Here is a 110,340-nt window from a genome sequence, read left to right on the forward strand (position 1 = left end):
GGCAGAAACAGCAGCCCCGCGCCGAATGTCAGGAAAACCGGCACGATGCACAGCAGCGAAATGAAGGCGATATCAAACAGCCACGCGACAAAGCGTTTGGTTGCTACCGACTGGTAGAACTCAGGCTGGGTATCAGGGTCGGGCAGGTGGGTCATGTTGTAATATCCGGATATTGTTCGGAAATTACCCTGTCCCGGATGGCGGGACAGGGCAAGCTTTGATCAGGCGCGCTCGCCGTTTTCGGGCTCGTCGTGGTTTTCGCGGGCGCGTTCGTCCATGAACTGGTCGAATTCAGCCTTGTCCTTGGCGTCACGCAGGCGGCGCAGGAAGGCTTCGAAGTCCTGCTGTTCGCGTTCAAGCCGCGCCAGAGTGTCTGCCTTATAGGCATCAAACGCGCTGTTGCCCGAGGGTTTCATAGCGCTCATGTGACTGTGCCAGGATTTGCGGCGGCTGCAGGATTTACTGAACATGCGTTTGCTCCAGATCATGTAGGCCAACAGGGCCAGGCCAACGGGCCAGAAGAAGATGAAACCAAGGACCATGACGGCGATCCAGGCGCCTTTGCCTTTGTCATCAAGCCAAGTTTCGATGCGGTGCAGCCATCCCGGATTTTCTGGGACGGCGGGGTCGGACAGTGCGGTCATTTGGGGTCTCCGGGGTTGATGTAAATCGTTTTCACATTGATAAGATGGGAAGCAGATGGTTGGTTGCAAGGGGTCGATGTGAAAAAGATTTACATTATGCGTCGAGGCCGAGTTTGGTTGACGTCACCCAGAGAACAAAGCAGTTTGCAAAAATGTCTGTCGAAGAACGAAAAACCGCCCCGTCACTTGCCGAAATTCTGGAACTGGAAAAGCAAGTCTGGACTGCACTAGTTGAAGGCAATTCCTCGGCCGACCGGGCGTTGCTGAGCGCGGATTTTCTGGGGGTCTATCCCACCGGGTTCGCCAACCGCGATGATCATGTCGGGCAATTCGCTGATGCGCCAACGATGTCGCGGTACGAGTTGAGCGAGACAAAACTGCGGGTTCTGAACGCTGATATTGTCCTGTTGTCCTATCGTGCCGATTACCAACGCCCGGACAGTGATGCTTGGGAGGCGATGCTGATCTCTTCCCTGTGGGAGCGCCGCCATGACGTCTGGGTCAACAGTTTCAGTCAGGACACTCCATTGGAGGCGCAATGACCGGTCCGCTGACCATCCACCGTGTTCCGCGGGCGTTTGATGCATCGCTGGGTGATGAAGCGCTGAATGCGGTATCTGGTATCGCGCCTGAACAAGGGGAGCTGATTGCAGGGACGGCGGGTTCGAGTCCATACCTAAAGGGATTGATCGAACACGAACGCGATTGGTTGCCGCCGGCCTTGCAAGAGCCCGATCAGGCTTTTGCGGATGTGATGGATGCAGCGCGTGCCTTTCCACCGGATCAGTTGAAATCCGGTTTGCGGCAAGCCAAGCGGCGCATGGCTTTGCTGACCGCGCTGGCTGATCTGGCGGGCGCGTGGCCGTTAGAGAAAGTGACCGCTGCGCTGACGGATTTCGGTGCGCTGGCTGCGGATGTTGCCGCCAAGGCCGAGATCGCGGCACTGATCCGGCGCGGCAAGCTGCCGGGGATGACCGAAGATGATGTGGAAACCGCCGCCGGGATGATCATTCTGGCCATGGGCAAGATGGGCGCGCACGAGCTGAACTATAGCTCGGATATCGACCTGATCGTTCTGTTTGATGAGACCCGCTTTGACCCCGATGATTTCTTCGATGCGCGTCAGGGTATGGTGCGGGCCACGCGCAATTTTTGCGCCACGCTCAGCGACAAGACCGCTGATGGGTATGTGTTCCGCACTGACCTGCGATTGCGTCCCGATCCGGCGGTGACCCCGGTCTGTTTGGCGACCGAGGCGGCCGAGCGGTATTATGAAAGCCTTGGCCGCACCTGGGAAAGGGCAGCTTATATCAAGGCGCGCCCATGTGCCGGTGACATTGCCGCCGGGCAACGCTTTCTTGATGCATTGCGCCCCTTTGTCTGGCGCAGGCATCTGGATTTCGCCGCCATTCAGGACGCGCATGACATGCGTCTGCGCATTCGCGAGAATAAAGGCACCGGCGGCACGCTGACCATTCCCGGCCACGATATGAAGCTGGGGCAGGGTGGCATTCGTGAGATCGAATTCTTCACCCAGACCCGCCAGTTGATCGCGGGAGGTCGCGACCCTGACCTGCGCGTGCGCGGCACGGTGCCCGGTCTGGCTGCATTGGCCGGAAAAGACTGGATACCGCAGGACGTGGCCGAAAAGCTGACCGACCACTACCGCTCCCACCGCGAGGTCGAACATCGCATTCAGATGGTTCACGATGCTCAGACCCATAAGGTGCCCCAATCACCGGATGGGATCGAACGCGTTGCCTGCCTGATGGGGATGAACAGCGCCGAGTTGACCGCAGATCTGACCCGTCGTCTGACCGAAGTGCATGAGCTGACCGAGGGGTTCTTTGCCCCAGGATCTTCGACGCCCGCACCTGCCGGTGAGACCGGTTTTGACCAAAATGTCCTGGCCCGCTGGACCACCTATCCAGCGCTACGCTCGCAACGCGGCGCGCGGATCTTTGAACGTCTCAAGCCCGAGCTGCTCTCACGTCTGTCGAAAACTGCAAAACCGGACGAGGCACTGCGGGCGCTGGACGGTTTTCTTGCAGGGTTGCCAGCAGGTGTGCAGCTGTTTTCCCTGTTCGAGGCTAATCCCCACCTGATCGACCTGCTGGTCGATATCGTGGGCACCTCGCACGCATTGGCGGCGCATCTGTCCCATAACGCCGCCGTGTTTGACGCGGTGATTGGGGGCAGTTTCTTCAGCGACTGGCCAGGGCAAACGGCACTTCAGTCTGATCTTGAGCAGGCGCTGCAGCAGGAAACGGACTATGAAACGCAGCTGGATTTCGCACGTCGCTGGTGCAAGGAATGGCATTTCCGTATCGGTGTACATCACCTGCGCGGTCTGATTGACGGTGTGCAGGCCGGAAAGCAATATGCCGAACTGGCCAGCGCTGTTATAGCCGCGATCCTACCTTGCGTGACTGAACAATTCGCCAAGAAGCACGGACCTGCGCCGGGGCGCGGGGCGACTGTACTGGGTATGGGATCGCTGGGGGCAGGGCGGATCAACTCGCAATCCGATCTGGACATGATCGTGATCTATGACCCACTGGATCAGGACATGTCGGGCGGTCCGCGCCCTCTGGCCACGCGTACCTATTACGCCCGGTTCACACAGGCGCTGATCACGGCGCTCTCTGCTCCGATGTCGCAGGGGCGGCTTTATGAGGTCGACATGCGCCTGCGCCCGTCTGGCAATCAGGGGCCGGTGGCGACCAGCTGGGCCAGCTTCACCAATTACCAGCGCAACGAAGCCTGGGTTTGGGAGCATTTGGCCTTGACCCGTGCCCACGTGGTCGCAGGCGACGCGGGTTTGACGCAGGATATCGAGAGCTTCCGCGCTGATTTTCTGGCGCAACCGGAAGACCGCCAGAAGGTCCTGCGCGAAGTGTCCGAAATGCGCGCCCGTTTGGCCGCCGCCAAATCCCCAGCGGGGATATGGGATGCCAAGAACGGCGCCGGGCGGATGATGGATATCGAACTGATGGCCGAAACCGGGGCACTACTGTCTGGTGTGACACAGCGCGACGTGCAGTCCGGGTTGGACGGCACTGTCGCTGCCGGTTTGCTGGACGTCGCGCAAGTGCAAACGCTCAAGGATTGCTACGATTTATGCTGGTCTGTGCAATGCGCTGCCCGGCTGCTGTCGGGTAAAGTGATCGAAGCGGACAAGATCGGCGAGGGCGGCGCGGCTTTCCTGTGTCGGGCCACCGGGTTCGAACAGGTCGAACACCTGCAGGGCGCGCTGCAGGACAGTTACACCGCCGCCGCCGGTATTATCGGTCGCGTGCTTGAGGAGGGGCAAGATGCCGCGCAATGACGATCCAAACGATCACAAGGGCCTGATCCGCGAGGCGTACCGCATCGACGGCATCACGCTGCCCGAATGCCGCAGCATTTTTCTGGACTGGGCGCTGAGCCTGCCTGCGGATCGCGATCAGACACAGGCCCTTACTGCATTACACGCCATCTATGCCGCGCAAGAGGCCGATCATCCGATGACACAAGTGCTGGCCGAAGGGCTACAATCGGCTCAGACACCCAAGAGGCGCGGCGGCTGGCGGTCCCGGTCTCGCTAGGGCTTTTCCCCCGGCGCGTTCACCACTATGAGGGCGTCATGACCCAAGCCACCGACCGCCCCCGTATCCGCCTGAAACCCAAAGCCAACGCGCGCGGCCTGCGCCATGGCTTCCCGTGGGTCTATGCCAACGACATTGTCACTGATCGGCGTACACGCAAGATACCGGTTGGTGCTTTGGCCGTGCTAGAGGATGACAAACGCGCGCCCATTGCGTTGGTCGCCGTGAACCCCGAGTCGAAAATCATGTGCCGCGTACTGGATCGCGACCTTGACGCCGATTTGAATGCTGAATGGTTCGAATCCCGCCTGCGCCGCGCTATGGACATGCGCGAACGCCTGTTTGACGCCCCCTATTACCGCCTGATCCACGCCGAAGCGGATGGCTTTCCCGGCGTGATCATCGACCGATTTGGTGATGCCTGCGTGATCCAACCCAACGCCGCTTGGGCCGAGGCGCATCTGGAAGCGCTGACCGACGCGTTGGTTGCTGTGACGGGTGTTACAACTGTGCTGAAAAATGCCTCGGGCCGCACTCGGGGACTGGAAGGGCTGGATGACGAAAACCAGACCTTGCGTGGAACTGCGCCTGACGCTCCGCTGCCGGTGCCAATGAATGGCGCGACCTATATGGCTGATCTTACCGGAGGCCAGAAAACCGGCCTGTTTTACGACCAACGCCCCAACCATGCATTCGCTGCACGGCTGGTGCAGCCGGGTGCGCAAGTGCTGGACGTGTTCAGCCATGTGGGCGGTTTTGGTCTGGCGATGCTGGCTGGCGGCGCGGCGCAGGCCCTGTCTGTCGATGGTTCGGCTGCGGCGCTGGACTTGGCGACGAAGGGTGCCGAGGCTTCGGGATGCGCGGATCGATTTGAAACCCGTCAGGGCGATGCGTTCGAGGTGCTGACCAAATTGGGCGAAGAAGGCGCGCAATTTGGCGTCGTCATCTGTGATCCACCCGCTTTTGCGCCGTCGAAACAAGCCCTGGACGCGGGCCTGCGCGCTTATGAGCGTATCGCACGGCTGGCCGCACCCTTGGTAAAACCGGGCGGCTATCTAGGGCTTTGTTCTTGTTCACACGCGGCCGATCTGGGTCGGTTCCGCGACGCGTCCTCGCGCGGGATTGGTCGGGCAGGGCGGCAGGCACAATTGATCCACACGGGGTTTGCCGGCCCCGACCACCCGCAACTGCCGCAATTGGCTGAAAGCGGGTATCTCAAAGCCGTGTTTTACCGGCTGTGAAGGCAGTTCTGGATACCTGTGTCATCTACCCCACGGTGATGCGCGAGATGCTGTTGGGCGCCGCCAGATTGAGTCACTTCACGCCGATCTGGTCTCCTCGTATCCTCGAGGAATGGGCCCGCGCCGCCCGCAAACTGGGCCCGGAAGGCGAGGCGCAGGCCCGTGCCGAAATGGCCCTGACGCAGGCGCAGTGGCCTAAGGCCGAACGCGCGGCCAATCCGGGGCTTGAACAACGCCTCTGGCTGCCCGATAGCGCCGATATTCACGTTCTCGCCACCGCCGTTGAGGCCTCGGCCGATGTTATCGTCACCGTGAACGCCAAGGATTTCCCAAGAAATATCCTGTTGGAAGAAGGGCTTGAACGCCGCGATCCTGACGGCCTGCTATATGGGTTCTTGCTGGACGACCCCGACGGCATGGCGGAACTCGCCGACCGTGTTTTAGCCGAAGCCAACCGGCTGTCCGGTGATCAATGGACTTTGCGCGCGCTGATGAAAAAGGCCCGTCTGCCAAGGTTGGGCAAGGCGCTCAGCCATTAGACCGTATCCAACTTCATCTGGCTAATAATATCCCGGTGGGGCTGGCCCCACTCTTTCGAACCTAACTGCCCGCGCCCCAACGCTGCTCAAGTGCTTCCAGCGCTGCAATACGCTCATCCGTTTTGGGATGGCTCATCAGCCAGGCCGGAGTAACACCTGCGCGCTGTTGTGTCAGGTCTTCCAACTTGTGAAACAGCGACTTTTGCGGCCCAATCCCGATCCCGGCCTTGGTCAGCAGAGCAGCGGCATATTCATCCGCCTCATATTCATCGCTGCGCGATAGACGCGAGGCCAGCAGGTGGGTCAGCATATTTGCAATCCAAGCGCCGATGAAGGGAATGAACCGGTTCAACAGCATCATCAACGCCGCTCGCAATGCGTTCTGGCCGGAAAAATCGATCATCCGCCGCCGCGCATGCCCCAGCGCAACATGTCCCAGCTCATGTGCGATAACGCTGGCCATTTCCTCGGCCGAAACCTCTCCGTTACGGAACTTGCGATAAAAGCCGCGCGTAATGAATATCCGCCCGTCAGCAGCCGCCAGACCGTTCACCGGGTCGATCTCGTAGATGTAAACCGGGACCCGGTCGATCTCGAGCGCGGCGGCCAGCCTGTCAGTCATGCGTTTCAGCACCGGATCGGCCAGTTCAGTCGATTTCGCATCCAGCTCTCGGTGCGTTCGCCAGACGGAAATCCGGTACATCACGATGGCATAGGCTATGGCCAGCAGGATTGGGGTGAAGCGTAGCATAGGATAGATATGGGCGAACGCTGGTTGTGAGGCAATATCGGGTTGGGCAATTTGTCTGCATTGCGGACGAAACGGACCTTGCGGACATTGCCTTGAGCGTTGAATGTTCCATCATGATTTACAAACCCGACCGGACAAGCATCACTGCTGCGCAGAAATCACCATCGAAAAAAACTTATTCAATCACCTTCGTCCGCTATTGGTTACGACAAAATTTATTTAACGGTGTAACCAACAGTTTGCTGTCGCTAAGTCTAATCGCTCTCATAGTGACCCTATTGTGGAATTTTTTTGTATGGGCGGTACTCAACGGTGTCTGGAACGGCGGGTCTCTTGTCGAATGTAAAGAGATTGTCGAGATGGCCGATGGTCCAGAGACGCATGGTGCATGTTGGGGGGGTCTCAAGGGAAGAGTTGGCACGATTCTGTTCGGGTTTTATCCATCCGAGCTTTACTGGCGGCCAATCACAGCAATGGTATTGCTTTTCGCAGCGATCGCTCCTTTTGTTTTCAAGTCATTGCCACGTAAGACGCTCTACTTTTCCGCACTGTATCCTGTCATAGCTTATTATCTCCTTTGTGGCGGCCTCGGGATTGAAGTTGTTGATTCTCGCCAGTTTGGTGGCCTGTTGCTCACGTTCATTCTTGCGGTTTCAGGGATCACTTTAGCAATCCCGGCCGGTATCGCACTGGCATTGGGACGTCAGTTTCTCATTCGACCGTGTAGAGCCGCGTTCGCGTCCATCATCGCGTTTGCTCGAGGCGTTCCGCTCATTGTGTTGCTGTTTGGGGGTTTTCTATTGACCAACCTCCTTCTGCCGGCTGGAACATACGTTGACCAGATACTTCGAGGAGTAGCCGTTATTGCATTTCACACTGGCGCTCGGATAGCGGGGGCAATCCACGAGCGGCTAATAGCAATCCCTGAAGGGCAATGGGAAGCGGCAAGTGCATTGGGGTTCAGCCAAGGAAAAGCTATCTGGTTAGTCGCTCTTCCCGAAGTACTCAGGACGCTGTCGCCATGGATGGTGCTAGCCGCTGTTGGGGTGTTTCGGGACACGACAATTGTTGCGGCGATGGGTTTCTTTGACCCACTTCGGCTATTGGAGGCAACCAGGGCCAACGCAATTTGGTCCGGCGTCGTTTGGGAGTTGTTTATATTCGTTGGATTGCTTTACTGGTCTATTTGTTTTTCCATGACCAGTTATTCTAAATATCTTGAACGAAAAATCGAATCCGAAAACAGACATCCAGTCAACTTGAGGCGACAGTCGATTGCACGTGCTATCGTCACCGACTCGACGGCTTAAGTTTATCTTCAGGCTGAGGACTTTTAGGGTTGCCAGATTTGCAATCACCTCAGGCACGACACATAGGGCTCAGAACTGCCATCCGCCTAACCCCATTTACCGCGTCAATTCCTTCATTCCCTTTTCCAGCCCGGCCAGGGTCATCGGCACCATGCGATCCTCAAAGATATCTTGGATCATGCCGATGGAGTGGGTGTATTCCCAGTATTTCTCGGGCACCGGGTTGATCCACAGGTTTGACGGCCATTGCTCGCGTGCGCGTTGCAGCCAGACCTGCCCGGCCTCTTGGTTCCAGTGCTCGTTGGCGCCGCCTGGATAGGCGATCTCGTAGGGACTCATCGAGGCATCGCCGACAAAGATGCATTTGTAGTCCGAGCCATAGGTGCGCAGCACCTCATGCGTGGGGGTCTTCTGATCCCAACGGCGGCGGTTGTCGCGCCAGACGCCTTCGTACAGGCAATTGTGAAAGTAGTAGTACTCCAGATGCTTGAACTCGGTCCGGGCGGCCGAGAACAGTTCTTCGACCACTTTGATATGCGGGTCCATTGAGCCGCCGACGTCCAAAAACAGCAGCACTTTGACAGCATTGTGGCGTTCGGGGCGGGTTTTCACATCCAGATAACCATGTTCGGCTGTGGCTCGGATGGTGCCGTCCAGATCCAGCTCCTCCGCGGCTCCTTCACGCGCCCAGCGACGCAGGCGTTTCAAGGCGACCTTGATATTGCGCGTGCCCAGTTCAACCGTGTCGTCCAGGTTTTTGAATTCACGCTTGTCCCAGACCTTGACCGCACGCTGATGGCGGCTTTCGTCCTGACCGATGCGCACACCTTCGGGATTATATCCATAGGCCCCGAACGGAGAGGTGCCAGCGGTGCCGATCCATTTGTTGCCACCCTGATGGCGGCCTTTCTGATCCTTTAGGCGCTCGCGCAGCGTCTCCATCAGTTTGTCGAACCCGCCCATGGCTTCGATTTCGGCTTTTTCTTCTTTTGAGAGATGTTTTTCGGCCATCTTTGCCAGCCAATCGGCGGGAATGTCGACTGCCTCAAGAACCTGTTCAAAGCTGATCTCGTCCAGCCCTTCAAAACTGGCGGCAAAGGCGCGGTCGAATTTGTCGATGTTGCGTTCATCTTTCACCATCGACACGCGGGCGAGGTAATAAAACGCCTCGACATCATATGTGGCCAGACCCTTTTTCATGCCCTCAAGAAAGGTCAGGTATTCGCGCAAGGATACGGGAACGCCCGCTTTTCTGAGATTTTCGAAAAAGGGCAGGAACATGGGTCAGACCACAAAACGTATGAGTATAAGGGACAGCACAAGGCCGACCAATGCAAAGGCAATGCCATACCCGGCTGCATATTGCGCCATGTCGGCGCCGGTGCCGTTGCGCTTGCGCGCTGTTATCGCCCCAAGGATTGCCCCCAAAATCGCCATTCCCAGAATTACGACCATGCGTTATCCGCCTCTGTTGTTGGGGGATCCTTCCGCAACTTCCTGATTAAGCGACCGGACCACCGTTTCCGAGCCGAACCCGTAACGTGCCCATCCCAGACTGTCCAGCCTGACAGAGCGTGCCTCAGTCGTCCGGCCCGCCTGATTGAGGGCTTCGGATTTCAGAAGCAACAATGTTGCCAGTTGCGAGGCATTTTCGGCCCGCATCATCACGTCGATGGCCTTATCCAATTCGGGCAGGGCTTCGGGGCCTTTGCCTAGTGCTAGAGCAAAAGCGGCAGTCTGTGTAGTGATATAGGCCTGATGGATTTCGGTGCCGGGGGTTGCGCGCAAGTATTGCAAAGCGGTCTGATAATTGCGCAGCGCGTCCTGCGGTTTGTCGAACTGACCCATCCGCCCCATCAGGTAATAGGGATAGGCGCGGCGATGATCGGTCCAGCCCTGTTCCTGACCGATCCGCGCGGCCTTTTGCGCGGCCCGCAGGCGCCGTTGCGTATTCAGTTGCGGGCGCAGGGATTTTTGAACCGCATTGATCCATTCACGCGGCGTTTCAGATAGCGGCTGCATTGGTATGTTCTCGCCACGCGGGTTCAGGCGCCTCAGAATACCGGGCAGAGCGGCCTCAACCTGTTCGCTTGTCATTCCGCTGCGCAGTTCGGGCGCGTAGGCCGTGCGCAGGATCAGCATGTCAAACCCGGTAAGGACAGTATGGATATTGTCATCGTTGAACACTGAATCCGGCAGATGATACAGATCGTTCAGCGGTCCCAGTGACTGCGCAATCTCTTCATGCAGGCAATCGCGTTTTTCCTGCGGGCTGACGTCGTATGGAATAAAGATGCCCAGACGTTCGCGGCTGCGCAGCCGGCTCCAGCTGCTTATCTGTTTGCGCCGGTTGCGGCGGTACTCTTCAAAGCTCGAAGAGTTCGGCACCACGAAACAGGCCGCCTGTGGCAGAATTTCGTGGATCTCTGCCTGACTGACGGCTTCGATTGTGATGTTGGCCGTGCCGTCCGAAATCTGTTGAATGTCGATCCCGGCCTCGCGGCGCAGGCGGGTCAGCAATTGAGTCAGGTCGCGCTGCATCGAGGGCGTAGGTGAGCCGGTCAGACGCACGGTGATCGGCGTTTCAAACCGCGTGAATACCGGCAGTTTCGCGCCCCCTTCCAACGCGAAATGTAACGATACGAAATCCGCCGCGATATTGGCGTTCGACCGGCCCGGTGGCATCGGGAACGCGCGGGTGAATGTCTTGGCCGGGGGCAACGTCTCTTCAATCGCCTGCACGCGAGTTGGTACTTCGGTCGTCTCAACCGCTGCGCAGCCTGCCAGCGCCACACCTGCAACAAGGGCCAGCCATCGCATCATGGGCGCTGATACCGGATAAAGGGCGTCTGTTTGCCGATGCGGTCATAAAGTTTGCGGGCGGTGTGGTTGAAATCCTGCGTCAGCCAATAGACTGAAGGCGCGCCCTGTCGGTCGGCTTCATCATACACCGCCTGAATCAGAGCGCGGCCGACTCCGGAACCACGCGCCTGGGGGCGGGCGAACAGGTCTTGCAAGTAGCACACGGATTCAACCTTCCACGCGTGGCGGTGGAAAAGGTAATGCGTGAGACCAACAAGCCGCCCGTTTTGTTCCGCAACAAAACATGAGAAATCGTGCGGATCGTCGCCCAGCAATCGTGCGAAGGTGCTGTCATAGATCTCATCTGCGACCGTTGTTTCATAAAACGCCAGATAGTCGCGCCACATGTCGGACCATTCAGCGCGGTCTTCGGGCCGCAAGGCGCGGATGGTCAAAGTGTCAGTCAATCACAGGGTCCCGTCTGATCCGGTCATAGGTAGCCCGGATAAAACGGACCGCCACCTGCAATGCTGACAGCCAGACCTGTCCAAGGCAAGCAGCGATCACCAGATGCTCAACAGGTTTAGCGTTTGCTGCGCGCCATAAAGGCCAGTCGCTCGAACAGATGCACGTCCTGTTCGTTCTTCAGCAACGCACCGTGCAGCTTGGGCAAAGCGTTCGCACCATCGCGTTTCAGGTCTTCGGACGTCAGGTCTTCGGCCAACAGCAGTTTCAGCCAATCCAGCACTTCGGAGGTTGAGGGCTTTTTCTTCAGCCCCTGCGTTTCGCGGATTTCATAGAATTGCGTCAGGGCTGTGGTCAGCAACGCATCTTTGATGCCGGGGTGGTGGACCTCGACGATCCGGCGCATGGTCGCCTCGTCAGGGAAGCGGATATAGTGGAAGAAACAGCGGCGCAGAAACGCGTCGGGCAGTTCCTTTTCATTGTTCGAGGTGATGATGACGATGGGGCGGTGTTTGGCCCGGATGGTCTCACCGGTCTCATAAACATGGAACTCCATCTTATCGAGTTCCTGCAGCAGATCATTGGGAAACTCGATATCCGCCTTGTCGATCTCGTCAATCAGCAGAACAATCTTCTCGTCGGCGTCAAACGCCTGCCACAGCTTGCCCTTACGGATGTAGTTGGACACGTCATGCACGCGTTCTTCACCCAGCTGACTGTCACGAAGCCGGCTGACCGCATCGTATTCGTACAGACCTTGTTGCGCGCGGGTGGTGGACTTCACGTTCCACTCGATCATGCGCAGCCCCAGTGCACCTGCCACCTGTTTGGCCAGTTCTGTTTTGCCCGTGCCGGGTTCCCCCTTGACCAGCAGGGGGCGTTCCAGCGTCACGGCAGCATTCACCGCAATGGTCAGGTCATCGGTGGCAACATATTCGGCGGTGCCTTGGAAACGTGCGGTCATGGGCCCCTCGTTTGGTTTTGCGCAATCTGTGTTGTTCGGGTTACAGAGAGGCGATGATTTTGACAAGCGGGCCACGGCGTCGCGGGATCAGATTTTCGTAACGACTCCAATCCCTTTTACGTGATTCGACGTCCGGCGGGTGCCGTGTCTGTTGGAGATCGCCTAATTTTCGCCTGACAATTTCCACAGTATAACAAGGTTTTGTTGTTATTTGTCTCATATTTAGACATGCCGGGGACGTGACGTATTAAGACGACGTTTGTGTAGTGACATTCGTGCGTGCGTCGGATACATGCACCGCAGAAGGGAGTGCCAAATGTCAGGTCAAACAACAGCAACCGACGTTACTGGCCATACCGAGGGAGCAAAAATGAAGCAGGAAGTTTTTCTGCCGGAGGATTATCGCCCGGCCGAAGATGAACCTTTCATGAATGACCGTCAGCTTGAGTATTTTCGCCGCAAGCTGCTGGATTGGAAGAATGAACTATTGGCGGGCAGCCGCGACACGATCGAAGGGCTGCAGGACAACACCCGTAACATTCCGGACGTTGCAGACCGCGCAAGCGAGGAAACAGATCGCGCGCTGGAGCTGCGGACCCGCGACCGTCAGCGCAAGCTGGTTGCCAAGATCGACTCGGCCCTGCGTCGCATCGAAGAGGGCGAGTACGGCTATTGCGAAAAGACGGGCGATCCGATTTCGCTGAAACGTCTGGATGCGCGTCCAATCGCGACCATGACGCTTGAGGCGCAGGAACGTCACGAGCGTCGCGAAAAGGTCCACCGCGACGATTGATCGCTGGAACTTTGGTACTAATTCAAACGCCGGGGCCTGTTGCTCCGGCGTTTTTGCGTTAAGCCGGTGCCATGGATATCAACGGTCTGAAATTCAATGTCATCGGCGGCGGAATAGGGGGGCTGGCAGCCTCTTTGGCACTGCGGCAACGCGGGGCGCAGGTCACGGTTCTTGAGCAGGCTCCGGCCCTGACTGAGGTTGGCGCAGGATTGCAGATCAGCGCCAACGGTATGGCGGTTTTGCGGGCGCTGAATGTGTTAGGGGATAAGCCCGAGGGCGGGCAGTTGTCTCACGGCACAATTCTGCGAGATTATCGCAAAGGTCGAGTAATAAGCCGTATTCCCGCACCGGCGGCCGGACCGACCTACTATTACCATCGCGCGGATTTGCTGGACCTGTTGCGCCGGGCGGCTTTAGAGGCGGGCGTTATTATCCAGCTGGGCGCGCAGGTGGCGCAGGTTCTCCAACATCCGGCAGAGGTAGAAGTCGTTCTGAATGACGGCGAACGCTTGCGGTGCGACTGTGCTATCGCGGCGGACGGGGGCCGCAGCACCATACGTCCGACCCTGAACGGGCCAGAGGCCCCTCAGTTCACGCATCAGATTGCCTGGCGTGCGACTATCCCCTTGTCAGAACGAGAGGAGATGCCTTGCGCCTCACTGACAACGGGGCCTGGACGCCACGTCGTCACCTATCCGTTGCGCGATCAGCAACTGATGAATGTGGTGGCAATTGAGGAACGCTCGGACTGGCAAGAGGAAGGCTGGCGGCTGCAAGGCGATCCGAATGATCTGCGCGCGCGTTTTGCCGATTTCGGGGGGCCAGTGGGCGATATTCTGTCTGACGTGACCGAAACCCATCTTTGGGCCCTGTTCCTGCGGCCTGTGGCGCAAAGCTGGCAGAACGGGCGGTTGGCGCTGCTGGGCGACGCCGCGCATCCGACCTTGCCCTTTATGGCGCAAGGGGCCTGTTTGGCGTTAGAGGATGCGTGGATTCTAGCCCGCACCTTCGAAGAAAAACCCGATGTGACACAAGCTCTTGCTGCCTATGAAACCCGCCGTCGCCCAAGGGCCAAACGAGTTGTGGCTACCGCCGGAGCCAACGCGCGAAATTTTCACCTGCGCGGTCCCATGCGACTGGCGGCACAGATGGTGCTGATGGCCGTTGGACCAAGGCTTTCGAAAAAATATGAGTGGATCTATGCCTACGACCCGACCGCATGATTGATTACAGGTCGAGCTGAACCCAGACTGGCACGTGGTCCGACGGTTTCTCATGCCCTCGCACGGCTGCATCAATCTGGCAGTCTTGCATCAGATCGGCAGCCTGAGGTGTCAGCAGAAAGTGATCGATACGAATGCCATCGTTCTTGTTCCACGCACCCGCCTGATAGTCCCAGAATGAGTAGTGACCAGGTCCTTGTGTGCGGGCCCGAAACGCTTCGGTAAAGCCCAGATTGAGGATTTTGCGAAACGCCGCACGGCTTTCCGGTCGGAACAAGGCATCCTCGCGCCAGGCATCCGGGCGGGCGGCATCTTCGGCCTGTGGGATGATGTTGTAATCTCCCGCCATAAGTGCCGGTTCTTCGCTGGCCATCAGTTCGCGCGCCCGATGATACAGCCGTTCCATCCAGGCCAGCTTATAGTCGTATTTCGGTCCGGGTACCGGGTTGCCGTTGGGCAGGTACAACCCGCAAATCCGCAGCGCTTGCTTGCCGATCACGGTCGCTTCGATCCAGCGCGCCTGTTCGTCCTCGTCATCTCCGGGCAGGCCACGGGACACATCCTCAAGTGGAAGTTTTGATAAGATGGCGACGCCGTTAAAACTTTTCTGGCCGTGGGTTTCGACGTTATAACCACGTTCCTCAAATATCTCGCGCGGGAAGTTTTCATCGACCGACTTGATTTCCTGCAATAGGACGACGTCAGGTTGTGCTTCGTCAAGCCACCGGGGCAGAGCTTCGGCCCGCGCTTTGATGCCGTTGATGTTAAACGTGGCGATTTTCATGCGCGATCCTCCGGCTGACTGCCGGTTGATCTATCCCTCAACCACGCGGGCAGGGCAAGGTCACATTGAAAAAGACGTACCGCAGCCGCAGGATGAGGTCGCGTTGGGGTTTTCGATCACAAACCGCGCACCAATCAGTTCCTGCGTGAAATCGATCACTGCATTTTCCAGAAACGGCAGAGAAATCGAATCGACAATGACCTTTTGGCCTTTGCCTTCCAGCACAAGATCGTCGTCTTTGGGTTCGTCCAGCGCGATTTCGTATTGAAAGCCGGAACATCCGCCGCCTTCCACTGCGACGCGCAGGGCCTGACCCTGATCCGCTGCGCCAATCTCGGCCAGACGGTCAAAGGCGCGTTCTGTGACTGTGGGGGGCAGATTCATGCCAGTCTCCAAAGGTTTATTTCCTTTACGCCTTACAATATAGAAATTGCAAGGACAGGCGACAAGGATAAGGCCTTTGGACAGAGCAGGTTTTGCCTCGGACCCAGGCCGCGCAAGGGGGCGGCTAGTACCTGAGGAGGAAAGCAGTTTCCGATCATGCTTTCAGCGCGACCGGGATCGGATCATTCATGCCAGCGCGTTTCGGCGGCTGAAACACAAGACACAGGTGTTTGTTGAACATGAAGGCGACAGTTACCGCACGCGCCTGACGCATTCTATCGAAGTGGCACAGGTGGCGCGCACGATTGCCGGGGCATTGGGATTGAACCCCGAACTGACCGAAGCCGTGGCATTGGCGCATGATCTGGGGCACACGCCCTTTGGTCATACCGGAGAGGACGCCTTGCACGCTTTGATGGAGCCATACGGCGGCTTCGATCACAACGCGCAGGCCATTCGGATCGTCACCAAATTGGAACGCCACTATGCCGAATTCGACGGCTGCAACCTGACATGGGAATGTCTGGAAGGCATAGCCAAGCATAATGGGCCTGTGACAGGCGAATTGCCGTGGGCGCTGGCCGAGTGCAATGGCGGTTTTGACCTTGAACTGCACACCCATGCCAGTGCCGAGGCACAGGTGGCCGCGCTGTCTGACGATATAGCCTATAACAATCATGATCTGTTGGATGGGCTCAGGGCCGATCTGTTCACGGACGCTGAAATTCAGCAATTGCCCATCGTCGGTGATTGCTATGCGGAAGTGGACCGCAAGTACCCTGGTCTGGACCCGTATCGGCGCAGGCACGAAGCATTGCGTCGCGTGTTTGGAGTGATGGTTTCGGATGTGATCGACACCTCGCGCGACCTGATCGCTGATTCTGGGGCGCAAACGGTCGAAGATATCCGGCATCTGGGTTATCCGGTGATCCAGTTCTCGGCAGGGCTTTGGGCGCAACTTAAAGAGATCCGCGCCTTCCTGTTTTCGCGGATGTATCGTGCGCCCAGCGTCATGAAGGTCAGGGCCGAAGTGTCTGCGGTCGTTGAAGAATTATTCCCGATCTACTTGAACGATCCCAAACAAATGCCAGCCCATTGGCACGGCGATATAGAAGCAGCCCGGGATGAGACGGTGCTGGCACGGATTGTGTCGGACTACATTGCAGGTATGACCGACCGCTTTGCCTTGCAGGATCACAAAAGGCTGACGGGGCGGTCGTCACTCGATGCCGATATAGGCTAGCGCCCAAACCTGTTGCCCGGATTGCTCGTCTGCCAGATCAGCATCATCTGTGGGCGGAAAAACGATCATCGTAGGGCCATAGCCGCCGATCCCCATCGGACTGCCATCCGCATGCGTTGCCACGATGGGTTGGTGCGCCTGAATACTGTCCCATGGGATTTCGGACTGGTATCCATCCATCGCCATTGGTTTGGCAGTCTTCCCTTCGGCCCCTGCCATGACCATCAAATCCGACAAAAGCGGACCAGAGAAGGCGACGTCGCGCTGATTGTCTTCGGGGCCGTAGGCAATTGTGATCTCCACTTGCGCTAGACCGTCAAGCATCGCGGCGTCAAATCCGGCGCCGCCGCTGTGCTGCACTTCGAGATAACCCAGCAGACCACCGTCATTTTCACCCCGAGCCGGTAAGTTGGTTTCCGTCACCGCCCCGCCCAGCGTCAGAAGAACATGGCCCTGCGGCGCGGGCATATCGGCCCAGACCGGGATCGAAGTGGTCAGGACGAATGCAAGGGGCAGGGCAAGACGCATGGAACGATCTCCGAGGTTAGGAATTTCCTGTGACCTTAGCCCGGTTTACCGCTAATCCAAGCGGAAACTGATCGCTTCCATTGACCTTGCCGCTTTGCGTGGTAAACCGCCGGGCAAGCAAAAGGACATCCGAAATGAACCTGTTTTCCGAGATCCGCGGCCTTGTACTGGACGCGCTGGCACAGATGCAGTCCGAAGGCGCGCTGCCCGAGGGGCTGAGCTTTGACAATGTGGCGGTCGAACCACCGCGTGATGCCGCGCATGGCGACATGGCGACAAACGCCGCGATGGTGCTGGCGAAGCCGGCCAAGATGAAGCCGCGCGACATTGCCGATGTGTTGGCCGGAAAGCTGGCGGCGGATGACCGGATCACCAGTGCCGAGGTAGCGGGGCCGGGCTTTTTGAACCTGCGGTTGGCGCCTTCGGTTTGGCAGGGTGTTTTGGCGGCAGTGTTGGAGAAAGGCACGGATTATGGCCGCTCGACTATGGGGCAGGGGCAAAAGGTCAACGTGGAATATGTGTCGGCCAACCCGACTGGGCCGCTGCATGTTGGCCATACGCGGGGCGCGGTGTTTGGCGATGCGCTGGCAAGCTTGTTGGCCTATTCCGGCCATGATGTGACCCGCGAATACTATATTAACGACGGCGGTGCGCAGGTCGACGTGTTGGCACGCTCGGCCTACGAGCGCTATCGCGAAGCCAACGGGTTGAGCCCCGAGATTGCCGAAGGCTTGTATCCGGGCGACTACTTGATCCCAATCGGCGAAGCGCTGAAAGAGAAATACGGCGACAGCCTGATCGACAAGCCGGAAAGCGAATGGCTGGACGATCTGCGCGAGTTCTCGACCGACGCGATGATGGACCTGATCCGCGCTGACCTGAAGGCGCTGGGCGTAGAGATGGATGTGTTCTTCTCGGAAAAATCGCTCTATGGCACAGGTCGGATCGAGGCCGCGCTGGAGTCGCTGACCGAAAAGGGCCTGATCTATGAAGGCGTTCTGGAGCCGCCAAAGGGCAAAAAGCCCGAGGATTGGGAGCCGCGCGAGCAGACCCTGTTCAAGTCCACCGAACATGGCGATGACGTCGATCGCCCGGTGAAGAAGTCGGACGGCAGCTGGACCTATTTCGCCCCCGACATTGCTTATCATTATGACAAGGTGACCCGTGGTTTTGACGCGTTGATCGACGTGTTTGGTGCGGACCATGGCGGCTATGTCAAACGGATGAAGGCAGCAGTATCGGCGCTGTCTGATGGCAAAGTGCCGCTGGATATCAAGCTGACCCAGCTTGTGAAGCTGTGGAAGAACGGCGAGCCATTCAAGATGTCCAAGCGGGCCGGGAACTTTGTCACCCTGCGGGATGTGGTCGATCAGGTTGGGCCGGATGTGACCCGCTTCGTGATGCTGACTCGTAAGAACGACGCGCCCCTGGATTTCGATTTCGACAAGGTGCTTGAGCAGAGCCGCGAGAACCCCGTGTTCTACGTTCAATACGCTCATGCCCGCATCATGAGCGTGCTGCGCCGAGCCGCCGAGGCAGGGATTGTCGCTGATGACGTGACCCTTGCGGGTGCGGACCTCAGCAAGAACGATCACGCCTCGGAACTGACCGTGGCCAAGAAGCTGGCTGAATGGCCTCGTTTGGTTGAGATCGCCGCGCGCACGAATGAGCCGCACCGGGTTGCCTTCTACCTGTATGAGCTTGCAGGAGACTTCCACGCGCTGTGGAATAAGGGCAACGACGAGACTCAACTGCGTTTCATCCAGGATGGCGATGTTGCCACAAGCCAGTCAAAAATCGCATTGGCCCGCGCCGTTTCTGTTGTGATTTCAGCGGGCTTGGGTATTCTTGGCGTTACTCCGGCGCAGGAGATGCGGTAACAAACACCGCCCGAAGCACCGGTACGAGGTAGGCAAGAAATGACCCGCGCGCCTTATTTTCTGGCGTGAATCGGGCGGTGAGGCGGACATGGCACGTTACGATTACTCGGGGCAGATGCGCCCCGAGCAGATGCATTACACGAATCAACCACATCCTCAGGATGGGTATGACTATTCCGACGACATGCACGGGTATGAAGAAGCGCCGCGCGCAGCGGGTCTGGGTCGTATCGTAAACGCGCTGGGCGCGGTTGCGTCCCTGGCATTGGTCGCTGGCATTGGTGTTTGGGGTTACAAGCTGGTGATGCGCGATGTTAGCGGTGTACCGGTCGTACGTGCCATCGAAGGGCCCATGCGCATTCAGCCAGAAAGCCCCGGTGGAACACCTGCCGATCATCAAGGACTGGCCGTCAACACGGTGGCCGCGGTCGGAACAGCCGCACCCCCGGCGGATCGTCTGATCCTTGCGCCGCGCCCGGTGTCCCTGTCGGATGAGGACACGCCGGTTGAGCCTCTGAAGCCCACCCCGGCCGTGCATGTGGTGCAGGAAGAGATTTCTGATCAGGAGGCTGCGCAATTGCGCCAGGGTTCGGTAGACGCTCTGGTCGCCGAACTGGCTGGTGATGCGGCACAAATCGACCAACCGACCGAGCAGGGCGTGCAACTGGCCTCTTTGGTCGTGCCCGAAGAAGAGCCCGCGATTGATCCCGCTGATCTGGCCGCACAGTTGCCCGATCCGGAACTGGCCGCACTGCCGGGGGTTCGCCGGTCTTTGCGCCCCAACACGCGCCCGGCCCGTTCTACACCCAGCGGGATCACCACCAGCAGCAGTACTGAAGACGCGATCAACGCTGCGGTCAAAGCTGCTGTGGGGCTGGATATTGACCCGGACACATTGTCCAAGGGCACGCGCATGGCCCAGCTTGGGGCCTATGAAAGCACGGATGTAGCGCGGGCTGAATGGGATCGCCTGAATGGCCGTTTCGGTGAGTATATGGATGGAAAACAACGTGTTATCCAAAAAACCTCACGTGGTGGACGGACCTTCTATCGTTTGCGGGTTCTGGGATTTGACGACCTAAGCGACTCGCGTCAGTTCTGCGCTGCCCTCGAAGCACAAGGCGCCGATTGTATCCCGGTGGCCGCTCGGTGAGTTTCGGCGCGGCAATCACTGATGCCGAAGGCTTGCGCCTGACGCCCGAAGAAAAAAGTCTGTTTCAAGAAATGAACCCGTTTGGGTTCATTTTATTTGCCCGCAACATCGATACCGCCGATCAGGTCCGTGCTCTGTGCGACGACTTCCGCGAGGCTGTGGGACGCAATTGCCCGATCACCATTGATCAGGAAGGCGGCCGCGTGCAACGGCTGCGCGCACCACTGGCGCGGGAATGGATGCCACCGCTGGATCATGTCGCGGGCGCGGGGGATCAGGCTGAACGCGCCATGTATCTACGCTATCGCCTAATCGCGAATGAGCTGTTTGAGCTGGGGATCGACAGCAATTGTGCCCCGATGGTGGATCTGGCGCGTGATGATACGCATGCCTTTCTGAAGAACCGCTGCTATGGATCTGATTCAACAACAGTTTCCGGGATCGGAAAGGCGGTTGCCAAGGGGCATCTGGATGGTGGTGTTCTGCCAGTGATCAAGCACATGCCAGGCCACGGCCTGTCCACGCTGGACAGCCACCACGACCTGCCACATGTCGATCTGACGCAAGACGCATTGGAAGAGACCGATTTCGCGCCGTTCCGTGCCTTGAACGACCTGCCGATGGGGATGACGGCGCATTTGGTTTATGACCGGATCGACCCACAACCGGCTACGATTTCACCCACAATGATCGGTCTGATCCGCGACAGGATTGGGTTTGATGGCCTGATCATGACCGATGATATCTCGATGAAGGCCCTCAGCGGCGCACCCGAGGAGATTGCCCGTCAGGCGCTCAACGCCGGATGCGACTTGGTTTTGCATTGCAACGGCTCGTTTGAAGCCCGCGCCAAAGTGCTGGAAGCCGCCGGAGAAATGACCGAGCAGGCCGAGATACGCGCAGAAAAGGCGCTGGCAATGCGGCAAAAGCCTGCGGAACTTGACATCCCCGCGACTGAGGCGGAACTATCTGCCCTAATGGGCGGGCAGGTATATGAACGATAACCTTTTCAGCGAAGACCCGGTCTCGGTCGCGGATCGCCTTGCGGCCGAAGCCTTGATCGTTGACGTCGACGGGTTCGAAGGCCCGTTGGACGTGTTGTTGACCCTGTCGCGGACACAAAAGGTCGACCTGCGGAAAATCTCGGTTCTAGCGCTGGCGCAGCAATATCTGACTTTTGTTGAAAAAGCCCGGGCTCTGCGGATTGAATTGGCAGCTGACTATCTGGTTATGGCGGCGTGGCTGGCCTTTTTGAAATCCCGCCTGCTGCTGCCCCCTGATCCGGATGACGAGGGTCCGTCAGGTGAAGAACTGGCCGCGCATCTGGCGTTTCAGCTAGAGCGCTTGCAGGCCATGCGTGATGCTGCGGCCCGCTTGATGGCGCGGGACCAGCTGGGCCGCGATTTCTTCAAACGCGGGCAGGGCGAGGATGTCACCCGCATCCGCACTGTGACTTATTCGGCAACCCTGCTGGATTTGATGCAGGGGTACGCTCGCATCCGCACACGCGACGAATTCCGCCCCTTCGTGATGGACCGTGACGCCGTGTTCACGATGGAACAGGCGCTGGAGCGGATGCGCCCCCTGATCGGCTTTGCGGGCACCTGGACGGATATGGAGACCTATCTGCCCGATGGTTGGGACGTGGACCCTGTCCGCAAACGCTCGGCCACGGCGGCGACCTTTGCGGCCTCGCTGGAATTGGTGAAAGAAGGACATATGGAAATCAAGCAGAGCGAGACCTTTGCCCCGATCCATCTGCGCAAGAGGACTGACACACGTGACTGACGCCCCCGAAGACGAAGGCACCGGCACCCTGTTCGAAGCACCGCCGCTGGCAGAGCAAGAGCGCATGGTCGAGGCCGTGCTGTTCGCCAGCGCCGAACCGGTGACTACCTCTGATCTTGAGGCCCGGATGCCCCATGGCAGCGACGCGGCGCAAGCGGTTGAAATGCTTCAGAAACGCTATGAAGGACGCGGTGTGCGGGTGGTCAAGGTTGGCGAGGCCTGGGCCATTCGAACCGCCCCCGATCTGGGCTTTTTGATGCAAAAAGAAACAGTTGAAACCCGCAAACTGAGCCGTGCGGCCATCGAAACGCTGGCTATCGTGGCCTACCATCAACCCTGTACGCGGGCTGAGATTGAAGAAATTCGCGGTGTTTCGGTCTCACGCGGGACGATCGACCAACTGCTGGAAATGGAGTGGATCAGGTTAGGCCGTCGCCGAATGACACCGGGCCGTCCGGTGACATTTGTGGTGACGCCGCATTTCCTGGACCATTTTGGGCTTGAGAACGCTCGCGACCTGCCGGGGCTCAAGGAACTGCGCGCCGCTGGCCTGCTGGAAAACCGGCCACCGCCGGGCACCATCCCACTGGGTGAGGGGCGCGAAGAAGAGCAGGATGAAGATCAGACCGAACTGTTCGAGGAAGAGTGATCAAACGACCCTTTTGGTGTCACACAATTCGCCTATGTTGAGGGTCAGAAAACGGAGTTGAGCAATGAATGCCAATCGGATGATCGACATGATCGTACGTCAGGTCATGCGCCGCCTTGTCAGTAAAAGCGTTGACAAGGGCTTTGATATGGCAAGCCGTATGGGTGGTAAGAACGAACAGCCCGGCGAGGCCAACCGTGCCAACAACAAAGGCCCACGCCCATCCCAGAACCTGAAACAAGCGCAACGAATAACCCGTCAAGCGCGCCGGTTCATGAAGTTCTGATCAGCTAACTGCCTTGAAATGCTTGGACAATTTCAAGCCTTGTCCTTGGTAATTTGAGGCGATGCCAGCCCCGTACAGCTGGGTGGGCATTTCGGCCATTTTCTCATAGACCAGCCGACCGACGACTTGACCGTGTTCCAACACAAAAGGTGCCTCATGGCAGCGCACTTCAAGCACTCCACGTGATCCAGCGCCTCCGGCGGCGGCGTGGCCGAAACCGGGGTCGAAGAAACCTGCGTAATGCACCCGGAATTCACCCACCATGGCTAGATACGGCGCCATCTCGGCGGCATAGAGGGGCGGGATGTGGACGGCCTCGCGGCTGACCAGGATGTAGAAGGCGCCCGGGTCCAGGATGATGCGGCCATCGGTGGTGCGGACCTCTTCCCAGTATTCCTGCGGGTCGTATTCTCCGATCCGGTCCAGATCGATCACTCCGGTATGCGGTTTGGCGCGATAGCCGACCAGATCGGTGTCGGGCAGTTGCAGGTCGACCGAAAACCCCAGCCCGTCCTGAATGACCGCCGGTCCGTCGACCAATGGCGAGGCGTTGTGCAATGCGGTCAGTTCCGCGTCGCTGAGCACGGCCTGACCCTGACGAAAGCGAATCTGATTCAGCCGCATACCCGGACGCACCAGAACCGAGAAGGAGCGGGGGCAAATCTCGGCATAAAGCGGCCCGGTATAGCCTGCGGGCACGCGATCAAACTCGGTGCCGCCATCGGTGATCGTGCGGGTCAGAAGATCCAGCCGCCCGGTCGAGCTTTTGGCGTTGGCCACCGCGCTGGTGTCAGCGGGCAGGGCCAGCGACTCCATCAGCGGCACCAAATAGACGCAGCCTTTTTCCAGAACGGCCCCATCGGTGATGTCGATGCGGTGCATCTCAAACTCGGCCAGACGATCCGCGACCGAGCGGCCTTCGCCCGCCAGAAATGAGGCTCGGACCCGGTAAGCTACTGTACCCAGACGTAAATCAAGGCTGGCCGGTTGGACTTGTGCTGCGATGACATCGGGGTTTGCGGTGATTTCACCGCGCGCAATCATCGCCTCGATCTGCTGGTTTGGGCATACACCTGTCATTCCGATCCCCCCTGATGCCAGAGCGGGATCTGGCCTGTCTGCCATAAACGTCGGTGTGATTTGGTCGGGCTAGCAGGACTCGAACCTGCGACCTTCCGTCCCCCAGACGGACGCGCTACCAGGCTGCGCCATAGCCCGACGTTGAGGTGTTCATAAAGACTTTCCCGGCAGGGGCAAGAGGAAATCATCGCCTTTTTTTCTTATCCCGCCGTTCGGTTTTCAATGCGGTTAAGAACGGCGCGCAGGTCCTTTGCCACCGGAGCAATCTGTTTCAGCAGATCGTCATCGAAATCGGTGCGATTCCATGCCTGCGTTGCGATTCCACCCAGCAGAGGGGCCTCATCCAGAAACTCCGGTGTGGGTTGCGCCGCGACCGGCTGCGGTTTGGGTTCAGCAGGTTCCACCTTAGGGGCCTCGGCAACGGGTGCAGCGTCGTCCAGATTTAGGTTGATCTGTTCGCTTGTCTCGACTGGCTTAGAAGAGAAGGGCACAACTACACTGTCATTAGCGGTGGCGTCCGGTTTGGCCACCTCGTCCAACCCTTGCGAAAGCGCGGAAACATGCGCCACGCCCTGTTCGCGCAGGATACGCTGAACGCCTTTGATGGTTATCCCGTCCTCGTGCAGCAGTTTCTTGATACCGCCCAGCAGGCGCATGTCGTTGGGACGGTAGTAACGCCGCCCTCCGGCACGCTTTACCGGTTTGACCTGATTGAAACGGCTTTCCCAGAATCGCAGGACATGAGCCTGAACGCCCAGCCAGTCCGCAACTTCACTGATCGTGCGAAAGGCGTCGGGGGACTTGCTCATGACCGTGTCGTCCTGATCTTACTTACGGTTCCCTGCGGCGACGCGATCCTTCATCAGGTGCGACGGGCGGAACGTCAGAACCCGGCGGGGTTGAATCGGAACCTCTTCGCCGGTTTTGGGGTTGCGGCCGATGCGGGCAGTTTTGTCCCGAACGCTGAATGTGCCGAATGACGAAATCTTAACCTGCTCGCCGCGCACCAAAGCGTCGGACATGTGGTTCAGAACGCTTTCGACCAGTTGTGCACTTTCGTTGCGTGACAGGCCAACCTCACGAAAGACGGCCTCGCTCAGATCCATTCGGGTCAGTGTTTTATCGCCCATACCATTTCCCCTGTTGATACCGCAGAATACGGTGAGGGGAAATTCGCTGTCAATATCAATGAATTGCAAGTCTGCGTGTAAGCCGAATTGCGCCGGTTACCAGCGCAGCACAACCGCGCCCCAGGCCAGACCGCCGCCGATGGCCTCGGTCACAAGCAGATCGCCCTGCTTGATTTGCCCGCGCTGTTTGCCGACGGACAAGGCAAGAGGAATCGACGCGGCCGATGTGTTGCCATGGTCCTGAACGGTGACGACGACGTTTTCCATCGGCAGGCCCATTTTCTTGGCGGTGCCCTGAATAATACGGATATTTGCCTGATGGGGCACAATCCAATCGACGTCAGTGTTGCTGAGGCCAACGCTTTGCAAAGCGGTTTCCGCCGTTTTGGCCAGTTTTTCGACCGCATGGCGGAACACCTGATTACCTTGCATCCGCAGATGTCCGGTCGATTGGGTCGACACACCGCCATCGACGTAAAGCAGGTCCTTGTACCGGCCGTCTGAATTGAGGTCGGTCGCCAGAATGCCACGATCCTGCGCACTGCCTTCGCCCTCTTGCAGCTCCAACACTAGCGCACCAGCGCCATCACCGAACAGCACGCAGGTGGACCGGTCCGTCCAGTCCATGATTCGCGAGAAGGTTTCAGCCCCGATGACCAGAACGCGCTTGGCCTGACCGGATACGATCAGGGCGTTGGCATTGGTCAGCGCAAAGACGAACCCGGCGCAGACGGCCTGAACGTCAAAGGCAAAGCCTTTGGTCATGCCCAACTGTGCCTGCACCATGGTTGCGGCAGATGGGAAAGTCAGATCGGCGGTCGAAGTTGCCACAATGATCGCATCGATATCGTCAGCCACCAGCCCCGCATCGGCCAGCGCAGCCTCGGCTGCCTTGGTGGCCAGATCGGACGTTGTTTCGTTTTCGGCGGCGAAATGGCGGCGCTCGATACCCGAGCGGGTCTTAATCCACTCATCCGTTGTATCGAGCGTCTTTTCAAACTCGGAATTCGGAACGATGCGCTCTGGCAAATAGTGTCCGACACCAACGACAACTGAACGGCCTGCCATGCTTGGGTACTGCCTTTTTTGTTATTCGCCAGCCTTTGGCGGCGTGTGGGCGGCATCTTGTGCAAGCTCGGCTGTCGATGCAACCCGTGCCGCCAATTTTTCGGCGAAACCAGACTGGGCAAGGGTAAAGGCCAGTTTGACTGCTGCCGAGACTCCGATGGCATCCGCGCCACCATGTGATTTGACCACGGTTCCGTTGAGGCCAAGAAAAACGCCGCCATTCACTTGGCGCGGGTCGATACGCTTTTTCAAACGATTTAACGACGTGATCGCCAGTACCGAAGCGAGGCGTGACAGCGGTGAATACTTGAACGCTTTGCGCAACAGGTCGCCAATCAGGCTGGCAGTGCCTTCGCCGGTCTTAATGGCGACGTTGCCGGTAAACCCATCAGTGACAATGACATCCGCCTTGTCGCCGGGAATGTCGCTGCCTTCAACGAAACCGACAAAATCGAAATTCGCCTGCTCTGCGAATTCCGTGATCATAGCATGCGCTTCTTTAAGCTCGGCGCGACCCTTGTGTTCTTCGGTGCCCACGTTCAACAGACCGATCCGAGGACGTTCAAGCGCCATGCCGTTGCGCGCATAGGATGCACCCATCAGCGCATATTGCAGCAGGTCCTTGGCGTCGGCGCGCACATCCGCGCCCACATCCAGCATCACGTTGAACCCCTGCGGGTTGCGCGATGGCCACAGAATCGCAATCGCCGGACGGTTCACACCCGGCAATTTGCGCAACCGCATCATCGACAGCGCCATCAGCGCGCCGGTGTTGCCGCAGGAAACGGCGCCATGCGCCTCACCTTGCCGTACTGATTCCAGCGTTGACCACATCGAGGTCTGCTTGCCGCTGCGGACAACCTGACTGGGCTTGTCCTCCATCGTGACTACATCGGGGCAATCACGAAAAACGACGCGCCCCTGAAGGACACGCCGTTTGGCAACAAGTTTGCGCAGCGTAGGCTCAGGCCCGTGCAGAATAAACGCGATATCGGGGTTTTTGATTGCCGATTTGGCAATGCCCGCAACCACAGTCGCGGGCCCCGAGTCTCCGCCCATAGCGTCAACCGAGATGGTAATCCGTCCGGCGTGCGAGGGCTGTTCAGTCATGCCTTGCCTGCGCTTTTAAAGGCTTAGGCCGCGTCTTCGTCCAGGTCGATTTCGTCGGCCTGTGCGACGACTTCGCGGTCGTCGTAGTGGCCGCAGGACGCGCAGACGTGGTGCGGGCGCTTCAGCTCGCCGCAGTTGGGGCATTCGTTCGGGTTTGCAGCAACCAGAGCGTCGTGTGCGCGGCGGTTGTTGCGACGCGACTTGGAAACTTTGTTCTGTTGGACGGCCATGGTCTCAACCTTTGTCTACTGAGGGCCAACAGATTCGCTGTGGGCCGGGTTTCATTCTTCGTTTATCTCGTGGTTTGACGCGCGTTTAGGGGACGATCCCCGCAATGTCCAACCCAAATTCCGATGAGCGCGCGAAAATACTGCGATTCTCGACATGTTCAAGCGATTTTTCTGAGGGCCTGATATGACAGGAAAACAGACCTATGTCACTCGTCTTTTTTCAGCGCGTCGCGCAGACTGGCCAGACCGGCAAAGGGCTTGACGTCTTCGTCTGTCATGGCCTGTTTGCCCGGCTCGGTATAGTCGGCCTGTCCCAGTTCGGCACCGTCTTTACGTGGGTATTGGGGCAGGGCCAGCGACAGGGCCTCGACCATGACAAGTGCTGGGTCGATCTCAGCACCAAGCTGTTCGGTTTCATCACCTTCGGGAATTTCAAACTCGGGCTCTTCTGGATCAACCCAATCGGCCACATAGATTCGCGCGACCGGGATGTCGATGCGGGTGGTCACCGGTTCCAATGTCACCACGCAGGGCTGAATCACTGTAGCCCCCAGTTTTCCGTTCAATACCCAGTCGCGCTTGCCCTGTGCCCTTACGTCACCCACAAAGCTGAGCTTGCGTAGGCCAAGCAAGCCCAACTCGTCTCTGGTAGCCTCCAAAGCCTTGGCGTCTGGGCGCAACTCAAAGGGGGTTGGTGCATTTTGGGGCAGATCGGCCACCCGCAGAGATGTCTGGTTGCTCATTCGTGACCCTTTCCTGTGTTGAACCGGGGCTGCGGTTTGATGTAAGCGGATAGGGTCCGTAACGGGCCAAGGCAAGAGGGTGTGAATGTTGAAGGTTGTGAACAGGTTGAAACCGGCGTCGAAAACGCTTGTCTTTGCGGCCTGTCTGGCAGCGGCTGGTGCATGTTCGCCGGTCTTCAAGAATCACGGATATGTCCCAACGCCCGAGGACCTGGCCGAGGTCAAAGTGGGTGTGGACACCCGCGACAGTGTGATCGAGGCGGTCGGCGCCCCCAGTTCGTCCGGCGTGATCCGCGATTCCGGGTTCTATTACGTCCGGTCACGCATTCGTCATTACGGCCCGAAAAAGCCCGAAGTGGTCTCGCGTGAGTTGGTGGCGATCAGCTTTGATGACCGGGGCGTGGTTCGGAACATCGAACGGTTCGGGCTTGAGGATGGTATTGTCGTTACGCTGGATCGCCGGATTACCGAGTCCACGATTCAGGGTCAGGGCTTTATCCGTCAGCTGTTGGGTAACATCGGTAACTTTAACCCGGCCAATATTCCCGGCACGTCACAATAAGTTACAGCCACATCTTGCGATGGTCATGCGGCAATCACACATTGTGTGATAGGGGCATGGCAAGAGGAAACAGGTCAGCAACCGCGGAGGATGCGACCATGGCACTATTGCTTGGTAAGGGGCGGTATCGCGCCCGGCTGGCGCAGTCGCGGCAGGACCTGGCGGCGGCACAGCAGCTGCGGATGTTGGCCTTTGGGACAGAAAAAATCGATCAGGACGATTTCGATTCGGTCTGTGCCCATATTCTGGTCGAAGATGTGCGCGCAAGCGGGCAGGTGGTCTGTTGTTTCCGCATGCTGACCATGGCAGATGGCACTGAAATCGGCCGCAGCTATTCGGCGCAGTTCTATGATCTTTCGGCGCTTGCGGGGTTTAGCGGTCGGATGGTTGAGATGGGGCGGTTTTGCGTTCATCCGGACTGGACCGACCCAGACATTCTGCGTGTCGCCTGGGGGGCAATGACGGCCTATGTAGATCAGAATGATGTCGAGATGCTGTTTGGCTGTTCGTCCTTCGCTGGGACCGAAACCGAGGAGTATCTGGATGCGTTCGCGATTCTAAAGCACAGGCATCTCGCCCCAAAACGTTGGCTGCCACGGGTCAAGGCACCGGATGTATTCCGCTTTGCCACGCGTCTGCGTCGCAGGCCGGATGTGAAAAAGGCGATGTTGCGGATGCCGCCCTTGCTGCGTACTTATCTGATGATGGGCGGCTGGGTCAGTGACCATGCGGTCGTCGATCGGCATATGAACACGCTGCATGTGTTCACCGGGCTTGAGATTGGTGCGATTCCCCCGGCAAGGAAACGTTTGTTGCGAGCGGTGGTTCGGTAATCCCCGTTGACCCCTTGGCCTTGCCGGTTTAGCTGGCGGGCATGGCGAGAATTCCTTTGTTGCAGATGTCCGGCTTTTCCCTGACCTTTGGGGGTGATCCGGTGTTTTCGGGGCTGGACCTGGTGGTGCAGCCGGGCGATCGTATCGCGTTGGTGGGGCGCAATGGGTCCGGCAAATCAACCTTGATGAAAGTGATGGCCGGTCTGGTCGAGCCAGACCAAGGCGACATTGTGATTCCGCCTGGAAAATCTATAGGTTACATGGAGCAGGACCCAACCATGGAAGGGTTCGCGACGCTGGGCGACTATGCCTCAAGCGGGTTAGAGCCAGGTGAGCTGTACAAGGTTGAACGTGCCGGAGAGGGGCTGAAATTCGACCCGTCGCGCCCGGTCGAAACGGCCTCGGGCGGCGAGCGGCGGCGCGCGGCTTTGGCCAAGCTGATGGCCGAGGCGCCAGACCTGATGCTGCTGGACGAGCCGACCAACCACCTGGATATCGAAGCCATCGCCTGGCTCGAGCGTGAGCTGGGCGCGACGCGGGCTGCGTTTGTTCTGATCTCGCACGACCGCGCGTTTTTGCGGGCTTTAACCCGAGCCACGCTCTGGATTGACCGCGGAATGGTGCGGCGACAGGAACAGGGGTTCGACGCTTTCGAAACCTGGCGTGACAAAGTTTGGGATGAGGAAGATCAGCAACGTCACAAGCTGAACCGCCTGATTAAATCCGAGGCGAAATGGGCTGTCGAGGGCATCAGCGCACGACGCAAGCGCAATCAAGGCCGCGTGCGCGCCCTGCAGGCGTTGCGGGCCGAAAAGGCGGCGCAAATCAAACGCCAGGGCTCGGCCGCTATGGCGCTTGAGGCAGGGCCGAAATCCGGACGAAAAGTGATCGAGGCCAAAGGCTTGGCCAAGTCCTTTGATGCGCAACGGATCGTGCGGAATTTCGACTTATTGGTGCAACGCGGTGATCGGGTGGCTTTTGTCGGACCGAATGGTGTAGGCAAGACGACCCTGCTGAAAATGCTGCTTGGACAAGAACAACCGGATGAGGGGTCGGTGACCCTGGGTACCAATCTTGAGGTTGCGGTGTTCGATCAGACCCGCGCGCAACTGGACCCGGAAATGAGCCTTTGGGATAGTCTGACCGGCGACCCCGAGATGCGGGTTTCCGGCAAGGCCGACCAGGTGATGGTCGGTGGCCAACCCAAGCATGTGGTCGGCTACCTCAAGGAATTCCTGTTTGACGAACGGCAGGCCAGAGCGGCGGTTAAATCCCTGTCAGGGGGCGAAAAAGCGCGATTGCTGCTGGCCAAGCTGATGGCCAAATCCTCGAACCTGCTGGTGCTGGACGAACCGACCAACGATCTGGATGTCGAAACACTGGATCTGTTACAGGAACTGCTGGACGATTATGACGGCACCGTTCTGCTGGTCAGTCACGACCGGGATTTCCTGGATCGCGTCGCCACTACGACCATCGCGATGGAGGGCAATGGCCGCGCAATCGTCTATGCGGGTGGGTGGTCGGACTATATTGCACAGCGAGGGGACGTTGCGGAAAAGAAGGTAGAAAAATCAAAACCCTCAAAGGCAAAGGTCAAGCCGGAAAGTCAGGCGAAATCGGGCCTGTCTTTCTCGGAAAAACACCGGCTTGAGAAACTACCCGCCGAAATCGCCCGGCTTGAGGCCGAGATCGGCAAACTGGAAGACCTCATGTCCGATCCCGAATTGTTCACTCGCGAGCCGGTTAAATTCCAGAAGGCGACCGAGGCGTTGGTCGAGCGGCAGGAAAAACTGGCCGCAGCCGAGGATGAGTGGCTGATGCTCGAAGAAAAGGCCGAAGGCGCTTAGGACTGTTTCAGCGCTCGGGCAGGGTTTCCAACGACCGTTTCTTCGGCCGCGACGTCTTTGGTCACGACGCTGCCCGCACCGATGGTGGCATTGTCGCCGATGGTGATGCCGGGCATCAAGATAGCTCCACCGCCCACCCAGACATTCCGCCCAATCGTCACCGGAAGACCAATTTCAAGACCCTGCGCGCGCTCAACCGGGTCTTTGGCGTGTTGAGCGCAATAAATCTGAACGTGCGGTCCAAACATCGTGCCGTCTCCTACCCGCACCGCAGCAGTGTCCAGAACCACGCAGCCCGCGTTGAAGTAAACGCGCTGGCCTAGATGGATGTTCACCCCATAGGCGCAGTGAAAAGGAGCCTCGAGAAAGCAATCCGACCCGACGTTGCCGAACAACGCCAGCAATTCCGGTGCTATCGCACCGCGGGTATCCGGTGGACAGGTGTTATGCGCGTGAACCGCGCGCCGGGCCTGTGCGCGCAGGGCATCCAATTCCGGATCCAGACAGCAATACCACTCTCCGGCCTGCATCTTTTCGCGTTCGGTCATGAAACTGACCTAGCGCATTCGCAGCGCACCGTCGATGCGGATGACCTCTCCGTTCAGGTATCCCATCTCGACGATAAACCCGGCCAGTCGTCCGTATTCGCGTGGATCACCCAGACGGGCCGGGTTGGGGACGTCAGCGGCCAGTTGCTGCTGTACCTCTTCGGGCAGGCCGGCCAGCATCGGGGTCATGAAGATGCCGGGCGCGATGGCCATAACCCGTATCCCGGTCGAGGCCAGATCGCGGGCCATCGGCAGGGTCATCCCGACCACTCCACCTTTTGAAGCCGCATAGGCCGCTTGTCCCTTTTGCCCGTCAAAGGCCGCGATCGATGCGGTATTGATGATCACACCGCGCGCGCCGTCGGGCTCAGGGTCATTCTTTGCCATTTCAGCCGCAGCCAGGCGCGAGACGTTGAATGTGCCCACCAGATTGATGTCGATGGTGCGTTGAAAGGCGTCCAGAGGGTGGGGGCCGTCTTTGCCCACCGTCTTGATGCCATAAGCGATTCCGGCGCAGTTCACGGCGGCCGTGATCTGGCCCATATTGTTCATCGCCTGATCGATCGCTGCGGCGACGGATTCCTCGTTCGTGACGTCCGTTTCAGCAAAATGCCCTGCGATCTCCTCCGCGACCTGAGTGCCACGGACGGTGTCGCGGTCCAGAATAGTGACCTGCGCGCCGCGCTCGGCAAAGTGGCGTGCGGTTGCTTCGCCCAGCCCCGAAGCACCGCCAGTGATGATCGCGGATGTGGTGGACAATTGCATGGCGGCGGTCTCCTCTCAGGATATGAACGTATGTTCAGTTAATCTGAGGATTTAGGTGATGTCCACAATTCGGACGAGATTTTTCAAAGTTTTATGCCGTTTCTCAAGCGATTCTCAGAGGAACTTTAACTGCGCTTAATGCGCAAGTCTCACATCGGTACCTATCAATTTGACGCGTCGAGGGGGCGCCGAACAAGGAGACAAGTGTTATGCGTAAGAGTTTGAAAGTCGGAATTCCTGTGCTGGTAACTGCACCTTTTCTGACTGTGATGGCGGTAAGCAGCGCCGCAGCTGCGCCAGAGGTGTGCAACTGGAAGACCGCCCGGGATGCTGCAAATCGGGGGGATTATCAGGCGCTGTGTGATTGTCAGCAGGTGACACCCAGCTTTCTGGAACGCCTGCAACAACGATCGGATTTCGCGACCACATTGCGCAACACAACGGCGCAATGCCCAGGATTGGCTTCGTTGTTGACCGACCAACCAACGGGTTCGATTGGTGCATCGGGAAATCCAGGCGAGGCGCGGGGAAATGATCAGTTTGCCGGTCTTGATTCAGATAACGGAGGTGGTTCCGGGTCTGGCGGGGGAGGCGGTAACCCCGGCAACGGCGGCGGTGGCCCCGGTGACGGTGGCGGCGACCCCGGTGATGGTGGCGGTGATCCCGGTGACGGCGGCGGTGACCCAGGCAACGGCGGTGGCAACGGCGGTGGCGGCGGCAACGGCGGCAACAACGGCGGCGGCAATGGCGGCAACAACGGTGGTGGCAACGGCGGCAACAACGGCAGCGGCAACGGTGGCAACAACGGCGGCCCCGGTAATGGTAACGGAAACAACGGGAATTCCGGCAACGGCGGTGGCAATAACGGCGGCTCTGGCCCCGGCACCGGAAACGGTGGCGGCAATAACGGCAATGGCAATGGCGGCGGTGGTCACGGCAATGGGGGCAGCAATGGCGGCGGTCACGGCGGAGGCAAAGGCGGCCACGGCGACGGTAAAGGAGGCCATGGCGGTGGCAAAGGCGGCCACGGCGACGGTAAAGGCGGCGGCAAAGGAGGCCATGGCGGTGGTAAAGGTGGCCACGGCGACGGTAAAGGCGGCGGTAAGGGCGGCAAGCGTTAACCGCGCCGATGTGAACCTACACCTTTGAAAAGGAAAACGGCCACCCAACGGGGTGGCCGTTATTTGTAATGGGCGGGGCTGTGATCAGCCCAGTTGCACCAGCGCGTGCCGCTTTTTTCCAGCACTCAGCTTGATGGGCGAGGACAGCGCGCCCGCGTCAATCATCAGCCCTGCATCGGTCAGCGGCGCGTCATCCAACTTGGCGCCATTCTCGGCAATCAGGCGCTTGGCCTCTTTGCCCGATTTGGCCAGGCCCGATTTCACGATGACCTGCACGATGGACATGCCGTCGCCCAGCTCATCCGCGCTAAGAGTCAGGGTCGGAAGATCGCCACCCACGCCGCCCTTTTCGAACACTTCACGCGCGGTTGCTTCGGCCTTGGCAGCGGCCTCGGCCCCGTGCAGCAGGGTGGTGATTTCGTTCGCCAAGCGGATTTTGGCTTCGTTGATCTCGGACCCTTGCAGCGCGCCCAGGCGCTCGCACTCATCCACCGGCATTTCGGTGTAGAGCTTCAGGAACCGCCCGACATCCGCATCGGTGGTGTTGCGCCAGAACTGCCAGAATTCGTAGGGCGAGCGCATCTCGGCGTTCAGCCACACGGCACCGTCCTGAGATTTGCCCATCTTCTTGCCGTCGCTGGTGGTCAACAGGGGCGAGGTCAGGCCAAAGATCTCATGATCCAGCACGCGGCGGGTCAGGTCGATCCCATTGACGATATTGCCCCACTGATCCGAGCCGCCCATCTGCAGAACGCAGCCATAGCGGCGGTTCAGCTCAAGGAAATCATAAGCCTGCAGGATCATGTAGTTGAATTCGAGGAAGCTGAGCGATTGTTCTCGATCCAGCCGCGATTTCACGGACTCAAACGACAGCATGCGGTTGACCGAGAAGTGCCGCCCGATGTCCCGCAGGAAATCGAGGTAGTTCAGGTCGTCCAGCCACTCGGCATTGTTCAGCATCAGAGCTTTGTTTTCGGCGTCACTGTCATAGTCGATATAGGCCGAGAACACCTTTTTGATGCCCGCGATGTTTTCGTCGATCTGTTTGGGGCCCAACAGGGGGCGTTCATCCGCGCGGAACGAAGGATCGCCCACCTTGGTGGTGCCGCCGCCCATCAGGGTGATCGGCTGATGGCCGGTTTTCTGGAACCAGCGCAGCATCATGATTTGGATCAGGCTGCCCACATGCAACGATTTTGCCGTCGCATCAAATCCGATATAGGCCGGCTTGCACCCACTGATCAGCGCTTCGTCAAGGCCCTGATAATCGGTGCAGTCGGCGAGAAAGCCGCGCTCGATCATCGTGGCGATGAAATCCGATTTGGGGTGGTAGGTCATATCGTGCCCTTTGGGTTGATGTTGCGGGGCACTGTATAGGCGTCGCTTTGGGCAAGGAAAAGCCACCATTTCCAAGAAAGACGTGGGCAGTGTCAGCTTTTGACCGGAGGCAGGCGCAACGCATAGAGCATTGCGATCAGGTTCAGCGCGGCCAGTGCAAAGATCGGGGTGATTGGATCGTGCAGATGTGCCACCGCGCCCAGGATCGCAGCAAAGACCATGCCAATCAGTCCGGCACTAACATCGCCAAGGGCGACCAGGTAGGGACGCTCCTGTTCCGATGTCTTTTCAATGATATAGAGATAGCGGCCATAAATGACGCCATTCCCGCCCAGTGACAGCAGCAGGATGACCAGCGCATAAACCCAGACGTTCTGCGCATAGCCAAGGAATGTGAAGGCCAGCGCCAGTATGGCTGAAACTGCCGAGATCAAGCACCCCAGCCACATCACCGGCTTGACCGAGATCCGACCGCTGAGCCAACCCCACAGGATCGAGCCCAGCACCATACCAAGACTGGCGGCCATCACGAAATAGCTGAGTGAGTGTTTGGTGCCCACGTGAAAGGTCGCAGCGTGGATCGTGTAAAACGGCATGGCCAGCTCAACCGAGACAAAGATCAGACGCGCCGTAAGAAACTTGCGATACCACGAATAAGCCATGCCGGTTTTGAAACCGGTCACCAACTCAGCCAGCGGTTTGGGTTTGCTTTTGGGTGCGGGGGCACGGGCTTGCTCTTGTTCCAGCAGCCGGACACCGGCAAAGCTGACGCCGGCGGCGAACATGGCGACGACGCCGCACCACAGGACGACGATGTGGCGCTGCATTGGTTCATCCGAGGCCAGCAGATCGCGCGTCACCCAGACCACAAGAATGGCCAGAATGCCTGAGATTGTGGCCTGTGCAAACACCATCCGATTTCGTTTCGCCTCGGGCACCGAGATGCCATAGATTTGGCTGGTGCCCAGACTGGTGATCCCTTGGCACAGTCCCATTACAACCGCGGTTGTCAGAAATAGTAACACAATCAAAAGATTGGGAAGGTTTGTTGCGAACAATGCCACGACCGACAGAATGGCGGCCGTCAGGATGTTTGGCACGTAAACCGCCAGTTTCGCGCGGGTCACCCGGTTGATGAACGGAGACATGAAAATCTCGGCAATCAGGCGCGATCCGGTCACGAAGGGCAGCAAAAGGCCCGCGAAAAACGTAGGCGCCCCCAAGGCCAGATACAGGAAGGGCAGCACCAGATTGGGGTTCACCAGCTGCCCGCCAATTGTGGCCAGTGACCCTGACCAAAAGATAAGCTGGTAATTGCGTCCCTGCGCGGGCTGGTTGGGTGTCTGTGTGTCCGTCATGGTCGTCCGTTTGGGGTGCAGTTGGTCGCAATGCTTACTCAGGCCGTGCGCCGGTGCAACCGTCCCGTCGCTCGTGTTGTGGTTGCAGGCGCGCAGGTTGTAGCAAAAAAGCACGTGGACCGCGTGATGTGACTTGCCTAGTGGGGCGATGAACAGGCAGGTTGAGCGCCATAAAACAAGATAAATGAGGTGAGCGTGAACCGGGCCATCAGGAAAGGCGGGCCGATCAAAGCCCTGGGTGCAATGTCTGGCACGTCGCTGGACGGTGTGGATGCTGCGGTGGTGGAAACCGATGGGCATCACATCATCGGTTTTGGCCCAAGCGGCTATCGCGCCTATACCGCGGCCGAGCGCAGCGATCTGCGCGCGGCGCTGGGTCAATGGCACGGCCCGGACGTGGACAAGGCGGCTGAGCTGGTCACCATTGCGCACGCCGAGGCGCTCTCGGAGTTTGAAGAGATCGACCTGATCGGCTTTCACGGGCAGACTCTGGCGCACGAACCACATGGGCGGGGTACGTTACAAGTGGGCGACGGCAAGGGGTTGGCGCAGGCTTTAGGCGTGCCGGTCGTCTGGGATTTCCGCAGTGACGACGTGGCGATGGGGGGGGAAGGTGCGCCCCTAGCACCATTCTTTCACTTTGCCTGCGCTAAATGGATCGGGGCGACCCAACCGCTGTGTTTTTTGAACCTCGGCGGGGTGGGAAACCTGACTTATGTGGACCCCGGCTTTGACGGCCCGGAAGCGCCCGGAGCTCTGCTGGCCTTTGACACCGGTCCCGCCAATGCACCCGTTGATGACCTGATGCAGGCGCGTCTGGGCCTGCCGATGGACCGCGATGGTGCGGTTGCGCGTGGCGGCACGGTCGAGATGGGCGCGCTCGAACTGTTTCTGGCTGAGCCTTACTTTACCCGAATGCCCCCTAAGTCTCTTGACCGGAACGACTTTGCCGAGATGATCCGGTTGGTTCAGGAGCTAAACGACGCCGACGCGGTGGCCACACTGACCGGGATGTGTGCGGCGGGCGTGCTGCAGGGGATGGAACATTGCCCCAAACCGCCTGCGCGTCTTCTGGTCACTGGCGGCGGGCGGCATAACCCGGTGCTGATGGAGATGCTGCGCGTCGCACTGGACTGCCCGGTCGAGCCGGTCGAAGCGGTAGGGTTGGACGGCGACATGCTCGAGGCACAGGCCTTCGCCTATCTCGCAGTACGCGTGGCACGTGGGTTGCCGACATCATGCCCTGGAACAACTGGGGTTAAAGCTCTTGTCGGGGGAGGAGTTGTCAGTACGGTTTCGATGGGTGCTGCTGGCTGAAGGGAATTTGGCTGGAACCTCAGATGATAGGCTTTCGTGTCGCTCGGCAGCAAAATTTGCATTCGATGTCGCATGCAGACAAACCCAAGTCTGAAAACTGGTTATCCTCGCTCTTTATGAGCAAGGAAGGGGTCTACCAGAATCTACTGCAACAAGCTCGGGATGCATATGTCAGCCATCCCCAGATGACGTCGTTCGCACCGTTTCCAGATGACATTCAAAGACAGGAGATTGAGCCATATCATCTCCCGTGTGGCGACGTGTTGCGGCAGGAGGAGGGGCTGGTATCACAAACCTATGCTCACCTGCAGGATGCGATCGTAAACGCAGCACCTTATGCGGTTTGGCGAGAAACCTACAAATACACAGATATCGGCGATTGTTTCCTGAATAATTTTGGATGTTATTCCATCGTCGGAGCAGGAGGGCCGTTCCTATCGAACAAACTCTGGCTTTGGATTGTTCACATGCCGCCTCAGCTTTACTATCCGTGGCATCATCATCCAGCAGAAGAAATGTACATGGTGATTTCAGGAACTGGCGTGTTCAATCGCGAGGGCTGTCCGAGTGAAAACCTCGGCGAAGGCGGCACTGTGTATCACGAAAGCAATCAGCCGCATGCAATGGAAACGCAGGACGATCCGGTATTGTGCCTTGTGGCCTGGCGCAACCGTTTCGATACGCCTCCTGTCCTGACCCCATCCAATTGAACGGTTGGATAGGGGGTGACTTTGACCAGCTTTTTTGTCGGAGGTCACAGGGTCACTGGAAGACGGATTTTCAATTCAGGGATTTCATGTAATCCAGCGAAAAATCGGAATACCCCTCAGAAGTCGATTTCAAATGTGCCCGGGTCCAATCGTGCAGCGCGGGCAATTTGTGGAAAGGCACATTGGGAAACGCATGGTGCTCGGCGTGGTAGGGCATATTCCAGGCCAGAAACCGGACGATGCGGTTGGTGAAGGTTGTGCGAGAGTTCTCGAGCATATTGGCGACCGAGGGGCAGAGGCCATGTTCGGCTAATAGATAGAGGCGCAAGAAGGGTTGAGCGATCAGCACCGGTAGAATCCATAGCCAGAACAATGCTGTTGAATTGAGCAGGCTGAGACCGACAAGGACGTAGAGAACCAGCAATAGCCGCGCCTCAATACGCATGGCGCGGTGTTGGCGGGCGGGCAGATAGGGGGCGTCGATCCGGCCAAAAGCATTTAGCATCAGTACCTTTGCCATCCCGCTCCAATACGGCCAGCCACTGAGGTAAATCAGCAGGTCCCGCCAATTGACGGGTCGTGGTTTGCCACCCAGCTCCGGGTCTTTTTCCGGGTGGTTGGTCCATTTGTGATGGGCCAGATGGAAATACCGAAACCACGTAAAGGGCAGGGCAATAGGGATCGAAACCAGATGCCCGATGACATCGTTCAACCAGCCACTGCGAAACGGTGTCTTGTGCGTACACTCGTGGCTGAGCGTAAACAGGAAAACCAGAAGGATGCCTTGGGGAAGGATAAACAGAGGCCAAAGCGGCACTCGCAATGCGATACAGGCAGAGGTGCCCGCCAGTACTATGCCATACGCCGCCAAATGCTTCAGCCCGGCCGCATTGGATCGTTGCTGAAGGCTGTCTTTCGCCTCGGGCGGGATCGACGCTATGAGGGCGCGGTGATCCATGACCTACCCGCGCGCGATATCGAATTCCGGCGCGGCCAACACAAAGCCGTCGAATTCGAACCCGGGTGAGACGGTGCAACTGACCAGAGTGTACTCTCCAGTCGACTGCGCTGATTGCCAGTGGTTCGTGGGTACGATCAATTGTGGCGCGCCTTTGTTCAGGTCGGGGGTCAGCAGGTGATCGGTGGCAGGGCCGTCATCGGTGGCGCTGAGGGACAGGGTCAGTGGCGCGCCGGCATGATACAGCCAAATCTCGGTCGCATCGACTCGGTGCCAGTGGCTGTGCTCACCTGCTTGCAGCAGGAAATAGATACAGGTGCCTGTGGCGCGGCCTTCGTTATCGGCCCGCCAAGTTTCGCGGAACCAACCGCCCTCGGGGTGGCGCTGCAACTGAAGGTGGTCGATGATCTCTTGCGCGGTCATTAGGGCCTCTTGCTTGGTTGTGGTGATTATGCACGCAGGCGTGCGATCCGCTATGGTATTTACGTGTATCCACCATATGTTTGCCGCATGACCTTGATTATCCCGTTTGACAACAGCTATGCCCGTCTTCCCAACACTTTTTTCGCCCGGCAAGTGCCGGTGCCGGTGCACGCTCCGCGTTTGATTGCGTTTAATGAAGATCTGGCCCGCGTTCTGGGGGTTACTCCGGGCGATGTGCAGGAAATGGCCGAGGTTTTCGCCGGGAATGCCCTGCCTGAAGGGGCCGAGCCGATTGCTCAGCTTTATTCCGGCCATCAATTCGGCACCTACAACCCGCAGCTCGGCGATGGGCGTGCGGTATTGCTGGGTGAGACGATCGGAACAGACGGCGTGCGGCGGGATATTCAGTTGAAGGGCTCGGGACAAACCCCGTTCAGCCGCCAGGGCGATGGCCGTGCGTGGCTTGGGCCAGTTCTGCGCGAATACGTGGTATCCGAGGCGATGCACGCGCTGGGCATCCCGACCACCCGTGCGCTGGCTGCGGTTGAGACAGGAGAGATCGTCTTGCGCGAAGGCCCGATGCCGGGCGCGGTGCTGACCCGCGTGGCGCAAAGCCATCTGCGTGTGGGGACGTTTCAGGTGTTTGCCGCAAGGCGGCAGGTCGACAGCTTGAAGCGGCTGACCGAATACGCCATCGCCCGACACTATCCGCAGGCCGAGGGGCCAATGGGCCTGTTGCGCGCGGTGCGGGATGCGCAGGCCCGGTTAATAGCGCAATGGATGAGCGTCGGGTTTATCCATGGGGTGATGAACACCGACAATTTCTCGATCGCTGGCGAGACCATCGACTATGGACCTTGCGCCTTCATGGACATCTATCACCCGAATACGGTCTTCAGTTCAATCGACCGGATGGGACGATATGCCTATTCCAATCAGCCGGACATCGCCGTATGGAACCTGGCGCAATTGGCGACCTCTTTGATTCAGCAGGTCGAGGACCCCGAAGCCGCCGTTCAAGAGGCCACTGAGATCGTGCATGCAATGCCGGTACTGATCCAACAGGAATGGCTGGCCCGCTTCCGCGCCAAGATCGGTTTGACGACCGAGGATAAGGGCGACGAGGCGTTGATCACCGATCTGCTGACCCGGATGGCGCATAACAGTGCCGATTTCACCAATACGTTCCGTGCGCTGGGCAGTGACAAGGCCCGCGATCAGTTCGTGAACCCCGAAGCTTATGATGAATGGGCCGACGGCTGGCAGGCTCGGCTGGCCCGTGAAAATGACCCGCAGACGGTGATGAACGCCGCCAACCCGGCCTTTATCCCGCGCAACCACCGGGTCGAGCAGATGATACAGGCTGCTGTCCAAGGCGATTTTGCCCCGTTCCATCGGTTAAATGCGGTGCTTGCCCGCGCCTATGAGGATCAACCCGACGCAACCGACCTGACACATCCGCCGGCCGAAAGCGAAGTGGTCCACGCGACGTTCTGTGGGACATAGCGAATATCAAAACTTGAACGTCTAGTTTTTAAGCTGTCTAGTGGGCGTTCTTCTGAACATAATGCCAAGCGACTTACCATCGGCACATAATGCTGCATAATGGACGCAACCGGGGGAACTGCAGAAAAAATCAGTTTTGTTTTAGGGAGCATAAAATGCGCTACGCCATTTTGTTGGAAGACGCGGACGGAGTGTCTTATTTTGAAAATCGTGAGATTGATTTCGAGCTCAAGACCTTTGCCCCCCCGGCCGCACCGTTTCTGGTCTCAAAAGAGGTCGATGCCGCGCGTATTGCCTTCTTGTCATTGCCTGCTGGGTGGAAAGGGGTTCAACACCGTTCCCCGAAACCCCAACTTGCGACGGTTCTGTCCGGTACGTTCCGTGTTCAGGCGGGGTCGGGCGAAATACGTGATTTCAAAACGGGTGACTTGTTTTGGGCCGAAGATGTCAAGGGAACAGGCCATAGCTCATCCGCAGAAGGGGGTGAGCCCGCCAACCTTATGATTACACAATTTAAATAGGGGCCGGGTGGCCGAGGAACCTTTGATGTCAGACACAGGATGCCAATGACCAAACCATCAACCCTGCGTATCGCCAGCTATAACATTCAGAAATGTGTGGGGCTGGATTTTCGGCGGCAGCCCCAGCGTATCATGCAGGTCATCGACAGCATGCAGGCCGATATCGTGGTGTTGCAAGAGGCCGACAAACGCTTGCCGCCCCGGCCTGCCGCCTTACCACATTTCATGTTGGATGAGGCCGGCTGGCAGATCGTCGATCTGGGTGGGGCCGGCAGTCTGGGCTGGCATGGAAACGCTGTGATCTGGCGCGGAAATTCGATTCAGGTTCGGCAGACCGGGCACCACGACCTGCCAGGGCTGGAGCCGCGGGGAGCCGTGCGTGTGGAATTCGACACCCAAATCGGGCCGCTGCGCGTGATGGGAATGCATCTGGGCCTGTTGCCCGCATCCCGGCGCCAGCAGATAACGCACATCCGCCGCTTTGACGATGATCTGGACAACATGCCCACCGTCTGGGCCGGGGACTTCAACGAATGGTCGCGCCAGCCTGTGTTGGACCATCTGGCCCCGGATATGCGCTTTTTGGCACCGGTTCCAAGCTTTCCGGCCGCACAGCCCCTGGGGGCGCTGGACCGGATCGCGCTGGGCGCAGGGCTTGAGGCGGTGCTGCACGGCGTGCATGACGCGCGGCCTGCGCATATTGCATCTGACCATCTGCCGATCTGGGCCGACCTGCGACGGGTGGCCTAGGATGCAATTCCCCTGTGGCGTGATCCGCACAGACGTATTAAGACAGAAACCCGAACTACTCTGAGGGTCACTTATGTCCGATACGATCATCGCCCGCTGCGAAGCAAAAGGCCTGCGCATGACGGGGCAGCGCCGCACAATCGCGCAGGTGCTGCAACAAAGTGAGGATCACCCGGATGTTGAGGAACTGTATGCCCGTGCCTCGAAAGTGGATTCGGGCATCTCGATCGCCACGGTCTATCGCACTGTCAAACTGTTCGAAGAAGCGGGGATTCTTGACCGGCTGGAATTCGGTGACGGGCGCGCACGGTATGAGGATGCTGAGCGTGATCATCATGACCATTTGATCGACATGCAATCCGGCAAGGTGATCGAATTCGTCGATCCCGAGATCGAAGTGTTGCAGGAAAAGATCGCGGCCAAGCTGGGGTATAAGCTGAAAGGCCACCGGCTGGAACTGTACGGCGTGCCGCTGGAACAGGACTGATTCATCACAAAACGCGAACCGCAGGCGCACGGGAATTCATGCTTTCCGGGCGGATAATGCTTGCCTGAACGGCTTACTTGCGATTTTGCTGAGAAAAGCGGCATTGGGGCCGCAGGATTCAACGGACACGATCATGAACAACGTACACGGCATTTTGCTGGTCGTCGGCGCGATGGCGGCTTTTGCGCTTGAAGATATGTTCATCAAGCATCTGTCGGTGACAGTGCCGACCGGTCAGATCATGGTTGTGTTGGGTGTGATCTGCAGCCTGGCCTTTGTCGTGATGTCGTTGGCCACGCGCAAACGTATCCTTGATCCGGTGGCGTGGCAGCCTCTGCCCCTGATGCGCGCCGGGACCGAAGCGGTTGGGGCGCTGAGTTTTGTGACCGCACTGTCTCTGGTCGATCTATCCACCGTGGCTGCCGTGTTTCAGGCAATGCCGCTGGCCGTCACCATGGGGGCCGCGCTGTTTCTGGGCGAGCATGTCGGCTGGCGACGGTGGAGCGCGATTGGCATCGGCTTCATCGGCGTGCTGATGATTATCCGCCCCGGGCTGGCCGGGTTTCAACCCGAGTCGTTGTTTGTCGTGGCCAGTGTGCTTGCCATCGCCGCGCGCGACCTGATCACCCGTAAGCTGGATGTTCGCGTGGCCTCGTCCGTGGTCGCCCTGCAGGCCTATGTCGCCGTGGCATTTGCTGGCGTGGCGTTGATGGTGTTTTCCGCAAAACCCGTTGTGCCTTTAAATACTTGGCAGATCGGTCCCTATCTGGGTGCCGTTGGCTTTGGTTTTCTGGGTTATTACGGCATCGTCATCGCCATGCGGATTGGTGAGGCTTCGGCCCTGACGCCCTTCCGCTATACCCGGCTGATCTTCTCGATCGCCGCGGGGATGCTGATGTTCGGTGAACGCCCGGACCTGATGACGCTGGCCGGGGCCACGTTGATCATGGGGTCGGGCATGTACACCTTTATTCGCGAACGCCGTTTGGCCCGTGAACTGGCGGTTGCAGCCTGACGGATCGTCGCACGTTGGCGCAAACAGGTAATTGTTAGCCCTAAAGGGTCGGGAATATACATGTTAGCGATAACATGACTGGTTTACTTTTTGCCCGGTGATGGTATGAGGCGTGCAACTGATTGCAGCCACAGGAACGGGCCTCATGAGCACCATTATCGACATCCACGCACGCGAAATTCTAGACAGCCGGGGCAACCCGACCGTTGAGGTCGACGTGATTCTGGAAGACGGCACCATGGGCCGCGCCGCTGTGCCCTCGGGCGCGTCGACCGGCGCTTATGAAGCAGTGGAAAAGCGTGACGGTGACAAATCCCGCTATCTGGGCAAAGGCGTGCTTGAGGCCGTCGCTGCCGTGAACGGTGAGATTGCCGAGGAGCTGGTCGGCTTTGACGCCACCGAGCAGGTTGCCATCGATGGCGCCATGATCGAACTGGACGGAACCGAGAACAAGGGTCGGCTTGGCGCCAATGCCATTCTGGGTGTTTCGCTGGCCACGGCTAAGGCAGCGGCGGATTTCACCACGCAGCCTCTGTATCGCTATGTGGGTGGCACCTCGGCTCGTGTTCTGCCAGTGCCGATGATGAACATCATCAACGGGGGTGAGCACGCGGACAACCCGATCGATATTCAAGAATTCATGATCATGCCAACTTCGGCCGCAAATATCCGCGAAGCCGTGCGCATGGGGTCCGAAGTTTTCCACACCCTCAAACGCGAACTATCGGCTGCTGGTCTAGCCACTGGTGTGGGCGATGAGGGCGGCTTTGCCCCCAACATCGCATCCACCCGCGAAGCGTTGGATTTCATCCTGCAGTCCATTGAAAAGGCGGGTTATAAACCGGGTGAAGAAATCCACCTGGCGCTGGACTGCGCTGCCACTGAATACTATCGCGACGGCAAATACGTTCTGTCGGGTGAGAATATCTCGCTAACCTCCGAAGAAAACGCCGAGTATCTGGCGGCGCTGGTCAAAGACTATCCGATCATCTCGATCGAAGACGGCATGTCCGAAGATGATTGGGACGGCTGGAAGGCGTTGACCGATGCCATCGGTGACCGTGTTCAACTGGTGGGCGACGACCTGTTCGTGACCAACCCCGAACGTCTGGCTGAAGGGATCGACCGCGGCTGCGCCAATTCGATGCTGGTCAAGGTGAACCAGATCGGCTCGTTGACCGAAACCCTGCGCGCCGTCGATATGGCGCACCGCGCGGGTTATACCAACGTGATGTCGCACCGTTCGGGCGAGACCGAGGATGCAACCATCGCCGATCTAGCCGTGGCGACCAATTGCGGTCAGATCAAAACCGGCTCGCTGGCGCGATCGGACCGGTTGGCCAAGTACAACCAGTTGATCCGTATCGAGGAATCGTTGGGCGAAGTTGCCGAATACGCCGGGGCTTCGATCCTTAAGCGCTGAGTGTTATTCTGATCCTCGTACCTTATCGAGGATCGGCAGTTGCTTAGTATCATAGAACCCAGAACGCCGGACCACTTTGATGCGGTCCGGCGTTTGTGTTGGGAATACCGCGATTTCCTCCTGACTCTGGATGAAAAGTCGCAACGTATTGTTCAGACCATCTATTCGCAGGATAAATATGCCCGTGTGATGGAGGCCATCGAGGCCGAACACAGCCCGCCGAACGGTGGCGCGCGTCTTGCGCTGATCGGTGATCAGCCCGTTGGATGTGGCATGTTCCACACGATCGAGCCGGGCGTGGCCGAGATCAAGCGCGTATTCGTTCAGGACAGCGCCCGCGGTACGGGGGCAGGTCGTTCCATCATGCTGTCTTTGATCCAGCAATGTCGCCAGCAGGGGTTTGACCTGATCCGCATGGACACTGGTAAACCATTGCAGACAGCGACCCGACTGTACCTCTCAATGGGGTTCGTTCTGCGGGACGCATACGCTGAGATTCCGGAAATCGCGGAGGGTCATCTGCTGTTTTTCGAGATGAAATTGTAGCGGAACGGATAAGAAAGACCTTTTAGCCGAATTATTTTGCGCCGCTTTCTCGTTGTTAACGCGTGGAAAAAACATAACCCTAAATATTTCTCAGCATAATTCGCGTTATGTGTGAACTTTTTCCTATTTGTCTCAATTTGAGCTGACCTATTGTGACTGGATTACAGAAAAGGGGGTACACCATGACTGGTTCGAAATTCCTTCTCGTAGTTTCAGTGATCAGCACTGTATTTTTGGCGGCCTGCTCGGGGCCGGGGACTTATCCGGTATCGGGGATGCAGGCGTCGTCCACTGACCCGGTGATGGATATGGACATTCCTGGATTCGATATGGGCGTTGAGGCGCGCTAAAGCGGCTTGCTCATCAACACATAGCGGTCTCGCGCTTTGAAACCAGTGCGCAGATACAGTCTTTGTGTGGCTTCATTGGTCCGGTCGACCTCAAGATGCAATGCGGTCAATCCTGCCCCGGCAAGGGCTTTGGGCAGGTCCAGCAGGACTTCGGTGGCAATCCCGCGGCCACGAACTGCGGGGCGGATGTAGATCTCGTCGACAAAGCCGTCCATACCGCCAAATTCGACCGACCAACCAAAGGTCAGTACGATATAGCCCAGCGGCGCGCGGCCGGGTCCGATCAGATAGACGCACCCGTGGGGGATGCCCTCAAGAAGCGGGGCCAGAGCCTCGCGACGTTGATCGGCGTCCTGTTCAATTCCGGCCTCGGCGTGAAAGGCCGCGACCAGCGACATCAGGCGATCCAGATCTGTGGGACGGGCGAGTTTCAGCGCGGCGCTCATAGGCGGGCCAGCCTTTCTGTTAGCAGGTCAAAGAATCCATCAGCGTCGATTTCCCCCATGAACATGGCATTGGGGGGATGATCCGTCACGCGCCACCAATCAGCGACGGTCATACCAAGGGTCAGGTCGGATTGCGTTTCGATCTGCACATTGACGTGACGGCCCGAGAACAGTTCGGGCCGGATCAGATATGCGGTCACGCAGGGGTCGTGCAGCGGCGCGCCCTCTGAGCCGTATTTTTCTTTATCGAAGCGTTCGAAAAAATCCGTCATATCGGCAACCGCATGGCCGACTTTAGAATCGAGTGCACGGAACGCATCGTTGCGATGTTTCGTGACTAAGGCGTCATGGGTGACATCCAGTGGCATCACGACGATATGAACGCCGGATTTAAACACAATTTCAGCGGCTTCCGGATCAACGTAAATGTTGAATTCAGCGGTGGGCGTGATGTTGCCCACCTCAAAATACGCCCCGCCCATCAGCACGATTTCCTGCACGCGCTCGACGATATCGGGCGCTTTCTGAAAGGCCGTGGCGATATTGGTCAAGGGCCCCAGCGGGCAGAGCGTCACCGTTCCCGGTTCCTGCGCGCGCAGGGTGTCGATGATGAAGTCGACCGCGTGCCCATCAGCCAGCGGCATCTCCGGATCGGGCAGGACAGGGCCGTCCAGCCCGGTCTTACCATGCACATGCTCCGCGGTGACCAAAGCGCGGTTCAACGGACGGTCGCATCCAGCGTAAACAGGGATATGCGTATGCCCGGCCAGTTCACAAACAATCCGCGCGTTTTTGGCGGTCAGTTCCAGCGGCACATTCCCGGCAACAGCTGTGATGCCCAGCACGTCGATCTCATCAGGGCTGGCCAACGCCAGCAAGATTGCGACAGCGTCGTCCTGACCGGGGTCAGTGTCGATAATGATCTTGCGCGGTGCCATGATTTGCCTCCGGGGTCTTGAAGCGCGGACACTCGCAAGTGTCACCCCACTTGTCCAGCGGTTTCAGGCCTCGGTCGCGGCGTCCACAGGCGGGAGTTTGCCATTGGCGCGGTGCTCTTCGATCTTCACCTCATCCCACAGCGCATCCATTTCGGCCAAATCACTTTGCGACGGCGTTTTCCCGTGCGCGGCAAGACGTGCCTCGACCTGTTCGAAACGCCGCGTGAACTTGGCGTTGGTACGGCGCAGGGCGGCTTCGGGTTCGATGCCCAGGTGACGGCCCAGATTGACCATCACGAACAGCAAATCTCCAAACTCGTCCTCTAACGCATCGGTATCCATGCTGTTGCGGGCCTCTTCCAGCTCAGCTGCCTCTTCGGTGATCTTGGCGAGTACATGGCTGGCATCGGGCCAGTCGAATCCCACGCGGGCGGCGCGTTTTTGCAGCTTATGGGCTCGCAACAGGGCTGGCAGGTTCGCGGCCACTCCGTCCAAAGCGCCTTTTTGTTCCTTGCCCTCACGCTCGGCTGCCTTGATGGTTTCCCAATCCACCGTTTGCTGTTCCGCAGATTTGTCGCGGGATTCGTCGCCGAACACATGCGGGTGACGGTCGACCATCTTGTCCGACATGGTGCGCACCACGTCCTGAAAAGTGAAATGTCCAGCCTCTTCAGCCATTTGCGCGTGGAAGACGGACTGGAACAGCAGGTCACCCAGCTCACCCTTCAGTTCGTCATAGGCGTTGCGTTCGATGGCATCGGCGACCTCATAGGCTTCTTCGATCGTATAAGGGGCGATGGTGGCGAAATCCTGTTCGATATCCCACGGGCAGCCTGATTCCGGGTCGCGCAGGCGGCGCATGATTTCCAGCAAACGCTCGATACCCGCTTCGCTGTCGTGGATCAGAGGATTTTCGGCCATTGCGAACCCTTTCGTTCCGGTGTCAGATGCATCCATTCCGCAGTCAGGATCAGGAGTCCACCCCAGATGCCCGTCGTCAACCGAATTGCCGATTTCTCTGCCGATATGGCCGCATGGCGCCGGCACCTGCATTCGATCCCTGAATTAGAGTTCGAATGTCACGAAACATCTGCTTTCGTCGCCGACCGACTGCGCGAGTTCGGTGTGGATGAGCTGCATGAGGGCATTGCCAAGACGGGCATAGTGGCAATCATCAATGGGCAGGGTGAGGGGCCGACCATCGGCTTGCGCGCCGATATGGACGCCTTGCCGATCCCTGAGGAGACGGGCGTATCTTACGCGTCCAAAAACCCCGGCAAGATGCACGCCTGCGGGCATGACGGGCACACCACGATGCTGCTGGGTGCGGCCCGCTATCTGGCCGAGACGCGAAATTTCCGCGGTCGCGTGGCGCTGATCTTTCAACCCGCCGAAGAAGAGGGTGGCGGGGCCGGTGTCATGGTCGAAGAGGGGATCATGGACCGGTTCAACATCTCTCAGGTCTACGCGCTGCACAACGCGCCCGGATTTGTCGAAGGGTCTTTTTATACCACGCCGGGGCCGATCATGGCGGCTGTGGACACGTTCGAGGTTCATATTCAGGGCGTCGGAGGCCACGGCGCCATGCCGCATGAAACACGCGATCCGGTGATGGCGGCCTGTGGTATCGCGCAAGCGATACAGACTATTGTCAGCCGCAACCACTATGCGCTGGATGATCTGGTGGTCTCGGTCACGCAAATCCACACGGGAACGGTGAACAATGTGATCCCTGATACGGCCTTCATCAACGGTACAGTCCGGACGTTTGACCCTGCTGTTCAGAAGATGGTGATAGAGCGGATGGAACAGATCGTGCAGGGACAGGCGACCTCGTATGGGGTCACGGCGCGGCTGGACTATGAAAAGAACTATCCCGCCACGATAAACGACGCCGAAAAGGCTGGTTTCGCAGCCGATGTCGCGCGCGACATCTCGGGCGCTGACCAGGTAACCGCCAACGCAGGGCGTGAGATGGGGGCCGAGGATTTTTCCTATATGTTACAGGCACGTCCCGGTGCCTATCTGTTCCTGGGGCAGGGTGAGGGCGCAGGGCTGCACCACCCCAAATACAACTTCAATGACGAGATCGCGCCGGTTGGCGCCTCGTTCTTTGCACGGATTGTCGAAAAGGCGCAGCCTTTGGGCTGATGGGGGGAAGACATGGCACTGGAAGACGCAAAAAATCAGGTGGATGAGGCATTCACCAATCCGGACCTCAAAGGGTTATCGTTCGAAAACACGTTCGGCGGCGCGACGTCATTCCTGCGGCGGCTCTATACCAAAGAGCTGAAGGGCGTAGATATTGCCGTGACCGGCGTGCCGTTCGATCAGGCCGTGACCAACCGCCCTGGTACCCGTCTTGGCCCCCGCGCAATTCGCGAGGCCAGCGCGCTGCAATCTCCGGATGCGCCTTACGGCTGGCCCTTCGACGCGCTCAGCGAATTGGCAATCGTGGATTACGGAGATATGGCCTATGACTACGCCAATATCCCTGCCTTTCCCGATACGTTGACGGATCATATCCGTACTATTCTGGCGGCCGACGTGGCCTCGGTTTCGTTGGGCGGAGATCACTATATCAGCTTTCCGATTCTAAAAGCCTATGCAGAGAAGTACGGGCCAATGTCGCTGCTGCAATTCGATGCGCACACGGACACATGGGCCGATGACGACATGTCCCGCGTCGATCACGGGACGATGTTTTACAAGGCGGTGAAATCGGGGATCGTGGACCCTAAACGCTCGGTCCAGGTGGGTATTCGCACTACGAATGAGGACACGCTGGGCGTCAACATCATAGACGCGCGCGAGGTGTATGAATCTGGTCCTGCCGCCGTGGCGCAAAAGATCAAAGGTATTCTGGGCGACAGCCCCGTTTACCTGAGCTTTGACATCGACGGTCTGGACCCGGCCTTCGCCCCCGGCACCGGCACGCCCGTCTGGGGTGGGCTGACTTCGATACAAACGCAGATCATCCTGCGCGACATTGCCGGCATCAACATCAAAGGGGGGGACGTGGTCGAGGTCTCTCCGCCTTTTGATACGTCCGGTGCCACGGCGATTGCGGGCGCGCATGTGGCGACGCAGATCATTTGTCTGCTGGGGTGGAATAAGCTGGTCTCGGATTAATTCAACAGGCTTAACCATTGGTTAGACATCTTTCCGATATCTGGTTAACCAAAAGGCCGGACGGGAGAATGACGGGAATGACAGAATATAACCAACCCATCAGCGGCAATGATCTGGCGCGGTTTTCGGGACCGAACACGTTTATGCGCCTGCCGCAGGTGGATTCGCTTGCCGGGTTGGACGTGGCGGTGCTGGGCATCCCGATGGATATTGGCACCTCTTGGCGGTCGGGGACGCGGTTCGGACCCAAGCAGATCCGCAGCGAAAGTGCGATGATCCGGCCCTATAATATGGCCACGTTTGCGGCCCCGTTCGACAGCCTTCAAATCGCGGATATCGGCGATCTTGCGATCAATACATTCTCGTTGGCCGACAGTCTGAAAATCATCAAGGAAAGCTATGATGCCATCCTGGCACAGGGTGTGACGCCAGTGGCAATGGGGGGCGATCACTCGATCACCCTGCCGATCCTGCGGTCAATCGCTGCCAAACACGGGCCGGTGGCACTGGTCCATGTCGATGCCCATGCAGACGTGAATGATGAGATGTTTGGTGAAAGAGAAACGCATGGCACGGTTTTCCGCCGCGCCTACGAAGAGGGGCTGATCGTCCCTGATAAAACCTTTCAGATCGGCATTCGCGGCTCGGGCTACGCAGCATCGGATTTTACCGAGGCTAAGGGCTGGGGCTTTCGCCAATTCCCTGCTTGGGAGCTGTGGCAGCAAAATCTGACCGTGACAGGTGCCCAGATTCGCAAAGAGATCGGCGAGCATCCGGTTTACATCTCGTACGATATCGACAGCCTGGACCCTTCTATCGCCCCAGGCACCGGCACACCCGAGATTGCAGGGCTGACCACGCCACAGGCTTTACAGCTGATCCACGCGCTGGCGGGTATGAATGTGGTGGGCTGTGATCTGGTCGAGGTTTCCCCTCCGTATGACGCTACCGGCAACACCGCACTGACAGCGGCGAACCTGCTGTTCGAGATGTTGTGCATTCTACCTGGCGTGACGTCACGATAGCGGCAGTGGCGCCTTGCCACGACCAGCGATCCGAATATTGTTTTGCAAAGCGATGGGATCGGGATGAAAAGAATGTTTTTTTGGGGATTGGTTGCCTGCTTGATCGCCATGGCTGCCATTCGCTCAGCCCCATCAGACCCCAATCGTTGGCACGTCGCTCCTGTCGGAGACACGGATCGCGATATGCCGGGCGGCGTGTTTAGGGTGATCGAAAGTGACCCCGACCGTTTTGCGCGTCTGCATGAAATCGTGACAGATACTCCCCGAACCTATGTGCTGGCGGGATCCGTGCGAGAGGAGATGGTCACTTACATAACGCGCAGTAAAGTATTTGGCTTCCCAGATTACACCACGATTCAGCAGGATGGAGACACTCTACGCGTCTACGGTCGGTTAAGATTCGGTCGGCGAGATTTCGGGGTAAACCGAAACAGAGTCGATGGCTGGCTGGCTGCTTTGCAGCCCTGAGGACAAACACCCCTCTTGCACTTCGCGCCACATGGGGACGTTCAGGGACATTTGGCACTGGGCGGTGAACATGCGGCCGTCGACTTGTAGGCAGATCATCTCACCCAACTCGATGCGCGTTCCGGATTTGTCGGTGCAATAGCAGTCCTGTACCTTGCCTCCGGGACCGACGACATCGGCCATGGCCGGGGCTGCGCACAACAAAATAACAAGTGCCAAACGTGTCATAGCGTCAGCTTAGCACAGGGACGGCTCTTGACCAAAGCGCCGGATTAAGAGACACCGCGCGGATGATCCCCGAAGAACGCCTTGAACAGATAACTCAGCGATTCCAGTATCTCGAAGCAGCCATGGCAGATGGCGCCTCGGGCGGGGATATTGCGGCCTTGGCCAAGGAGTATTCTGATCTGAAGCCGGTCGTGGATCAAATCATGGCGTGGCGTCAGCTGGTCGCCGATCTGGCCGAGGCTGAAACGATGCTGGCCGATCCCGACATGAAAGAGCTGGCCGAGGAAGAAATCCCCGAGCTTCAGGCCCGTATCCCGCAGGCCGAACAAGCCCTGCAACTGGCGTTGTTGCCGCGGGACAAGGCCGATGCGCGTCCAGCGATGTTGGAAATCCGCCCTGGAACGGGCGGGGATGAGGCTGCGTTGTTCGCGGGCGATCTGCTGCGCATGTATCAACGCTATGCCGAAGCGCGCGGCTGGCAGTTTGAGATCATTGAAGAGCAAGCCTCGGACCTTGGCGGTATTAAAGAGGTAGTGGCCCACATCAAGGGCGACAATGTCTTTGCCCGCATGAAATACGAATCCGGTGTACACCGCGTTCAGCGAGTACCCGAAACCGAAAGCGGTGGGCGGATTCATACCTCGGCAGCCACAGTGGCGGTTCTGCCCGAGGCCGAGGATGTGGACATTCAGATCGACGCCAATGACATTCGCATCGACACGATGCGCAGTTCGGGCGCGGGCGGGCAGCACGTTAACACGACGGATTCGGCTGTGCGGGTCACACACCTGCCCAGCGGTCTGGTGGTGACGAGTTCCGAGAAGTCTCAGCACCGCAACCGTGAAATAGCGATGCAGGTCCTGAAAACGCGCCTGTATGATCTTGAACGCCAACGGATCGACAGCGAACGATCCGCTGATCGCGCCAGTCAGGTAGGCTCGGGCGACCGGTCCGAGCGGATCAGGACGTATAATTTTCCGCAGGGGCGGATGACGGATCACCGCATTAACCTGACACTCTATAAGCTGGATCAGGTGATGCAGGGCGATCTGGATGAGGTGATCGACGCGCTGACCGCTGACGATCAGGCCCGTCTGCTGGCCGAGATGGCACAATGATCGCTGCGTTGACTGCCGCCCAGGCCATGGTTGCCGCCACCGCCCGCTTACGCGCTGCTGGAGTCGATGATCCGGCACGTGATGCGCGGGTTTTGCTGGCCCATGCCGCACGGATAGAGGCCAGCCGAGTCACGTTGATTGCGCCCGAGGAACTGTCACCCGAGATTGCCGAACGGTACGATCACCTGATCTCGCTGCGGGCTATCCGTGTGCCGGTGTCGCACTTGCTGGGAGAGCGCGAGTTTTATGGTCGCAGGTTCCGTGTCAGCCGAGATGTGCTGGACCCGCGCCCTGAAACCGAGACACTGGTCGAGGCGGCGTTAAGCGAACCGTTCGATCATGTTCTGGACTTGGGCACAGGCTCTGGCTGTATCTTGATTACTCTGCTGGCCGAGCGCACCAGTGCTTCGGGTATCGGTGCGGATCTAAGCGAATCCGCCTGTCTGCAAGCCAGCGCCAATGCGGTGCAGCATCAGGTGCAGGACAGGGTCGAGATTTTACGCTCGGATTGGTTTGAAAATATCGAAGGGTTGTTTGACCTGATTGTTGCAAACCCGCCCTATATTTCGCTGGAGGAGATGCAGGACCTGTCCCCCGAGGTGCGTGAACATGAACCGCGTATGGCACTGACGGACGAAGGGGACGGGCTGGGCGCATACCGCCATATTGCCGCCTCGGCCCCGGATTTTCTGATGCCCGGCGGGCGGATTCTGGTTGAAATCGGACCGACACAGGGTAAGGCCGTTGCAGCCCTTTTCCATGCGGCTGGACTAGTTGATGCAGGGGTTATCCCCGATCTGGACGGTCGAGATCGTGTTGTTGTCGCCAGAATGCCGTAAAATTGGCGCATGATGAGGCTGAAATGCGCCGATCAATGTAAAAAAGCTGCGAATTTTTGGACAAACCTCTTGTCTGTAGGCGCTGGACATGCTTACTCAGAGTTAGTCGGAGAGGTTGACGCTGTTTCAGCGGGCCCCTGACGCCAAGCCCAAAAAAGTCGACATCGCGTGACGGCTAATGCCATTGAGCAGTGCAGGACGCGACTTGATCGGCACCGAATGACAAGGCTGACGTAAAGTACGATGAGATCTTCTAAATCCCGCTCGCGGGCCAAGAATAACCGCAATCGCCCCTCTGGCGGCAACGTTGTTAACCGGGTTTTCGATAGTTCAGGCCCCGAAGGCAAGGTGCGCGGCACGCCCCAGCAGATCATTGACAAATACAACCAGCTGGCGCGCGACGCCCAGCTAGGTAACGACCGTGTGGCAGCTGAGAACTTTCAGCAGCACGCCGAGCATTATCTGCGTCTGCTCAGCGAAGCGCAGCGCGAAATCGAAGCGCGCCGCGAAGAGCAAGAGCGCCAGAATCGCGAACGTCAGGCCGAGCGTGACCGGGAACGTGCCGAACGACAGGAGCGCGAAGCGGCCCGTCAGGCCGATCCGGCCGAGGCACCGCAACCCGACGTGATGGATTTCGGAGCCGAAGCTTCCGCCCCCGAATCCGGTCTGGTCGAGACCCCGGAAAGCAAAGATGCCGCCCCGGTGGTCGATGCGCCCGAGAAATCGGAGAAGAAAGAAAAACCTGCACGCCGCCCGCGTGCGCGCAAGCCCAAGGCTGCACCGGTTGAGGATGCCCCCAAAACGGATGGGGATGCGCCAGAAGCGGCGGAATAAATAAAGACTCCGAAATTGCGAAAGCCCTGGGATGGTCCGGGGCTTTTTCTTTGCTTTCAGCCTTTTTTGACTTCGCGCGCTAAAGCACAAAACGCCTCAAGCGGGACCTGTTCGGCCCGTTCGGTGGGCTGGATACTAGCTGCGAGCAACCTGTCTTCGATATCCGATGCAACACCTTTTAACGATGCGCGCAGCATTTTCCGGCGCTGGTTAAAGGCAGCCGCGACGACGCGTGACAGGGTGGCAGCATCGGCCGGGTAACGCGGCTCGGGCAGGGCGGTCAGATGAACAACGGCGCTTGAGACTTTGGGGGGTGGGGTAAACGCGCCGGGCGGCAATGACATGGCGATCCGCGCCTCGGCCCGCCATTGGGCGAGGATGGCGAGGCGGCCATAGGCCTTGCTGCCAGGTTGGGCGACGATACGCTCGGCCACCTCACGCTGGAACATCAGGGTCAGGCTCTGCCAGAAGGGCGGCCACTCCGGCGGGGTAAGCCAGCGAACTAGCAACTCGGTGCCGACATTGTAGGGCAGATTGGCTGCGATGCGAATCGGTGGAGTCAGGTGCGCCAGCGGGTCGATTTCAAGCGCATCGCCGTTGATCACGTCAAGCCGACCGGGGTAGGCGGCTGCGATATCGTTCAGAGCCGCGATGCAGCGTGTGTCTTTTTCCACCGCCACGACCTTGCGTGCGCCCTCTGACAACAACCCACGGGTCAGGCCTCCGGGGCCGGGGCCAATTTCCAATACGTCGCATTCCGTAAGATCTCCGGCCTGACGGGCGATCTTGGCCGTCAGGTTCAGGTCCAGCAAAAAATTCTGCCCCAGCGACTTGCGGGCCGAAAGCTGGTGGGTCGCGATGACTTCGCGTAGTGGAGGGAGATTGTCGATTGCACTCATGATCCGGTTGCCGTGACGCGGGGTGCGCCGATGAATTTGCCTTTGGTTGGGGTATTTTCAGCCAACAGAAGGGTCAAGCGCTTTGTGCCATGCGTTGGGCCAGCTTCAGTGCTTCGATCAGGCTGGTGGGTGTGGCGATGCCTTGGCCTGCGATATCCAGTGCGGTGCCGTGATCGGGTGAGGTGCGGATAAAGGGAAGGCCAAGTGTCACGTTGACCCCGCGATCGAAATCCAGCGTTTTGATCGGGATCAGTGCCTGATCGTGATACATCGCAATCGCTGCGTCGTAACGGGCGCGCGCAGCGGCGTGGAACATCGTATCGGCAGGGTGTGGCCCGGTAACGGTATAGCTGTCGTCAGGGAGGTCGGCGATCAGGGGCGCGATCCAGTCCAACTCTTCATGGCCCATCTTCCCGCCTTCACCAGCATGGGGGTTAAGACCCGCGATGGCAATACGAGGATGCGCGATACCAAATTGATTGCGCAGTCCTTGGACGGTGATTGCGATGGTGTCGCGCAGCAGGTCCGGAGTCAGAGCCGAAGGCACCTGGGACAGCGCGATATGGATGGTTGCGGGCACCACGCGCAATTGCGCGCTGGCCAGCATCATGACCACCCGGTCCCGATCGGCGAGGGCGGCGAGAAATTCGGTATGGCCGGGATAAGCGAAGCTGGCGCCGTCGATCAGGGCTTTCTTGTGGATCGGCGCGGTACAAAGCGCCGAGGCCGCACCGGATTGCACCAGCGAAACACCGCGCTCAATAGCGGCGATGACTGAGGGCGCGTTGGCCGGATCGGGTTGGCCGGGGACATTGGGTGCAGGAAAGTCCAGTTGCAGAACCGGCAGTGCCGAGGCGCTGATTTTAACAGATTCGGACGGGTCAGTTATGCGAACAACCGGCGTTCCCGACGGCAAGTGGGTCGCGTCACCGATATAGAAAAACGGGCATGTGTCGCGAAGGTCCGACCACGCTTTGGCTGCGATTTCCGGGCCTATTCCGGCCGGGTCACCACAGCTGAGCGCGATCGGGAATGTCATTGCTCGACGATGTTTGCTTCGGCGCGCAGCTGCGCCACAAGGCTGTTAGCAAAAGCCTCGAGACGTTGTTGCGTCAGCGCGTTGGCAACGTCCACTCGCGAAGTCTCTTCGCCCAGATCACGGGTGCGGGTGCAGAGCATCAGGAACATCAGGGTCTGGCCATTGTTGCGGGTCAGCGTGGTGGACACCTCATTCAGGTCAAGCTTGGCAAGCTCCAGCGCCACGTCACGCGGAATCTCACCGGGGCTGGCCTGAATCCGTTGCAATACTTCTGGTGGTTGGTCCTTGGCGATGCCGTAGAGGTCATCGCAGGTGTCAATTTCTTCTCTGAGTTTGGCCGCCCGTGCCAGGGTTTCAGCACTACGGCCACCGGCCATATTATAGATCGCGTAGTCTATCTCGGAATAGTTGGTCGCGCTGGTCGCGACCTCACGCAGTCCGCGCATCTGGAACAGCGCAATGGCGTTGGGCAACGAAAGCGGCTGTGTGATCTCTCCGTCCTTCAAACCCAGGATCACCGGTTGCAGTGCTGGCGGCAGGCTGGTGAGGCTCAGCCAGTCAAGTCGTCCACCATTATCGCGGGTGGCTGCCGCTGAGTATTGTGTGGCTGCGGCGGAAAACGAGTCAAACCCCTGCAGTTGGGCAATCTCTTGGGCAAGCAGATCAGCCTGGGCAATGGTTTGCTGGTTCACTGGGATAATGATTTCGGACAGCAGCACCTGCAGGCCACCGCTGTCAGTTTGACCCAGGGCGCGGTTGATCTCGTCCTCGGACGGGCGAGCCTGTGACAGGAAACGCGCACTGACATAGTCGCGCCAAGCAACCTGATCGGCCACGAAATCCCGAACGGTTTCGCGATCAACACCCTGATCGGCGAGCAGTTGCAGGAACCGGTCAGTCGACAATTGCCCACGCGCGGCAAATTCGTCGATGCCGACCTGAATGTCTTCGGGGGCTGCCTGGATTCCGGCCTCGCGCATAATCTGGCGACGCAGCCTTTCGTCGATCAGCGCATCACGGACTTCGGCGTCGGACGCACCGGGGGCACCCAGTGCGGTCAGGAATTGTTGCCGTTGTGACAGCTCGTACCAGGTGATGATGTCCTGATTGACTTTGATCGCCGGGGAAAACAGGCTTTGGGCACCAGCTTGTGGCGACGTCAAAGCCAGCGCAGCCCCGATCAGCATTGGGGCGACCGGTTTAAGCCAACCGGAGCGGAGGAAACTGGTGAAACCTGAAATCAACTGCATCTTCTCTTGTACTGTTGGCCGCCACTGTTAACGGAGTACCCCGTCAAGGCTACGGTAAAGCCGAATTCTGTCGAAGGCTCAATACTTGATGATGAAGTAAAGCGCCTACTGACATTCATGTTAACCTGTACGCATTCATTCTGATACGTCACCCCCAACCCATAGCGGATCGGTTCGGATTCGCTTAGGTCATAGCGCGCCAGGGCCCGTGTGTTCCAGTTCTGATCCACCCGGTAACGTCCGGTCAACCGAACTTCGGAAATCTCGTCGTCGATACCTTCAGCCGGGTCCGGCTCTTGCCAGCCATAGCTTCCGGTGAAGCCGACCCGCGGCTGTTGCCAGCCGACCCGCAGTTCGGCTTTGGAAAAGCTGAAATCTCCGTTCAACAAGCCACGGCCGGCCAGACGCCAGCCGTTATTGGTTTGAATCTGACCTGCCAGCAGCAAGTCTGAGGTTGTCCCCTGCAAGCCCGAGGTCAGGTTGAAACTGGGGTCAGCATCTGCACGGTACACCTGACCAATCGTGGCAAGGGCCCTCCAACCGCCAGCTGCATAGCGAGACCAGTTCAGGCCCACAACGCCGGTCACGCCGTCTTCGCGCCGGTCGGGGGCTGGAAAGCGGGACAGGGACAGCAAGTTACCCTGATCGAATTCCTGAAACGTACTTTCGTCATTTGGCACGTCATCGTCCGAGACATGGGTCCATCCAATCTGGGCAATCGGTTCCAATATCTGGGTCGCCCCTGATGACTCGCGCTTGCGCATTGGATAGCGCAGCGTCAATGCCGCACGTGGCGTGGTGCGCGTTACGTTGTCAGGGAAATCGCTGTCGTGACGAATGTTGAACGCATCGACCGACGCGCCAGCTCGCACCTCAGCCCTAAGGCCCGACGCAAAAGTCCAGTCGCGCAGCCATTCGGCATCAAAGGTGGCACGAGCAACGTCACGCCCGACGATATCCTCGTCACTGGTGCGCTCATGCGCGTGGGTGACAAAGCCTAGCCGAACCTCGCCCCCTACTGAGGTAGGGAAAAGACGCTTTTCATAATACAGATCGAAGATCCGTGACGGGATTTCGTCCTGTTCCTCGCTATCGCGCAGGGTTTTATAGTGGGTGAAACTGGTACGGAACGCCGTGTCGCGTTTGATCCGTTCCAGCGCAACTTCGCTACGCAGCCGATCCAGATCTGGCAGGCCATAATCGGCCAGATAAGCATCGTCTGACGTTGTTCTGATGTTGAAAAGGAACCGATAACCGTCGTTCAGGTTGAACCAGCCATTGGCAAACAAGTATCCGCGATCTTCACCCGGCTGCAGATCATCGCGGGTATAGGCGCCCTCAAGCTGGATGCGCCCCCTTTTAAAGGCCTGTCGATAGCGAAACCCAAGTGTATTGGTCTTGGACGAGACATAGGGCGTCAGTGTCAGATCCTTGTGGTCACCCAACTTGATGAAATACGGCACCTGGACGCCAGTGCCCAACTGCGAGGTGGTTCGGATCGACGGTACCAAGAACCCGGTGGCCCGCTCGAGCGTCGGGTCCGGCAGTCGCAGATAGGGGAAATAGAACACTGGCACATCCAGCACCCGAAGCTGCGCCCCTTCAAAATAGAGTTGCCGTTCCAGTTGATCATGCGTGACCTTGCGGGCGCGGATCTGCCAGATCGGCGGTTTGCCATTCGCGCAGACATGGCACGAGGTGGCCGAAACCTTGCTGAACTGCGTATACCTGCCCGCCGCGCGCGTGGCCTGAACCGAAGCAATCTGCACCTGCTGGTCGAACACCATCCGCGCGCCGATCAGCAGGCCATTCTGAATACCGTCATCCAGTTCGGCCGAGTCCGCCAGGATTGTCGTATCACCGGCCTGATCGATACGGATTGGCCCCTCAAGTGTCAGCGCGCCGGTATCGCGGTCATAGGTGATGCGGTCAGCGGTGATTTTGATGTCACCCTGAAAAGCTTCGACATTGCCTTCAGCCACCAGCACGCGTTCGGGTGTGATGAAGATTTCGTCAGCCACCAGCAGGGCGGGCTGGTCCTCTTGCTGGGTATCCTGCGCCGGGCCAGGGGCTGATTGGGTCTGGGCGGCGGCACCTGTTGGCATTGCCAGAGCCACAGCGCCGGACAGCAAAAGACTTGATATGAGCCGCATCAGCCGTCCTCCGCATGGAGAAGAAGGCCAAGGGAAAGAAGAATGGCTGCAAAGGGCGGAGCCCAGGCTGCGACGAAGATTGGCAATTGACCGTTTTCTCCGAGTATTTGGGCAAAGTTGCGAACGAAGTAGATTGAGAATCCCAAAAGCACTGCGGACAGAACCGCGATACCGGTGCCACCAAAACGGACATGGCGCATGGTAAAGGCCGCGCCGATCATCACCATGGCCACCAGAAAGAGCGGCCGCGCAAGTTGAACCTGCAACCAGACCTCATATTGCTTGGTGGAAAATCCGGCTTCGCGGAGATCACGGATAAGCTGTGGCAAGTCGTAGACGGATACGGAATCCTGCTGGCCCAGTGTGTCCAGAATGCGCTGGCGCGTCAGCGTGGTGGGAATTTCGATGCGCTGATGTGTTTGAGCCGTCGCCTCGGGGTTCATATCATCCGCCAGAGACCAGATCTTGGCATTGTGCAATATCCAAGACCCGTTCGACAGCTGTGCCCGATTGGCATTGATTTGCTGTGTTGGTTTACCATCCGGCGAAAATGTAACGATCGTTACGCCGGTTAGTTCCAACGCATCCGCATTTGTGGTGCCTCGCGCGTGGATGACCGATTGCCCATTTTCCGAACCCTGCCGCAACCAAAGCCCCTCGCTGGTGATCGACAGCGCCGAGTTGCCTTTGTCTTTGTAGGCATCAGACAGGCGTCGGTACTCCTCGGACGTGGCGGCGGTGATCGGGTTCAGCAAGGCCACCGCGAGGGTCCCAATGATCAATGCCAACGTGACCGGAGCCAGCAGCGCCCGGATACCGGACCGCCCGATGGCGCGTGTCACCACCAGTTCGGAATTGCGCGCCAAGCCGATGAACAATGCAATGGTGGCAAGGATAACCAGCAAGGGCAACATCTCGCTGATCGCTGCGGGTGAGTTCAGCAAGGTCAGGTGCAGCAGCGTGCCAAAGGACAGCCCCTCTGAGTTGAACCGACGGGCTTGTTCGACCAGATCGATTAGAATCAGCAACGTTAGAAAAATGCCGCCAATGACCAGAAAGCTCTGCATGAACCGGCGGGCGAAATAGCGGTCGAGGATCACGATTGTGCCTCCGCCTTGATCCGGCAGCAGGTGAAATCGGCACCGAAAAGGCCAGAATCACCTTCGCCTGCGCGGATGCGCAACGGCATATGCCTGCCCTGTCTCGCCAATTCGTTCTCCCCCGATCCTGCCGGAATTTTTCCGCGACTGTAATGCAATTGGCACGCGGGGAAAACTGCTATCTGGTCAAGCCGCGCGGTGCGGGCTAGGTCTTGGGGAACAGTTTTTGAGGAGTTCGCAATGAGCAGTCTTGTCCCGATCCGGTTTCAGCCCTTTGATACCGATGCAATGGCGCAAGCCGAAGGCCGGGTGGCGGTAATCATCCCATCGGACGGCAAGATGAGCCCCGCGGTGCGCCGAGCCAACCGTCTGACCCGTGGTGCGGTGGCGCGTCTGGTGGAAAGTCCCCGGTTTGAAAAGGCAAAGACGGGCGATGTGATCTCGATGGCCTGGCCTGGTGGAATGGCGGCCGAGGCGCTGGATATCGTGATCCTGCCCCGCCGTCCTGATCCGGCCGAGGCCCGCAAGGCGGGCGCGGCGCTGGCCAAGCTGGCAGGGGGCAAGGACGTGCTGGTGATGGCAGGCAATCAGGTCCGGACCGAAGATCTGACGATGGGCATCGTGCTGCGCACCTATGATTTCGACGCGCACAAGACCAAAGAGGCGGAAGAGGTTGGCACCGTCACCATCAGTCACCAGAAACCCGACGAGGTCGAAGCCGCCTTTGCCCCACAATACGCCGTGGCCGATGGGGTGCGGATGACCCGTGATCTGACCAACGAGCCTGCAAACGTCCTGACCACCACTGAATTCGCCGACCGTTTGGCCGAGATGGCGGAGCTGGGCCTTGAGGTTGAGGTTCTGGAAGAGGACAAACTGGCCGAGTTGGGTATGCGTACGCTGCTGAGCGTCGGGCAGGGTTCGGTCAGCCCCTCGAAGGTTGTGGTGATGCAGTGGAACGGCGGTGACAAGGACGACGCGCCACTGGCTCTGGTGGGTAAGGGTGTCGTGTTCGACACCGGTGGTATCTCGCTGAAACCCGCAGGCGGCATGGAAGACATGACCATGGATATGGGCGGTGCGGGCGTTGTCGCAGGCACCATGCGTGCGTTGGCCAAGCGCAAGGCCAAGGCCAACGTGGTCGGTCTGGTCGGACTGGTCGAAAACATGCCGTCCGGCAATGCCAGCCGTCCGGGCGATGTGGTCAAGTCGATGAAGGGCGACACGGTTGAGATCATCAACACCGACGCCGAAGGGCGTTTGGTTCTTTGCGATGTGATGTGGTACACGCAAGAGCGGTTCCAACCGGTGGGCATGATCGATCTGGCCACGCTGACCGGCGCGGTGATCATTGGTCTGGGCCACGAGAATGCCGGTGTATTTTCCAACAATGACACGTTCTGCGATGCCTTCCTGAAATCGGCCAAGGCCGAGGATGAAGGCGCGTGGCGCCTGCCGCTGGGCGAGGGGTATGACAAACAGTTGAAGTCGCGCATTGCTGATATGAAAAATGTCGGCGGTCGCCCGGCAGGCTCGATCACAGCGGCGCAATTCCTGCAGCGTTTTGTGAAAGAAGAAACGCCTTGGATTCACCTCGATATTGCGGGCGTGGCCTCGGTGTCGTCGGAAACATCCTATGCGCCCAAAGGGGCAACCGGCTGGGGCGTTCGCGCGCTCAGCCGTTTGGTGCAGGATAACTTCGAGTAATCGTATGGGGGCCGTCTATTTCTACCACCTGACCCGTCAGCCCTTGGAACACACCTTGCCGGTGCTGCTGGACAAGGCGCGGCAGGCTGGGTGGAAGATTGCCGTGCGGGGCACAGATCCGGCACGGATGGACTGGCTGGATGAAAAGCTGTGGCTGGGGCCCGATGACGGGTTCCTGCCACATGGGCGCGAAGGTGGCCCGCATGACGCGGCGCAGCCTGTTTTGCTGACGACCGGGCCAGAGGCAGCCAATGAACCGACCTGTGTCATGGCCGTGGACGGCGCGCCGGTAAACGCCGATGAGGTGGCTTCGCTGGAGCGTGTCTGCATCCTGTTCGATGGCAATGATGATATGGCTGTCCAGCAGGCGCGCGGCCAGTGGAAAGCACTAACTAGCGCGGGTTGTTCGGCGCAATACTGGTCCGAGGAATCGGGCCGGTGGGAGAAGAAGGCCGAGGCGTAAGGGGCTGAACTTAAAAGCTTTCCGGAGACTGACAGATGGAAACAAGACCATTAGGCCGCACGGGAATTTCGGTGACAGACTTATGTCTGGGTACGATGACCTTTGGCACACAGACGTCCGAGGCGGATGGTCACAAGCAGTTGGATATGGCGCTGGCAGCCGGGATCAATTTCGTTGATACGGCGGAGATGTATCCGGTGAACCCGATCGCAAGGGAAACCGTCGGTCGGACCGAAGAGATTCTGGGCAGCTGGAACGCTGCCAACCCGTCCCGTCGTGCAGATTACGTACTGGCAACCAAACACTCGGGGGCAGGGTTCGCCCACGCCCGCGATGGTGCGCAGATTTCGGGAAAGACGATCCCCGAAGCGATCGAAGGCTCACTGCGGCGACTGCACACGGATTGCATTGATCTCTATCAGTTTCACTGGCCGAACCGGGGCAGTTACATGTTCCGCCAGAACTGGAATTATTCACCCTCGGGACACAACACCAACGAAGTATTGGACAACATGCAGGATTGCCTTGAGGCCCTGCAAGTACAGGTCGACAAGGGCAATATCCGCGCCTTTGGCCTGTCCAACGAAAGCGCTTGGGGTACGGCGCAATGGCTGCGGATTGCCGAGCAGATGGGCGCGCCGCGTGTGGCCTCGGTTCAGAATGAGTATTCGATTCTATGCCGGCACTTCGATACTGATATGGCGGAACTCAGTGTGCATGAAGATGTGGGCTTGATGGCCTTTTCTCCCTTGGGGGCGGGATTTCTGACCGGCAAGTATCAGGGTGATGCGGTACCCGTCGGATCACGTATGTCGCTGGTGCCCGAGATGGGCGGGCGCACCGGTCCACGCGTGTTTGGTGCCGTGGCGGCTTATCTGGAGATTGCTGAGCGGCATGGGTTGGACCCGGTGCATATGGCACTGGCCTGGTGTCAGACGCGGCCGTTCATGATGTCCGCTATTTTCGGCGCGACCTCGGTGGCACAGCTGGAGCATATCCTGGCCGGTAAGGACTTGCGGCTGTCCGATGAGGTCGTGGCAGAAATCGGTCAGGCGCACCGCGCGCATCCTATGCCGTTCTAGTGGATCTGCCTCCGCTGCACGAGGTACGCCTCCCCGAGATTCTATTAGCCAGCTGAAGCGGATTCCTCAGTGATGGGTGGGCTGGATGCGTTCCTGCCGCAGGTCACGGGCCGAGAGGCCGTGTGCGGTACGGAAAGCACGTGCAAAGCTGGATTGTGAGGCGAACCCCGTAGCCAGGGCCACATCCATCAGCGGCATGTCGGTGTCGGTAACCAGGCGGCGGGCCTCGGCCAAGCGTAATTGCAGATAGTGGTCTTGCGGCGTTGTGTTCAGGCGCAGGCGAAATTGCTGCTGTAGGGTGCGGGGGCTGGTGCCGAGGGTTTCGGCGATGTCCGCCAGTGGCAGCGGCTCGTCCAGCGAAGATTCCATCAAGGTGTTCGCCTTGGCCGTCAGCGCCGTATGGCGGTGTGGGGCACCGGTCCGGCTTTGCGGTTTTGTGGGCTCGGGCGCACCGTCGTACAGGAACAGACCCGAGACGCGGGCAGCAAAACCGGCGCCGTGGCGGGCAGCGATAATGTGCAGCATCATTTCGACCGCTGGGATAGCGCCACCTGAGGTCAGGCGATTGCCGGATACGGTGAAACGATCGGGGCGAACGTCAACATCGGGGAATCGGGTGGCGAAATTGTCCAAGTCTTCCCAGTGAGTTGTGGCTGCGTGCCCATCCAGCAGGCCAGCCTCGGCCAACAGCCAGGGGCCTCCGTCGATGCCCGCCATGGTGGCACCAGTGCCGGCAATACGGCGCAGTCCGGCCAGCAGACTGGGTGTGGCGTGTCGGGCCAGTTGGAACCCCGCGACAACGATCATCAGATCGCAGCTTTGCAACCGTGCCAGCGGAACACCCGGTACGTTCAGTGCGCTGGTCAACATTGCAGGCTCTGTCGTGGCGGTCACGTAGTCCCAGTCGAAAGCAGGGCGATCTGCCAGACGGTTGGCAGCCCGCATCGGATCAACGGCCGAGGCGAAGCTGAGCGTGTTGCATTCGTCCAGAACCAGCACAGCCGTTTTCAGGGCGCGATGTTCGGGTTGGAGTATGTTTTTTGCGGATTTCATCAAGTTCGATTCGCATTCTGGCAAGTGTTTCCACAAGGCTGCGTCAGAGTCGGGGTGAACGCAAATCGGAATCCGTGGAGAAGCCTGGGGAAAACTCACGGCAAAACCGGGTATAACTTGGGGAAAACACAATGCCTCTGGAAATGAACCGCGAAGTCTTCATCACTTGCGCCGTTACCGGCTCGGGAGGGACACAGGATCGCAGCCCACATGTGCCGCGCTCACCCAAGCAAATCGCCGACAGTGCGATTGCCGCAGCCAAGGCCGGGGCGGCGGTGGTGCATTGCCATGTACGTGACCCTGAAACCGGTGTACCCAGCCGCCGTCTGGACTTGTATCGCGAAGTCACGGACCGCATTCGCGAGGCTGAGGTTGACGTCGTTCTGAACCTGACCGCCGGGATGGGTGGGGACATGGTGTTTGGCCCAACCGAATCTCCGCTGCCGCTGCGCGAGGATGGGACTGATATGATCGGTGCAGCCGCGCGGGTCGAACATGTTGCGGAATGCCTGCCGGAGATCTGCACGCTGGACTGCGGCACCATGAACTTTGCCGAAGCCGATTACGTCATGACCAACACGCCGGGCATGCTGCAGGCGATGGGTCGGATGATGACACATTTGGGCGTGAAGCCCGAGATCGAAGCCTTTGACACCGGCCATCTGTGGTACGCCAAGCAGCTGGTGAAGGACGGTGTTCTGGACAGCCCGGCTTTGGTGCAACTTTGCATGGGCGTGCCGTGGGGCGCGCCGGATGACATGAACACCTTCATGGCGATGGTCAACAACGTGCCGGATGACTGGACGTTCAGCGCGTTTGCTCTGGGCCGCAATCAGATGGCTTATGCCGCGGCGGCTGTATTGGCGGGCGGCAACGTGCGCGTCGGGCTTGAGGATAACCTGTGGCTGGACAAGGGCGTGCTGGCCGAGAATTGGCAACTGGTCGAACGCGCCGGAACCATTATCGAGAACATGGGCGCGCGGGTGATCGGTGCGCAGGAAGTGCGTGACAAGTTGGGGCTAGTGAAGCGGGCGCCAAAGGGCTAAGTGCAAATATGTACCGCTGGGTTCCTTCGCACGCCGTCGCTTGTTTGTTCGCTAGCTTGCTTGCATCGTGCAGTTCGGTGGGCAATGACGGTTTACGAGGGCATCAATCGACATTTAAACCGGTCGAAACGGTGAATTGGTCGATCTTTGATAAGCCGTATTTCGAAGTCGCCGCGATCGGGCGCAAAAGCAAAGGTGCGCAACGGTATATGGTTAGGTTGTTGGACCAGCCAATCCCTAGCTATCAATTGCAAGATCCGGATAGAACTGACTGCTCGGGATACACCTCCGGAGCGGACGGTTGTTATGAAAACCACCTGAGCGTGCCGACCCGGCGATCCGGGACTGCATTCGAGTACGACATCACTTCAGCAAGCCCGGCGAAGACACACATCATGTACGTGAGTGCGGGAGCAGAACTGGTTGTATTGGCGCGCGAGGACGGTGTGTTTGCCATCGTACTGAGCAGGCACAGGTCAATCACTCAAGAAAAACAGGCGATGGCGCAAGACAATTTGAGTGAAAATGGGTTTGACCCTCAAGAACTGAAAGTAGTTAAGCAATGACAAAAACAGCAGCGATCATTGGCGGCGGCGTCATCGGCGGCGGATGGGCCGCAAGATTTCTACTGAACGGCTGGAACGTCCGGGTATTCGACCCGGACCCCGAGGCTGAGCGTAAGATTGGTGAGGTTCTGGATAATGCGCGCCGCTCCTTGCCGGGGCTGAGCGATGTGCCATTGCCGTCCGAGGGGTCTCTGACGTTCTACAAAGATATAGCGGGGGCCGTGCAGGGTGCCGCCTGGATACAGGAAAGCGTGCCCGAACGGCTGGACCTGAAACTGAAGGTCTACAAGGGGTTGCAGGAGGTTTGTGATCCAGATGCGATCATAGGCTCCTCGACCAGCGGATTTAAACCCTCCGAATTGCAGGAGGGCGCGTTGAGGCCCGAGCAGATCGTGGTGACGCACCCGTTCAATCCGGTCTATCTGCTGCCGTTGATTGAGCTGGTCCCAACCGGCAAAAACTCGGCCGAGATGGTTGCCAAGGCGCAAGAACTGCTGAAGTCCGTCGGGTTTTTCCCGCTGTACATCAAGAAAGAAGTCGACGCGCATATCGCTGACCGATTTCTTGAAGCCGTTTGGCGCGAGGCATTGTGGTTAGTCAAAGACGGCATCGCCACGACCGAAGAGATCGACGAGGCCATCCGCATGGGCTTTGGCATTCGCTGGGCGCAGATGGGCTTGTTTGAAACCTATCGCGTGGCCGGAGGTGAGGCCGGGATGCGGCACTTCATGGCTCAGTTCGGGCCAGCGTTGAAATGGCCGTGGACCAAGTTGATGGACGTGCCGGACTTTACTGATGAACTGGTCGACCTGATCGCGGATCAGTCGGACGCGCAGTCGGGTATGCACTCGATCCGCGAGCTGGAGCGGATCCGCGACAATAATCTTGTGGGCATGATGCGCGCGCTCAAAGCGCAGAACTATGGCGCAGGGGCGGTGCTGAACCAGCATGACGCGCTGTTGAAACCCGGCGCGTTGCCAACGCTGGAACAGGCGGACCTGAGCCAGCCGATCCTGACACTGGCCCGCGCGGTGCCGTTGGACTGGACCGATTACAACGGCCACATGAATGAGGCGCGGTATCTGGAAGCCTTCGCCGCCGCGACCGACCGGTTCATGGAGATCATCGGCTGCGACGCGGATTACATCACCTCGGGCGGCAGCTATTTCACCGCTGAAAACCACATCCGGTATGTCGACGAAGCACACGCAGGCGCCAAGATCGAAGTGCGCACGCAGATGCTGTTGGGGCAGGGCAAGAAACTGCACGTGTTCCACAGCATGTATGAGGGCGACAAGCTGCTGGCCACGGGCGAAAGCTTCCTGCTGCATGTCAGCCTTGAATCTCGTCGCCCCAGCGCACCGTCGCCGGAAATCGAGGCCTCCATGACGCGGATCGCCGAGGCGCAGGCAGGGTTGCCCTACCCCGAAGGCGCGGGCGCCGCGATCCGGAAACCCGCATGACCCGGCAGGTTCTGATTACAGCTGGCGCCTCGGGCGTTGGCCGTGCCATGGCCGAAGCATTTGATGATGCAGGCTATGGTGTTTGGATCACGGATATTGACGAGGCTGCTTTGAATACGGTGCCGGATCACTGGGAGGCTCGTCGCGCCGATGCCGCAAGTGAGTCCGATATGAGTGCCGTTTTTCAGGATATCGCAGCCGAAGGTGGATTGGATGCGCTGTGCGCCAATGCAGGCACGGCAGGACCGACAAACGCGATCGAGGATATCGGGTTGGCAGATTGGCGGACCTGCGTTTCGGTCAACCTCGAGGGCGCTTTTCTGGCCGTGAAACATGCAGCCCCTTTGATGAAGACCGCGCAGGCGGGCAGCATCACCCTGACGTCGTCAACTGCTGGTCAATACGGGTACCCGTACCGCGCGCCATATGCAGCGGCGAAATGGGCGGTGATCGGTTTGATGAAAACCCTTGCGATGGAACTTGGCCCCCACGGTATTCGCGCCAATGCAATTTGTCCTGGAGCGGTTGAAGGCCCACGGATGGAGGGTGTGCTGGCGCGTGAAGCGGCCGCAAAAGGTATGACCCGCGATCAGGTCTATGCTGGGTATGCTTCGGGTACCTCGATGGGACGCTTTGTTGAAGGTCACGATATCGCAAACATGGCCGTGTTCCTCGCCTCGGATGCGGCGCGGCTTGTTTCGGGGCAGGTTATTGCCGTGGATGGGCACACGGTGAATCCAGATCCGAAAATCTAACTCGGTTTAGAAAACACACAGAACCCCAATGCCCTGGCGCAATAAGGGCATTGGTGATCGGCTTGGGGCAGGGCTTTTTCGAAACGCTGAAGCTAGCCCTGATTTGGCCCGCGAATTTGGCGGATGGTCTGGCGGACAGCTTGCCAGTCTAGCGCTTCCTGTCTATTTCCGGCGGCTTCACATTCGCGCATCTTTTGTGCGGCTTCCGCCTCGGCCCGGTCGCCGTGAACAGTATATAAGGCCCGTGCGTATTGAGCGGTCTGTAGTGCGTCCATTCCTGTCGTCCTCCGTCTGTGATCGGAATACCCGAAGGTTCGCGCCGAACGACGATAGCACAAGACAGGCTTAGGTGCATCCTTAGTGGTCGGAAATTTGCGTGCGCAGCCGTTTAAGGTGTTCTGTGAAGTCGCGCGCAGTCAGGTCAGCCTCGCGAACCAGTCGGTCGAAATGGCGGGTGAAGGTTTCGATCCGATCACGGTCCCGAAAGGCCATATAGTGGCTGCCGGCGTAGAAAACACACAGCAAAGGGCCGAAGATCGTGACCGGAGCGGAATAAAGCCGTTTTGCGTCAAACAGATAGATTCTAAGACGCGGGTAGAGCTGTTGGCAAATCTCCAGCAGATGGTCGATCTGTTCCAACCGGATTTTGGGACAAAGACCGTCGTAATAGCCCCGCGCATGGACGAAACTATCGATTTCATACAGCGGCATGGCGATTTCATAGTCGGATTGCGCGCTGCGCATCCACATCAGCCGGTCAGCTGAGGCACCGATGGCCTGATCCGCCGTCCGCCCCAGATGCGGGGCATATTCCCACTCCAGCACCGCGCGGGTCTTTAACATGTCGGGCAAAGTCGCTGGAACATAACGGATTTTGTACCCTGCGGCTTCTTGATGCCACTCAAAGATGCGCTCATCCACCAGCGCACGTGGTGCTTCGGTCATTGTCAGCGAGCTGGCCAACAATTCCGCTGCGCTTTCGGGTCGGTCGGACAGGCTCAGAAGCCAATCCGCCGAAACCCCCAGCGCCGAGGCGCAACTGCCTACCACATGTGCATTTGGCAAGCGCGCGCCTTCACCCGTCAAAAGCTGCGATACGGTCGAACGGTCCACCGCAATCTGACGCGCCAGCGCACTTTGACTGACGTGTCGCTCCTCCATCGCCCGTGCTAGGCGAGTACGGAACTGTGCCGCGCGGTCTCTTTTGTCGATTTTTTCCTGCATATGTTTAAAAATATCACAGTTGATGAGTTTTGTTAATCATATTCAGAATTTTCAACGGATGCCGTGACCCGTAATTTTGAAGACACAACAATAATATGGGTGACGGAATGGAAACACGGCGCAGATCAGTCGTGAAAGCGGTGCTGTGGAATGCGATGGGCTTGCTGGTGATGACACTGGTCGGGCTGGTCGCGACTGGCTCGGCGGCTGTGGGCGGGACACTGGCGATTGTAAATACGGCCATCGGATTGACGATGTACGTTATTTACGAGCGCGTCTGGGCCAAAATCTCATGGGGGCGCAATGTCTAGGCCCGCTACACCCGAATGGGGCACGTTCGCCCTGATCCTGGCTTGCTATGGGGCGTGGTTGGCGGTGATTTTCCTGATGCCGGTTTGGCTGGCAATTCCGGTGATGGGTCTGGTTGCGGCGCTCCATTCCTCGTTGACGCATGAGGCGCTGCACGGCCACCCGTTTCGTACAAAATGGCTGAATGAGGGCCTGATGGCGCTGCCTCTGACCCTGTTCATCCCGTATCAGAGGTTCCGCGACCTGCATCTGGCCCATCACCGGGATGAGACGTTGACCGACCCCTATGACGATCCTGAAACCAACTATCTGGATCCACAGGTCTGGGGCGCATTGGCCGGGTGGCAGCGATGGCTGCTGTCTGTGAACAACACATTGTTGGGGCGCATGGTGCTGGGTCCGGCGATTGGCCAATTCATATTCACGCGGAATGAATTGCGCGGTGCGTTGCTGGGCGACCTTGGCATCCTGCGGGCCTGGGCGCTGCATCTGGTTGGGGTGGCCTTGGTTTTGTGGGTGGTCGGGCACTCGGCAATGCCGATTTGGGCGTATGTTCTGTCCGCCTATATCGGGCTGGGGCTGGTGAAGATCCGCACCTTCCTTGAACACCGCGCGCATGAAAATCCGCAGGCCCGTACTGTGATTATCGAAGATCGTGGGTTGCTGGCTTTTCTGTTTTTAAACAACAACCTGCATGTGGTTCATCACATGAATCCTGGTGCGCCGTGGTACCGCCTGCCTGCGCTATATCGCGCCAGCAAAGACCGGTATCAGACCCGGAATGAGGCTTATGTCTACCGGTCTTACGCGCAGATCTTTAAGGCGTATTTCCTGCGGGCCAAGGATCCGGTGGAACATCCTCTCTGGCCAAAGTCTTGATTTAGCGACACAAGGGGGCCATGAGTTTATGGATTCCCATCACAATTGCTGCCGCCTCGTTCCAGACAGTGCGGTTCATGCTGCAAAAATCCCTCAGCACCGTAAAGCTAAGTGCGGCCGGGGCGACGTTTGCCCGGTTCGCGTATTCGATGCCACTGGCGCTTTTGGGGCTGATTGTGGCGCTGCAAGTGACTGGCTTCAGCCTGCCGCCGCTGACGGGGTGGTTCTGGGTATACGCTGTCATCGGTGGCACCGCGCAAATTCTGGCAACGATCTGCGTGGTCGCTTTGTTCAAACAACGAAATTTTGCGGTTGGGATTACCTTTAAGAAAACCGAAGTAATTCAGACCGCCATTGTCGGTTTTCTGGTGCTGGGCGATCAGATCTCGTACGGGGGTCTGGTTGCGATCTTGCTGGGATTGATGGCGGTGCTTTTGCTGTCCAAATCACCCGGAGGCGACGGGGCGTGGTGGAAACATCTGACCAACCGGGCCTCGCGCCTAGGGTTGGGGTCAGGCGTATTGTTCGCCTTTTCCGCCGTCAGTTACCGGGGTGCGTCGCTTGAATTGGGTGATATCGACGCGTGGTTTCGCGCTCTGATCACTCTGGCCGCGGTTGTGACGTTCCAGTTCCTCAGCATGGCGCTATGGCTGCTGTGGCGCGACCGGGCCGAACTGCTTGCGGTGTGGCAGACACGTCGAACAGGGGTGTTTGTCGGTTTGACCAGTCTGGGCGGATCGTTTTGCTGGTTCTTTGCGTTCACCTTGCAGAACGCGGCCTATGTCAAAGCGCTGGGGCAGGTCGAGCTGTTGCTCAGCCTGTTCGCATCGATCCTGTTTTTCCGCGAGACCATTACCCGGCGTGAGATCGCCGGGATGGCGTTGTTGGGGTTGTCGATCCTGGCGCTGGTGCTGGCGATTTAACCAGCACGGCGCTCGGCAAAGCTTAGGGCAATGAAGCTGGGCAGGTGATCGCCCATGCCCACAACCGCGTTGCCGTTATCCGAACGACGGCCGCGACCTTTAGGTTCTTTGTCCTTTTTGCGGTCGCTCTTTTTGCCTTCGCTCTTTTGCGTGTCGGCAGACTTGGTCTTTTTCTCAGGCTTCTGCGTGTCGGCTTTGGGTTCGTCCTTGACCGGATTGTCGAGCTTTGGAATGTCCTTCTGGATCAGCTTTTCAATCGCAGCCAGCGCTTTTTCGTCACGACCCGAACAGATAGTAATCGCCTTGCCATCGCGCCCGGCACGACCGGTGCGGCCGATGCGGTGAACGTAATCCTCGGGGTGGCCGGGGACGTCGAAATTGAAAACATGGCTGACCGACGGGACATCAAGGCCACGCGCAGCCACGTCCGAGGCAACCAGCAACCGCAACGAGCCGTCGCGGAAACCGTCCAGCGTTTTCATCCGCTGTGATTGGTCCAGATCGCCGTGGATCGCGGCGGCGTCATAGCCGTATTTCTTTAGCGACTTTGCGCAGATATCAACGTCTGTCTTGCGGTTACAGAAGATGATCGCGTTGGTGCATTTTTCACCCTCGGCATCGATCAGTGCGCGCAAGACCTTGCGCTTGGCGCTGGCCTCTCGATCGCGACGGCCGCCTTTGAACATGACCACGCCCTGTTCAATGGTTTCCGAGGCGGTCGCCTGTCGGGCAACCTCGACCCGCGCGGGGGCAGACAGGAAAGTGTCGGTGATGCGTTCAATCTCGGACGCCATGGTGGCCGAAAAGAACAGCGTCTGGCGGGTGAACGGCGTAAGCGAGAAGATGCGCTCGATATCGGGGATAAAACCCATGTCCAGCATCCGGTCAGCTTCGTCCACGACCATGATCTGCACGCCGGTCAACAGCAGTTTGCCGCGTTCGAAATGGTCCAGCAGTCGGCCGGGAGTTGCGATCAGAACATCGACGCCACGGTCGATCAGTGCGTCCTGTTCCTTGAAGCTGACGCCTCCGATCAACAACGCCTTGGTCAGTTTCAGGTGTTTGCTATAGGTGTCGAAATTCTCGGCGACCTGTGCAGCCAGTTCCCGTGTCGGGCACAGCACCAGCGACCGTGGCATCCGCGCGCGCGCGCGGCCCCGTGCCAGCATTGTGATCATCGGCAGCGTAAAGCTTGCAGTTTTTCCTGTGCCGGTCTGGGCGATCCCCAATACATCACGACCTTCCAGCGCAGGTGGAATTGCGCCTTCTTGGATCGGGGTGGGGGATTCGTATCCGGCTTCCTCAATGGCTTTGAGGACCTTCGGGTTCAGGTTCAGTTCGTTAAATTTTGTCATGTAAGTCCGGTTCATGCGGACATTAGACCTGGCCCGCGCGTCAAAGGTGTGCCGGGCCCGGATGGCCATACGCTGCATTGCGCAATTTCGGCTTGGAGGGGGACATAACAAAAACGCCGGGTATGGTCAAATGAAGACCTCTTTAAGGTTTTTACTGTGCTCTCTCTGCGGATTTCTCGCAACAATTCAGTCACTTCCGGGAAAGTGTTTCCTGACTTTTTCGTCCAAATCCAGGGGCCGATATCGGATCAGGTCATGTTGTTCCAGACGGGTTCTCACGTCGGGGTCTGCACCGCTGATTTCGTCAAAAAATGCACGCAGCCCATCCATGCCGCCTTCGGCCTCGATCCAGCTGAGTAATTCGTTCATGTTCATGCCGCCCCGTTCACGTGGAACATTCAGGGACATTCCTGGCTGATACGAGCCACGCGCCAGGCGAAATCGAAGGTGAGCCTTAAAATGTTCCCAGTCGGGGGCGTGTCGATGGCACAGCTCCAACCCCGGCAATTCGAACTTGCAGGGCAAGAGTGTTTTTTCCTGGAACAGGTTGTGGATACGAAAACTCAGTTTCTTCAAGCCCGTCCGGACGATCAGCTTACCTTGCAAATGGCTGAAGAACCCACCCAAAACAAACGCGCCATAACGCGGGTACAGCGATTGTACGAGGGCGTCACGGTGGGGGGTCTTTGGAAGATGCGCCTTAAAAAGATCCGTGCCACCGCCCACGGCTTCGATCGGGCGGACACGTACAGCGGGGATGTGGTTGGGAACATCGGTCAGTTGCTGGGGAATGGGACGGTCCGTCCACAGAAACTCGTCCATGTCGATATGGGCCAACCAATTCAGATTGGTCTTGCGATAGGTGAATGACGCATTTGCGGTCTGACGGTTTTGATGCCGTTCGGGCCGTTCACGCTTGCGGCTGGCCCAGAAGGCCTCATCGCATGTTTGCACGTCGACCTTCGGATGCCGAACCAGGGCATCGAAAGCTTTGGAATTGGGTTCATCCAGATAGATGTGCAGCCGGTCGACCTCAAGATCGAGGTGATAGGCAACAAATCGCAGGATATCCGGGGCAGGGCCCCGAACCGTTGAAACAATGCCCCAGCCAGAGCCGTCAGTCATCAATGTGATCCAACAGGGACTGCCGGGTCTTGTAGTGCTGGATACGCCCAAAAATGCTGCGCGGGTCGTACATCACCAGTTTCAACATCCGGTACCCCAGCGGGCGCAACACCGCGTCGTTTTCTGCATGACGCCAAAGGCGTGCCAAAAGGTTGCGATCCAGATCGCCATTCCTTAGCGAATAGCCCGCCATGCCGAATGCCAATGGAACGTCGTGGTGTTTTTCACCCTGGATATTAAAGGCTTGATCGTTTGGACGAAGGGATACCCGACGCTCGCTATCATGCAGCTTGATCAGATCGTACAACAGGTACAGACCCTGTCCGCCCAGGCGCTGATCCAGTGTTTCGCCATGGTCGGCGAATGTGGTTGCCGAGGAAATAAGCCAACGCACAGGCAGGTCCCGGGCCAACTCTGAACCCTTTTCCCGCCACATCCGCAGAAACAGCGCCCGTGCCTCAGCCGGTGACGGATGCCGGCGCAGCAATGCGATGCACATTGCGTGAACAAGATGCAGCAGCGATTGGCCAGTAAATTCCTGCTGCAGCGCGTGGTACTTCCTGCGCGCGTCCTGCTTGTGGTCAAAGCTGGCGTCCGGGTCAGGTTTTTCTACGGGTGTTTGGGCAAGTTCACTCAGATCAACGTCCGGCGGCGGCAGTACACGTTGTGGATCGCGATAAGGAACTTCTTTGCGTTCCAGATGGCGCATCACCGAATAGAAGCCGCCGGGATAGTTTTCCTGATCCAAATCCGCCATGCTTCGGAACCCTAGAGAACGGTGCCCAAACTACAAGACCCGGATCAAACCATCATTTCCTTAGTCGCTGTCAGGTTCAGCTCGGGGTAGTCGCGCACGACCCGGTCGATATCCCATTGCAAGCGCGTCAGATAGACGATGTCGCCGTCATGATCATGGGCGATGTGCTGTTTATTAGCGTTGACGAACTTTTCAACCTCGGCCTTTTCACCACTCACCCAGCGGGCAGAGGTGAACTGCGACGCCTCGAACCGGACGGGCAGACCGTATTCCATCTCAATCCGGCTGGCGAGGACTTCGAACTGCAGCGCGCCAACGACGCCGACGATATAGCCCGAACCAATCGATGGCTTGAAAACCTTGGCCGCGCCTTCTTCGGCAAACTGCATCAGGGCTTTTTCCAGATGCTTGGCTTTCAGTGGGTCCGCCGCTCTGACAGTTTGCAGCAATTCCGGTGCAAATGACGGGATCCCGGACACGCGCAGCGCTTCGCCCTCGGTCAGAGTGTCACCGATGCGCAGCTGACCGTGGTTTGGGATGCCGATGATGTCTCCGGCCCAGGCCTCTTCGGCCAGTTCGCGGTCAGAGGCCAGAAATAGCACGGGGTTCGAAATCGCCATAGGCTTCTTCGACCGAACATGGGTCAGCTTCATGCCACGTTTGAAATGGCCGCTTGCCATACGGACAAACGCCACCCGGTCGCGGTGCTTGGGGTCCATGTTGGCCTGCACCTTAAAGACAAAACCGGCGACCTTCTTTTCATCAGGCGCAATTTGTCGGGGTTCAGCGGACTGGACCTGCGGCTGAGGGCCATAGGCGCCGATTCCTTCCATCAGTTCCTTGACACCGAAAGAGTTGATGGCCGAGCCGAACCAAATCGGGGTCATGTGCCCCTCAAGAACTGCCTGCGGGTCCAGCGCAGGCAGCAGTTCGCGCGCCATCTCGACCTCTTCTAGCAGCTTGTCCAGCAGATGCTCGGGTACGTGTTCTGCCAGTTTTGGATCGTCTAGACCATTGATTTCGATGCTTTCTGCCACTTTGTTACGGTCGGCGCGATCCATCAGTTCCAGCCGATCGCGCAGCATGTCGTAGCAGCCGATGAAATCGCGCCCCACGCCAATTGGCCACGCGGCAGGGGTGACGTCGATGGCCAGCATCTCCTGAATTTCGTCGATGATCTCGAACGTATCGCGGCTTTCGCGGTCCATCTTGTTACAGAAGGTCAGGATCGGCAAATCGCGCAGGCGGCAAACCTCGAACAGTTTCTGCGTCTGGCTTTCCACACCTTTCGCGCCGTCGATCACCATAACGGCGGCGTCCACTGCGGTCAGCGTGCGATAGGTGTCCTCGGAGAAGTCCGAGTGACCAGGCGTGTCCACTAGATTAAACCGAAAGTTCCTGTAGTCGAACGACATTGCCGAGGCGGAAACCGAAATACCGCGATCCTTCTCCATCTGCATGAAGTCCGACCGGGTCCGCCGCGCCTCACCCTTAGCGCGCACCTGACCGGCCATCTGAATGGCGCCACCGTACAACAGGAACTTTTCAGTCAGCGTCGTCTTGCCCGCATCCGGGTGCGAGATGATGGCGAATGTCCGGCGTCGGGCAATCTCGGGCGGCAATACGGGTTGGTTGGCGGCGGTATCAAGCATGAACGCGCGTATAGGCGGGGAATCCTGCCGAAGCAAGACAAAGGGGGTGTTCAGAATCGTATGGTTATGCCAATAAGAACAAATAGTGAACAAAAGATGGAGAGGATCAATGAATTTGAAAGAAATCGCAGACGAACTGGTCGCTGGGTGTCGTGAGGACCGGGCCAAGGAAAACCTAAACAAATTATACGCGACTGATGCCGTTTCGGTCGAAGCGCAAGAGATGGAAGGCATGGGGCGTGAAACACACGGCGTCGAGGGCATCCGCGGCAAACACGAATGGTGGGAAGGCGCGCATGAGGTCTCGGGCGCGTCGGTCAGTGAGCCTTATTTGCACGGCGACGATCGCTTTGCCGTAATTTTCGAAGTGCAGGGCAAGGTTAAGGAAAGTGGTGAGACCTTCGATATGAAAGAGGTCGGTATCTATCACGTCGCCAACGGAAAAATCGTGCGCGAAGAGTTCTTTTACTGAAGCTTTGTGACTTCTGGTCTTCCCTGTCTGGCCGGTGCTAGACATGCGGGCAACAACAGATGGGGAGGATCAGATGGATCTGGGAATTCGCGGAAAGCGCGCGCTGGTTTGTGCAAGCTCAAAAGGGCTGGGCTTAGGCTGTGCCGAGGCGTTGGCCGAAGCTGGGGTTGATCTGGTGATGAACGCGCGCGGGGCCGAGGCGTTGGATGCCGAAGCTGCTCGTTTGCGGTCCGAATATGGCGTCGATGTGAAAACCGTGGCTTGCGATGTGACCTCGGTAGACGGACAGGCGCAAGTTATCGAAGCCGCGCAGGGCGTTGATATACTTGTGACAAACGCCGGTGGCCCGCCACCCGGACTGTGGTCGGATTGGGATCGTGACGATTTCATCAAGGCGCTGGATGCAAATATGCTGACACCGATTGCCTTCATGAAAGCCTTATTGCCGGGGATGATGGACAAGGGCTGGGGCAGGGTGGTCAACATCACGTCGCAATCCGTGCGTGCGCCGATCCCTGCTTTGGGTCTGTCGAACGCGGCGCGGACTGGTTTGACCGGCTATGTCGCTGGTACAGCGCGACAAGTCGCACCGCGTGGAGTGACGATCAACAACCTACTGCCGGGCATTCACGCGACGGATCGCGCGGAGTCGCTGGATGGTGGCGTGGCTGCACAAAAAGGAATTTCCATGGATCAGGCGCGCGCCGAACGCGCCGAGACGATCCCTGCACGTCGGTATGGGACGCGGCAGGAATTCGGCGCGGCCTGCGCGTTTTTGTGTTCGCAACACGCCGGCTTTATCGTCGGGCAGAATATACTGCTGGACGGTGGCGGAACCAATCTGACGATGTGAGTCATGGCACAGAACTTCTCGCTCAAAGATCAGTTGTTTAATGCGGAAAAGACCTGTTTTTTAGCGGACCTTTTCGCCGATGCTGATCCATCCTTTGATGCCAAGGCATTCGAGGCGCAGGTCATGTCGCGGCTGCTGGAGCTTGAACTGAAAGAGCGCATGGCCTGGATCGCCGACTGCCTGCAACAGGCCGTACCCGGAGAGCTGCCGACTGTCGCGCCAACCCTTCTGCGCGCACTGCCACCGCCTTTGGACCCAACCAAAACAGATGATGATTTCGGTGATTTCATCTTTGCGCCTTTGGGGGATTGGATCGTTTCAGTGGGGTTGGAGTATCCTGATCTGGCTTTGGACGTGCTTGAAGAACTGACCCAACGGTTTTCGATGGAGTGGGCCATTCGCCCATTCCTCAACCGCTATCCGGATCAGGTCATGGCGCGGATGGAACTATGGTGCGGGCATGACAGCTATCACGTGCGCCGTCTGGTCAGTGAAGGCACACGACCACGGTTGCCTTGGGGGCAGGCGGTAGGGCTGGAACTGACCGACCCGCTGCCATTGTTGGACCGGCTGCATAGTGACCCAACACGCTATGTTACGCGGTCTGTGGCGAACCATCTGAACGACATCACCAAGAAAGACCCTGCGCTGGTGCTGGACCGGTTACAGGACTGGTCCGAAACCGGGACACAGGATCGGGACGAACTGCGCTGGATGACCTCACATACGCTGCGGGGGCTGGTGAAGGCAGGCCATCCCGGTGCCATGAAGACGTTGGGCTTCGATCCCGAGGCCGATATAACCGCAAGAGTGCAGGTAAACCAAGAGGCGCGGATTGGTGGGGCGCTTGAGTTCGATGTCTCGCTTAACGGTGCGGGGGATCAACCTGTTCTGGTCGACTATATCATTCACTTTCAACGCCCTGGCGGCAAAACTTCGGCCAAGGTGCATAAGCTGAAGCAGGCGACCTTGCGCGATGGTGCGCTGAGTCTGACCAAGAAACACAAGCTGAAAGGCAATGCGACCACGTTCAAGCTGGTCCCCGGCGCACATCGGCTAGAGATTCAGGTGAATGGGCGGGTTCGCGCCTCGGTCGATTTCGACCTGCTGGGCTAGGGCAGGACCCTCACGCTTTTGTCAAAATTGGTAGCAGTGGTTGCACAGGCGGCAGTGCTGCATTAGCTGCGAAGCAGCCAGTGAGGAAAGGGGTGCTGCGATGAAGCATGAATCAGTGCAGAATTACTATGGCGAGGTCCTTCAGGGCAGCGCGGATTTGCAAACCAACGCTTGCTGTACTCCCGATGACATGCCGGACCATGTCAAAAAGATCCTCTCGAAAATTCATGATGATGTGCTGACGCGCTACTATGGTTGCGGCCTGATCGCGCCGCTGGATCTGGAGGGGATGAGCATCCTTGATCTGGGTTGCGGGGCTGGTCGCGACGTTTATGCCCTGTCTGCGATGGTGGGTGAAAAGGGTCGCGTGGTCGGGGTCGACATGACGCCGGAACAGCTAGACGTCGCCCGCGCGCATCAGGATTTCCACGCGCAGGCCTTTGGTCATGCCGCCAGCAACGTAGAATTCCATCACGGCTACATCGAAAAGTTGGATGAGCTGGACCTGGAACCTAGTTCCTTCGACATCATCGTCTCGAATTGCGTGATCAATCTGGCCACCGACAAAGAGGCCGTCCTACGCGGTGCCCATCGTCTGCTGAAAGAGGGTGGTGAGATGTATTTTTCGGACGTCTACGCCGACCGTCGTGTTCCGCAGGCCATGGCCAAAGATGAAATTTTGTACGGCGAATGCCTGTCCGGCGCACTGTACTGGAACGATTTTCTGTCGATGTCGCGCAAGGCGGGGTTCGGTGATCCACGCCGCGTCACGCACCGCCTGCTGACCATCGAGAACCCTGTGCTGGAAGAACGCGTCGCACCGCTGAAGTTCCTGTCGGCGACTTATCGACTGTTCAAACTGTCCGTACTGGAACCCGCTTGCGAGGATTACGGGCAGGCCGTCATCTACAAAGGCACCATCCCGCACGCGCCACATCTGTTCGAACTAGATGACCACCACGCGATCGAGACAGGCAAGGTGTTTCCGGTCTGCGGCAATACATGGATGATGTTGAACGATACCCGTTTCGCGCGGCATTTCGACTTTATCGGTGATTTCTCTACGCATTATGGCATCTTCGATGGTTGCGGCGGCGAAAGCCCGTTTGAAGCCACCGGCGCGATCACGAGCGCGTCGACCGGCGAGGCTACCTCGGGCGGCTGCTGCTGATCACTTGCACCGGACGGGCGGGGTTGCTATCCCCGCCTAAGACCGATGAATTTGATCGGGAAAAGGCAACGAGGCCCATCGGTGACAATAGACGTAACTCCTCCTCGTCTGGAAATTCGCAATCTTAACGCACGGTACGAGGGGCGGGTTGTAGTTGACGACGTCTCTTTGACGGTTGAAGCAGGGAAAGTGACTTGCCTGCTTGGGCCTTCGGGGTGCGGCAAGTCGACCACGTTGCGCATGATCGCCGGGGTTGAGATGCAGGAGTCCGGTGAGATCTATGTCGACGGCAAGCTGATCTGCGACACCGTGTTCCGGGTTCCGCCCGAACGCCGCGAGATCGGCCTGATGTTTCAGGATTTTGCGCTGTTTCCGCATTTAAGTGTTGCCGACAACGTGGCCTTTGGCCTGACGGGGCATAAAGAAGAAAAGCGCGCGCGCGTTGATGAGTTACTGCGCAAAGTTGATCTTATCCACTTCATCGACCAATTCCCGCATCACCTGTCCGGGGGCGAGCAACAACGTGTCGCGCTGGCCCGTGCGCTGGCTCCGCGTCCAAGGATCATGCTGATGGACGAGCCGTTCTCGGGTCTCGACAACCGGCTGCGCGACGGTATCCGGGATGAGACTCTGGCGATCCTGAAGGAAGAGGATGCCGCGGTTGTGTTGGTGACGCACGAGCCCGAAGAGGCGATGCGCATGGCTGATGAGATCGCACTGATGCGCCGCGGCAAGATCGTGCAGCAAGGTGCACCTTATAACGTCTACACCCGTCCGGCCGACAAGGCGGCTGTGGCATTTTTCAGTGATGTCAACGTGTTGCAGGCGCAAGTGAATGGAGCGTTGGCCGATACACCCTTTGGTCAGTTTCTGGCGCCGGGCATTCCCGACGGCACAGATGTCGAGATTGTCTTCCGGCCACAGCACGTGCGGTTGGACTTTGACCGCAATGGCAAAGGCCCGCTGCCGACGGCAACCGATGGTGTTGCGGCCCGCGGTACGGTCGAGAGAGCGCGGTTCTTAGGCAACGAAAGCCTGGTCGAGTTCCGCATGGACCATGATGGTTCCGTTCTGAAGGCCACGGTGCCGAATGTTTTTGTACCAAATCCGGGACGGGTCATGTGGCTGACCATTCGCCGGGATCGGTGCTTTGTTTTCCCCATTTAGGGCCTGAAAACGTAGTTTAGGCCAAAGTGGTGCTCGAAAGCCTCAGATTGCAGGCGTGCTTTGCTTGCCGCCGCGCGGGGGCGGGTCTATCAAGGTCAAAACGCTGCGGTGGATGGGGCAAATGCGTATTCTTCTGACCAATGATGACGGCATCAACGCGCCGGGCCTGATCACGCTTGAGGCGATTGCCGCCGATCTGGCTGGGCCCGACGGAGAAGTCTGGGTGGTTGCACCTGCGTTCGAGCAATCGGGTGTCGGCCATTGCATCAGCTATACCCATCCGATGATGGTCGCCAAACTGGGTGATCAGCGTTTCGCCGCCGAGGGCTCGCCCGCCGATTGTGTGCTGGCCGGTCTGCACGACGTGATGAAAGACGCGCCGCCCGATTTGGTGTTATCTGGCGTGAACCGGGGCAACAATTCGGCGGAAAACACGCTGTATTCCGGCACTGTCGGTGGCGCGATGGAGGCCGCGTTGCAGGGCATCCCGGCGATTGCCCTGTCGCAATATTTTGGTCCGCGTAACTTGGGGCTGGACGATCCGTTCGAGGCCGCGACCCGGTTCGGGGCGGATCTGGTGAGGAAAATTTTGGACGCGACCCCGGCCGAGCAGGGCGATTACCGTCTGTTCTACAACGTGAATTTCCCGCCCGTGCCCGCGGACGAAGTTCTGGGCACCCGAATTGCCCCACAAGGGTATCGCCGCGATACGCATTTCTCGGTTGAGCCGCACAGTTCGCCCTCTGGGCGGCGGTTCCTGTGGATCAAGGGTGGGTATCAGCACAACCCAACCGCGCCGGGCACGGATGCGGCGGTTAATCTGGCGGGCTACATCTCGGTCACGCCGATGCGCGCGGATCTGACGGCGCATGACGCGCTTGAGGCATTGAAGACGATCGAATGACCGGACCAGATCCAGAAACAATCATGCAGTTCCTGTTTGCCCTGCGATCGCGTGGGGTGACGGATGCGCGGGTGCTGGCCGCGATGGAGCAGGTTGATCGTGGCCGCTTTGTCAAAGGTCTGTTTGCCGAGCGCGCATATGAGGACACACCTTTGCCGATTGCCTGCGGGCAGACGATCAGCCAGCCGTCTGTTGTTGGGTTGATGACCCAGGCGCTGGATGTGCGCCCGCGCGATACAGTGTTAGAGGTCGGTACAGGCTCGGGTTATCAGGCGGCGATCCTGTCCAAACTGGCGCGCCGGGTCTATACGGTCGAACGACACAAGCGACTGGTGCGCGAAACTGGTGCGCTGTTTCGCGAGCTGGGGCTGACCAATGTTACCGCGATGCTGTCGGATGGCTCCTTTGGTTTGTCCGAACAGGCCCCGTTTGACAGGATCATTGTGACGGCTGCGGCAGAAGACCCTCCAGGGCCGCTCTTGGCGCAGCTTAAAATCGGCGGTATCATGGTTTTGCCGGTGGGACAGTCGGATGCGGTTCAGACCCTGATCCGGGTCAGGCGGACCGAGACCGGTCTGGACTATGACGAATTGTTACCCGTTCGTTTCGTGCCCTTGTTAGAAGGGCTTGGCCGGGACGGGGCGTAAAAGAATATTCTGCAACATGCGCCGGAACCCCGGAAAACACGGGCAGGCGTTGAGGACAGTAAGATGAGAGCAGTTTCCAAATCAGCGATGCTCCGCTGCGTGACAGGTGTGGCGGCTTTGGCGATTCTGGCAGGGTGCGAAGGCCCGCTGGACTACGATCTGCGCGGGCAGGTCGGCGGATTTTCGACCGCAGATGCCGCGCGAGGGGTGACCGCGAACCGGCCAGCACCGGATGCGCGCGGGGTCATCACCTATCCGAACTATCAGGTGGCCGTTGCGCAACGCGGCGATACGGTCGCCTCGGTTGCTGCCCGCGTCGGTTTGCCCGAGGGAGAGTTGGCCGTGTTCAACGGTCTCAAACCGACGGACAAATTGCGCGACGGCGAGGTTATCGCCCTGCCGCGCACGGTCAGTTCGACCAGTTCGGTGGATATCGCCTCGATAGCCGGAACCGCGATTGATGAGGCGCCGGCAGATGGCTCGGTTAGGACATCGACGTTGGCGCCCGCCCAACCTGCGACCGCGCCTGCACCGGCCCCTGTGGCATCGGGGCCCGAGCCGATCCGTCACCAGGTCAAACGCGGCGAGACAGCTTATACCATTGCACGGCTTTACGACGTGCCAGTTGATGCGCTGGCCGAATGGAACGGGTTGGGGTCGGACTTTACCGTGCGGGAGGATCAGTTTCTGTTAATCCCGATCAAGAACCAGCCTGCTCCAAGACAAGCGGCTGTGCCCGCCAGCAATGTGACACAACCCGGCCAGGGCTCGCCCACGCCGACACCGCCAAGTGCCACGCAACCGTTGCCGGACGAGGTGATCGCTCCGGCCACACCTGCGCCTGACGTGACGGCCGAGGCTCCGACAAACCAAAGTAATTCTGCCCTGGGATTGCCAGTTACCGGCACGATAATTCGGACCTATGACAAGGGCAAGAATGAAGGGATCGACATCGCCGGACAGTCGGGAGCTGCGGTAAAGGCAGCCGAAGCCGGGACCGTTGCGGCGATCACCGCAGATGCGGATCAAGTGCCGATCATCGTGGTTAAACACAACAGCGACCTGCTGACCGTCTATGCAAACGTCGACAAGATCACGGTTAAAAAGGGCGACCGTGTGCGCCGAGGCGAGCAGATTGCATCCTTGCGGGGTGGGGATAATTCCTATGTCCATTTCGAGGTGCGCAAAGGGTTCGAATCCGTCGATCCGGAACCTTATCTGAAGTGATGGGAATGGCCCATTTCGGGCCATATACCTGACAGCCGGGTTTAGGCGTGCGGGTCGAAATCGCTCAGTGTTTTGCCGGGCTCGTCAGCGAAGATTTCCGGTAGGGGTGAGACAGCTTCGATCAGGTCGATGCGGAACACGCGGAACCCTTCGCGCAACTCACACCATGCGGTAAGGGTCCAGACGCGGCCCCAGTACTCCATATGAAGAGGGCGAATGGTGCGGTCTGTCAGAACGCCGTCGATACGGCGATAGGACAGGTGCAGTTTCTGCCGGGTTTTGATCGCGGACCGAATCGGAGCCATATGCGCCAGCCCCCGCGCAGCGTCGGCAAACGGGTAGACGGCGAATTTCCACGTGTCCGCCTCGGCCACGACCTGGGTGGGCAGTACAGCGTCAATCTTGTCGGCCAGGGTTTCTGCGGCGGCCTTCAGATCGGGGTCTGCGGCTTCGGCCACGATGGCCATGCCGAGGTTCAGCGCTTCAAGCTCGGCCGGGGTCAGGTTCAGCGGGGGCAGGGTGATTTGCTCGCGGACCATATAGCCTACGCCGCGCTCACCCTCGACCGGAACACCCGAGGCCACCAGCGTGTCCATATCGCGATAGATTGTACGAGCCGACACTTCGAGCCGGTCCGCAATATCCTGCGCGCGGTGCAGTTTGCCGTCGCGCAGGATCTGAATGATGTCGAACAGACGATCAGAGCGGCGCATGACACGCCGCCCGGACCGCGTTTATGCAGTCATGTTCCATAGCACATTCTCGTGGCGCATCTGGACACTGTCGGGTTGGATAGCGGCCATCAAGGCCGGGGCAAAGGTTTGCTGCGGGAATTGCGCCGCTGCGTCCTTGGCGGCCTTCATATCCGTCCAGATTACATAGTCGGTCCAACGGCCATCTTCACCCTGGCTCAGCTGACGGTGGGCAAAACCTGGGGCGTTGCGAACGAACGCCTCGGACGCCTGGCTGAGTTTGACGAACTCTTCCGGTGTTGTCCCGTTGGCGAGAGTGAAGGTGACGATTTCAGCAACATGGGTCATTTGATTCTCCGTTGACCAGGTTTCGATGCCCTGTTCCTAATGCCCTTCAACTGACATAAACCTGTCAGTTGTGAAATGCCAGCCTGCAAAATTTGCGTGATCGGATCAATTTTGAGCGCGGAATTGATCTGGCGCACTTTTGCGCAGGGCCATGCAGGCGTAGACACAGACCCAGATCACATTCCCGGCGCAACGCGTCGACGTACAAGGAGAAGAGACATGCTCAACAATATCGGCCTTCCCGGTCTGCTGCTGATCGCCGTTGTGGTGCTGGTGCTGTTTGGCCGCGGTAAAATCAGCTCGTTGATGGGTGAAGTGGGCAAGGGCATCACCTCGTTCAAGAAGGGCGTCAAAGAAGGCGCGGACGAGCTGGAGCAGGACGCTGCCGAAGTGGCCAAGGACGTCACGCCCGAGACCGACAAAGACAAGGCCTAAGCGCAGATGTTTGATCTGGGTTGGACCGAGCTTCTGGTCATTGGCATTGTTGCCCTGATCGTTGTGGGGCCAAAGGACCTGCCGGTTCTGTTTCGCAATGTTGGCCGCTGGGTTGGCAAGGCCCGTGGTATGGCGCGCGAATTCAGCAGCGCCATGAACGAGGCCGCGGATCAGGCAGGTGTGAACGAGATCAAAAAGGGTCTGAACGCGGCCGCCAATCCCGTCAGCACCGCCATGGACAGCGTTAACGAGGCGGCGCGGGACGTTGCCAAAAGCATCGATCCCACCAAGTTCGACCCCGACAGCGAAACAGGCAAGTTGGCGGCTGAGCGGGCTGAGCAGGCCAAGAAGATTCAGGCCTCAACTGCCCGTGCTGCGGCTGAGCGTAAGGCCAAAGAAGCGGCAGATGCGCTAGCCAAAGCCGAAGAGGCCGAGGCCGCGCTGAAGACTGAAAGCAAGACATGACAAAGACCGACGAGATCGAAGACAGCTCGGCCCCGCTGATCGAGCATCTGGCGGAACTGCGCACGCGGCTGATCCACTGCGTCGTGGCGTTTTTGGTCGGGATGATCATCTGTTTCACTGTGGCCACGCCGCTTTTCAACTTCCTTACGAACCCTTTGTGCGAAGTTTTGGCCGAACGCGGGCAGGATTGCGGGTTGATCTTCATCTCGCCGCAAGAAGGGTTCTTCGTTGCTATCAAGGTCTCGCTGCTGGGTGGCTTTATCTTGGCCTTCCCATATATCGGGATGCAGATGTGGCGCTTCGTGGCGCCGGGCCTCTACCGATCGGAAAAGAACGCGTTCCTGCCATTCATGCTGGCCTCGCCCTTCATGTTCCTTCTGGGGGCAAGCTTTGCGTTCTATGTCGTAACACCACTGGCTTACGACTTCTTCCTCGGGTTCCAGCAATTTGGTGCCGAAGGAGAGGCAGTGGTCGAAGGCGCAACCGCGGCTCCGCTGAGCGTGGTGTTCCAGGGCTCGGCGCAGGAATACCTGAACCTGACGATCAAGTTTATCGTGGCCTTTGGCCTGTGTTTTCAACTGCCCGTTTTGTTGACCCTTATGGGGAAGGCGGGGCTGGTTACGGCTGAAGGACTGGGCTCGGTTCGGAAATACGCAGTGGTTGCCATTCTGGTGCTTGCCGCGCTGGTGACACCGCCTGATGTGATTACGCAGGTTATTCTGTTTGTGGTGGTCTACGGCCTGTATGAGATTTCGATCTTCCTAGTCGCCCGGGTCGAAAAAAAGCGCGAAGAGCAACTGCGTGCCGACGGCTACTATGACGACGAAGAAGAAGCCGACGAAGAGATCGTGCGGGAAGAAGACAGCAAGTAACCCCGCTGAAAACCATGAAACAGGCGCGCTCAATCGGCGCGCCTTTTTCGTGCCTGGCCCTTGTTGCGCCGCTTCGAACATGGTTTGAACCGCGCAAGACATGACGCCGGAGGCCCCAATGGACGACCAAGCCCTGAACCGTATCGCCGACGCGCTGGAACGGATGGCACCAGCCCCTTTGGACGCGCCCGATTTCGCGGCTGCCCCGGCATTTGTCTGGCATGTTGAACCGGATCGGCTGGAGCCCGTCACGCAGGTCAACCGCGTCGATCTGGATTTGCTGGTGGGCATCAACCGGTCCCGCGATACTCTGCTGGACAATACGCGCCGATTTGCTGCCGGCTTCAAAGCAAATAACGCGTTGCTTTGGGGCGCGCGGGGGATGGGGAAATCCAGCCTCGTCAAAGCTGTTCACGGCACGCTGCAGATGGATTTCCCAGATCTGAAGCTGGTGGAACTCCAGCGCGAGGATATGGGCTCAGTCGCCCGCCTTCTGAATCACCTGCGTGCCGCACCGCACCGGTTCATTCTGTTCTGCGATGACTTATCGTTTAGTCATGACGACCAGCACTATAAATCGCTCAAGGCAGTGCTGGACGGGGGTATCGAAGGGCGCCCGGAAAACGTCGTATTCTACGCCACCTCGAACCGCCGCCACCTGATGCCGCGCGATATGATCGAGAATGAACGCTCCAGCGCGATCAATCCGTCTGAGGCGGTCGAGGAAAAGGTTTCACTGTCTGATCGGTTCGGCCTGTGGTTGGGCTTCCACCCTTGTGATCAGGACGAATACCTAGCGATGATCGACCGCTATTGCGGGGCATATGGCGTGTCGGTTGACGCTGAAACCCTGCGTGCCGAAGCCATCGAATGGCAGGCAACGCGGGGCGCGCGGTCGGGCCGCGTGGCTTGGCAATTCTTCGTCGATCTGGCCGGGCGCAACGGCGTGCGCATCGCCTAACCCGCCCGCTTCATCTTTTTTCCAAATACTCACGCCGGAGGCATGGCCCAAAGGGCCATTCCTTACAGCAAAGATAAAATCCGAGCGGCTTCGTCTGCCGTGCTGGTCAACGCATCGCGATCCTCACCGGGATGGAAACGCGCACGTACGGCGGTTGGCATCGGGGCAGGTTCGACAATTGAAACCCTCGGGCCGGTGCGTTTGGTCTCTTGTGCCCAGCCACGTGCCAGCGCCATCTGCGCCGCCTTGGTTGCACCGTAGATGCCGTAAAACTTCTGACCGGCTTTCGGATCGTCAAAGAACACGGCATGGCCGGTTTCACCCAACAGGGGGGCAATATAGGGGATCAGAACTGACGTCGCCGTGGCGTTGGTATTTACGGCCTTAGTCCACTCTTTCGGGTCGATGAAATGCGTGGGTGTCAGGGCCGAGGTGTGAACGGCTGTGTGCAGCCACAAATCCACCTTGCCCCAGCGATCATGGATGCCCCGGCACAACGTCGCCATGGCGTTGGGGTCGGCGATATCCATCGGTGCCAGGGTTGCGGCACCGCCTTTGGCCCGAATGCGGTCATCCAGTTCTTCCAGCCCGCCGGTGGTGCGGGCAACGGCGACAATGTGATATTCGGGTGCCAGTGCCTCGGCCAGGGCAGCGCCCAACCCACGAGAGGCCCCGGTGACGAGGGCAATTTTGGTCTGATCGGTCATGACAGGGGTTTGAACCCCCGCACGCAGGGCGTCAAGACAGATTAACTGCCGGGTATGACGATCCGCTTGGTCTGGCCGCTTTGTCGCAGCATTACGCCGTCGGCATCAATGGCAACGATGGTGCCCGACGACACGCGGCTGCCCAGCTTGACCTCTTTCACACGTCCCGAAGACATACGCATAAGGGCCCGCATGTCCGATTTCGGACCAAAGACCCCCAGAACAGACAAAGAGCTTTTTTTCAGCGCACCTTTTTGCGTGGCCGCGCTTTTGACAGTGGCGTTTGACATGTATTCCGGCCTGACCACAGCGGCCCGACCCCTTGATTGAGTGGTTGGCAACCTGCGGGCTACCAAACCGGATCAGAAAGGAAAAGCCCGGTTGGCCGAGCGCTTCCCAAGGGGATTTTGCATTGCGGCGAAGCCCTTGCGATTGCAATTTCTTCACCGATGGGTTGTGGCGGAAATCTACCGATGCGGCCTGCCAGGCAGGCAGAAAAAGGCCCGCATCACATCGGTGAAACGGGCCAAAAGCAAGGTCGATTCGGATCAAATCCTATCCCGAGGCCAGCTTCGCGCTGTTCCACGAGCCGCCCGGAACCTGCATATCTGCGCGTTTCTTGCTGACCCGATTGCTGTTTTCGAGACTGTCCAGATAGTCATCGCTGACGCTGCCGGTGATGTAATTGCCATCGAAACAGGAACAGTCAAAGGCTTCGATTTCGGGGTTGCCTTCTTTGGCCGCCCAGATCAGGTCGTCGAGATCCTGATAGAACAGGGCATCTGCGCCGACTTCCTGACGGATTTCTTCGATATCTTTGCCATTGGCGATCAGTTCATGCTTGGTGGGCATGTCGATGCCATAGACGTTGGGGAATTTTACCGGCGGTGAGGCGCTGGCGATGTACACTTTTTTAGCCCCGGCTTCGCGGCACATCTGCACGATCTTCTTGATTGTATTGCCGCGCACAATGGAATCATCGATCAGCAGAACGTTGTGATCGCGGAACTCCAACGGAACGGCGTTCAGCTTGCGGCGCACCGATTTCTGGCGCTCTTCCTGGCCGGGCATGATGAAGGTTCGCCCGACATAGCGGTTTTTGACCAGACCTTCGCGGTATGGAATGCCGGTGGCCTTAGCGACCTCAAGCGCCACGGGGCGGGCGCTGTCGGGCACGGGGATGATGCGGTCGATCTCAAGCCCTGCGGCTTGGATCTGGCGGGCCAGCGTCTGACCCATGCGCATCTGGGTTTTGTAAACCGAAACGCCATCCAGCAGCGAGTCCGGGCGGGCCAGGTAGACATATTCAAAGATACACGGGGTCAGTTGACCTTCGACCGCCTGGAAGGTGTGCATGTTTCCATCCAGATCAATCAGTATGGCCTCACCGGGGTTAAGGTCGCGCAGCTTTTCAAAGCCGTTGATGCCAAAGGCCACATCCTCTGAGGCAAAGGCGTAATCGTCGCCGTCGCCGTCCACATCGCGCTTGGCGACGGAAAGAGGACGGATGCCAAAAGGATCGCGGAACGCCAGCATGCCGACACCGGCAACCAGACAGATTACCGAATAGGCGCCTTGGATTCGCTCCATCGTCATCTTCACACCGGCAAAGATGTTGCGGATCGGTTCGCCGTTGCCGTTGACCTTGATCGCATCGGCAACCTTGTCGGCCAGCACGTTCAGCAGGATTTCGGAATCCGACGTGGTGCGCAGGTGACGGCTGTATTTGGCGGTCACCTTCTCACGCTGTTCGGCGGTGTTGGTTATGTTGCCATTATGAACCAGATAGATGCCATAGGGCGCGTTCACAAAGAACGGCTGCGCCTCGGACGCGCTGAGCGATCCTGCGGTCGGGTACCGCACATGACCCATGCCGATCTTACCCAGAAGGGTCTCGGCGTCTTGTGCGTTGAACACGTCCTTGACCAGACCATTTGCCTTCTTTTCACGGAAGAAGCCGTCGTTATAGGTGACGATCCCCGAGGCATCCTGACCCCGGTGCTGAAGCATCAGCAGCCCGTCATAGATTTCCGCAAAGACATCATGTGTCCTGCTTGCGATCCCTAAAATCCCACACATGTACGGGCTCCAATTTCCATGACGTTTTGACTAGCGGTGATGATCTGAACGTCTGCATGGGTATGCCAGTGCGCCTTGTTTCCATCCCGGCTGATGATGCAAACGCGCCAATGTCACGAGGGCAAGCGCGAGAGAAAACAGGTACAGCAAGATCGGTGGCTCCGATTCCATGTCAGTTCGGCCTCCACATAATGCCTAATGGGCCCTGTGTCATCAAAGGATCACATTCACCAATCGTCGCAGGTGCGTTTTATGAAAGGTGACTGGAATAGGTGACATATAGGCATGCTTGTGCTGTCATGGTGCAAGTAGCGGTTTTTTTACCTAGTGTATGAGTTTCGATAGGACATTAGCCATGTGGGAACACAAGCAAGGAAGAAAAAAAGAAGACCCAGTAAAACGCCGGTGCCATCGCTGCCGTGGTATGGGCCGGTCGCCTTGTCCGATTTGCAATGGCTCTGGCGAGGTGATCAAAAGCCGCGATATCCACGGCAAACCCATAATGGGCCGCTGCGAGGGGTGCTTTGGCCTGAAGAACACCCGATGCACGGTTTGCGGTGGAGAAGGTTTTTTAACTGAATACGTCTGAAAGGCAGCCAAGAAAAAAGCCCGGTCAATGCCGGGCTTTTTCTTATTCAGTTGCGGTCGGTGCCGTGGTTTCCGATGCCTCTGGCGCCTCGGTGCCGGCGCCACAGCTTGCCACGAGCTCTTCATATTGTTGGGTGACCCAACCCAGCCATTGCTCGGGGTTTTGTTCTTCGATGCGGTCGCTGAATTGTTCGAACACTTTGGCGGAACGGCTTTCGTCGACCATCGTATAAGATTGACCGGTCATGACCGTGTCATAGACAAAGAAGGCGATAGCCACCAACAGGATGCCGCGCGCGATGCCAAAGAATAAGCCAAGCGCCTGATCCAACCCACCAATGGCCGAGCGTTGCACGATCGATGAAAACAGCGGAGTAAAGATGCTGACCACGATTAGAGCGATCGCAAACACGGCGGCAAAGCCGGTGATCACCGACAATTCGCAGCTGTCGCGCAGGAAATCTCCAACGACCGGGATCTCTTTCACCAGCGGAACGGCCTGGGGTGCAAAAATAAAGGCCAGTACGGCGGCTGCGACCCAGCCAGCGATGGCCAAAACCTCACGTAAAAATCCGCGTGAATAGGCCAGCAGGCCTGACACGACGATGATCAGGGCAACCACCCCGTCGATAATTGTAAAACCTTCCATGGCCCTCGCCTGTACTTTTTTTCAGCCCCTCAAGGCGTTACCTTAACCTGCTCCGAAGGTTTCGCCAACAAACCCCACCAAATCAGAGGGTCGGGTGAGTGTCAGACCTGCCACAGTACCGGTTTTGCCGCCCGCCGGAGCGATTGCCGATGTGAAACCAAGTTTTTGGGCTTCTTTCAACCTGTTTTCTGTCTGTGGGGCCGGTCTAAGTGCCCCGGATAACGAGATTTCTCCAAAAATCACCGTATCAGCGGGCAGAGCTGTGTCTTCTCGGGCACTCAGCAATGCGGCCGCCACGGCAAGGTCGGCGGCCGGTTCGCTGATTTTCATCCCTCCGGCGACGTTCAGGTAAACGTCCAACCCGGCAAAGGGGATGCCACAGCGTGCTTCAAGAACGGCAAGGATCATGGCCAGCCGCCCACTATCCCATCCGACCACGGTCCGGCGGGGTTGGGAATGCGGGGACGGTGCCACAAGTGCTTGCAATTCCACCAAAACAGGGCGGGTGCCCTCAATTCCGGCGAAAACGGCCGAACCGGGGCTGGGGGTGCCGCGTTCCGACAGGAACAAGGCCGAGGGGTTTGTGACCTGCGCCAACCCTTTGCCGGTCATTTCGAACACGCCGATTTCATCAGCGGGGCCAAAACGGTTTTTCACGGCGCGTAAGATGCGGAACTGATGGCCACGTTCACCTTCGAAATAGAGCACGGTGTCGACCATGTGCTCGACCACGCGGGGGCCTGCGATCTGGCCTTCCTTGGTGACATGGCCGACCATGATGATTGATACGCCGTGTCGTTTCGCAAACGTTGTCAATTCATGCGCTGCGGCCCGGACTTGTGACACTGAGCCGGGGGCGCTGTCCACATTGTCGGCCCACATGGTCTGAATCGAGTCGATGATGGCCAGACCGGGCTTTTCAGCCTCAAGCGTCGTCAGGATGTTGCGTAGGTTGGTCTCAGCCGCCAATTGAACCGGCGCGTCCTCGAGCCCCAGACGGCGGGCCCGCATTCGAACCTGCGCGCTGGCTTCTTCGCCGGAAACATAGATGGTTTTGACGCCCGCACGGGAAAAGCGCGCCGCGGCCTGCAGCAGAAGGGTGGATTTGCCGATGCCGGGGTCGCCGCCCACCAGCAGGGCCGAGGCGGGAACAAGGCCACCGCCAAGCACGCGGTCCAGTTCCTCAACCCCGCAAAGCGTACGGGGCGGGGGTGTTTCTTCGGTCGACAGATCGGTGAGTGCGATGGACTGGCCGCGTTTGCCGCCCAAGGATTTCTTGGCGGGACCCGCCGAAAGGGGTACGTCCTGCGAAATGGTGTTCCACTCGCCGCATGCGTCACAACGCCCGGACCAGCGCGAATGCGACGCGCCGCAGGCCGAACAGGAGAAAGTCGTTTTTGCCATGCGGCCTTGGTGCCCGAGGATCGGCGGTTCTTCAAGCCCTTGCAAGGCATTCATCTCCACCGGTGGGGTGCCGCGTCCTCAGGCCCGATGGGCCATCGTCCGCAGCAAAGGCGCCAAGCGCCTATTCCGCCGCGCGGGGCGGGGACATGGCGACCACGCTTGAGGCTTTGGTCGAGCTGTCCTTGGGAGGTGTTTGCAGCTGAGCCGACAGTTCGGGTAACAGCTCAAACAGCTCATCCCGCAGGCGGGCCAGTTGTGACTTGGCGATGGTTTCTTCCATTTCGACATCGCGCGTCCATTGGCGCAATTCGTTCTGGATCACCTGGGCTTCTTCAAGACGCTTCTGGAACAGCTCAATCTCTTCCTGACGTTGTTGTAGGAAGGTTCGGGCGCGATTGATCCGCACGTCGCCATAGGTTTCAGCCAGTTCGTGGCTGATCTGGCTCATCTGTGCGGCCAGTTCCAGGATTTCGGGCTCGAGTGTCTGTAGGTCAGGGTGCTGGCGCAGAAAGGCCATACGTTCTTTGACCGCGTCAAACTCGGACGACATCATGAACAGGCCGCCACGGTCCGCTGCGTGGGCCATTTGATAGGCGTCTGATATGTCGTGCATGTTCAGGGCAAATTTGCGGTGATTGTTTTCCAATGCCATCATTCGGGCATTCGCTGGCAGATAGAATGCCAGCATGAGAATCAGAACGGTCAGGCCGATCTGGATAATCATCCCGGCGTCTTGCACTGGCCCACCGCCGAAACCGGCTTGCATGGATAACCAGGGCAATACACCCAAGGCAGATAATAATGTGGCTGAAACGGCAAACAGGGCTGCCGCGCAAATGAGGAAAAAAGTCAGTCTTAAAAAGGCATTCTGAAATTGCAATGTAATGTTATGGAGGGCAGTCATGTTCGACGAACTCCTTCTAGAACCGGTACACACCAGGCCCAAGCGGAGAGCATCCAAAACACACAGATTGATCCGCTACGGACCCGAAAACTACAAATTGTCACTGCTCGAAATATAAAGATGATACTCAGATGAGTGTTTTCAATCAATTACATCTGAGTATTTCGTGATTTGCGTGTCATTTCGGTAATGTGGCCCAACGCGAGCGAGGCCAGAATGCAAGCCGTGAACAGGTACAGACCCCATGCAGTTTCGATGGTCGCGTACGAGATGCCTTTGGCCAGAGTGATATAGAGCGCGATCAGAAAGATGTCGGCCATGGCCAGCTTGCCGAGGATGTTCAGCGCGGGTTGGACGCGGACATCCAGCAGGTCCCACTGGATCAGGGCGGTGCCGATGGTTTTGATGTAAGGTGCGACGAGGGCGAAGATGGTGACGATCAGCGCCAGAAAGACGTCGGATTTCCAAAGAGACTGGAGCCCGGTGATGACGCTGATTTCGGACAGGCCAAAGATCGGTAAGAGTCCGGCACGCATCAGCGGGGCAAACCATGCGATGGGGTAGAGGATCAGGAGCGAGAGGGTGGCGAGGCGGAGGGTCATATCAGATTGCCTTGCTGCAGCCTGAAGGCACTCCACCCAAACAAAACAGCCATGAGAACAAAAAACACGGCAACAAAAATGGCAGTTCTGCGGGCGTTCAATGATAATGTGAATAGCTCTTTGTGAAGAATAGAGGCAGAAACAGCGACACCGATAACGGCTGGAAGTGTCGCGAGTATACTTACAGAAGACGAACTAAACGCGATTACGTTCGAAATCAATGCACCGGGAATGAAGCCGTACAAAAGCGCCTTCATTACCGGTTTCATGGTTTTGAATGCGCGAATTGGAGAGAAAATCAAACCATGTATTGAAAAGATTGTGATGAACCAGACGATCAAAACTGAGTTGAAGTAAATTCCTGGCAACGAAAAGAAAAAAAATTGGGTTGAATTCATCACCGCACGGCCTCAATTGGCCCTTCAGCACTCCCACTAATGAACTGCTCCACATAGGGATCGCCCGAGGCATCCAGCTGTCCGACCGGACCGGTCCATTGGATGACGCCTCCATGCAGCATGGCCACGTTGTCGGCAATCGCGCGGACGGAGCTCATGTCGTGGGTGATGGTCATCGCGGTGGCGCCCATCTCGGTCACGATCTCGCGGATCAGATCATTGATGACGCCGGACATGATCGGATCGAGGCCGGTGGTGGGCTCGTCAAAGAAAATGATCTCGGGCTCGGCGGCGATGGCGCGGGCGAGGCCCACGCGTTTTTGCATGCCGCCTGACAGTTCGGACGGGAAACGGTCGGCCACGTCGGATTTCAAACCCACGCGGCGTAGTTTCTCGATAGCGATTTCGCGGGCGTATTCTGGCGGGCGTTTCAACGGCCCGCGCAGCAGGCGGAAGGACACGTTTTGCCAGACGGGCAGCGAGTCAAACAAAGCCGCGCCCTGAAACAGCATCCCGAACCGGGCCAGAAACTTATCCCTATCGCCCTTGGTGGCGTCTTTGCCATCTACATAGATCATGCCGCTGTCAGGCTTGATCAGGCCAAGGATGCATTTCAGCGCCACCGACTTCCCGGTGCCCGAACCGCCGATGATGACCATCGAGGTACCCTTGGGAATCTCAAGGTCCATGCCCTGCAGAACCCGATTGTCCCCAAATGCCTTTTGTACGTTCTCCATCCGGATCATAGCGAGAAGAACACCCCCGTCAGAATGAAGTTGGTGGCCAGAATCATGATAGCAGCGGATTCGACCGAGGATTTGGTGGCGCGGCCCACACCCTGCGCACCGCGGCCCGAGTTCATGCCGTAAAAGCAGCCCATGACCGCCGCGATCAGGCCGAAGGCTGCGCCCTTGGCCAGCGACGACATGATGTCATGGGCCTCAAGGAAATTGACTGTGTTCAGCAGGTAGGTCGCCGGATTGAAACCCAAATTTTGGGTCGCAACGACATAACCGCCTGCGATGCCAATGATATCTCCGATCCCGACCAGTAGCGGCACGGTAATCAGCGCGGCCAGAACGCGCGGGGCCGTCAGGTATTTCATCGGATGAGTGGACAGGGTGACCAGCGCGTCGATCTGCTCGGTCACTTTCATGGTGGCGATCTCGGCTGCGATGGACGAGGTCACGCGGGCGGCGATCATCAGGCCCACCAGCACGGGCCCCAGTTCGCGCACCATACCGATGGCAACGATCTGCGGAACCACGGCCTCGGCGTTGAAGCGAGCGCCGCCAGCGTAGATCTGCAGCGCCAGCGCGCCACCAGTGAAAATGGCGGTCAGGCCGACGACTGGCAGGGACAGCCAGCCGATGTTCATCAGCGCGACGATAAATTCGCGCGGGTAGTAGGGCGGACGAAAAATGTGCGAGATCGCATCAATCGTAAACAGCGCGACTTTGCCAAAGGTGGCAAACAGCGCCAGGACCGCGCGGCCCAACCCACCCAGCAGAGAAAGAGGATTCATTCCACGTAACCCCGTGAATAACGCGCGCCAAGCGAAGTGAGGATTTCATACCCGATGGTGCCTGCGGCCTCGGCCAGGTCGTCGACTGTCTGGTGACCGTTCAGGATGCGCAGGCGTTCTGGATCTTCGGGCAGGTCAGTGACGTCAATGGTGACAAGGTCCATCGATATGCGGCCGACCACAGGGCAGGGTTGGTCCCCGGCAAATGCGTCGATACCGCCGCCAATGGCCCGGTGCAGCCCGTCCGCATACCCTGCGGCCACGGTTGCGATTCGCGATGGGCGTCGGGCAACCCAGCTACCGCCATAACCGACGGTTTCACCAACTTCGACCGCGCGCACCTGAATGACGGGCAGATCGACGGTTACGACGGGCTTGGCGTCGGCAAATGGCATGCCGCCATAAAGACCAACGCCCGGACGGCAGAAATCAAAGTGGAATTCCGAGCCCATCAGCGTGCCCGCCGTTGCCGCCAGCGACCGTGGTGCGGTGACACCATCGGTCATATCGCGGAAGGTCTTAAGCTGTTGACGGTTCATCGGGTGGTCGGGCTCATCCGAGCAGGCCAAATGCGATATGACCGCCTGTGGGTTCTGGCTTTCCATCTCAGACCTCAGCGCGGCCCAATCGGCGGGCTCAAGGCCCAGACGGTTCATTCCACTGTCCAGTTGAACTCCGAATGGGTGACTCGGCATGGCCTGTTGCAGGCGTTTGAACTGTTCCGGAGAGTTGATCAAAGGAATCAGGTTGTCAGCAAAGTGCAGCCCGTTGTCACCTTCCATGAACCCTGAGAAGACAAAAATCTGGGGTTCGGGGCCAACGGCTTTGCGCACGGCGGCGCCTTCTTCTGCGGCGGCGACAAAGAACTTGCGAACGCCTTCTTCGGCCAGGGTCGCAGACACCGGTCCGGCACCAAGGCCGTAGGCGTCAGCTTTGACCACGGCGCCGGTCTCGACATCCGTTTTTGCATTGAGCGCCCGCCAGTTGCTGGCGAGCGCCTGAAGATTGATCGTCAAACGTGCGGTACTCATGGTGCTGTTCATGACATTGGATTGCGGCAGGTCAAGGGGGTAGGCGGCAATTCTTGTGCATATCGCGGTGTTCCTACGCAGCTTCTGGCCGGTATCGCAAGATCATGGCTAAAAAAGGCTCGGACAAGGGCAGCCGAACTCTCGTCATTGTGTCCAACCTGTGATCAACTCGGCGCATGAAACGGGACCGTTGATCCATCTGAAAGGGGCCGTAATGCTGAACCTGACTGCCGACTACCGGGCTCGGGCTGCCGAACTGCCCGGCTTGTTTCTGGACGTCTTCACCGCCTCAGAAGGCGAAGGAGAGGGGCGTGCGGTTGCTGCTTTGGTGGATGACCTGCTGCTTTCAACACCCGATGGAGATCTTTTGGGCGTTTTGGCTTTGGATGACCGCAATCTGGCAGGTTGCATCCTATTCTCGCGGCTCAGCTATGATCAGGACCCGCGCCAGGTCTTTCTGATGTCACCGGTGGCCGTGCGCGCCGACAGGCAAAAGTCGGGCATTGGTCAGAAATTGATCGGCTTTGGATTGGAACAACTGCGCCATAACGGGGTTGATTTTGCAGTGACTTACGGTGATCCGGCATATTATTGCAAAACCGGGTTTCAACCGATCGCACAAACATTCGCACAACCGCCCATGCCGCTGAGCATGCCACATGGTTGGCTTGGACAATCCTTGAATGGCGACGATGCGCCGCTTTTGGGCCCGTCCCGCTGTGTCAGCGCATTCAATAAGCCTGAGATGTGGTAGGTCAGTAGCCTTCGATCTGGCCGTCCTGTTGCCAGGGTTTGACCAAGTTACCGAACCGGGTGAACTGAGCCTCGAACGACAGCTCGACCGTGCCGATGGGGCCGTGACGCTGTTTGCCGACGATAACTTCGGCTTTGGCGTGCAGGCGCTCCATGGCCTGTTTCCACTCTTCCATCTTTTCCAGCTCGTGATCGCCGGGTTTTTCGCGTTCCTTATAATATTCCTCGCGGAACACGAACATCACCACGTCGGCATCCTGTTCGATCGAGCCCGATTCCCGCAGGTCAGACAATTGCGGGCGCTTGTCGTCGCGGTTTTCGACCTGACGGCTCAGCTGTGACAGGGCGATGACCGGGATGTTCAGTTCTTTGGCGATGGCCTTCATGCCCATCGAAATTTCGGCAATCTCGTTAACCCGATTTTCGGCCATGCCACGGCACAGCTGCAGATAGTCGATGACCAGCAGGTCCAGCCCATGCGTCCGCTTCAACCGCCGCGCGCGGGCGGCCAACTGAGAGATCGGCAGGGCCGGGGTGTCGTCGATGAACAAAGGGCAGGCTTCCAGATCCTTGGCCGCGTCGACAAAGCGGCGGAATTCGGATTCCGTCATGTCACCCTGACGAATTTTGTGGCTGGAAATCTCGGAGGCTTCGGCCAGAACCCGGCCCGCCAATTGCTCGGCACTCATCTCAAGCGAGAAGAAACCCACAACGCCACCGTCAATCGCGCCTTCGGTGCCATCCGGCTTGGTGCCGCGCTTGTACGCCTTGGCCACGTTGAACGCCACATTGGTCGCCAACGAGGTTTTCCCCATCGACGGACGACCCGCAAGAATAATCAAGTCGGACGGATGCAGCCCGCCCAACTGTTTGTCCAGGTCGGCCAGACCGGTAGAAATTCCCGCCATGCCACCACCACGTTGATACGCTTCGTTGGTGACGTTGACGGCTTCTGTGACCGCCTTGAGGAAAGATTGGAAACCCTGTTCGGTCTGGCCCTGCTCGGATAACTGATAAAGTTGCTGTTCGGCCTCGACGATCTGTTCTTTGGGCTCGCTGGATACATCCACCCGCGCCGCCTTGTCCGAGATATCCCGACCCAGCCGGATCAACTCACGGCGAATAGCCAAGTCATAGATCATCTGGGCGTAGTCATGCACAGCAAATGCGCTGATCGAAGCCCCGGCCAGTTTCACCAGATAGGCGGGGCCGCCCAGTTCCTTCAGACCTTCATCTTCGGCCATAAAGGATTTCAGCGTGACGGGCGAGGCCAGCGCATTCTTGGCGATGCGATTGGCCGCAACCTCGTAGATGCGGGCGTGGACCGGATCATAGAAATGCTCGGACCCGATGATCGAGGCCACCCGGTCATAAAGATCGTTGTTGGTCAGGATCGCACCCAGAAGCTGTTGTTCGGCTTCAATTGAATGCGGCATTGTTTCGGCGTTTTGAATCTTCGCCGCTGCCTGCTCGATGCTGCTTATCTCGTTCATTTTGTCCCCGCTGCCCACGGTGTTCTTACACGCGACACTGGCCTGTCGGCTATCTGGAAATACTTGTGGGTAACTATGGGTAACGCCTTGGGATAAGTTTTGAAGACGCCATAGTTCCAGAATGGATTTGGTCTATTATGTAGGATATCACGCAGATGTCACTATATATTGTTTCCCCAAAGCCGATTCTCAGACGTTTATCCCCAAGTAATCCACAGCGAGTTTACGTGGATTTATTCGCATCCTGCCACTTGCGCGGGTCGTTCAGGAAGGCCTCAACACCATCAAGTGTTTCTTGGTCAAAGGCTTTCTGCGCTTTGGCCTCTGCCAAAACATCCCACCATGTGCAAAGGTGATGCAGCTTCACGCCATGATCGCCCAGCGTTTTCTCGGTTTCAGGGAAAATGCCATAGTAGAAGATCACGGCTGTGTGTCCGCAGGTTGCGCCGGTTTCACGGATCGCATCCACAAAGGACAGCTTTGAGCCGCCATCGGTCGTCAGGTCCTCGACCAGCAATACACGCTCACCTTCGCTCATGGCGCCTTCGATACGGGCGTTGCGGCCATAGCCTTTGGGCTTTTTGCGCACATAGGTCATCGGCAGAGCCATACGCTCGGCGACCATGGCGGCAAACGGGATGCCGGCTGTCTCACCACCTGCGATGTTATCAAACGCCTCAAAACCCGCATCACGCATTACGGTGACCGTCAGGAAATCCATCAAGGTCGAGCGGATGCGCGGGTACGAGATCAGCTTGCGACAATCGATATAGGTCGGGCTGGGCAGGCCCGAGGCCAATGTGAACGGTTCGCGCGAGTTAAAGTGGACGGCCTTGATCTCCAGCAGCATCCGCGCGGTCAGGCGGGCGATTTCGGTGCTATCGGGGAAAGAGCTGGGGATCATGGTGCAACCTCGGGACAAAATGACATTGCGGGCTGATAGCCTGTCCATTGGGCCAGAGTCGAGAGGGCTGAGCCGCAAAAGAAAAGCGGACCCGCAAGAGGTCCGCTTTGCGCCCTTGCGGGCCGCGCAGGCTAAGGTGGGCTTAGCTGCTCATATCATAGGCCCGTTCACCGTGTACCGACAGATCTAGCCCGTTTGTCTCGGTTTCTGCGTCTACGCGAAGCGGGGTGATAAGTGCAACCAGTTTGATCAACACAAAAGTGACAACTGCCGTAAAGGCACCCACAATCACCAGCCCGCCAATCTGGGCAGTCCAAGCGCCCAAACCGAATACGGCGATCATCAGCGTGCCAAAGATGCCGCCCACGCCGTGAACGGCAAAGACGTCCAGCGTGTCGTCGATCTTGGCGATGTTGCGGATGACGTTGACCGCCTCCTGACATAGGACACCTGCGACTGCACCGATGATTAGCGCCTGCACCGGATCGACATAGCCTGAAGCCGGAGTAATCGACGCCAGACCAGCGATTGTGCCGGTGACCAGCCCCACCATCGAGGCTTTGCCGTATTTGATGCGTTCGTACAGCGCCCATGTCAGTGACGCGGTCGCCGCCGAGATATGCGTGACAGTCATCGCCATCGCCGCACCACCATCAGCGGCCAGTTGCGAGCCGCCATTGAAACCGAACCAGCCGACCCACAACATCGCGGCACCAATCATGACAAAGCCGGGGTTGTGCGGCGGCGTCGTGCGATTGCGGCGCGGTCCAAGTGCTATGGCGATGATCAGCGCAGCCAGACCAGCCGTTTCATGAACGACGATGCCACCCGCAAAGTCACGGACACCCACCTCACCAAGAATGCCACCATCGGTCAGCATGCCGCCGCCCCAAATCCAATGCACCACGGGCGCATAACACATCAACATCCACAGGGCTGAGAATATCAGGACAAACCCAAACCCCACACGTTCGACATAGGCCCCGACAATCAGGGCTGGGGTGATGATGGCAAAGGTCATCTGGAAGGCAAAAAACAGGACCTCTGGCAGGGTGCCCGACAGGCTGTCGGCGTCGACACCGTTCAAAAACGCTTTGCCCAGCCCGCCCCAAAGGCCCGACCCGCCGTCGCCAAATGCGATGGAATAGCCTGCGACCAGCCACAGGATGCTCATCAAACAGGCGATGCTGAAACAGTGCATGAAGACGCTCAGCACGTTGCGGGCGCGCACCAGGCCGCCGTAGAACAGGGCCAGGCCCGGCAATGTCATGAACAGGACCAGGGCGGTTGCCACTATGATCCAGGCGGTATCGGCTCCATTCATCAGCCGGTCTCCTTTTTTGCGTCTTTTACGTGCTTGGAAGGGGTTGAAGCCGACAGCAGTCGCGGAAAAAAGAGGCAGACGCGGTTTTAGCGCCTGATTAACGGGCTTTTGGCCAAGCGGTGATAAAACAGGCACCCGATGGTACTGGATGCCCAATAATTAAACAACTTGGGAAAGGTGCGTTGGCGCAGATCTACTGGCGTCATTGGGGAAACCGACGTGTAAGCGGGTGTCAGGCTCACCAACGTATGACCCATTAGAAAGCGACCTGCGCTAAGGGATTGCTTGTCTTGGTTGAAAGTGGCTTCTAAAGTCGGTTGCGACGACAGGAGGGGCCGGAATGACGGTGGAGTTGGCAGGACCACGCATCCAGAATTTGGATAAAGTCCTGGAGGGCATCAGTGACATTCACGGCACAGGTTTGTTTGCGCGGTCCGATATCCAAACTGGCGCTGTTCTGGGGTTTTTAGACGGCCAAATCGTCGATTATGATCGTCATCCCACGGTTCGCGATCTGGAGTGGAACGGGGTTGGCGGAAGCAAGGTACTCTGCCGCCCATTTGCCACCCAATACGCTTTGATTAACCATTCGTTTACCCCCAATCTTTCAATACTTAGAACCGATTGGGCCATTGTGGCCTGCAAGGATATTCGTGAAGGAGAAGAATTGACGCTTGATTACCTCGAGCATGGCGTTCCCGAAACCTATCTAAATTCTCCACACGGAAATTACCTGCGTAACAATTGAAAATATGTTCACTCATCATCTTATTCATCCAGTGCATCTGGAAACCGAGACCCGTATCCGGCTGTCCTCTGTCATTCGAGAAATTGTCCCTTTAAGACCAGTGCTTTGCGGTAAAGCGGCCGAGGAGATCTCGGAGAACAGGCTTAACGCAAACCATACTGATGAATTACACGCATTCTCTGGCAACGCCTTCACAAAAAGTCTGACTGAACTGCGTCGCAATGCCTGCCTTGAGTGGGATCTGTCGGATCTGGTGACATCCTCGGAACCCCATTGCGACGCGTGGTATTTCAAACTTCTGCTGATGGTTTCTGGTGATATGTGTCTGGTCTATGGCGCGAGTTTCTCGGATCTTGCGCACTTGCCCGAAAACCCGCGGCCTTACTACCGCGACCACACGCTTCCCGAAGTTACAGAACTGGTCGACGCACTGGTTTCCGTTTTGCAGCTTCGCGTTGGATCGCGGCTTGAGGCTGATCTGGACACATCCATTCAAGTCGTCCTTGGTGGGGTGGACACGGCACCATTCCATGAACGCCTTTCGAAGTTGTTCGAAGAGGAAGGGCTGGTATTGGAAGAATGCGAGATGTCGGCGGCAGAAAATGGGGATTGGACCATCTACGGAGGCTGGAGTTATTCCGCCATCGTTCGCAAAGACCTGGCCGAGGAATTCTATTTCGTTGCGCTGATGTTCAGGTTGCAGCTGGACTGGATCAAAGCGCGCCGTATTCGCAACAAGATCGTCAATACTGCGGATGAGCGCGCCGAATCCTATCACGGAAGCAAAATTGGCGAACTCAATACCGCCCTGAATGAGTTGATCTTTTTCCTACAGGTGGCCCGCCAAAGGCGGGCTGATTACCGGGCGAACCTGAAACCCTGGCTTGCCCGGTGTTACGATTCGACCAACACGCGCTGGCAAATCGAAGATAACTTTGACAGCCTTTACAAAGCGGCCTGTGATTTTCGGAATTATGTCGGTTTTATCAGCGACGAAAAATCCAAGCTGCAACTCGAGATTCAGTCAAAACTGCTGTACTTCATCGCTGGTCTGGACACATTGGCGATATCCTCTTTTGCCATGACGTTGCTGTCTTTTCGGCGCGGTGACAGCCCTGTGTTGCCCGGCTGGATTCACCAATATGGCCCAAAGCTGCTGTTGTTTCTTGTGGCGTCGAATGTCGCTCTTTTGCTGGTGATTTTCGTGCTGGGCTTCATTCGAAAAAGATAGGCAGTTTTGGCGCCACTTTAAGAAAGCGCGCCAAGCCCTTGTGCTAGCAGTGCCAAAGCATGATCTCGCGCGGCCACGCGCACGTTGTCCCGACCCAATGCACCAAATTCGACGGTCTCGGTCAGCGTAGGATGGCCTTTCGCGGCCAACCCAAAACAAACCCGGCCTTCGGGTTTGAATTCAGAACCGCCAGGGCCCGCGATACCGGTTACGGAAACCGCCAATTGCGCGTCGGAGTGCGCCAGGGCACCGTCCGCCATTTCACCCGCAACCTGTTCCGAAACCGCCCCATTTGCGACCAGTGTTTCGCCCTGAACCCCCAGCATTTGCTGTTTCGCGGTGTTCGTGTAGGTGACAAACCCACGCTCGACTACGGCTGAACTGCCGGGGATATCGGTCAGCGCCGCCGCCACCATACCGCCGGTACAACTTTCGGCTGTGGCGATCATCACGCCCTTTGATTTGGCGCGGTCGAGGATTTCGGCAACGGTCACAGGCCCAGAACTCCGTGCGAGATACCGGCGAGGATCAGAACTCCGACCCCGGCGAGGATACCGGCAATGACATCGTCCAGCATGACACCCATTGCGTCGTCGCGCCGGTCGGCCCATCCAACAGGGCCCGGTTTGGTGATGTCGAACAAGCGAAACAGCACGAAGCCGGCAATCCAGCCCGGCCAAAGTGCCGTGATTTCAATCCCGTGTGCCCAGGAGGGATAAGAAATTGCCCAAAGCGCGATGAACTGCCCGGCGACCTCGTCGATGACAATCTCGGACGGATCGTGATTGTCCTGGCCCGCTGTCATCACGCGTGTGGCCCAGAGACCGCCAAAGAACGCGGCCAGTGTGGCGATCACCAACAGCGGAAAGCCACCCAGCGTGTGCAGAACCCACGCCAGCGGCAGGGCGGCCAGTGACCCCCACGTGCCGGGCGCAGGTCGCAGATAGCCCACGCCGCAGACGGTTCCGATCAGTTGCGCGGCAGTCATGATTTCACCAGACAAGCTGTGGCGAGTGAGGCAATCCCCTCGCTTCGGCCAGTGAACCCCAGCCGTTCCGACGTCGTTGCTTTGACCGAGACCTGATCCGCGCTCAGGTCCATGATCCGTGCCATCTCGTTGCGCATGGCAGGCGCATGGGGGCCGATTTTGGGGTATTCGCAGACCAGTGTGCAGTCGACGTTCGAGATTTTGTAGCCCATCTGCCCGGCCAGTTCGACCGCATGGCGTAGGAAAATCTCGCTGGCAGCACCCTTCCATTGCGGGTCTGAGGGGGGGAAGTGCTGGCCAATGTCGCCCTGCGCCAACGCGCCATAGATGGCGTCAGTGACGGCGTGCATGCCCACATCCGCGTCTGAATGACCTTGCAGGCCGCGATTATGCGGCACCTTCACACCACACAGGATCACGTGATCCCCATCGCCAAACCGATGCACGTCATACCCGTTGCCCAGCCTTACATCCATATCCGTTCCCAATATGCGTTCCGCCCGGGCAAAATCCTCGGGCCGTGTGATTTTGATGTTATCCGCATTGCCCGGCACGATGGCCACGTCCAGCCCAGCGGCACGGGCGACCTCGACATCGTCGGCAGCGCCTCCAGGGTGGGCCGCGTGGGCCGAGGCGATGGCGTCATAGTGAAAACCCTGCGGCGTTTGCGCAGCGAACAGCCCGGTACGGTCCTGAGTTCCCGTCACGATAGAACCGTCTCCGGTCCAGAGCGCATCAGTGACCGTCAACCCCGGCGCGGCAGCAGGGTGGGTTTCCAGTGCTTCCAGAACCTGTTGAATGGTCTGAAGGTCAACACAAGGCCGCGCTACGTCATGGATAAGAACGCGATGCACCCCATAGGGCAAAAGCGCATCAAGTCCGTTGCGCACCGATCCGGCCCGGTCACTACCGCCCTTGGCAAGGATCAGATCAGAGTTTTCGAACTCGGCCCATGCGTCCCTGTCATCTTCGGACAAGACAAGCACTATCTGGTCGACTTGCCCTTGAAATTGATCAATCGTCCAATCCGCAACGCGGCGCCCTGCCAATGGGCGCCACTGCTTTGGTGTTCCCCCTCCGGCGCGCAAGCCGCGTCCTGCGGCGACGATGATGGCGGCGGTGGTCATGGGGGCGTTCTCTCCGATGGTTTGAGGCAATCTTTAGGGTGCGGTGAATGCAGAGGCAATCACCCACGTAAAGTTGCCTAAAAAATAGGCACATGATGATTTAGCGGGCTTGAAGGTCGCCGTTTTGTTGTTCATATGCGCTCAATTCGATATCAAAGCCGCAACTGCCCAAGGATTAAGCACGTTGACTCTGCTCCTCGCTGACAAAGCCCTGAACCCGCCGGTCTTGCTGGCACCGATGGCCGGAATCACCGACCGTCCGTTTCGCGATCTAGTGATGCGTTTTGGCGCGGGCATGGTCGTGAGCGAAATGGTCGCCAGCCAGGAGATGGTTCAGGCCAAGCCTGGCGTGCGGGAGCGGGCCGAACTTTCGGCAGATGTTGAGAACACCGCCGTTCAACTGGCGGGGCGTGAAGCGCATTGGATGGCCGAAGCCGCCAGGCAGGTGGCCGATCGCGGGGCGCGGGTGATCGACATCAACATGGGCTGCCCGGCCAAGAAGGTGACGAACGGTTATTCTGGGTCAGCCTTGTTAAAGACGCCGGATCACGCACTGACATTGATCGAGGCGGTTGTCGAAGCCGTTAATGTTCCGGTGACTCTGAAAACCCGACTGGGCTGGGACGACAACCTGCTGAATGCGCCCGACGTGGCGAGACGAGCCCAGGATGCGGGTATTTGTATGGTCACGATCCATGGCCGTACGCGTTGTCAGTTCTACAAGGGCAGTGCCGATTGGCGGGCGATCCGCGCGGTGAAGCAGGCGGTGTCGATCCCGGTTATCGCGAACGGGGATATCGTGGATACGGACGCCGCGCGTGTTGCGCTGGATCAATCCGGCGCGGATGGAGTGATGGTCGGACGTGGGGCGCAGGGCAAGCCGTGGTTGCTGGCGCAGATTTGTCATGATCTCTATGGCGCAGCCGCGCCGGAAGTTCCGGCGGGTGACGACCTGATCGAAATGGTACGTGCGCATTATCAGGCGATGCTTGGGTTCTACGGGTCCGATCTGGGCCTGCGCGTCGCGCGCAAGCATCTGGGCTGGTACATGGATGAGGCCGGCACACCCGCCACCCTGCGCCGTTCCGTTCTGACTGCGCGCGATACCGACGAGGTGTTACGCCTGCTGGGTGATGCGCTGAACACAGATGCAGAGGCGGCGGCATGACCTCGGATCAGGATATTTGGACCTCGCTGCCGGTTCCCGCTTTCATCATCAACGCCGAAGACCGGATTGCCGATGTGAATTCGGCTGGCGAAGGGTTTCTGAACGCATCGCGCAAAGCTGTTGTCGGGCATCCGGTCTGGGATCAGATTGCCGTGGATGCCCCGCTGGAAGAAGCGTTTGAACGCGCGCGTGAACATGGCACGCCGTTGTTCGTGAACGATGTGGATGCAGGGTCGGGCAACCGGGCCCCGCTGCAATGCGCATTGCAGATTGCGCCTTTGGTCGGGCATCCCGGATCGATGATCATGATCATCTCACCGCGTGAGCTGGCCGGGCGAATGACCTTGGGCAATACGGTGAAATCCGCAGCGCAGTCCGCCATCGGCATGGCCGAGATGCTGGCGCATGAGATCAAGAATCCACTGGCCGGGATCACCGGCGCGGCGCAATTGCTCAGCATGAATATCCCACCGCAAGACCTTGAACTAACGGATCTTATTGTCGCTGAAAGCCGCCGCATCGTTAAGTTGCTGGAACAGGTCGAGCAATTCGGAAACCTGCAACAACCTGATTTCAAACCGGTCAATGTTCATGACGTCCTCGACCGCGCGCGCCGGTCGGCGCTGCTGGGGTTTGGCGCGCATATGAAAATTATCGAGGATTACGACCCTTCGTTGCCGCTGGCCTACGGAGACCCGGATCAGTTCCTGCAGGTGGTGTTGAACCTGCTCAAGAACGCCTCGGAGGCCGCTGACCCCAAGGGCGGAACGATCCGCTTGCGCACCTATTTCGAACACTCCTTC

At 58.4% G+C, this 110,340-nt stretch carries 122 protein-coding genes and 1 tRNA gene (2 of these 123 only partly in view); 63 read left to right on the plus strand and 60 right to left on the minus strand.

The features are described 5' to 3' along the window. On the minus strand, positions 1-155 hold the start of the coding sequence (locus tag ACR0AL_RS01415) for an RDD family protein (RefSeq protein WP_170349003.1). It extends 277 nt beyond the left edge of the window; 155 of the gene's 432 nt are visible here — the first part of the coding sequence; its start codon is at positions 153-155; the stop codon falls past the left edge of the window. 66 nt (positions 156-221) lie between these two features. Next, positions 222-644 (minus strand): DUF2852 domain-containing protein, encoded by a 423-nt coding sequence (locus ACR0AL_RS01420; protein ID WP_170349002.1) that lies wholly within the window; start codon positions 642-644, stop codon positions 222-224. Positions 645-796: 152 nt separating this feature from the next. Between ACR0AL_RS01420 and ACR0AL_RS01425 the strand changes: the two genes are divergently transcribed. Genes ACR0AL_RS01425 through ACR0AL_RS01445 form a run of 5 tightly spaced genes read left to right on the plus strand, consistent with a single transcriptional unit; the run spans position 797 to position 6,011 of the window. Next, positions 797-1,186, plus strand: a complete 390-nt coding sequence (locus ACR0AL_RS01425; protein ID WP_170349001.1) for a nuclear transport factor 2 family protein — start codon at positions 797-799, stop codon at positions 1,184-1,186. Continuing rightward, positions 1,183-3,972 (plus strand): [protein-PII] uridylyltransferase family protein, encoded by a 2,790-nt coding sequence (locus tag ACR0AL_RS01430; RefSeq protein ID WP_480661695.1) that lies wholly within the window; start codon positions 1,183-1,185, stop codon positions 3,970-3,972. The genes ACR0AL_RS01425 and ACR0AL_RS01430 overlap by 4 nt, the downstream gene beginning before the upstream one ends. After that, positions 3,959-4,231 carry a hypothetical protein gene (locus ACR0AL_RS01435; protein WP_170348999.1) on the plus strand — a complete coding sequence of 91 codons (273 nt, stop codon included), beginning with the start codon at positions 3,959-3,961 and terminating at the stop codon, positions 4,229-4,231. Before ACR0AL_RS01430 ends, ACR0AL_RS01435 begins: the two co-directional genes overlap by 14 nt. Positions 4,232-4,269: 38 nt before the next feature. Further along, a complete protein-coding gene (locus tag ACR0AL_RS01440) occupies positions 4,270-5,472 on the plus strand; it encodes an RSP_2647 family RNA methyltransferase (RefSeq protein WP_170348998.1) in 1,203 nt (400 codons plus the stop codon). After that, complete coding sequence (locus ACR0AL_RS01445) at positions 5,469-6,011, plus strand: RSP_2648 family PIN domain-containing protein (protein ID WP_480661697.1); 543 nt, start codon at positions 5,469-5,471, stop codon at positions 6,009-6,011. The genes ACR0AL_RS01440 and ACR0AL_RS01445 overlap by 4 nt, the downstream gene beginning before the upstream one ends. A 61-nt stretch (positions 6,012-6,072) precedes the next feature. On the opposite strand, the gene ACR0AL_RS01450 is transcribed toward ACR0AL_RS01445, so the two are convergent. After that, positions 6,073-6,762, minus strand: coding sequence for a M48 family metallopeptidase (locus tag ACR0AL_RS01450; RefSeq protein WP_480661699.1), 690 nt, complete (start codon positions 6,760-6,762; stop codon positions 6,073-6,075). Between the two features lie 92 nt (positions 6,763-6,854). On the opposite strand from ACR0AL_RS01450, the gene ACR0AL_RS01455 reads away from it, so the two are divergent. Further along, a complete protein-coding gene (locus tag ACR0AL_RS01455; RefSeq protein WP_480661701.1) occupies positions 6,855-8,072 on the plus strand; it encodes an ABC transporter permease subunit in 1,218 nt (405 codons plus the stop codon). Positions 8,073-8,168: 96 nt separating this feature from the next. Here the strand turns inward: ACR0AL_RS01455 and ACR0AL_RS01460 are convergent, their stop codons facing one another. The 5 genes from ACR0AL_RS01460 to ACR0AL_RS01480 all read right to left on the minus strand — a co-directional run bounded on the left by ACR0AL_RS01460 (position 8,169) and on the right by ACR0AL_RS01480 (position 12,303). Further along, positions 8,169-9,353, minus strand: a complete 1,185-nt coding sequence (locus ACR0AL_RS01460; RefSeq protein WP_480661703.1) for a vWA domain-containing protein — start codon at positions 9,351-9,353, stop codon at positions 8,169-8,171. Positions 9,354-9,356: 3 nt separating this feature from the next. Continuing rightward, on the minus strand, positions 9,357-9,527 hold the full coding sequence (locus tag ACR0AL_RS01465) for a hypothetical protein (protein ID WP_480646968.1): 171 nt from the start codon (positions 9,525-9,527) through the stop codon (positions 9,357-9,359). Positions 9,528-9,530: 3 nt separating this feature from the next. Further along, positions 9,531-10,895 carry a DUF2927 domain-containing protein gene (locus ACR0AL_RS01470; RefSeq protein WP_480661705.1) on the minus strand — a complete coding sequence of 455 codons (1,365 nt, stop codon included), beginning with the start codon at positions 10,893-10,895 and terminating at the stop codon, positions 9,531-9,533. Beyond that, positions 10,892-11,341, minus strand: coding sequence for a GNAT family N-acetyltransferase (locus ACR0AL_RS01475; RefSeq protein WP_367647911.1), 450 nt, complete (start codon positions 11,339-11,341; stop codon positions 10,892-10,894). The genes ACR0AL_RS01470 and ACR0AL_RS01475 overlap by 4 nt, the downstream gene beginning before the upstream one ends. A gap of 116 nt (positions 11,342-11,457) precedes the next feature. After that, positions 11,458-12,303: an AAA family ATPase gene (locus tag ACR0AL_RS01480; protein ID WP_170358883.1), complete on the minus strand. Its 846-nt coding sequence runs from the start codon at positions 12,301-12,303 to the stop codon at positions 11,458-11,460. A 370-nt stretch (positions 12,304-12,673) separates the two neighbouring features. Here ACR0AL_RS01480 and dksA point away from each other — a divergent pair, with 370 nt between their 5' ends. Next, complete coding sequence (gene dksA, locus ACR0AL_RS01485) at positions 12,674-13,096, plus strand: RNA polymerase-binding protein DksA (protein WP_170348990.1); 423 nt, start codon at positions 12,674-12,676, stop codon at positions 13,094-13,096. Positions 13,097-13,167: 71 nt separating this feature from the next. Next, positions 13,168-14,319 (plus strand): FAD-dependent monooxygenase, encoded by a 1,152-nt coding sequence (locus tag ACR0AL_RS01490; protein ID WP_480661708.1) that lies wholly within the window; start codon positions 13,168-13,170, stop codon positions 14,317-14,319. A 4-nt stretch (positions 14,320-14,323) separates the two neighbouring features. Here the strand turns inward: ACR0AL_RS01490 and xth are convergent, their stop codons facing one another. Together xth and ACR0AL_RS01500 are read right to left on the minus strand one after the other, a co-directional pair. Next, a complete protein-coding gene (gene xth / locus ACR0AL_RS01495) occupies positions 14,324-15,103 on the minus strand; it encodes an exodeoxyribonuclease III (protein ID WP_170348988.1) in 780 nt (259 codons plus the stop codon). A 60-nt stretch (positions 15,104-15,163) separates the two neighbouring features. Next, a complete protein-coding gene (locus ACR0AL_RS01500; RefSeq protein WP_170348987.1) occupies positions 15,164-15,487 on the minus strand; it encodes a HesB/IscA family protein in 324 nt (107 codons plus the stop codon). A 76-nt stretch (positions 15,488-15,563) separates the two neighbouring features. Between ACR0AL_RS01500 and ACR0AL_RS01505 the strand changes: the two genes are divergently transcribed. Continuing rightward, positions 15,564-16,730 carry a deoxyguanosinetriphosphate triphosphohydrolase gene (locus ACR0AL_RS01505; RefSeq protein ID WP_170348986.1) on the plus strand — a complete coding sequence of 389 codons (1,167 nt, stop codon included), beginning with the start codon at positions 15,564-15,566 and terminating at the stop codon, positions 16,728-16,730. On the opposite strand, the gene ACR0AL_RS01510 is transcribed toward ACR0AL_RS01505, so the two are convergent. Then, on the minus strand, positions 16,707-17,258 hold the full coding sequence (locus tag ACR0AL_RS01510) for a putative pterin-binding protein (protein WP_170348985.1): 552 nt from the start codon (positions 17,256-17,258) through the stop codon (positions 16,707-16,709). The genes ACR0AL_RS01505 and ACR0AL_RS01510 overlap by 24 nt on opposite strands. Positions 17,259-17,392: 134 nt before the next feature. Between ACR0AL_RS01510 and argS the strand changes: the two genes are divergently transcribed. From argS to ACR0AL_RS01540, 6 genes are all read left to right on the plus strand, one after another. Next, positions 17,393-19,138, plus strand: coding sequence for an arginine--tRNA ligase (gene argS / locus ACR0AL_RS01515; RefSeq protein ID WP_170348984.1), 1,746 nt, complete (start codon positions 17,393-17,395; stop codon positions 19,136-19,138). An 88-nt stretch (positions 19,139-19,226) separates the two neighbouring features. Then, entirely contained in the window at positions 19,227-20,291 is a 1,065-nt protein-coding gene (locus ACR0AL_RS01520; RefSeq protein WP_170348983.1) for an SPOR domain-containing protein, read from the plus strand. Continuing rightward, positions 20,288-21,295, plus strand: a complete 1,008-nt coding sequence (nagZ, locus tag ACR0AL_RS01525) for a beta-N-acetylhexosaminidase (protein WP_480661710.1) — start codon at positions 20,288-20,290, stop codon at positions 21,293-21,295. The genes ACR0AL_RS01520 and nagZ overlap by 4 nt, the downstream gene beginning before the upstream one ends. Then, entirely contained in the window at positions 21,285-22,079 is a 795-nt protein-coding gene (locus ACR0AL_RS01530; RefSeq protein ID WP_480661712.1) for a segregation and condensation protein A, read from the plus strand. Before nagZ ends, ACR0AL_RS01530 begins: the two co-directional genes overlap by 11 nt. Continuing rightward, a complete protein-coding gene (gene scpB / locus ACR0AL_RS01535; RefSeq protein WP_170348980.1) occupies positions 22,072-22,728 on the plus strand; it encodes an SMC-Scp complex subunit ScpB in 657 nt (218 codons plus the stop codon). The genes ACR0AL_RS01530 and scpB overlap by 8 nt, the downstream gene beginning before the upstream one ends. A 64-nt stretch (positions 22,729-22,792) precedes the next feature. Continuing rightward, the gene (locus ACR0AL_RS01540; RefSeq protein WP_170358871.1) at positions 22,793-23,014 is read left to right on the plus strand and encodes a hypothetical protein; all 222 of its coding nucleotides are present in this window, start codon (positions 22,793-22,795) and stop codon (positions 23,012-23,014) included. Here ACR0AL_RS01540 and ACR0AL_RS01545 read toward each other — a convergent pair whose 3' ends face one another. From ACR0AL_RS01545 to ACR0AL_RS01580, 8 genes are all read right to left on the minus strand, one after another. After that, entirely contained in the window at positions 23,015-24,094 is a 1,080-nt protein-coding gene (locus ACR0AL_RS01545) for a 2'-deoxycytidine 5'-triphosphate deaminase (RefSeq protein ID WP_480661714.1), read from the minus strand. 61 nt (positions 24,095-24,155) lie between these two features. Further along, positions 24,156-24,232: transfer RNA gene (locus ACR0AL_RS01550), tRNA-Pro, on the minus strand. A 62-nt stretch (positions 24,233-24,294) separates the two neighbouring features. After that, a complete protein-coding gene (locus ACR0AL_RS01555; protein ID WP_170348977.1) occupies positions 24,295-24,903 on the minus strand; it encodes a MerR family transcriptional regulator in 609 nt (202 codons plus the stop codon). A gap of 18 nt (positions 24,904-24,921) precedes the next feature. Then, positions 24,922-25,224, minus strand: coding sequence for an integration host factor subunit alpha (gene ihfA, locus ACR0AL_RS01560; RefSeq protein ID WP_008755922.1), 303 nt, complete (start codon positions 25,222-25,224; stop codon positions 24,922-24,924). Between the two features lie 96 nt (positions 25,225-25,320). Continuing rightward, a complete protein-coding gene (locus tag ACR0AL_RS01565) occupies positions 25,321-26,292 on the minus strand; it encodes a beta-ketoacyl-ACP synthase III (protein WP_170358866.1) in 972 nt (323 codons plus the stop codon). Positions 26,293-26,313: 21 nt separating this feature from the next. Then, on the minus strand, positions 26,314-27,402 hold the full coding sequence (plsX, locus tag ACR0AL_RS01570; protein ID WP_170348975.1) for a phosphate acyltransferase PlsX: 1,089 nt from the start codon (positions 27,400-27,402) through the stop codon (positions 26,314-26,316). Between the two features lie 23 nt (positions 27,403-27,425). Continuing rightward, positions 27,426-27,632, minus strand: a complete 207-nt coding sequence (gene rpmF, locus ACR0AL_RS01575; RefSeq protein WP_008756996.1) for a 50S ribosomal protein L32 — start codon at positions 27,630-27,632, stop codon at positions 27,426-27,428. Between the two features lie 206 nt (positions 27,633-27,838). Further along, positions 27,839-28,375, minus strand: coding sequence for a YceD family protein (locus tag ACR0AL_RS01580; RefSeq protein ID WP_170348974.1), 537 nt, complete (start codon positions 28,373-28,375; stop codon positions 27,839-27,841). Positions 28,376-28,460: 85 nt separating this feature from the next. Between ACR0AL_RS01580 and ACR0AL_RS01585 the strand changes: the two genes are divergently transcribed. From ACR0AL_RS01585 to ACR0AL_RS01595, 3 genes are all read left to right on the plus strand, one after another. Further along, entirely contained in the window at positions 28,461-28,937 is a 477-nt protein-coding gene (locus ACR0AL_RS01585) for an outer membrane protein assembly factor BamE (RefSeq protein ID WP_170348973.1), read from the plus strand. 98 nt (positions 28,938-29,035) lie between these two features. After that, positions 29,036-29,770, plus strand: coding sequence for a GNAT family N-acetyltransferase (locus ACR0AL_RS01590; RefSeq protein WP_480661716.1), 735 nt, complete (start codon positions 29,036-29,038; stop codon positions 29,768-29,770). A 41-nt stretch (positions 29,771-29,811) separates the two neighbouring features. Further along, positions 29,812-31,620, plus strand: a complete 1,809-nt coding sequence (locus tag ACR0AL_RS01595) for an ABC-F family ATP-binding cassette domain-containing protein (protein WP_480661718.1) — start codon at positions 29,812-29,814, stop codon at positions 31,618-31,620. On the opposite strand, the gene ACR0AL_RS01600 is transcribed toward ACR0AL_RS01595, so the two are convergent. Both ACR0AL_RS01600 and ACR0AL_RS01605 read right to left on the minus strand, forming a co-directional pair. Continuing rightward, positions 31,617-32,168, minus strand: a complete 552-nt coding sequence (locus ACR0AL_RS01600; protein ID WP_170410158.1) for a sugar O-acetyltransferase — start codon at positions 32,166-32,168, stop codon at positions 31,617-31,619. The two genes, ACR0AL_RS01595 and ACR0AL_RS01600, sit on opposite strands and share 4 nt — an antisense overlap. Before the next feature lie 9 nt (positions 32,169-32,177). After that, positions 32,178-32,933: an SDR family NAD(P)-dependent oxidoreductase gene (locus ACR0AL_RS01605; RefSeq protein ID WP_480661721.1), complete on the minus strand. Its 756-nt coding sequence runs from the start codon at positions 32,931-32,933 to the stop codon at positions 32,178-32,180. 209 nt (positions 32,934-33,142) lie between these two features. Here ACR0AL_RS01605 and ACR0AL_RS01610 point away from each other — a divergent pair, with 209 nt between their 5' ends. Then, complete coding sequence (locus ACR0AL_RS01610; protein WP_480661723.1) at positions 33,143-34,054, plus strand: hypothetical protein; 912 nt, start codon at positions 33,143-33,145, stop codon at positions 34,052-34,054. 84 nt (positions 34,055-34,138) lie between these two features. Here the strand turns inward: ACR0AL_RS01610 and tyrS are convergent, their stop codons facing one another. Continuing rightward, entirely contained in the window at positions 34,139-35,392 is a 1,254-nt protein-coding gene (gene tyrS / locus ACR0AL_RS01615) for a tyrosine--tRNA ligase (RefSeq protein WP_480661725.1), read from the minus strand. Between the two features lie 92 nt (positions 35,393-35,484). Then, on the minus strand, positions 35,485-36,750 hold the full coding sequence (locus ACR0AL_RS01620) for an MFS transporter (protein ID WP_170348967.1): 1,266 nt from the start codon (positions 36,748-36,750) through the stop codon (positions 35,485-35,487). 243 nt (positions 36,751-36,993) lie between these two features. On the opposite strand from ACR0AL_RS01620, the gene ACR0AL_RS01625 reads away from it, so the two are divergent. Both ACR0AL_RS01625 and ACR0AL_RS01630 read left to right on the plus strand, forming a co-directional pair. Beyond that, positions 36,994-38,067, plus strand: a complete 1,074-nt coding sequence (locus ACR0AL_RS01625) for an anhydro-N-acetylmuramic acid kinase (RefSeq protein WP_480662531.1) — start codon at positions 36,994-36,996, stop codon at positions 38,065-38,067. 23 nt (positions 38,068-38,090) lie between these two features. Continuing rightward, on the plus strand, positions 38,091-38,777 hold the full coding sequence (locus ACR0AL_RS01630; RefSeq protein ID WP_170577673.1) for a dimethylsulfonioproprionate lyase family protein: 687 nt from the start codon (positions 38,091-38,093) through the stop codon (positions 38,775-38,777). A 70-nt stretch (positions 38,778-38,847) separates the two neighbouring features. Here the strand turns inward: ACR0AL_RS01630 and ACR0AL_RS01635 are convergent, their stop codons facing one another. Together ACR0AL_RS01635 and ACR0AL_RS01640 are read right to left on the minus strand one after the other, a co-directional pair. Then, entirely contained in the window at positions 38,848-39,735 is an 888-nt protein-coding gene (locus ACR0AL_RS01635; protein ID WP_480661727.1) for a fatty acid desaturase, read from the minus strand. A 3-nt stretch (positions 39,736-39,738) separates the two neighbouring features. Next, entirely contained in the window at positions 39,739-40,158 is a 420-nt protein-coding gene (locus ACR0AL_RS01640) for a cupin domain-containing protein (RefSeq protein ID WP_480661729.1), read from the minus strand. 87 nt (positions 40,159-40,245) lie between these two features. Here ACR0AL_RS01640 and ACR0AL_RS01645 point away from each other — a divergent pair, with 87 nt between their 5' ends. From ACR0AL_RS01645 to ACR0AL_RS01680, 8 genes are all read left to right on the plus strand, one after another. Then, the gene (locus tag ACR0AL_RS01645; RefSeq protein ID WP_480661731.1) at positions 40,246-41,664 is read left to right on the plus strand and encodes a protein adenylyltransferase SelO; all 1,419 of its coding nucleotides are present in this window, start codon (positions 40,246-40,248) and stop codon (positions 41,662-41,664) included. A gap of 155 nt (positions 41,665-41,819) precedes the next feature. Further along, positions 41,820-42,185, plus strand: coding sequence for a cupin domain-containing protein (locus ACR0AL_RS01650; protein WP_170396078.1), 366 nt, complete (start codon positions 41,820-41,822; stop codon positions 42,183-42,185). A 39-nt stretch (positions 42,186-42,224) separates the two neighbouring features. Next, positions 42,225-42,935, plus strand: coding sequence for an endonuclease/exonuclease/phosphatase family protein (locus ACR0AL_RS01655; protein ID WP_170348960.1), 711 nt, complete (start codon positions 42,225-42,227; stop codon positions 42,933-42,935). Between the two features lie 73 nt (positions 42,936-43,008). Beyond that, positions 43,009-43,422, plus strand: coding sequence for a Fur family transcriptional regulator (locus ACR0AL_RS01660; protein ID WP_170348959.1), 414 nt, complete (start codon positions 43,009-43,011; stop codon positions 43,420-43,422). Between the two features lie 133 nt (positions 43,423-43,555). Beyond that, a complete protein-coding gene (locus ACR0AL_RS01665; RefSeq protein ID WP_480661733.1) occupies positions 43,556-44,437 on the plus strand; it encodes a DMT family transporter in 882 nt (293 codons plus the stop codon). 145 nt (positions 44,438-44,582) lie between these two features. Continuing rightward, complete coding sequence (gene eno / locus ACR0AL_RS01670) at positions 44,583-45,860, plus strand: phosphopyruvate hydratase (RefSeq protein ID WP_170396072.1); 1,278 nt, start codon at positions 44,583-44,585, stop codon at positions 45,858-45,860. A 39-nt stretch (positions 45,861-45,899) separates the two neighbouring features. Then, complete coding sequence (locus ACR0AL_RS01675) at positions 45,900-46,406, plus strand: GNAT family N-acetyltransferase (RefSeq protein WP_170505622.1); 507 nt, start codon at positions 45,900-45,902, stop codon at positions 46,404-46,406. Positions 46,407-46,588: 182 nt separating this feature from the next. Then, the gene (locus ACR0AL_RS01680; RefSeq protein WP_165590747.1) at positions 46,589-46,756 is read left to right on the plus strand and encodes a hypothetical protein; all 168 of its coding nucleotides are present in this window, start codon (positions 46,589-46,591) and stop codon (positions 46,754-46,756) included. Here ACR0AL_RS01680 and ACR0AL_RS01685 read toward each other — a convergent pair. From ACR0AL_RS01685 to mazG, 3 genes are all read right to left on the minus strand, one after another. Beyond that, on the minus strand, positions 46,753-47,202 hold the full coding sequence (locus tag ACR0AL_RS01685; protein ID WP_170348955.1) for a GNAT family N-acetyltransferase: 450 nt from the start codon (positions 47,200-47,202) through the stop codon (positions 46,753-46,755). The two genes, ACR0AL_RS01680 and ACR0AL_RS01685, sit on opposite strands and share 4 nt — an antisense overlap. Continuing rightward, entirely contained in the window at positions 47,199-48,140 is a 942-nt protein-coding gene (locus ACR0AL_RS01690) for a nucleoside hydrolase (RefSeq protein ID WP_170396066.1), read from the minus strand. Before ACR0AL_RS01690 ends, ACR0AL_RS01685 begins: the two co-directional genes overlap by 4 nt. A gap of 63 nt (positions 48,141-48,203) precedes the next feature. Then, positions 48,204-49,061 (minus strand): nucleoside triphosphate pyrophosphohydrolase, encoded by an 858-nt coding sequence (mazG, locus tag ACR0AL_RS01695; RefSeq protein ID WP_170348953.1) that lies wholly within the window; start codon positions 49,059-49,061, stop codon positions 48,204-48,206. Between the two features lie 66 nt (positions 49,062-49,127). Here mazG and ACR0AL_RS01700 point away from each other — a divergent pair, with 66 nt between their 5' ends. The 4 genes from ACR0AL_RS01700 to ACR0AL_RS01715 all read left to right on the plus strand — a co-directional run bounded on the left by ACR0AL_RS01700 (position 49,128) and on the right by ACR0AL_RS01715 (position 52,765). Then, positions 49,128-50,291, plus strand: coding sequence for a M20 aminoacylase family protein (locus ACR0AL_RS01700; protein WP_170348952.1), 1,164 nt, complete (start codon positions 49,128-49,130; stop codon positions 50,289-50,291). Positions 50,292-50,303: 12 nt separating this feature from the next. Further along, entirely contained in the window at positions 50,304-51,272 is a 969-nt protein-coding gene (speB, locus tag ACR0AL_RS01705; protein ID WP_170348951.1) for an agmatinase, read from the plus strand. 77 nt (positions 51,273-51,349) lie between these two features. Then, positions 51,350-52,297: an agmatinase gene (speB, locus tag ACR0AL_RS01710; RefSeq protein WP_170348950.1), complete on the plus strand. Its 948-nt coding sequence runs from the start codon at positions 51,350-51,352 to the stop codon at positions 52,295-52,297. Between the two features lie 108 nt (positions 52,298-52,405). Next, positions 52,406-52,765 carry a DUF1499 domain-containing protein gene (locus ACR0AL_RS01715; RefSeq protein ID WP_480662533.1) on the plus strand — a complete coding sequence of 120 codons (360 nt, stop codon included), beginning with the start codon at positions 52,406-52,408 and terminating at the stop codon, positions 52,763-52,765. Here ACR0AL_RS01715 and ACR0AL_RS01720 read toward each other — a convergent pair. Next, positions 52,691-52,993, minus strand: coding sequence for a hypothetical protein (locus ACR0AL_RS01720; protein ID WP_170348948.1), 303 nt, complete (start codon positions 52,991-52,993; stop codon positions 52,691-52,693). The two genes, ACR0AL_RS01715 and ACR0AL_RS01720, sit on opposite strands and share 75 nt — an antisense overlap. Before the next feature lie 62 nt (positions 52,994-53,055). On the opposite strand from ACR0AL_RS01720, the gene prfA reads away from it, so the two are divergent. The 3 genes from prfA (at position 53,056) to ACR0AL_RS01735 (ending at position 55,784) form a co-directional block, all read left to right on the plus strand. Further along, positions 53,056-54,111, plus strand: a complete 1,056-nt coding sequence (gene prfA, locus ACR0AL_RS01725; RefSeq protein WP_170348947.1) for a peptide chain release factor 1 — start codon at positions 53,056-53,058, stop codon at positions 54,109-54,111. Next, positions 54,108-54,950 (plus strand): peptide chain release factor N(5)-glutamine methyltransferase, encoded by an 843-nt coding sequence (gene prmC, locus ACR0AL_RS01730; protein ID WP_170348946.1) that lies wholly within the window; start codon positions 54,108-54,110, stop codon positions 54,948-54,950. The genes prfA and prmC overlap by 4 nt, the downstream gene beginning before the upstream one ends. A 243-nt stretch (positions 54,951-55,193) precedes the next feature. Then, positions 55,194-55,784 (plus strand): DUF4167 domain-containing protein, encoded by a 591-nt coding sequence (locus ACR0AL_RS01735; RefSeq protein ID WP_170348945.1) that lies wholly within the window; start codon positions 55,194-55,196, stop codon positions 55,782-55,784. Between the two features lie 56 nt (positions 55,785-55,840). Here the strand turns inward: ACR0AL_RS01735 and rsmA are convergent, their stop codons facing one another. The 5 genes from rsmA to lptG form a co-directional block, all read right to left on the minus strand. Beyond that, positions 55,841-56,683 carry a 16S rRNA (adenine(1518)-N(6)/adenine(1519)-N(6))-dimethyltransferase RsmA gene (rsmA, locus tag ACR0AL_RS01740; RefSeq protein ID WP_480661736.1) on the minus strand — a complete coding sequence of 281 codons (843 nt, stop codon included), beginning with the start codon at positions 56,681-56,683 and terminating at the stop codon, positions 55,841-55,843. A 73-nt stretch (positions 56,684-56,756) separates the two neighbouring features. After that, positions 56,757-57,722 (minus strand): 4-hydroxythreonine-4-phosphate dehydrogenase PdxA, encoded by a 966-nt coding sequence (gene pdxA / locus ACR0AL_RS01745; protein ID WP_480661738.1) that lies wholly within the window; start codon positions 57,720-57,722, stop codon positions 56,757-56,759. Then, positions 57,719-58,972, minus strand: a complete 1,254-nt coding sequence (locus ACR0AL_RS01750; RefSeq protein ID WP_170358812.1) for a peptidylprolyl isomerase — start codon at positions 58,970-58,972, stop codon at positions 57,719-57,721. Before ACR0AL_RS01750 ends, pdxA begins: the two co-directional genes overlap by 4 nt. Beyond that, entirely contained in the window at positions 58,963-61,125 is a 2,163-nt protein-coding gene (locus ACR0AL_RS01755) for an LPS-assembly protein LptD (RefSeq protein ID WP_170348941.1), read from the minus strand. Before ACR0AL_RS01755 ends, ACR0AL_RS01750 begins: the two co-directional genes overlap by 10 nt. Next, positions 61,125-62,225 carry an LPS export ABC transporter permease LptG gene (gene lptG / locus ACR0AL_RS01760; protein ID WP_170348940.1) on the minus strand — a complete coding sequence of 367 codons (1,101 nt, stop codon included), beginning with the start codon at positions 62,223-62,225 and terminating at the stop codon, positions 61,125-61,127. Before lptG ends, ACR0AL_RS01755 begins: the two co-directional genes overlap by 1 nt. A gap of 240 nt (positions 62,226-62,465) precedes the next feature. Between lptG and ACR0AL_RS01765 the strand changes: the two genes are divergently transcribed. The 3 genes from ACR0AL_RS01765 to ACR0AL_RS01775 are packed head-to-tail and all read left to right on the plus strand — an operon-like array spanning position 62,466 to position 65,477. Then, a complete protein-coding gene (locus tag ACR0AL_RS01765) occupies positions 62,466-63,932 on the plus strand; it encodes a leucyl aminopeptidase (RefSeq protein WP_480661741.1) in 1,467 nt (488 codons plus the stop codon). A gap of 4 nt (positions 63,933-63,936) precedes the next feature. After that, on the plus strand, positions 63,937-64,395 hold the full coding sequence (locus tag ACR0AL_RS01770) for a DNA polymerase III subunit chi (RefSeq protein WP_480661743.1): 459 nt from the start codon (positions 63,937-63,939) through the stop codon (positions 64,393-64,395). Positions 64,396-64,430: 35 nt separating this feature from the next. Next, a complete protein-coding gene (locus tag ACR0AL_RS01775; RefSeq protein ID WP_480661745.1) occupies positions 64,431-65,477 on the plus strand; it encodes an aldo/keto reductase in 1,047 nt (348 codons plus the stop codon). Between the two features lie 66 nt (positions 65,478-65,543). On the opposite strand, the gene ACR0AL_RS01780 is transcribed toward ACR0AL_RS01775, so the two are convergent. Further along, positions 65,544-66,530: a GlxA family transcriptional regulator gene (locus ACR0AL_RS01780; protein WP_170348936.1), complete on the minus strand. Its 987-nt coding sequence runs from the start codon at positions 66,528-66,530 to the stop codon at positions 65,544-65,546. A 131-nt stretch (positions 66,531-66,661) separates the two neighbouring features. Here ACR0AL_RS01780 and bcoG point away from each other — a divergent pair, with 131 nt between their 5' ends. The 4 genes from bcoG to ACR0AL_RS01800 are packed head-to-tail and all read left to right on the plus strand — an operon-like array spanning position 66,662 to position 70,360. Further along, positions 66,662-67,576 (plus strand): 3-dehydrocarnitine:acetyl-CoA trimethylamine transferase BcoG, encoded by a 915-nt coding sequence (bcoG, locus tag ACR0AL_RS01785; RefSeq protein ID WP_480661747.1) that lies wholly within the window; start codon positions 66,662-66,664, stop codon positions 67,574-67,576. A gap of 8 nt (positions 67,577-67,584) precedes the next feature. Next, positions 67,585-68,142: a hypothetical protein gene (locus ACR0AL_RS01790; RefSeq protein WP_480661749.1), complete on the plus strand. Its 558-nt coding sequence runs from the start codon at positions 67,585-67,587 to the stop codon at positions 68,140-68,142. Continuing rightward, positions 68,139-69,605 carry a carnitine 3-dehydrogenase gene (locus ACR0AL_RS01795; protein ID WP_480661751.1) on the plus strand — a complete coding sequence of 489 codons (1,467 nt, stop codon included), beginning with the start codon at positions 68,139-68,141 and terminating at the stop codon, positions 69,603-69,605. The genes ACR0AL_RS01790 and ACR0AL_RS01795 overlap by 4 nt, the downstream gene beginning before the upstream one ends. Beyond that, positions 69,602-70,360, plus strand: coding sequence for an SDR family oxidoreductase (locus ACR0AL_RS01800; protein WP_170533049.1), 759 nt, complete (start codon positions 69,602-69,604; stop codon positions 70,358-70,360). The genes ACR0AL_RS01795 and ACR0AL_RS01800 overlap by 4 nt, the downstream gene beginning before the upstream one ends. A 92-nt stretch (positions 70,361-70,452) precedes the next feature. On the opposite strand, the gene ACR0AL_RS01805 is transcribed toward ACR0AL_RS01800, so the two are convergent. Beyond that, on the minus strand, positions 70,453-70,635 hold the full coding sequence (locus ACR0AL_RS01805; protein ID WP_170348931.1) for a hypothetical protein: 183 nt from the start codon (positions 70,633-70,635) through the stop codon (positions 70,453-70,455). 82 nt (positions 70,636-70,717) lie between these two features. Then, the gene (locus ACR0AL_RS01810; protein WP_170533052.1) at positions 70,718-71,584 is read right to left on the minus strand and encodes a helix-turn-helix domain-containing protein; all 867 of its coding nucleotides are present in this window, start codon (positions 71,582-71,584) and stop codon (positions 70,718-70,720) included. 107 nt (positions 71,585-71,691) lie between these two features. On the opposite strand from ACR0AL_RS01810, the gene ACR0AL_RS01815 reads away from it, so the two are divergent. Genes ACR0AL_RS01815 through ACR0AL_RS01825 form a run of 3 tightly spaced genes read left to right on the plus strand, consistent with a single transcriptional unit; the run spans position 71,692 to position 73,695 of the window. Then, positions 71,692-71,895 (plus strand): DUF2061 domain-containing protein, encoded by a 204-nt coding sequence (locus tag ACR0AL_RS01815; RefSeq protein WP_170348929.1) that lies wholly within the window; start codon positions 71,692-71,694, stop codon positions 71,893-71,895. Then, positions 71,888-72,772 carry a fatty acid desaturase gene (locus tag ACR0AL_RS01820; protein ID WP_480661753.1) on the plus strand — a complete coding sequence of 295 codons (885 nt, stop codon included), beginning with the start codon at positions 71,888-71,890 and terminating at the stop codon, positions 72,770-72,772. Before ACR0AL_RS01815 ends, ACR0AL_RS01820 begins: the two co-directional genes overlap by 8 nt. Before the next feature lie 20 nt (positions 72,773-72,792). Further along, complete coding sequence (locus ACR0AL_RS01825) at positions 72,793-73,695, plus strand: DMT family transporter (protein WP_170348927.1); 903 nt, start codon at positions 72,793-72,795, stop codon at positions 73,693-73,695. Here the strand turns inward: ACR0AL_RS01825 and ACR0AL_RS01830 are convergent. The 4 genes from ACR0AL_RS01830 to ACR0AL_RS01845 form a co-directional block, all read right to left on the minus strand. Further along, positions 73,692-75,050, minus strand: a complete 1,359-nt coding sequence (locus ACR0AL_RS01830) for a DEAD/DEAH box helicase (RefSeq protein WP_170348926.1) — start codon at positions 75,048-75,050, stop codon at positions 73,692-73,694. The genes ACR0AL_RS01825 and ACR0AL_RS01830 overlap by 4 nt on opposite strands. Positions 75,051-75,236: 186 nt before the next feature. Then, on the minus strand, positions 75,237-76,175 hold the full coding sequence (locus tag ACR0AL_RS01835; protein ID WP_480646912.1) for a glycosyltransferase family 2 protein: 939 nt from the start codon (positions 76,173-76,175) through the stop codon (positions 75,237-75,239). After that, entirely contained in the window at positions 76,168-76,932 is a 765-nt protein-coding gene (locus ACR0AL_RS01840; RefSeq protein WP_480646909.1) for a hypothetical protein, read from the minus strand. Before ACR0AL_RS01840 ends, ACR0AL_RS01835 begins: the two co-directional genes overlap by 8 nt. A 44-nt stretch (positions 76,933-76,976) precedes the next feature. Beyond that, positions 76,977-78,584 (minus strand): peptide chain release factor 3, encoded by a 1,608-nt coding sequence (locus ACR0AL_RS01845; protein WP_480661755.1) that lies wholly within the window; start codon positions 78,582-78,584, stop codon positions 76,977-76,979. Between the two features lie 109 nt (positions 78,585-78,693). On the opposite strand from ACR0AL_RS01845, the gene ACR0AL_RS01850 reads away from it, so the two are divergent. The 8 genes from ACR0AL_RS01850 (at position 78,694) to ACR0AL_RS01885 (ending at position 86,141) form a co-directional block, all read left to right on the plus strand. Beyond that, positions 78,694-79,056 (plus strand): nuclear transport factor 2 family protein, encoded by a 363-nt coding sequence (locus ACR0AL_RS01850; protein ID WP_170348922.1) that lies wholly within the window; start codon positions 78,694-78,696, stop codon positions 79,054-79,056. A gap of 73 nt (positions 79,057-79,129) precedes the next feature. Beyond that, the gene (locus ACR0AL_RS01855; RefSeq protein WP_170349419.1) at positions 79,130-79,909 is read left to right on the plus strand and encodes an SDR family oxidoreductase; all 780 of its coding nucleotides are present in this window, start codon (positions 79,130-79,132) and stop codon (positions 79,907-79,909) included. Between the two features lie 3 nt (positions 79,910-79,912). Next, the gene (locus tag ACR0AL_RS01860; protein ID WP_480661757.1) at positions 79,913-81,025 is read left to right on the plus strand and encodes a DNA alkylation repair protein; all 1,113 of its coding nucleotides are present in this window, start codon (positions 79,913-79,915) and stop codon (positions 81,023-81,025) included. Between the two features lie 100 nt (positions 81,026-81,125). Then, entirely contained in the window at positions 81,126-82,196 is a 1,071-nt protein-coding gene (locus ACR0AL_RS01865) for a methyltransferase domain-containing protein (RefSeq protein WP_480661759.1), read from the plus strand. A 45-nt stretch (positions 82,197-82,241) separates the two neighbouring features. Then, positions 82,242-83,363, plus strand: coding sequence for an ABC transporter ATP-binding protein (locus ACR0AL_RS01870; protein WP_170358774.1), 1,122 nt, complete (start codon positions 82,242-82,244; stop codon positions 83,361-83,363). Between the two features lie 121 nt (positions 83,364-83,484). After that, positions 83,485-84,267, plus strand: a complete 783-nt coding sequence (gene surE / locus ACR0AL_RS01875; RefSeq protein ID WP_226688367.1) for a 5'/3'-nucleotidase SurE — start codon at positions 83,485-83,487, stop codon at positions 84,265-84,267. Next, a complete protein-coding gene (locus tag ACR0AL_RS01880) occupies positions 84,264-84,914 on the plus strand; it encodes a protein-L-isoaspartate(D-aspartate) O-methyltransferase (protein WP_170348917.1) in 651 nt (216 codons plus the stop codon). The genes surE and ACR0AL_RS01880 overlap by 4 nt, the downstream gene beginning before the upstream one ends. Before the next feature lie 63 nt (positions 84,915-84,977). Continuing rightward, positions 84,978-86,141, plus strand: coding sequence for a LysM peptidoglycan-binding domain-containing M23 family metallopeptidase (locus ACR0AL_RS01885; protein ID WP_170348916.1), 1,164 nt, complete (start codon positions 84,978-84,980; stop codon positions 86,139-86,141). 41 nt (positions 86,142-86,182) lie between these two features. On the opposite strand, the gene ACR0AL_RS01890 is transcribed toward ACR0AL_RS01885, so the two are convergent. Beyond that, positions 86,183-86,854: a helix-turn-helix transcriptional regulator gene (locus tag ACR0AL_RS01890; protein WP_480661761.1), complete on the minus strand. Its 672-nt coding sequence runs from the start codon at positions 86,852-86,854 to the stop codon at positions 86,183-86,185. A 21-nt stretch (positions 86,855-86,875) separates the two neighbouring features. Then, positions 86,876-87,181: a hypothetical protein gene (locus ACR0AL_RS01895; protein WP_170358766.1), complete on the minus strand. Its 306-nt coding sequence runs from the start codon at positions 87,179-87,181 to the stop codon at positions 86,876-86,878. Between the two features lie 219 nt (positions 87,182-87,400). On the opposite strand from ACR0AL_RS01895, the gene ACR0AL_RS01900 reads away from it, so the two are divergent. The 4 genes from ACR0AL_RS01900 to ACR0AL_RS01915 all read left to right on the plus strand — a co-directional run bounded on the left by ACR0AL_RS01900 (position 87,401) and on the right by ACR0AL_RS01915 (position 89,914). Continuing rightward, positions 87,401-87,616 (plus strand): twin-arginine translocase TatA/TatE family subunit, encoded by a 216-nt coding sequence (locus ACR0AL_RS01900; protein ID WP_170348913.1) that lies wholly within the window; start codon positions 87,401-87,403, stop codon positions 87,614-87,616. A gap of 6 nt (positions 87,617-87,622) precedes the next feature. After that, positions 87,623-88,081 (plus strand): Sec-independent protein translocase protein TatB, encoded by a 459-nt coding sequence (tatB, locus tag ACR0AL_RS01905; RefSeq protein WP_170348912.1) that lies wholly within the window; start codon positions 87,623-87,625, stop codon positions 88,079-88,081. After that, positions 88,078-88,953, plus strand: coding sequence for a twin-arginine translocase subunit TatC (gene tatC / locus ACR0AL_RS01910; RefSeq protein ID WP_170348911.1), 876 nt, complete (start codon positions 88,078-88,080; stop codon positions 88,951-88,953). Before tatB ends, tatC begins: the two co-directional genes overlap by 4 nt. Before the next feature lie 118 nt (positions 88,954-89,071). Beyond that, the gene (locus ACR0AL_RS01915) at positions 89,072-89,914 is read left to right on the plus strand and encodes an ATP-binding protein (protein WP_480646895.1); all 843 of its coding nucleotides are present in this window, start codon (positions 89,072-89,074) and stop codon (positions 89,912-89,914) included. 62 nt (positions 89,915-89,976) lie between these two features. Here ACR0AL_RS01915 and ACR0AL_RS01920 read toward each other — a convergent pair whose 3' ends face one another. The 11 genes from ACR0AL_RS01920 to alr all read right to left on the minus strand — a co-directional run bounded on the left by ACR0AL_RS01920 (position 89,977) and on the right by alr (position 99,801). Continuing rightward, positions 89,977-90,621, minus strand: coding sequence for an SDR family NAD(P)-dependent oxidoreductase (locus ACR0AL_RS01920; protein ID WP_170348909.1), 645 nt, complete (start codon positions 90,619-90,621; stop codon positions 89,977-89,979). A gap of 41 nt (positions 90,622-90,662) precedes the next feature. Beyond that, on the minus strand, positions 90,663-90,911 hold the full coding sequence (locus tag ACR0AL_RS01925; protein WP_170348908.1) for a hypothetical protein: 249 nt from the start codon (positions 90,909-90,911) through the stop codon (positions 90,663-90,665). A gap of 265 nt (positions 90,912-91,176) precedes the next feature. Further along, positions 91,177-92,700: an amidophosphoribosyltransferase gene (gene purF / locus ACR0AL_RS01930; RefSeq protein ID WP_170514592.1), complete on the minus strand. Its 1,524-nt coding sequence runs from the start codon at positions 92,698-92,700 to the stop codon at positions 91,177-91,179. Positions 92,701-93,331: 631 nt separating this feature from the next. Then, positions 93,332-93,937, minus strand: a complete 606-nt coding sequence (locus ACR0AL_RS01935; protein ID WP_170348906.1) for a CvpA family protein — start codon at positions 93,935-93,937, stop codon at positions 93,332-93,334. Between the two features lie 42 nt (positions 93,938-93,979). Continuing rightward, positions 93,980-95,341 (minus strand): DNA repair protein RadA, encoded by a 1,362-nt coding sequence (gene radA, locus ACR0AL_RS01940; protein ID WP_170348905.1) that lies wholly within the window; start codon positions 95,339-95,341, stop codon positions 93,980-93,982. Between the two features lie 121 nt (positions 95,342-95,462). Next, complete coding sequence (locus ACR0AL_RS01945) at positions 95,463-96,065, minus strand: DNA repair protein (RefSeq protein WP_480661764.1); 603 nt, start codon at positions 96,063-96,065, stop codon at positions 95,463-95,465. 329 nt (positions 96,066-96,394) lie between these two features. Further along, positions 96,395-96,847 carry a paraquat-inducible protein A gene (locus ACR0AL_RS01950; protein WP_170348903.1) on the minus strand — a complete coding sequence of 151 codons (453 nt, stop codon included), beginning with the start codon at positions 96,845-96,847 and terminating at the stop codon, positions 96,395-96,397. Next, entirely contained in the window at positions 96,844-97,245 is a 402-nt protein-coding gene (locus ACR0AL_RS01955) for a hypothetical protein (RefSeq protein WP_170348902.1), read from the minus strand. Before ACR0AL_RS01955 ends, ACR0AL_RS01950 begins: the two co-directional genes overlap by 4 nt. After that, entirely contained in the window at positions 97,245-97,991 is a 747-nt protein-coding gene (locus ACR0AL_RS01960; RefSeq protein WP_170348901.1) for an ABC transporter ATP-binding protein, read from the minus strand. The genes ACR0AL_RS01955 and ACR0AL_RS01960 overlap by 1 nt, the downstream gene beginning before the upstream one ends. Then, on the minus strand, positions 97,988-98,770 hold the full coding sequence (locus tag ACR0AL_RS01965; RefSeq protein WP_170348900.1) for an MlaE family ABC transporter permease: 783 nt from the start codon (positions 98,768-98,770) through the stop codon (positions 97,988-97,990). Before ACR0AL_RS01965 ends, ACR0AL_RS01960 begins: the two co-directional genes overlap by 4 nt. Continuing rightward, positions 98,767-99,801, minus strand: coding sequence for an alanine racemase (alr, locus tag ACR0AL_RS01970; RefSeq protein ID WP_170348899.1), 1,035 nt, complete (start codon positions 99,799-99,801; stop codon positions 98,767-98,769). Before alr ends, ACR0AL_RS01965 begins: the two co-directional genes overlap by 4 nt. A 214-nt stretch (positions 99,802-100,015) precedes the next feature. Between alr and ACR0AL_RS01975 the strand changes: the two genes are divergently transcribed. After that, positions 100,016-100,555 (plus strand): GNAT family N-acetyltransferase, encoded by a 540-nt coding sequence (locus tag ACR0AL_RS01975; protein ID WP_480661766.1) that lies wholly within the window; start codon positions 100,016-100,018, stop codon positions 100,553-100,555. A gap of 1 nt (position 100,556) precedes the next feature. Here ACR0AL_RS01975 and ACR0AL_RS01980 read toward each other — a convergent pair whose 3' ends face one another. From ACR0AL_RS01980 to ACR0AL_RS01990, 3 genes are all read right to left on the minus strand, one after another. Next, on the minus strand, positions 100,557-102,047 hold the full coding sequence (locus tag ACR0AL_RS01980; protein WP_170348898.1) for a replicative DNA helicase: 1,491 nt from the start codon (positions 102,045-102,047) through the stop codon (positions 100,557-100,559). A gap of 223 nt (positions 102,048-102,270) precedes the next feature. Continuing rightward, a complete protein-coding gene (locus tag ACR0AL_RS01985) occupies positions 102,271-102,951 on the minus strand; it encodes an orotate phosphoribosyltransferase (RefSeq protein WP_170348897.1) in 681 nt (226 codons plus the stop codon). Positions 102,952-103,093: 142 nt separating this feature from the next. Beyond that, on the minus strand, positions 103,094-104,275 hold the full coding sequence (locus ACR0AL_RS01990; RefSeq protein ID WP_480661768.1) for an ammonium transporter: 1,182 nt from the start codon (positions 104,273-104,275) through the stop codon (positions 103,094-103,096). 340 nt (positions 104,276-104,615) lie between these two features. Between ACR0AL_RS01990 and ACR0AL_RS01995 the strand changes: the two genes are divergently transcribed. Then, positions 104,616-105,023 (plus strand): SET domain-containing protein-lysine N-methyltransferase, encoded by a 408-nt coding sequence (locus tag ACR0AL_RS01995; protein WP_480661770.1) that lies wholly within the window; start codon positions 104,616-104,618, stop codon positions 105,021-105,023. A gap of 4 nt (positions 105,024-105,027) precedes the next feature. Next, positions 105,028-106,254, plus strand: a complete 1,227-nt coding sequence (locus ACR0AL_RS02000; protein ID WP_480661772.1) for a hypothetical protein — start codon at positions 105,028-105,030, stop codon at positions 106,252-106,254. 17 nt (positions 106,255-106,271) lie between these two features. Here ACR0AL_RS02000 and ACR0AL_RS02005 read toward each other — a convergent pair whose 3' ends face one another. Genes ACR0AL_RS02005 through ACR0AL_RS02015 form a run of 3 tightly spaced genes read right to left on the minus strand, consistent with a single transcriptional unit; the run spans position 106,272 to position 108,369 of the window. Further along, positions 106,272-106,748: a CinA family protein gene (locus ACR0AL_RS02005; RefSeq protein WP_480661774.1), complete on the minus strand. Its 477-nt coding sequence runs from the start codon at positions 106,746-106,748 to the stop codon at positions 106,272-106,274. Then, positions 106,745-107,242, minus strand: a complete 498-nt coding sequence (locus ACR0AL_RS02010; RefSeq protein ID WP_170348892.1) for a phosphatidylglycerophosphatase A family protein — start codon at positions 107,240-107,242, stop codon at positions 106,745-106,747. Before ACR0AL_RS02010 ends, ACR0AL_RS02005 begins: the two co-directional genes overlap by 4 nt. Next, complete coding sequence (locus ACR0AL_RS02015; RefSeq protein WP_480661776.1) at positions 107,239-108,369, minus strand: bifunctional 2-C-methyl-D-erythritol 4-phosphate cytidylyltransferase/2-C-methyl-D-erythritol 2,4-cyclodiphosphate synthase; 1,131 nt, start codon at positions 108,367-108,369, stop codon at positions 107,239-107,241. Before ACR0AL_RS02015 ends, ACR0AL_RS02010 begins: the two co-directional genes overlap by 4 nt. Positions 108,370-108,553: 184 nt before the next feature. Between ACR0AL_RS02015 and dusB the strand changes: the two genes are divergently transcribed. Both dusB and ACR0AL_RS02025 read left to right on the plus strand, forming a co-directional pair. Continuing rightward, the gene (gene dusB / locus ACR0AL_RS02020; protein ID WP_226688378.1) at positions 108,554-109,537 is read left to right on the plus strand and encodes a tRNA dihydrouridine synthase DusB; all 984 of its coding nucleotides are present in this window, start codon (positions 108,554-108,556) and stop codon (positions 109,535-109,537) included. Beyond that, a protein-coding gene (locus ACR0AL_RS02025) for a two-component system sensor histidine kinase NtrB (RefSeq protein ID WP_170348889.1) crosses the window boundary here: on the plus strand, positions 109,534-110,340 show its 5' portion. It continues 261 nt past the right edge of the window; 807 of the gene's 1,068 nt are visible here — the first part of the coding sequence; its start codon is at positions 109,534-109,536; its stop codon lies off the right edge, out of view. Before dusB ends, ACR0AL_RS02025 begins: the two co-directional genes overlap by 4 nt.

The organism is Ruegeria sp. BB1 (genome assembly GCF_056539465.1).

Coding starts and splice junctions, on each gene's coding strand:
- ACR0AL_RS01790 (WP_480661749.1), top strand. CDS start 67,585: ATGTACCGCTGGGTTCCTTCGCACGCCGTCGCTTGTTTGTTCGCTAGC.
- ACR0AL_RS01750 (WP_170358812.1), bottom strand. CDS start 58,972: ATGCAGTTGATTTCAGGTTTCACCAGTTTCCTCCGCTCCGGTTGGCTT.
- radA (WP_170348905.1), bottom strand. CDS start 95,341: ATGGCAAAAACGACTTTCTCCTGTTCGGCCTGCGGCGCGTCGCATTCG.
- ACR0AL_RS02000 (WP_480661772.1), top strand. CDS start 105,028: ATGTTCACTCATCATCTTATTCATCCAGTGCATCTGGAAACCGAGACC.
- ACR0AL_RS01945 (WP_480661764.1), bottom strand. CDS start 96,065: ATGATTATCCAGATCGGCCTGACCGTTCTGATTCTCATGCTGGCATTC.
- ACR0AL_RS01770 (WP_480661743.1), top strand. CDS start 63,937: ATGGGGGCCGTCTATTTCTACCACCTGACCCGTCAGCCCTTGGAACAC.
- ACR0AL_RS01565 (WP_170358866.1), bottom strand. CDS start 26,292: ATGGCAGGCCGTTCAGTTGTCGTTGGTGTCGGACACTATTTGCCAGAG.
- ACR0AL_RS01530 (WP_480661712.1), top strand. CDS start 21,285: ATGAACGATAACCTTTTCAGCGAAGACCCGGTCTCGGTCGCGGATCGC.
- ACR0AL_RS01645 (WP_480661731.1), top strand. CDS start 40,246: ATGACCTTGATTATCCCGTTTGACAACAGCTATGCCCGTCTTCCCAAC.
- ACR0AL_RS01985 (WP_170348897.1), bottom strand. CDS start 102,951: ATGATCCCCAGCTCTTTCCCCGATAGCACCGAAATCGCCCGCCTGACC.
- pdxA (WP_480661738.1), bottom strand. CDS start 57,722: ATGACATTCCCGATCGCGCTCAGCTGTGGTGACCCGGCCGGAATAGGC.
- ACR0AL_RS01700 (WP_170348952.1), top strand. CDS start 49,128: ATGCCCGTCGTCAACCGAATTGCCGATTTCTCTGCCGATATGGCCGCA.
- ACR0AL_RS01425 (WP_170349001.1), top strand. CDS start 797: ATGTCTGTCGAAGAACGAAAAACCGCCCCGTCACTTGCCGAAATTCTG.
- ACR0AL_RS01845 (WP_480661755.1), bottom strand. CDS start 78,584: ATGCTTGATACCGCCGCCAACCAACCCGTATTGCCGCCCGAGATTGCC.
- ACR0AL_RS01440 (WP_170348998.1), top strand. CDS start 4,270: ATGACCCAAGCCACCGACCGCCCCCGTATCCGCCTGAAACCCAAAGCC.
- ACR0AL_RS01890 (WP_480661761.1), bottom strand. CDS start 86,854: ATGCGCCGCTCTGATCGTCTGTTCGACATCATTCAGATCCTGCGCGAC.
- ACR0AL_RS01995 (WP_480661770.1), top strand. CDS start 104,616: ATGACGGTGGAGTTGGCAGGACCACGCATCCAGAATTTGGATAAAGTC.
- ACR0AL_RS01840 (WP_480646909.1), bottom strand. CDS start 76,932: ATGGCGGATTTGGATCAGGAAAACTATCCCGGCGGCTTCTATTCGGTG.
- bcoG (WP_480661747.1), top strand. CDS start 66,662: ATGCCTCTGGAAATGAACCGCGAAGTCTTCATCACTTGCGCCGTTACC.
- ACR0AL_RS01555 (WP_170348977.1), bottom strand. CDS start 24,903: ATGAGCAAGTCCCCCGACGCCTTTCGCACGATCAGTGAAGTTGCGGAC.
- ACR0AL_RS01600 (WP_170410158.1), bottom strand. CDS start 32,168: ATGACCGAACGCGAAAAGATGCAGGCCGGAGAGTGGTATTGCTGTCTG.
- eno (WP_170396072.1), top strand. CDS start 44,583: ATGAGCACCATTATCGACATCCACGCACGCGAAATTCTAGACAGCCGG.
- tyrS (WP_480661725.1), bottom strand. CDS start 35,392: ATGACCTACCACCCCAAATCGGATTTCATCGCCACGATGATCGAGCGC.
- ACR0AL_RS01880 (WP_170348917.1), top strand. CDS start 84,264: ATGACCGGACCAGATCCAGAAACAATCATGCAGTTCCTGTTTGCCCTG.
- ACR0AL_RS01660 (WP_170348959.1), top strand. CDS start 43,009: ATGTCCGATACGATCATCGCCCGCTGCGAAGCAAAAGGCCTGCGCATG.
- ACR0AL_RS01650 (WP_170396078.1), top strand. CDS start 41,820: ATGCGCTACGCCATTTTGTTGGAAGACGCGGACGGAGTGTCTTATTTT.
- ACR0AL_RS01955 (WP_170348902.1), bottom strand. CDS start 97,245: ATGAATTCAACCCAATTTTTTTTCTTTTCGTTGCCAGGAATTTACTTC.
- speB (WP_170348951.1), top strand. CDS start 50,304: ATGGCACTGGAAGACGCAAAAAATCAGGTGGATGAGGCATTCACCAAT.
- dksA (WP_170348990.1), top strand. CDS start 12,674: ATGAAGCAGGAAGTTTTTCTGCCGGAGGATTATCGCCCGGCCGAAGAT.
- tatB (WP_170348912.1), top strand. CDS start 87,623: ATGTTTGATCTGGGTTGGACCGAGCTTCTGGTCATTGGCATTGTTGCC.
- ACR0AL_RS01690 (WP_170396066.1), bottom strand. CDS start 48,140: ATGGCACCGCGCAAGATCATTATCGACACTGACCCCGGTCAGGACGAC.
- ACR0AL_RS01975 (WP_480661766.1), top strand. CDS start 100,016: ATGCTGAACCTGACTGCCGACTACCGGGCTCGGGCTGCCGAACTGCCC.
- surE (WP_226688367.1), top strand. CDS start 83,485: ATGCGTATTCTTCTGACCAATGATGACGGCATCAACGCGCCGGGCCTG.
- ACR0AL_RS01630 (WP_170577673.1), top strand. CDS start 38,091: ATGATAGGCTTTCGTGTCGCTCGGCAGCAAAATTTGCATTCGATGTCG.
- ACR0AL_RS01430 (WP_480661695.1), top strand. CDS start 1,183: ATGACCGGTCCGCTGACCATCCACCGTGTTCCGCGGGCGTTTGATGCA.
- ACR0AL_RS01480 (WP_170358883.1), bottom strand. CDS start 12,303: ATGACCGCACGTTTCCAAGGCACCGCCGAATATGTTGCCACCGATGAC.
- ACR0AL_RS01850 (WP_170348922.1), top strand. CDS start 78,694: ATGAATTTGAAAGAAATCGCAGACGAACTGGTCGCTGGGTGTCGTGAG.
- ACR0AL_RS02010 (WP_170348892.1), bottom strand. CDS start 107,242: ATGACTGCCGCGCAACTGATCGGAACCGTCTGCGGCGTGGGCTATCTG.
- ACR0AL_RS01665 (WP_480661733.1), top strand. CDS start 43,556: ATGAACAACGTACACGGCATTTTGCTGGTCGTCGGCGCGATGGCGGCT.
- ACR0AL_RS01865 (WP_480661759.1), top strand. CDS start 81,126: ATGAAGCATGAATCAGTGCAGAATTACTATGGCGAGGTCCTTCAGGGC.
- ACR0AL_RS01510 (WP_170348985.1), bottom strand. CDS start 17,258: ATGCGTCTTGCCCTGCCCCTTGCATTCGTCCTGACCACTTCGATCCCG.
- ACR0AL_RS01780 (WP_170348936.1), bottom strand. CDS start 66,530: ATGAAATCCGCAAAAAACATACTCCAACCCGAACATCGCGCCCTGAAA.
- ACR0AL_RS01925 (WP_170348908.1), bottom strand. CDS start 90,911: ATGTCAAACGCCACTGTCAAAAGCGCGGCCACGCAAAAAGGTGCGCTG.
- ACR0AL_RS01980 (WP_170348898.1), bottom strand. CDS start 102,047: ATGAACGAGATAAGCAGCATCGAGCAGGCAGCGGCGAAGATTCAAAAC.
- argS (WP_170348984.1), top strand. CDS start 17,393: ATGAACCTGTTTTCCGAGATCCGCGGCCTTGTACTGGACGCGCTGGCA.
- ACR0AL_RS01580 (WP_170348974.1), bottom strand. CDS start 28,375: ATGAGCAACCAGACATCTCTGCGGGTGGCCGATCTGCCCCAAAATGCA.
- purF (WP_170514592.1), bottom strand. CDS start 92,700: ATGTGTGGGATTTTAGGGATCGCAAGCAGGACACATGATGTCTTTGCG.
- ACR0AL_RS01915 (WP_480646895.1), top strand. CDS start 89,072: ATGGACGACCAAGCCCTGAACCGTATCGCCGACGCGCTGGAACGGATG.
- ACR0AL_RS01815 (WP_170348929.1), top strand. CDS start 71,692: ATGGAAACACGGCGCAGATCAGTCGTGAAAGCGGTGCTGTGGAATGCG.
- ACR0AL_RS01640 (WP_480661729.1), bottom strand. CDS start 40,158: ATGACCGCGCAAGAGATCATCGACCACCTTCAGTTGCAGCGCCACCCC.
- ACR0AL_RS01830 (WP_170348926.1), bottom strand. CDS start 75,050: ATGACAAAATTTAACGAACTGAACCTGAACCCGAAGGTCCTCAAAGCC.
- ACR0AL_RS01715 (WP_480662533.1), top strand. CDS start 52,406: ATGGCTGCCATTCGCTCAGCCCCATCAGACCCCAATCGTTGGCACGTC.
- ACR0AL_RS01590 (WP_480661716.1), top strand. CDS start 29,036: ATGGCACTATTGCTTGGTAAGGGGCGGTATCGCGCCCGGCTGGCGCAG.
- ACR0AL_RS01825 (WP_170348927.1), top strand. CDS start 72,793: ATGAGTTTATGGATTCCCATCACAATTGCTGCCGCCTCGTTCCAGACA.
- ACR0AL_RS02015 (WP_480661776.1), bottom strand. CDS start 108,369: ATGACCACCGCCGCCATCATCGTCGCCGCAGGACGCGGCTTGCGCGCC.
- ACR0AL_RS01895 (WP_170358766.1), bottom strand. CDS start 87,181: ATGACCCATGTTGCTGAAATCGTCACCTTCACTCTCGCCAACGGGACA.
- prfA (WP_170348947.1), top strand. CDS start 53,056: ATGATCCCCGAAGAACGCCTTGAACAGATAACTCAGCGATTCCAGTAT.
- ACR0AL_RS01540 (WP_170358871.1), top strand. CDS start 22,793: ATGAATGCCAATCGGATGATCGACATGATCGTACGTCAGGTCATGCGC.
- mazG (WP_170348953.1), bottom strand. CDS start 49,061: ATGGCCGAAAATCCTCTGATCCACGACAGCGAAGCGGGTATCGAGCGT.
- ACR0AL_RS01860 (WP_480661757.1), top strand. CDS start 79,913: ATGGCACAGAACTTCTCGCTCAAAGATCAGTTGTTTAATGCGGAAAAG.
- ACR0AL_RS01450 (WP_480661699.1), bottom strand. CDS start 6,762: ATGCTACGCTTCACCCCAATCCTGCTGGCCATAGCCTATGCCATCGTG.
- ACR0AL_RS01595 (WP_480661718.1), top strand. CDS start 29,812: ATGGCGAGAATTCCTTTGTTGCAGATGTCCGGCTTTTCCCTGACCTTT.
- plsX (WP_170348975.1), bottom strand. CDS start 27,402: ATGACTGAACAGCCCTCGCACGCCGGACGGATTACCATCTCGGTTGAC.
- ACR0AL_RS01805 (WP_170348931.1), bottom strand. CDS start 70,635: ATGGACGCACTACAGACCGCTCAATACGCACGGGCCTTATATACTGTT.
- ACR0AL_RS01965 (WP_170348900.1), bottom strand. CDS start 98,770: ATGAATCCTCTTTCTCTGCTGGGTGGGTTGGGCCGCGCGGTCCTGGCG.
- tatC (WP_170348911.1), top strand. CDS start 88,078: ATGACAAAGACCGACGAGATCGAAGACAGCTCGGCCCCGCTGATCGAG.
- ACR0AL_RS01920 (WP_170348909.1), bottom strand. CDS start 90,621: ATGACCGATCAGACCAAAATTGCCCTCGTCACCGGGGCCTCTCGTGGG.
- ACR0AL_RS01460 (WP_480661703.1), bottom strand. CDS start 9,353: ATGTTCCTGCCCTTTTTCGAAAATCTCAGAAAAGCGGGCGTTCCCGTA.
- ACR0AL_RS01950 (WP_170348903.1), bottom strand. CDS start 96,847: ATGACCCTCCGCCTCGCCACCCTCTCGCTCCTGATCCTCTACCCCATC.
- ACR0AL_RS01605 (WP_480661721.1), bottom strand. CDS start 32,933: ATGCAATTGTCCACCACATCCGCGATCATCACTGGCGGTGCTTCGGGG.
- ACR0AL_RS01735 (WP_170348945.1), top strand. CDS start 55,194: ATGAGATCTTCTAAATCCCGCTCGCGGGCCAAGAATAACCGCAATCGC.
- ACR0AL_RS01800 (WP_170533049.1), top strand. CDS start 69,602: ATGACCCGGCAGGTTCTGATTACAGCTGGCGCCTCGGGCGTTGGCCGT.
- speB (WP_170348950.1), top strand. CDS start 51,350: ATGACAGAATATAACCAACCCATCAGCGGCAATGATCTGGCGCGGTTT.
- ACR0AL_RS01855 (WP_170349419.1), top strand. CDS start 79,130: ATGGATCTGGGAATTCGCGGAAAGCGCGCGCTGGTTTGTGCAAGCTCA.
- ACR0AL_RS01490 (WP_480661708.1), top strand. CDS start 13,168: ATGGATATCAACGGTCTGAAATTCAATGTCATCGGCGGCGGAATAGGG.
- ACR0AL_RS01470 (WP_480661705.1), bottom strand. CDS start 10,895: ATGATGCGATGGCTGGCCCTTGTTGCAGGTGTGGCGCTGGCAGGCTGC.
- ACR0AL_RS01500 (WP_170348987.1), bottom strand. CDS start 15,487: ATGAATCTGCCCCCCACAGTCACAGAACGCGCCTTTGACCGTCTGGCC.
- ACR0AL_RS01585 (WP_170348973.1), top strand. CDS start 28,461: ATGTTGAAGGTTGTGAACAGGTTGAAACCGGCGTCGAAAACGCTTGTC.
- ACR0AL_RS01625 (WP_480662531.1), top strand. CDS start 36,994: ATGTCTGGCACGTCGCTGGACGGTGTGGATGCTGCGGTGGTGGAAACC.
- ihfA (WP_008755922.1), bottom strand. CDS start 25,224: ATGGGCGATAAAACACTGACCCGAATGGATCTGAGCGAGGCCGTCTTT.
- ACR0AL_RS01435 (WP_170348999.1), top strand. CDS start 3,959: ATGCCGCGCAATGACGATCCAAACGATCACAAGGGCCTGATCCGCGAG.
- ACR0AL_RS01775 (WP_480661745.1), top strand. CDS start 64,431: ATGGAAACAAGACCATTAGGCCGCACGGGAATTTCGGTGACAGACTTA.
- ACR0AL_RS01765 (WP_480661741.1), top strand. CDS start 62,466: ATGAGCAGTCTTGTCCCGATCCGGTTTCAGCCCTTTGATACCGATGCA.
- ACR0AL_RS01610 (WP_480661723.1), top strand. CDS start 33,143: ATGCGTAAGAGTTTGAAAGTCGGAATTCCTGTGCTGGTAACTGCACCT.
- xth (WP_170348988.1), bottom strand. CDS start 15,103: ATGAAAATCGCCACGTTTAACATCAACGGCATCAAAGCGCGGGCCGAA.
- alr (WP_170348899.1), bottom strand. CDS start 99,801: ATGAGTACCGCACGTTTGACGATCAATCTTCAGGCGCTCGCCAGCAAC.
- ACR0AL_RS01620 (WP_170348967.1), bottom strand. CDS start 36,750: ATGACGGACACACAGACACCCAACCAGCCCGCGCAGGGACGCAATTAC.
- ACR0AL_RS01465 (WP_480646968.1), bottom strand. CDS start 9,527: ATGGTCGTAATTCTGGGAATGGCGATTTTGGGGGCAATCCTTGGGGCG.
- ACR0AL_RS01545 (WP_480661714.1), bottom strand. CDS start 24,094: ATGACAGGTGTATGCCCAAACCAGCAGATCGAGGCGATGATTGCGCGC.
- ACR0AL_RS01655 (WP_170348960.1), top strand. CDS start 42,225: ATGCCAATGACCAAACCATCAACCCTGCGTATCGCCAGCTATAACATT.
- rpmF (WP_008756996.1), bottom strand. CDS start 27,632: ATGGCCGTCCAACAGAACAAAGTTTCCAAGTCGCGTCGCAACAACCGC.
- ACR0AL_RS01420 (WP_170349002.1), bottom strand. CDS start 644: ATGACCGCACTGTCCGACCCCGCCGTCCCAGAAAATCCGGGATGGCTG.
- ACR0AL_RS01720 (WP_170348948.1), bottom strand. CDS start 52,993: ATGACACGTTTGGCACTTGTTATTTTGTTGTGCGCAGCCCCGGCCATG.
- ACR0AL_RS01810 (WP_170533052.1), bottom strand. CDS start 71,584: ATGCAGGAAAAAATCGACAAAAGAGACCGCGCGGCACAGTTCCGTACT.
- ACR0AL_RS01870 (WP_170358774.1), top strand. CDS start 82,242: ATGAATTTGATCGGGAAAAGGCAACGAGGCCCATCGGTGACAATAGAC.
- ACR0AL_RS01900 (WP_170348913.1), top strand. CDS start 87,401: ATGCTCAACAATATCGGCCTTCCCGGTCTGCTGCTGATCGCCGTTGTG.
- ACR0AL_RS01820 (WP_480661753.1), top strand. CDS start 71,888: ATGTCTAGGCCCGCTACACCCGAATGGGGCACGTTCGCCCTGATCCTG.
- ACR0AL_RS01960 (WP_170348901.1), bottom strand. CDS start 97,991: ATGATCCGGATGGAGAACGTACAAAAGGCATTTGGGGACAATCGGGTT.
- ACR0AL_RS01885 (WP_170348916.1), top strand. CDS start 84,978: ATGAGAGCAGTTTCCAAATCAGCGATGCTCCGCTGCGTGACAGGTGTG.
- ACR0AL_RS01795 (WP_480661751.1), top strand. CDS start 68,139: ATGACAAAAACAGCAGCGATCATTGGCGGCGGCGTCATCGGCGGCGGA.
- ACR0AL_RS01685 (WP_170348955.1), bottom strand. CDS start 47,202: ATGAGCGCCGCGCTGAAACTCGCCCGTCCCACAGATCTGGATCGCCTG.
- rsmA (WP_480661736.1), bottom strand. CDS start 56,683: ATGAGTGCAATCGACAATCTCCCTCCACTACGCGAAGTCATCGCGACC.
- ACR0AL_RS01990 (WP_480661768.1), bottom strand. CDS start 104,275: ATGAATGGAGCCGATACCGCCTGGATCATAGTGGCAACCGCCCTGGTC.
- ACR0AL_RS01520 (WP_170348983.1), top strand. CDS start 19,227: ATGGCACGTTACGATTACTCGGGGCAGATGCGCCCCGAGCAGATGCAT.
- prmC (WP_170348946.1), top strand. CDS start 54,108: ATGATCGCTGCGTTGACTGCCGCCCAGGCCATGGTTGCCGCCACCGCC.
- ACR0AL_RS01835 (WP_480646912.1), bottom strand. CDS start 76,175: ATGACTGACGGCTCTGGCTGGGGCATTGTTTCAACGGTTCGGGGCCCT.
- ACR0AL_RS01680 (WP_165590747.1), top strand. CDS start 46,589: ATGACTGGTTCGAAATTCCTTCTCGTAGTTTCAGTGATCAGCACTGTA.
- ACR0AL_RS01755 (WP_170348941.1), bottom strand. CDS start 61,125: ATGCGGCTCATATCAAGTCTTTTGCTGTCCGGCGCTGTGGCTCTGGCA.
- ACR0AL_RS01935 (WP_170348906.1), bottom strand. CDS start 93,937: ATGGAAGGTTTTACAATTATCGACGGGGTGGTTGCCCTGATCATCGTC.
- ACR0AL_RS01635 (WP_480661727.1), bottom strand. CDS start 39,735: ATGGATCACCGCGCCCTCATAGCGTCGATCCCGCCCGAGGCGAAAGAC.